Below are 115,343 nucleotides of genomic sequence, written 5' to 3'. Positions count from 1 at the left end.
TTTGGAATCTTCAAAGCTCTTCTTATTTCCTCTTCATCATGAGTTTCCACCAGAACATCCATTTTCAAATCCTGTGCCAACTTATGAAGTTCCAAAAGCGTCTTATCATCCAACATTCTCACAATCAGCAAAATCGCCGAAGCCCCCAAAAACTTAGCATGAGCCACCTGAAACGGAGTATAAATAAAATCCTTCCTCAAAATCGGCATTTCTGGAAATTTTTCCCTTACAATTTTTATAAAATCATTTTCCCCTTTAAAATATTCCTTTTCCGTCAATATCGAAAAAGATGAAACTCCTTTATCCACATAACTTTGTGCCTGTTTTAACAAATCAAAATCATCTTTCGCAATTTTTCCCTTCGATGGAGAAGCCCTCTTAATTTCCCCAATAATTTGAATTCCTTTTTGATTAAGTGCCTTTTTTAAAGATGGCTGTTTAAAAGACTTTAATTCGTCTTCAAGCTGTATATCTCTTTTAATTTTTATTTTTTCTAAAATATCCATATTTTTCCTTTCAATAAAGTATAATTTTATCAATAAACTTAATAAAAATTCCCAACATGATTACATGTGTAAAAAAAATTATTATTTTTAATTTAATTTTATATTTTTTCCTTTTTTCTTTATCTTTAATTCTATTTATTTTTTCAAGCTTTTTAAAACTGAAGTATATAATTATTATTTTAAATAAAATCCAACTTATAGGAAGATTCCAAAATCTATTTTTAATCGTATTATTAAGGAGATCAGGCAAAATCCATAAAGGATCTACTGGAGCATAAAATAAAAAGATAATTATAGATATTATGTCAGGCGCTATAAAATACCTCAAACATTTTTCTTTATATAAAGTTTTTATCATCATCTAAATCCCACTTCCAAAAAATTATCTCACATAGTTTTCATAAAACTCATAAACCTTCCCACTCTCAATCGCTTCCAAAATCATTTCTTTCGCCTTCGCAGGATGGTCCACTACATTCGCAGTATAAAGCCCAAACATCGCATTTAACACAACTATATCAAATTTTGCCGATTTTTCTTCACCTTTTAATATTCTCTTTAAAATTTCAGAATTTTCTTCTGCAGTTCCACCTTCAATTTCAGAATGAAAAGCTCTTTTAAATCCAAAACTTTCAGGAGAAATTGTATATTCAAGAATTTGATCTCCTTTTACTTCGATAATTTTTGTATCGTCGCAAATTGTAATTTCATCAAGTCCATCATTTCCACGAACAACCAACGCATGCTCTCTTCCCAATAATTGCAATGTTTCAGCATACAATCTGTGAACAGGTTCATGGTAAAGTCCAACTAACTGATATTTCAACTTTGTATTTGGATGAAGAAGCGGTCCTAAAATGTTAAAGACAGTTCTTATTCCAAGACGGCTTCTAACTTCTCGTACTTCTCCAACTAATTTATGAAAAAATGGAGCATGGAAAAAGGCAAGATTTTTTTTGTGCAGCTTTTCAATTTGGGTTGCAAGTGATTTTTCAAGTGGTACTCCTAATTTATCAAGTACATCGCTACTTCCACTTTTGCTGGAAATTGCACGGTTTCCATGTTTTGCGACAGTTACTCCCATTGCTCCCAGAATAAATGCGACAGCTGTTGAAATATTTATTGTTTTGAATCCATCACCACCAGTTCCGCAGACATCAATCATTGGAGTTTCATCTTCAAAAGTTGTGCTGTATTCTAAAATATTATTTACAAAAGCAGTTAATGATTCTGGATAAAGGCTTTTTTCTGAAATTAGCACAAGCAATGCTCCAAGCTGTACAATATCATAACTTTTATCATCAATAATTTTACAGATTTCTCTAAAATCAGTATCTGTCAATGCAATATTTTCCTGTAATTTTTTCAAATATTTATCCATGTTTTCAAAGTTTCCTTTCTTTTTACTATTTTCAAAATTTTTATTGTTTTGCAAATTTTCTGAAACTTCAATATTTAAAAAGTTTCGTATCATATTTTTTCCATATTCTGTAAAAAATGATTCTGGATGAAACTGTATTCCAAAAATATTTTTACTTTTGTGTTCCACAGCCATTGCAACCCCATCTTCAGACCTTGCCGTAACTTCAAGCTCTTCTGGAATATTGTCAACATAAAGCGAATGATACCTCATGACTTTAAATTTTTTTGGCAAGTTTTTAAATAACACAGAATTTTCCGATAAAACTGTAATTTCTGAAGTCTTACCATGCAACGGATTTTCAAGCCTTCTTATTTCTCCACCAAAATTCATCCCAATTGCCTGATGCCCAAGGCAAATCCCCAAAATTGGAATATTCCCCAGTTCATCAATATTATTTAAAATTTCAAGGCAAATTCCGCTATCTTTCGGATGTTTTGGACCTGGAGAAAAGATTATTTTATCAGGATTCATTTTTTTTATATCATCAATCGTAATTGCATCATTTCTCACAGTAATTACTTCATCATCAGTCATTTCCTTCAAATACTGCTCAACATTAAAAACAAACGAGTCGTAATTGTCAATCATTAAAATCATTTATTTCACATCCTTCCCTTTTTCATTTTTCTTTTCCTTATTTTTAACCTTTTCAATTTCTTTTTCTTCTTTACAAAATTTCTTAAAAATATTCAGTACAGATGCTCTTTTATGGCAAATTTCATCATATTCCTTTTCCTTTACCGAATCAAACACAATTCCAGCCCCAGCCTGAATAAATACATTCCTAACCTTGTCAACCTCATTCAAGTCATAATTCTTATTTTCAAAAAATGCAGTTCTAATAATAATCGCAAGCTGAACATCCTCATTAAATCTTAAAAATCCGATTCCTCCCGCATAAACATTTCTCTTAAATACTTCTAATTCTGAAATAATCTGCATAGCACGAATCTTGGGCGATCCAGAAAGTGTTCCCGCTGGAAGAGCTTGAGCAATAACTTCAAATATCGACACATCTTTTCGCTTTTTCCCATAAACATCAGTCACAATGTGCATTACATGCTCATAATTCTTAATATGCATAAGATTTTTCACAACAACTGAGCCACTTTCAGCAAATTTTCCAATATCATTTCGAGCCAAATCAACAAGCATCCTATGTTCAGCACATTCCTTTTCATCATTTAACAAATCATTTGCTAAAAATACATCTTCATTGGCATCTTTCCCCCTTGGGCGAGTTCCAGCAATAGGAGCAATATAAATATTATCTGATGAAATATCAACTAATATTTCAGGGCTTGAACCAACAATATCTCCATATTTTGTAGGAAAATGATACATATACGGACTAGGATTAGCCTTTGACAATTTTTCATAAAAATCAAGAGAATCCATATTTGTCGCAAGTTTCAACTGTTCACTTAGCACAACCTGAAAAATATCCCCAGCCTTGATATATTCCTTCGCTTTTTCAAGAATGCCGTAAAAATGTGATCTTTCCTCATCAAAATCTGTTTTTATATCATAAAGCAATTCACTATTTTCAGTTCTTTTCTCAATTTCATCATTCAAAAAATCAAAATATTTTTTTTCATCCCCATAAAATGAATATTCCTTGCTAGTCTTTGAATAATGCAAATAAGCCTTCGCATTGGCAAAAATAAACTGCGGAAACTTAAACTGCTCCTTTTCTATTTTTTCAATCTTCTCAAAAAAATGTATCGACTCATAGGCAAATGTCCCAAATAGCCCTGCAAACGGAGCAACCTTTTTTTGCTTCACAAAAGAATTATAAATTTTCTTCAAGGAATTATAGCTATATTCATTAGAATCAAAATATTCACAGTCAATCCCAATAATAACTTGCCGTTCATCTTCAGCAAAGTAAGAATTATTAAACTTTTGTCTGATAATTGAATAGTAATAAGTAGGTTTGTTTATCAACATAAAATATCTCACTTTCTTTAATTTTTTCTTTTTTTCGCTTTTCCCAAAATCTGTTGAAATTTATAAAAAAATTCTCTCAAATCGTTTTACCGACTAAGAGAACTGAATAAAATAAAAGCATTGATCTATACTTCACCAATGCTTTTCTCATAATATTTATAATCATAATTACAATAAATCTCAACACAGCTGGCAAAAAAATATTAAATTGTATTTAATCTTTTCCACCATATCCAACTTTGTCTAATCATTGTAATCACTCCTTAAAATTTGTCTAGTATCTTAATTTATAGTTATTATACTATAAAAAATTTATTTTGTAAAATATATTTTATTAATTTAATCATAAATTTGATTAATCATTAATCAGCATTTATTAAATCAATAAAAACATAAATATGACATGATTTGTTGCAAACTTTAAATTAATCTAAAAGAAAAAAATTATACTAAAGTAATTTTAATGCTTGATCTAATACTTTTGCCCCATTCATCATTCCATAGTCAACCATATTAATTACATCAATATTAATATTATTTTCTTCAGCAATTTTTTTAGCTTCTGTCAAAGCATATTTAACTTGTGGCCCTAATAAGACTACATCAGCTTTTGCAAATTCTTCTTTTGCTCTATCAAGCGGCTCTGCCCAAATTTTAACTTCAATTCCTCTTTTTTCAGCTTCCGACTTCATTTTGTTTATTAATAGACTCGTAGACATCCCTGCTGCACAACATAATAAGATTTTTTTCATTTTAATCATCCCTTCTTTTCTCCCGAATTTTTTATTATTTATAATTTATTACTTTGCTAATCAGTAAACTTAACTTTTACATTTATAGTATACCATTAAAACTTAAGAAGTCAACTTTTATCAAGAAAATTATTACTATTATTTTTATTTTTTTTGCAAAGATAATATCTTTACATTTTTTTCATTATTAAAAATTGACATAGTGAAAAACGTGTGTTATAACAATATTAAAAAGAGATTTCTAATATAGAATTTTGATAAATACAAAAAATAAAAAATGGGAGGAATTACTATGGCTGAAGAAGTTTTGGATATTGAAATGATTGCTATGACACTGATTGGACATGCTGGGGAAACTAAAAGTCTAGCTTATCATGCTATGAATGCCGCAAAAGAAGGAAAATTTGATGAAGCACAGGAACTTATGAGACAGTCAACTGAGGAAATGCTAAAGGCTCACGAATTACAGACAGATCTTATTGTTAGGGAAGCCGGGGGAGAAAAACTTAATGTTGGCTTAATTATGGTTCATTCTCAAGATCATTTGATGACAGCGATTTTATTTAAGGAATTGGCAAAGGAATTTATTGAGGTTTATAAAAGACTGGAACAAAAGGCAGACAAAAAATAGTTTATAGAAATTAATAAATTGATCGACCTATTTTGAGTTTTTTAAATTTAAAATAGGTTTTTTATTTATTTTAATTCTAAAATCAATTTTTAAATTTTTTAAAAATATGTTATAATATTCATAAGTTTAAAAAAATTAGGAGGAAAAATAAATGTCTGAGGGCAGTTTATTATTACAAATTGTAATAATAATAATTTTAACGGGAATTAACGCTTTCTTTTCCAGTGCGGAAATGGCGATTGTTTCGTTAAATAAAAATAAATTAAAAATATTAATTGAAGATGGAAATAAAAAGGCAATTTTGCTTGATAATCTACTAAAAGAGCCAAGTAAATTTTTATCTACTATTCAAGTTGGAATTACTCTGGCTAGTTTCTTTGCATCAGCATCAGCGGCAACTGGACTTTCACAATTTCTTTCAGAGGCTCTAAAACCTTTGAAAATTCCATATAGCAGCCAGATTTCAATGATTTTGATAACTTTTATATTATCTTATGTTACACTTGTCTTTGGAGAACTGATTCCAAAAAGAATCGCACTTAGAAATTCAGAAAACATAGCTTTATCATCAGTTGGAGTTATTGTCTTTATTTCAACAATATTCTCTCCTTTTGTAAAATTTTTGACATTTTCTACAAATTTGGTACTTACAATTTTGAGAATGAGAGAAGATAATATTGAAGAGAAAGTTTCAAAGGAGGAACTGCGTTCACTTGTGGAAGTTGGGAAGGAACATGGAGTTATTAATGAAACTGAACAGGAAATGATTGAAAATATCATTGAATTTGATGAAAAGATTGCACGGGAAATAATGATTCCAAGAACAAAAGTATTTTTAATTGACAAAAATATTTCAATTCATGAACTTTTTGAAAATAAGGAAATTGAAAAATATTCACGTATTCCAGTTTATGAAAATGAAGCAGATAATATTATTGGAATTCTGATGGTTAAAGATTTGATGATAGAAGCCTATAAAAAAGGATTCGACAATATAAAAATATCTGACTTGGTTCAAGAGGCATACTTTGTTCCTGAAACAAAAAATGTAAATGAACTTTTTAATGAAATGCAGCTTGAAAAAAAACATATTACAATATTAATTGATGAATATGGCGGATTCTCAGGAATTGTAACACTTGAAGACTTAATTGAGGAAGTTATGGGAAATATTGATGATGAATTTGATGACGAAGACTTGTCAATTCATCAAATTTCAAAAAATAAATATCTAGTCAATGGTGATGTTTCATTATATAACTTAAATGACAACTTTCACTTTGAACTTGAATCTAAATATTATGATACCTTAAGCGGTATTTTGATTGAAAATCTGGGATATATTCCAGAAGATAATGAAAATATCGAACCAATTACAATTAATGGCGTTATATTCAAACCTCAAAGAGTAAGAAATAAAAAAATCGAGAAAGTTGTTATGACATTTGACAAGGAAAAATTGGAAGAAGAAAAAATGAAAAACAAAGAAAACGAAGAAGATTAAACGATTAAACTAAAACAAAATAAACATTGTAAAAAGGGGGCAAAACCCCTTATTAAAATAAAAAATAAATAAAAATAGAAATGGAGTTGATTAATCAAGATGAGTACATCTAATATTCATGAAACAAGCGGACTTAAACGACTTTTCCCGCTTTTAACAAATGAAAATGTCAATATGAAAAAGGAAATTATGGCAGGAATTACAACATTTCTTACAATGGCATACATAATCGCCGTAAATCCAAATATTTTATCAAAAACTGGAATGAATGCAGGCGCATTAGTTACAGCAACTTGCTTTTCAGCCGCACTAGGATGTTTTCTTATGGGACTTATTGCAAACTTGCCTTTTGCTCTTGCTTCTGGTATGGGATTAAATGCATTCTTTGCATTTACAGTTGTATTAAAGGGCGGAATTAGCTGGCAAACTGCCTTAACTGCCGTATTTTGTGAAGGTATTATATTTATTGTTTTGACACTTTTTAAAATACGTGAAGCTGTGGTAAATTCTATTCCAGAAAATATGAAGCATGCTGTTACTGGTGGAATTGGAGTATTTATCGCATTTGTAGGATTTTCAGGAAGCGGACTTGTTGTTTTGAATGAATCTACAAAAGTAAGCATGGGACATTTTTCTCCAGCCGTTATAATTTCATTCATCGGACTAATTTTAATATCTATTTTAGATAAAAAAAATGTACGTGGTTCAATTCTTTATGGAATTGTTTTAAGTTCTTTGCTAGCTTGGGGATATGCTCTTTTAAATCCTGCACATGCAAAGGAATTGGGAATTTATTTACCATCCGGTATTTTTAAATATGAGTCAATGATGCCTGTTATGGGAAAATTGGACTTTTCATTATTTACAGATTTTAAAATGTTTGGAAATTTATTTGTCATAATTTGTACATTCCTATTTGTAGACTTTTTTGATACTGTTGGAACATTAGTAGGAGTATGCTCAAAAGCAGATATGCTAGATGAAAACGGAAATGTACCAAATGTAGGACGTGCCCTAATGGCAGATGCAATAGCAACTACAGCTGGCGCAGCACTTGGAGTTTCAACAGTTACAACTTATGTGGAAAGCTCAACAGGAGTTATCGCAGGTGGAAGAACTGGATGGACAGCCATCACAACAGGAGTTTTATTCCTAATATCAATGTTTTTCTCACCAATATTTATTTCAATACCAGGATGTGCCACAGCTCCAGCCTTAATTTACGTTGGTTATTTAATGCTAAGTTCAGTTAAAAACATAGATTTGCATGATGTCTTGGAAGGTGTTCCATCATTTATCACAATCACTACAATGGCTTTAACTTATAGCATCGGAGACGGATTAACATTAGGAATTTTATCCTACGTATTAATAAATTTATTTTACAATTTATTTTCAAAAAAAGAAGACAGAAGACCTGTTTCTTGGGTAATGATCATTTTAGGAGCACTATTTATAGTTAAATTACTATTTATGTCGTAAGCTAAATTTATTTAAAAAAATATGATTTCTCGTACATTAATTTGTATTTGAAATCATATTTTTTATTATATTTAAATTCCTTAATAACTTTAAAGAAAATTTATTTTTTTAAAAAGTAACTCCTCTTCTAAATTTTCCTTCATATTCAATTGGCTCTGTTCCCGCCTTAAACAATGCTGTTCGTTTATTTACACCATCTCTGTCAAGAAGTCCAATTTGCAAGTCAATATCTCTTGTTGTCAAATCTTTTCTCATAATATAATCATCTATAAACTCAAAAACTCCAACATTGTAATTTGGTAAATCAACTACCGCCTGCATATAATTCTTCCAGATTGGCGCAGCTGCAGCTCCTCCTGTCATTCCAGGCCCCATTGACTTATTGTCATCATTTCCAACATAAACTACTGTCGCAAGAGTTGGCGTATATCCTGTAAACCAAGCTGAAACATAATCTGAAGTTGTTCCTGTTTTTCCAGCCATTGGAATCAATTTACCATCTTTAAATACTTTAGCTGGCTGACCAGTTCCATAATTTACGGCATTTTCAAGCATATAAGTTAATATTGCCACATCTTTTGAATCATATACTTTCTTCATTTTAGGTTTAGCTTCATAAATAACTTCACCATATTTATTTTCAATTTTATAAATATATTGAGGCTGTACCTGATATCCTCCATTTGCAAGCGCCGCATAAAACATTGCCATATCCACTGGTCTTGTGGAAATCGAACCAAGTGCCAATGTGTAGTTTTTAGGAAAATCTCCACCGACAATTCCAGCATTGCGCCAAACCTTTTCAGCAGCATCAATTCCCACATATTGCAATAATTTTACTGGTATTACATTATTTGAAATTTCCAGAGCTTTAGCAAGTGTCATGCTGTCCCTGTAGACTCCATCATAGTTTTTCGGACTCCAGTTTCCAATTTTTACTGGAGAATCTTCCATAACACTATTCATCGCCATTTTCTTTTGCAATGCAGCAAGATAAACTACTGGCTTAAATGACGATCCAGGCTGTCTTAATGAACTTATTGCACGGTTAAAGTTCCCTTTTTTATAATTTTTCCCCCCAACCATCGCTTTTACAAATCCATTGCTTGGATCAATTGAAAATAAAGCGCCATTTAAATCTGCACGGCTTTTTAAGTTATAGTTATTATTAAATGCCGTATAAGCTGCTCTTTGTAAATCCAAATCAACTGTTGCATAAATTTTGTAACCATCAAATAAGAATTTTTGATCTTCTTCAGGTATTTTCAATATTTTTCTTACTTCACTTAAAACAACTGTCGTAAATTCAGGCGCAACATTTGAAGTTGAAATTTGTTCTTCTTCATTACGGCTTTTTATATTTCCGTTTACAAATTTAATTTTTTCATTAATCGCTTCATTATACTCTTCATCTGTTATAAATCCATAATTTTTCATTTGACTAAGAACAAGTCTTTCTCTTCCCAATGCATTTTCTATCTTTGAATATTTTGTCGGCGACTTTGGAAGACTGGCTAAAATAGCCGCTTGTGCAATAGTCAACTGTTTTGGCTGCTTATTAAAATATTTTATTGCAGCATTTTTTATCCCATAAGCTCCCTGCCCAAAATAAATCGTATTCAAATAATTTTCCAGAATTTCATCTTTCGTATATTTTCTTTCAATTTCCACCGCCAAAATTGCTTCCTTAATTTTTCTTGTTATCGTTTGTTCAGGCGATAAAAAGGCATTTTTCGCAAGCTGCTGCGTAATTGTACTTCCACCTTCAATCCGTCTTCCTGTAAGTGTTAAAAAAGCCGCTTTTGCTGTTCTGATAAAATCAAATCCATGATGTGTTCTAAACTTTCTATCTTCTATCGCCAAAAATGCATTTTGAACATAGGGAGGAATCTCTCCTATCCCTATCGGCGCACGATTTTGAACCATTATTGTATCAATTTGATTTCCATTTATATCATAAATTACCGAAGGCGACACAGGAGCATAACCATCTATCAAATCAACAGGCGTTTCCTTGCTCACTGTATACACCAAATATGCTCCAGCTCCAATTCCAATCACAAACAGAAATAAAAAAACTTTGAAAAAAAACGAGAGTAAACTGAATTTTTTCCTAGGTTTTTCCACTTTTACTTTTTTATTATTCTTTTTCATTACTACCTCTTTTCGTAACTGCTACAATATTTATTTAAATTTTTTTATTTTTTCAAAAATCTTCAACTAAATTGCTCTAACATCCTTTTCTCAATTTACCTAAACATTTTGAGAAGAATCCATCTGTTTTTTTGCCTTCAGCTGTCCACAAGCCGCCGCAATATCTTGCCCTTTAGTTTCACGCAATGTTACATTAACATTTTTATCTTTTAATAATTTATAAAATTCCCTTTGTTTTTGTTTTGAAGGAGTTTTATACGGCTTTCCTCCAACAGGATTATACGGAATCAAATTAACAAGGCACGAGAACGAATTTAAAAATCCATCCAATTCTCTCGCATCCTCAGGCTCACAGTTCAAGTCATCAATCAAGATATACTCAAACGTAATCCGATTCTTAGTTTTCTTTTGATAATCTAAAAGCGCCTCCTTTAACTGCTTCACTCCCCATCTTTTATTAATCGGCATAATTTCACTTCTCACATCATCCCTTACCGAATGTAACGAAATCGCCAGATTTATCTGATTTTCATTTTCCGTAAATCTTTTTATCCCATTTACAATTCCACTTGTAGAAATTGTAAAATTCCTCTTTGAAAAATTTTGCCCTTTTGGAGAATTTAACATATTAATAGATCCAAGAACCGCATCATAATTTAAAAATGGCTCTCCCATTCCCATATAAACCACATTTCCCAATTTTTCTCCACGTTTCATAAGATGCTTCTGAACATAATAATACTGCAGCAAAATCTCTGAAATTGACAAATTTCTTTCATAAGTCATTGTCGCTGTCGCACAAAAGTCGCACCCAATAAGACACCCAATCTGCGATGAAACACAAAGCGTATGCCGATTTTTATGGGAAATAAGCACACTTTCAATCAGCCTTTTATCCTTCAGTTCAAACAAAAATTTCTCAGTATCCCCATCTTCTGAAACCTGATGTGTCTTAAACTCAAGTTTTGCCACATAAAATTTCTCTTTAAGAATCTCCCTGTCTTTCTTTGAAATATTAGAAAATTCATCAAAATCAAACACCAATTTATTATGCAGCCAATCAAATACCTGACTGGCATTAAACTTCTTCAGCCCAATCCCAATAAATTTTTCCTGCAAACTTTCCAAATCCATCCCTAAAATATCAATTTTTTCAATTGTATCTATATTTTTCACATTTTCATCTATCATTTCACTATTACTTCTCTCCATATTTTATATTCTTTTCAATTTCCTCCTTTTATTTTTTCAGTTTTAATTGTTTATATCATACCACATTTTGAGAAAATATAACAGTATAAAAAAGATAATTTTAAAATAAAAAAAATGCCCAAAAATTCAATATAATTCTGAATAATTTATTTTTGAACATTTTTATCTTTTGGATTTTATAACCCTAATGTTTCTTTTAATGCTGTTTGCAATATATTAGAAAAATTCAATGAATGTTTTTCAGCTTCATCATTTAACCATTTAGGAATTGTCAATGTTTTTTTAATAGATTGATTTTTTGCCTTTTCTAAAATTGGAGAAATCCAAACATCAATATATATTAAAAATTCACCATCCTTTAAATTAATTTTTTTATTTTCAGAACTTGGAAACGGAATATTATGTTTTGCCATCGTAAATAATGTTCCCGATAAAACATCTTTTGCATTTATTACAACTTCTTCAAGAGTTTCACCATCAGTAAAACATCCCTCAAAATCTAAAAAATTGGCATAAAAAATCCCATCTTCCTTTTTTACAATACACGGATATAATAATCTACTTTTCATAAAGATACCCTCCTAAAAATATTACAAGGCTAAAATTTAAGCCCTGTAATACGCTCTATATTTGTTAAAGTTCCAGAAGGAATATCCTTTTTTGTACATTTTAAAGGACATATCTTTCCATTTTTTATATAAATTTCATGCGAACCAGTCGTATGATCCAACTCCCATCCATTCTTTTTTAGAACTTTAACAACACTTCTGTAAGGTTTAGTTCTTGACATTATTCCTCCTTACATTATTATTATACGTATTTTTTATACGTATGTCAATAACTTTTAAAAATTTTTTTAGTTATCAATAATTTTCTTTCTCACTTCAGCAACTTCTTCTATAATATTTAAAATTTTTATATCTATTCATTTTAAAATTTATCAATATTTTTAAATTCATACTCCAATTTATTTACTCCCAAAAACTTTTATTATCATAAAAAAAATGATATAATTTACAAAACAATTTTAAACAAAAGGAGCAGTCGTGAATTTATTTAATCAAGAAGAAAACAATGAAAATCAAAATATAGAAAATAAAAAAAATAATAATTTTTCTGAAATTCAAGAAAAATATACAAAATTAAGAAATGAAATCGAATACCACAACAATCTTTATTACAATGAAGACAATCCCATTATTTCCGATATGGAATATGATTTTTTAATACGTGAATTAAAGGAACTTGAGCAAAAATATCCAGAATTGCTGGAATATAATAAAAATGGGGAAAATTCGCCTACTGAAAAGATTGGAGGAACTGCGAGCGAGAAATTTTCAAAAGTGCGGCATAGAGTGCCTATGCTTAGTTTATCGAACACTTATAATATTTCTGAAATTGAGGATTTTGATAAAAGGGTTAAAAAGATTATTTTGGCTGAAAATATTGAAAATAATTCTAAAGAATTAGAATATATCTTAGAACTAAAATTAGATGGGCTTAGCATAAGCTTGATTTATGAAAATGGGATGCTTGTTCAAGCTGTGACTCGGGGAGATGGACAAGTCGGGGAAGATGTTACTGAAAATATCAGGGAAATTCCAACTATTCCGAAAAAATTGAAAGAAAATATCTCACTTGAAGTACGTGGAGAAATTATTTTGCCAATTTCCAGTTTTAATCGAATAAATCAGGAACGTGAAGATGAAGGGGAAGATGTTTTTGCAAATCCAAGAAATGCAGCTTCAGGAACGATAAGACAGCTGGATAAGACTATAGTTGCAGAACGTGGGCTTGACTGCTACCTTTATTATTTGGTAAATGCTGAAAATTATGGGATTAAAACACATCTGGAAAGTATTGAATACATTGAAAAACTTGGATTTAAGACAACAAAAATATTTGAAAAATACACTGATTTTAAAAAATTGGAAAAGGCTATTGACAAATGGCATGATGATCGGAAAAAACTTGATTATGAAACAGATGGACTTGTTATAAAAGTAAATAATTTTTCACTATATGAAATACTTGGCTATACAACTAAAAGTCCACGATGGGCAATCGCCTACAAATTTCCTGCTGAACAAGTAAAAACAAAATTAATAGATGTAACTTTTCAAGTTGGGCGGACAGGTGTAATTACCCCTGTTGCTGAACTGGAGGCTGTAAACTTGTCAGGTTCTGTTGTAAAAAGGGCTAGTTTACATAATTTTGATGAAATTCGCAGAAAAGATATAAAAATTGGTGATAATGTTATTGTAGAAAAAGCGGCTGAAATTATTCCGCAAGTGGTAAATGTTGTATTCGATGACAGAACTGGAGAAGAAATTGAAATCCAGGAACCAGCAAACTGTCCTGTCTGCAACAGCGAACTTGCACATGAGGAGGGACTTGTCGCCTTAAAATGTCACAATCCACTTTGTCCAGAAAAAGTCAAACGCCAAATTGCCTACTTTGTTTCTCGTGATGCAATGAATATTTCTGGACTTGGCGATAAAATTGTTGAGAAATTTATTGAATTAGGAAAAATAAAAACAATAGTTGATATTTATTCGTTAAAGGAATACCGTGAAGAATTAGAAAATCTTGAAAAAATGGGTCAAAAAAGTGTAGATAACTTAATAAATAATATTGAAGCTAGCAAAAATCGTGATTTTTCAAAAGTCCTTTATGCACTCGGAATTCCTTTTGTTGGAAAATTTAATGCAAACCTTTTGACAAAAAATTTCAAAAATATTGAAAATCTAAAAAACCAGTCAATTGAAAATTTACTAGCTGTAAAAGGAATCGGCGATAAAGTAGCAATCGCTGTAAATACCTTTTTAAACAATGAAAACAACTGGAAAATCATCACAGATTTACAAAACATCGGCTTACAATTCGCCATTAACGAATCCGATTTAAAAGAAATAGCCGACAACCCAATAAAAGGCAAAAATTTCCTTGCAACTGGAAAACTCCAAAAATACAAACGAAACGACATAAAAGACATCATCCTTTCTAAAGGCGGAAATTATCTGTCAGCAGTTTCAAAAAATCTAGATTTTCTAATTGCTGGAGAAAAGGCTGGAAGTAAGCTGGAAAAGGCTGAAAAACTGGGAATTCGGGTGCTTACGGAGGAGGAGTTTGAGAGGGAATTTTTGGAGATTTAGTCTTTGATGCTTCTAAAATTATAAAAGAACTATATTGTTATATTTATAGTTCTTTTTTTATTTGATTAATTTTATAGTCTTAAAATAATTTTATCCTGAATATAACCCATCTCTTTTCTTTACAATTAATCAAAAAAACATTTTATATTCCATTCCCTTTCAAAATTTTCTTTTTAATAAATTTATGACAACATAAAATAAGCCAATTTAAAAAAATTTTAGTCTCCTTTCAGAGTATCATTTCTTCTTACCAGATATTAAAACTTTACATTTGCAAAAACTATTTGAGTTTCCGTCTCCTTTCAGAGTATCGTTTCTTCTTATTTTTAAGTTTAATAAGATACGAATTAAAAGAAATAAGTTTCCGTCTCCTCTCAGAGTATCATTTCCTTTTATTTGAAGCAGTAACATTAGTAAACAGCAACAACGAGAAAGGTTTCCGTCTCCTCTCAGAGTATCATTTCCTTTTATGAAGAACAATTACTTTTAATAACTTCTTTGAAAACAATTGTTTCCGTCTCCTCTCAGAGTATCATTTCCTTTTATCCTCCCTCAACAAACCCCTTATTTTATCATATATTATTTTATTATTTTCGTGAGAATTCTAAAAATCTTTATATTTCTCTTTCTTAACAATAAAAAATATACTCTAACCCCCATTTTTAAAGTATCGTGGCGATTACTAAAAAAATAATAATCTTCGTTTTCAATTTCATTTAATTCGCCATAAATTACTTTTTTTACATTCTGATTGAGCCTGTAAATTCTTATTAAATCTCCTTCTTCTGCAAATTTTTCTATTTCTTTTAAAAGTGTTTCACATTTTTCTCTAGTTAATAGACACTCAAAAGTAGACCTTTGTATTCTATTTCCGTAAGAATTTAGAAAATTTTTAAGAAAAGCTCTTCTCTTGTTGTCTATAATATCATAAATTACGACAACTGTAAAGGTATCTTCAAAAAATTCATGACAAAAATCTTCATCTAAAAAATCCCATTCATCCATTTTACCATCACCTTATTAATATCGAACTATATAAATTTGGATTATCTTCTTCTATTGCTTTTATTAATTGCATTATTTGGTATTCTATTATTCGCCTAAAACTCATTTTATATGGTACTTCTTTGACATATCCGACTTCCTGTCTTAATCTTTTTTCAAATTCAGCAATAAATTTTTTACATCCTTCTTTATCTAAATACACTCCACCATTTTCTTCATTGTATTCAAAATTTTCTTTTTTTATTTTATTATTATTTAAAAGAGCAATTGCCAAAGAATCTACCAGCATTGGTCTCCATTCTTCCATCAAATCAGAACATAATGCAGGATGTTTATGTCTATCAGAATGTAAAAATCCTGCATAGGGATTTAATCCTTTAGATTCAGCAATTGTAAATATTTCATAATGAAGAAGTGTATATCCAAAACTCAAAACAGAGTTAAATGGATCTTTTGGCGGTCTTTTAGTTCTTTGGGAAAATGAATATTCCTTGTCAATTACATTGCTAACACCTTTATAATACATTTTTGCCAAATGTCCTTCTATTCCCATTAATTCTTCAATAGACTTAGCATTATCTATATTTTTTGAATAAACAGACATTTTTAGAACTATATTCGTTAATTCTGGATTTTTTAATAATTTATTCGCTCTCATAAGTATTGTTCTTTGATTTGCTGCTTTTCCTTTTATAAATCGCTTACTTATATTCAAAGAAAAATTTTTATCATCACTTTTTCTAAATTGTAATCTCTGTCTATTTATATTTACATGTCCTGTAGATTCCAATCTTCCAAAATAAGCCCCGTTTTTAGATAAAATTGTTAAATTTATTCCCCTTGTTAGCATTTGTTGAACACATTTTGTACTGACTTGAATCGCACCAAAAATCACAATATTATCTATATTCTCAATTGGTATCGACTTAAAATCATTTTCTGAATAATTAATAATCAACCGATTTTCTTTATATTTTAACATTGCTCCTTGTTCGTAAACATACACATTACTCATTTTAATTTACCTCATATTCTTTGAAAAATACTTTAGCCAAATAGAAAATTTGTAATCTAAATTTTTACAAATCTTCTATTTTTCATTTCAATATAATTTATTTTTCTGTTTCTAAAATTTCATTTGCTATTTTGTTTATTTTATCGTAAACATATACCATACTCTCTTTATATCCAAAATCTGTATAATATTTTTTGAAAAAATTAATTATTTTGCTATTCACAGTATCTATTCCAACTTTTGCTTCACTGTTAAAATCATCTCTATTAATAGTTTTTAATGAATGAGCAATCATATTTCTAACTTCTTTTATTTTATGCAAAGTTTTACTAAAATTCGAGAAATATTCTAAGTCCATCTTTTCCAGTGTTTCAGACTCATTTTTTTCAATAAAGTATTTAATCATAGCAATTAACACACTATCTGATACAAATGTTGAATTTTTCAATTCTAAAATTGCTAATTCATGTTCAATTTTTTCTTTTAATCCAGAATAATTTTTAATTTTTAAAATATCTGTTTTATAACTAAATTCTCCATCCTTTCTTTTTTCTGAAAATAAATCCGATAATTTTTTTCCAAAAACATCTCTTAAAATTGACAAATAAATATTTACAATCAAAGGTTCCATCATTATTGTATATCCTGCTATATCACCAGATTTTTGCTTAATGTTAGCAAGTGAAAAATAATCCACAATTTTGTACCATTCTTTTACTTTATTTTCAACTGTTTCATTTTTATTATAATAATAAAATTTATCAAATTTTTTATCATTCAAACTTTTTAATTTCCCATTTGATTTCAATCCTTTTAAATGTCGTCTATCATTTGCAAAATTAAGAAGTCCGTTTAATTTACTATTTTCTTGAAAAATATCCCTTTTTAACAGTTCTAAACATGTTGAATATTCATATTTTTTTAACAATTCTTTTATTTGATTTTTCACCAAAAGTCTTGAATATTGTCTCAAATCAGGAAATAATATTCGATTAGTTCTAAATTCTTCTATATTATCAAAATTATTTTCTTTCTCATCGTTTACTTCATAACTATTGTTTACAACTTTTGAAGTATTTCCTCTTCCTTCAGGAGTTGCTACTTGTATAGGAACAATGTTTATATTTACAGCATCAACAATATACATTACCAAATTACTTATCATTTGAGCAGTTCCTGATGTTATATTTACCAAAACTTCCGCATTTGGATGTTCTACTTTTATTTTATTAAATGTTTCATTTATTTTATTAAAATATATATCAAACAAATGTGCATCATCAATATCAGTATTAATATATTCAAATATTGGATTATAATCTTCCAAACTTTCTTTTATAGCTTTTTCATAAATTCTATTCTCATTTCTTTTTTGCATTTCAGAAGTTAAAACTAAATATATTTTTTCAGGTCTGAAATAACGGCAAATATGTAACATAGGCCCATCATAATTACCTCTTGTCGGATCAGTATTTCCTGCAAATGTTAAAAGCACTCTTTCTTTATTTTCATCAATGTTATTATTATCCAATTTTTATTCCTCCCATTCCCAATGCTGTTTTTACTCCAAGTCCTGTATATTCAGAAACTTGTAGCAAAAAATTCAAAAGTTGATAAAGCATCTCATCTTTACCTTTTATTTTTATCTTTAAATTTCCAATAAATCCTCTAACTCTTATATTTTCCAAAAAGAAATACCTCGTTCTTAAATAATATTCATCAATATACACTTTTTCCAAAAGTTCATTTATCACATTTTCATCTTCCAACTTAATTGTATCCGAATGTTGATTTATTTTATTTATTACTCCTAGAAGTAATGTCGAGATATTCGGAAATATTTGTAATACTCCATTTGATTTATGAGTTGTCGGAGTTAAAAAATATATTTTACTTTTTTTCTCATTACTAAAAAACAGTTCATCAAAAGATGTTTTTGTCATAGAAATTGATTTTACAACTATCTCGATTCCTTTTTTTTCCAAATAAATATTTTTTACATCATTCTCTAAAAAGTATTTTATTAACATCTCATAAGCATTTTTATTAAAGGTCGTTATCTTCCAAAATATTTTTCCACTTTCCATATCTTTATAAATACACGAAGTATAAGGATGTGTTTCATTATAGTGCAAATAATCTGCATAAGCAGAATCAATACTATTCATCAAATATCCATGAAAAAGCGAACTCATATTCACATCTAACCCATTCCCCTCAATTTCCATTTCTATTTTTGCAAGCATCTTATTTTCCCACTTCCTTTTCAGATATTTTCCTAATTTCAACTAATCCTGCTAATTCAAGTTTCCCATTTTTTCTAATTCTATTTATCACTCTTGGAGAATCTTTATCATTCAAATGCAATCTTACCCCATTTGTCCCACCTTTGTGCAATAATATTTTAACAACTTGAGTTCTGTCACTTTTATCTTTAAACAATGCATGAACGATCGTTTTTTGATGAAATCCTGTATTTGCTCCCAATATTAAGTTTTGACAGCACAATTCATCTGGTAATTCTAGAGTATTTTCTATCAGATAATCCGTAGATTCTTCAAGAGCATTTATTAAATCATCAAAATCATTTATTTTAAGTCTTGTTCTTGAAAGTAGTTCAAAATCTAAAGTAATATCAAATTCAAATATATTTTTAGGTTCTATATATTCTCTGACTACTGGTAAATAACTTTCTTTTTTATCTTTTATTTTTTCATCAATATCTTGATAAAAATTAACATCTATATCCTTTTTATTTTCATAACTATCTGATACTGATATTCCAAATTTTTTAATTTTTTTATTTGAGCAATTTTCATATAATATTTTCTCTTGTATTTTATTTATTACATTTTTTACTTTTCCTTGGAAAAATTTAGAATTTTTTTTATCGAAAATTTCGATTTCTTTTTCTGTAATATTTTCTTTACTAACAAATTCATTTCTCTTTTTATCAAAATTCTCAACTTCATTTTCTATCTGTGTTATTTCATTAACAAATTCATCTCGATTATTTATAATATAACTAACCAACAAAAGATTTACCAAAGCTCCTTTTATTGAACTTCCAGGAATATAAACTTCATCTTTTACATTTTTATTTAATAAAGTTATATTATTCAAATTTTCTTTTTTCTCATTTTCTTTAATTTTTAATTCTATATCCAAATTTTTGTAACTTTTTTTAGTAAAATTTTTTAAATCTTTTTTCAGAGCTTCGTTTTTATTTTTATTATCATAATTATTATTGTCATAAAGACCACTTTTATTTGTTAAAAAAGAATATAAATTTAATCTATTATTTTTTCTAATTTCATCCAAATACTTGTCTATAATTTTTTTCTCTACCAAAAAATTAACAAATTTGTTATTATCTATTATTGTCAAATCATTCGTATTAGGATTAAAAATATATTCAGTCTTATTCAATTTTGACTTATAATTCGCTCCCGCAATATACACAGGCGTCAAAACTTCCATCTCCATTTTGTATTTAACTATCTTTCCCATAAGTCACTCCTATAACTATCGGTTTTCCCATTCTATAAATACTATGATTTCCATGCAACTTCAAATCTACTAATCTTCCTGCTGGTTTAAAATTCAATACTGCTCCTGAAGAAATCATATAAACTTGCTTTCTTTTTTGTGGATTTTCACTGTACTTAGGACTATTTACAAATCCACTTTTTTTTATTAATTGATAGCCATTTTCTTTATTTTTTATTTTTTCAATTTCATCTTTTTGTGGCAAATATGACGACAACAGTAAATATTTCTCACTTTCCTTGTATAAAGATTCATTTATAAATCTATCGTCCTCCGACGCAATTATATCAAAATCTTCACCATCAAATATCATAGCATCGTCTGTGATACTAAATTGTCCATATCCAGCACTCTTTTTCCCACCTATTCCTGTCAACGACAAACTTTCCAATACATTTTCAAATTTTTCTTGCCATTTCTCTGGTAATTGCACAATAAAATAAAGTCCTGAATCTTTATTAAATCTAAAAACTTCAACATTATAAAGTTCTGTATCTTCCACAATTCTCGAAACCTTATTTTTAGTATGTAATTCCTTTTCTCCAAAATCATCATCTATTTCAGGAAAATTTTTTCCTGTTTTCAGAAATTCAAAATATTCATTTAATCTATTTGCAGGAATATAACTTAATTTTTTTACCTTTTTTCTATCTACAACTTGCTCATTTTCATCATTATTTTGTTTTCTTTCAATATCATTCACAAATGGCTTTGGAACATAAAAAAATGTTTCTGTCTTCATTTCTTTAAAAGGCAACAAATCTGATACTTTAAATTCATCATTTTCTGTTAATTGAAATAATTCTCTATCTTTTTCGCCAAATATTCTAATATATTCAGCATAAAAAGCAGAATAAAAAACATCTGAACTTACAGTTGTGCTTGTCAATTCCAAAGAACTGTTCGCACCAACATGAATTCCATTTGGAAATTTTAATTTATACAGTAAATAAGTCATTATTCTCTCCTACTTTCCAAATATTTCACTATAATTTTCAATATTTTCAATTTCTGATTTCAAATATTCTATATCATCTTCATTTTCCTTTATGTAAACTTTTTCTATCAATTTTAAATCCTCAAATTTAACACGACCATACCCCCTAGTTCCATGTCCTCCCAAATAGTCATCTTCAAGTAATTCAAACATCAAAAGTATGTTTTCAAAATCGCATTTTACTTCTTCTTCCATATTCTCTGTGTTTTCAATATTATAAATCAATCTAAAATCAAATTCTGAACCTGCTGGAACTCTTTCCTGCTGTCTTGGATTTGCAACACAAGTTCCCCTGTCTATTGTATTTTCATATTTTATTTCTGTATATGGCAAATCAAACTCAACATCTCTACCATAATCTTTTTCTCTAAGCAGCATATCACAAAATTGCAATCTTGACAAAACTATCATTTCGTTTTTTTCTTTATTTCCTGAACTTCCAAATAATCTTCTAATTTCATTATGCTCTTCTTTTATATTTGGCATTGTTAATGTAGAATTATCATTATATTTAGTTCTAGAAAGCAAATATCTCATTTTTCCTTTTAATGAAGATCCTGGTATAATTGGCTTATTTGTAACTGTATCTCTAATTACAATGTTATCTACCGCTCCTATCGCTGAAAAATCTCCAGATGTTCCTATATGAAGTCCTGTTAAAACTTTTATTTTCCCTGTTATAATAAATTTTCCTTTTAATGTATTCATAACTATTTTTCACTCCTATTTTTTATTTTTAATTCTATTATCCAATATAATATTTCACGTATGCTACTATTTCTTCTAAATAACGATAAAATCTATCAAAATCTTCTTTGGTTTTTATTTTTTTCAATCTTTCCGAAATTTCAAATTTTTGGTCAAATTCCTTTACTTTAAATTCTCTACCACATTGATATGTATGCTTTATTAAAAGATATTTTACATCGTTTAATAATTTATCTGATAATTTGTCTTCTTTCTTTAGTACATTTGAAGATATTTTATTTTTTACTATTACTGAATTTGACAAAAGTTGTCTTAACTGCGTTGTTGTAACCATATTATTTTTATTTTCTTCTACTAATTTTTCCACTGTTTTGTTTTCCATAACAAATTCCTTTCTAAATTTGTAATAAATTTCCATTTTATAATATTTAATTTTAATTCTTATTTCTAAAATTATTTACTTTCTCTATATTCATAAATCAATATATTTATTGCCGTCAATAATTGTTTTGCATCTTCTTCATTTTTTATCCATTCAAACAGCTGTTTTTTCAAATCTAAATAATTTTTTTGCTGTCTTTCATTTTGTTTATCATATTTTATTCTTGCAATTATGTAAGCAAATCGAGCAATATCAATTCTATGTTTTTCATTTTCTTTTTCTTCAAACTGGCTTCTTATAAGATTCATAAGACTATACCATTTTGACTTTCCTACAAACACTTTTTCTGTTTCTTCATTTTCCTTCAAGCTAATCCTAGATTTTAAATAACTATATTTTTCATTTAAAACTTTTCCTATAAAATCATCCCATTTATAAACATGTCCAAATAATGCAATAGCATCTTTTGCAGTTTTGCCAATTTCATTTTCATTATATAATTTCGCAAGTTTCTCTAATTCTCCTGTTTTTTGTGCCATTTGAAATATTGGATAATTTTCATCAAAAAATCCTATTCCTACCGACAATGTAACTCTATCACTTGAAAATTCCTTAAATGCCGTTCTTAAATCAACAGAAAATTCAATAATATCATTCCAAGTCCCAATTGCAAAAACATCATCTCCACCAGAATATACTAACACAATATTTCTTCCATCTGTTTTTTCTTTTGTTCTTTCCGTTATTATATTACAGTATTCTTTAAACAATTCATTCTTTTCATCAGTTAAATTTTTTCTTTCTAATATCAAATTTATCACTCTTTTAAAGAAATCAGACAAATATCTTGACAAAACTACTGTTTTTGAGAATCTTACAAATTTATATGGTTCTTTTTCTCCATCTATATTAACAAATCCTCTATCTTCAAAACCTGTTTGAAATAAAGTTCCCAAATTATCAATATCCGCTCTTAGCACAGCAAGTCTTTCAATTCCTTTACTCTTTTTAACTAATTCCGTAAATTCAACAAGACTATTTTCTTTTTCTTCATTTGTTGATTTTATATTATAATTTCCAATTTTAATATTTCTTGAATTTCCTTTTCCAAAGTAATCATCATTTATCGAATAAAATCTATAAAATTTGTCACTTTCTTTTTCTACTTCCTCAACTGTTTCAAAATTTCTAAAAACTATTTCTACAGATCCTTTCGGATATTTTGGAAATTTTAATTTACTACTCTTTTCTTCACAATTTTTTTCCATAAAAAATGTTCTTTTTTGATGAAATGACTTTGAAATATCTCTTCCTAATTTAATATAATTTTTACAAGAATCACATATTTCAATATTTCCATTACTTTCATTTTGAGAGTTTTTTATCAAAATTTCTTCCTTTTCAGATTTTTTACAAATCACACATTCCTTTGTATCATTATAAATTTTATTCAAATCACTATCTTCATCAAATATTTCTTCCAATTGTTTTTCAGAATATCTATTCAGTTTTTTTCTGGAAGTCTCAATAGAATTTCTTTTAAAAATTTCTTTAATTTGGTTTTCTTTTTTTATATTCTCACTTAACTTATTTCCCAATTCTTCTGCTGAAGTTTCAGTATGCGATATTTCATAATAAACCGATGTTCCCAATTCCTTCAAAAGAAAATCATTTACTATTTTTTTGTAATTCTCTAAGATTTCTATCGTTTTTGGAACATTTGGCAATAACATGTAAAATTGGCTTCCTGCCGAATAAATTAAATTTACTCTTGATAAATTTAATGCTTCCAAGATTTCATCTATTATATGTTCAATAAAAAGTTCCAGGTAAAATGATCGTCCTCTTAGTGATTTCATAGCCATTTTAGATGTTATTGTATAAATAAAATTTTGTATTCCAGTAAACTCCCCTGATACAAATAAAAATTTTGTTTTTTCTCTTTCCTTCTTTTGGCTCTTTTTAAAATATTTATTTTTATAATCTCTATTATTTTCCTTTTCCATATCATAAAGATACATGCAAACAGCTACTGCAGCTGTCAATTTAACATGATCATAATAAGGGACATCTGGATAATCTACATACGAACTTGAAGGAAAATATATACAACTTTCTTCCAATACTGAATTTAATTTTTCAGGTGTCAAAATATTCTTTTTCTTCATTTCTTCCAAATCATCTCTTAACTGCTCTAACACATTCAAATATTCAGTATTTTCTATTTTATTTTTCTCTTTTGTTTCTTTTGGAATATTAAAATTACGCCTGTCATTTCTTAAGGAACCAAAATTTTTTTCTATCTTATTCTTTTGAAAATTAAGTTTATTAAATATTGAATTTAACGGTAACCCTTCTATTTCAGTAATTTTTACTTTTTCTCCCTTTTCATTTATTTCATCTTCATATTTAACTCTATCTACTCCAGAAGCAATATTATCAGCCTCATAAACAAGATATGCCAAAGAACTGTCATCCAATTTATCATTTTGTTTTAATTTTTCATTTATTTCTTCATTATGATGATATTTTATCATATCATAAACTTCTCTATATTTTTCTTTATCTAATAATTCTCTATTTTCTAAATAGTCCGATCCTGCTTTAGAATGTCTGTTTTTTCCACCTTTACCAGCTCTTCTAACAATTTTTCCAATATCGTGCAATAAAGCACCTATTTGTAGATTAATTAATTTTTCATCCATATTTCCTCCCACACCCATTAATCTATTTTTATATTTCAAATTTTACCATCTTACATTTATTGTACCATACAAAATTTGAAAAACCATTTTAATTCTAAAATTTTCAAAAAAAAAAAAAAAAACTGTAAATGAAAATTAATTCAAATACAGTTTTTTTCTTTTATAAAACTCAAAAACAAAACTTATTCATAATCACTCAAAATTTCATCCAATTTTTCAGAATCATAAAGAGCAGATGTTATAAAAGTATGATCCATCATTCTATATATTTCTATCAATTTTTTTGAATTATACAACAACAATGCTCCTTTTCGCTCTTTCACATTCAATTTTTCCTTCAAAACTTTACTCGCATTTTTCTTGTAATCCTCAATTATTTTTGCATGTTCTTCATCCGTCGTAGCCGAATCAAAAACTGCCGAGAACAACTGATTATCAGAAAAAGCAAAACTATTTAACTCTCTTTTTACACCCAACGGATCTTCCACATTTACAAAATAATAAACAGCATAATTTCCATTATCATGCGAATTTGATAGTGGCTCACTTTTTATAATATTTTGCAATTCTTTTGGAGAAATCCCAAAATTGATTTTATTTGTAACTTTTGCATTGACAGTTCCTGCAAAAACAGTCACTGAAAATAACATCATTATAAATAATAAGAATTTTTTCATTTTATCACTCCTCATAAATAATTTTTAAAATTGATTCAACATAAGTATACCGCATAAAAAGTAAAATTCCAAATAAAACATGATTTTTTCAATTGTTCTGAAATAAAAAAAAGAAATCCAAGACCAATATCTCAAATTCCTTTTTTAATATTCTAAATTTTTCTAATTTTAATAATTTTCCAAAAAACTATCTAATTTTTTCTAAAGTATTTTGAACTCTCTTCAAAGTTCTCTCTTTCCCAATAATCGCAATTACAGTATACAAGTCAGCTCCTCTAGCTTTTCCAGTAACAACTGCTCTAAGTGGCATTAATACTGCTGCTGGTCCTTCACCTAGTTCATCTTGCAATCCGTGTAAAATTTCTTTTGCTTCTTCTTCAGAGATTTCTTCATTTAAAGCATTAATTTTTTCTACAAATAATTCGATAGATTTTTTACCAACTTCTGTTTCCAATGAATTTCTCAATCTTTCAACAGATTTTCTCGCTTTTTTGTTCATTCCTTCTTCAACAACTGGCAATTCAAACTCATCTTCAAAGTAAATTGATGAAATTTCAGGCAATTCTTTCAAAGTATGAGCTCCTTCTCTTGAAATTTCTACAATTCTTCTTAATTTAGAAAATTCTTCATCAGATAAGTTTTCGTCTGCGTAATATCCAGCTTTCACAAAATATGGAATCGCTAATTTAGTCAATTCATCTAAATCTTTCAATCTCATATGATGATTATTTACCCAACCTAATTTAACCAAATCAAATACAGGTCCTCCAAGCGAGATTTTATCAAACGAAAAATTTTCAATCATTTCTTCAATTGTAAAAATTTCTTTATTTTCTCCAAAGCTCCATCCCATTAAAGCCAAGAAATTTAAAAGTCCTTCCTTCAAATATCCTTCTTCTTGATAATAGTTCAATGAAACTGGATTTTTTCTCTTAGAAATTTTAGTTTTATCCGCATTTCTCAAAAGTGGCATGTGATACCATTTTGGCTCATCCCAACCAAACGCTTTGTACAATTGAATATGTTTAGGCGTAGACGAAATCCATTCTTCAGCTCTAATAACATGTGTAATTCCCATCAAATGATCATCCACGATATTTGCCAAATGATAAGTAGGGAATCCATCAGATTTTAACAATACTTGATCATCAATTTTACTATTCTCAAATCTAATTTCTCCTCTTAAACCATCATTTACAATAGTTTCTCCTTCATAAGGCATTTTAAGTCTAATAACATAAGGCTCTCCAGCTGCTAATTTTGCTTCCACTTCTTCTTTTGACAAGTTTCTGCAATGACCGTCATATCCAGGTGCTTGTTTCATCGCCACTTGTCTTTCTCTCAATTTTTGCAATCTATCTGGTGTACAGAAACAGTAATACGCTTCGCCTTTTTCCACCAATTTTTCAGCATATTCTTTATATATTTCAAATCTTTCAGACTGTCTATAAGGGCCTCTATCCCCACCAACATCTGGACCTTCATCATAATTAAGTCCAAGCCATTTCATCGCATCAAAAATTTGTTGTTCCGAATCTTCAGAAAATCTAGTTCTATCCGTATCTTCAATTCTCAATAAAAAGTCTCCACCATTATGTTTTGCAAACACATAATTAAAAAGTCCAATGTAGGCAGTTCCCACATGTGGATCTCCAGTCGGAGACGGTGCTATTCTAACTCTTACTCTTTTGTTATCACTATTTGACATTTTTTCTCTTTTTCTCCTATCTATTTGTTATTCTTTTTATATTATATAATAAAATGAATTATTGTGCAACAACTATTGTGTAAATTCCAATTTTACAACAACGGTTATCTAAAAATTCTAATTTTCTTCTTTTAGGTTATATTTTTTTACATAATCTTCCATTATTTTCACTGCTATTGGTCTATTAAACCTTCTCGCAAATTCAATTACTGTTAGTCCCCATTTATCTTTTACTAAAAGAGGAAGTCCTGGTTGAGAAAATATTAGCTGATATAGTGGTAACATTTCCATTTCAGGAGCACCAATATTAAATAATTCCTTGAGAGCAACCGTTTTCTCTTTCTTGTATATTGTTGTTATATCTGCACCTTTTTCCAATAATGTTTTACACAATATTGTCATTTTTATTATATCTCGTCGTCCATGATAAAATAATGGAAAGAACAAACTCATCCCGTCTTCTCTTACTATTTTAACATCTGCCCCTTTATTTATTAAAAAATTAGCAATTTCATAACGTGCAGTACTATCATTATTTGCTAATGCATGAAATAATATACTATCTCCTGATGCATCTCCAATTTTTTCATCTCCTTTTTTGAATATTTCTATAACATCCTTTAATGTTCCAAATCTTACTGCTTCCCAAATTGTTGTATATTCTGACATTTTGATATCCCCTTCCTATTATTTTATAGGTATTTTCATTTGTTGTTTTTGAATTATATTTTGTATATTATTTATATAATCTGGCTTATATTCTAATAATGGTACTGTTTTGTATTCTAATAAAGGTATTGCTGACGAATTAAATTGAGGTAATCACGGAGTTATTGTATTTTCAAAGTGCGTAAATAATTTTTGTGTAAATAGAATAGCGAAGTGCTGAATTTACTAGATTTTCTATTAGTTTACACAAAATTCTGAACAATCTCTTATTTTACTTATATTTTTTCAAACTTATTTTCATCCTCGTAATATCTGCTTGTACTTTTTCTCTTATCATTTTTGACATTAAGAAGATAATAAATTCTTTTATCTTTATTATGCCAACAAATTTTACTTACTTTTGCCTCAAGCACTGGATATTTAAACAATCTAACTTTATCTCCGATATTGAATTTTGGCTTATTTTTTATTTCATAAATTTCTCTCTTTAGTCGAAACTTTGCCTTTCCTCCTAATGATTGTACTACTATATATTCTTCTTTTTCTTCTATACATTTCAATATTGTTATTCCGAGATTTTCATTTGATTTTTCCAAATCTTCGAGATAGATATATTTTAATTTATTTGGTACATCTTTTAATACTCCATAACTTCCTACATATTTTTTTTTCATTTATTTCACTTCTCCTTTTTGTATGGGGTAAATTTCTCAAATATTATATAGTTGCTTTGCCATATATTATTTAGAGGTTTACACAAAAATTTTTACACACCCGATAAACTATTATATTTTGAACTTACACAAAATTATGGACACTTTTTACAAATCATTTATTTTTATTTCTAAATAACTTTCTAATTCTTTTGGCAACATTAAAAATGCTTTTTTCCCCAACAGAACTCTTTTATATTCTTCTAAAGTACAGCTCCAGTCTGGCCAATCATAAAAGTCCGATTCAAACTCTACCCTGTCTTTATATACGGAAGTGAAAAATATCTCTGTTCCTGTTTCAAAGCACTCTATTTCCCCACTCTCCACTCTTTCTATTTCATCCAGTTCATAATCTACATCTGAAACATATTCCATTTCCCATACAGCTCCAGCTAAATAACGTGAGTAATTAACATCATATTTTTCATCATCTATAACCTCACAGTCTGGATCCCATAATTTTCCAGTTTTAGTTAATTTATAAAAAAATTTCACTTTCATTAGTTTCCTCCTTTATACATTGGAAAGGCTCTTGTTCCCTTCTTATTTAAAAATCCTTTTATTTTTACTCCACTTGGTGAAGTCCCTTTCCATTCAATACTTTTTCTTGTTTGTTCTATTTTAAAATTATTTCTACACCTTATTTTAAACCTCTATTTATAAACAGATTCCACTTTTTCTATTCATATTATTAAATATTTCTATAACTATATTTTAACAAACAGATTTCTTTTTAGCCATAACAAAAACCTCCAAATATTATATAGTTATTTTATCATATATTATTTAGAGGTTTAAACAAAATTCTGGACACTCTCATTTATTTTATTTTTCCATTTTTGTATGTTTTTCTCTTTTTATCTTTATAAGTTTCTTTTCTATCTGAAATTTCTATAATTAATATTAATAAAATATCATTTTTTATTTCAGCTACGATTCTATAAGAGCCTACTCGATATCTCCATAATCCTTTTAAATTTCCTGTAAGTGCTTTTCCTCTTTGCTTTGGATTTTGTGTACCGATTAAATTTTCTGAAATCCATTTTTTAAGAAGTTTAGCAATTGCTTTATTTAATTTAATTAATTTTTTTAGATCTTTTTCTGCAGATTCAGTAAATTTTACTTCATAAAATTTTTTTTCCATTATAATCCTAGCCTTTTAAAAACTTCTTCAGCAGAAGCATTTTTTTCAGATTTTGAATTTTCCCATCTTCTTAATATTCTTTTTTCATCTTCTTCAGTTATTTCATCATATATTTTGTCTAAAATTAAATTACGGACAAAAGATGACATATTAAGATTATTTATATTTGAATATTCTTTTAAAAGTTCTAAATCTTCTTTTTCCATTCTCAATGATAATGTAGGCATTTTTTATCTCTCCAATTGTAATATTTATATTACAATTGTACCAAGTATTATTCTATTTGTCAAGATATGAAAAATTTTAAGATAGTAAATCGATATGGATTTTACTCAAGATGTATTTCCGATAAACTCAAAAAAAACAATTGAACCTTTTAAGAGAAATGTTGCAGAAATATTCCTTTTATACAAAACTTTTTGAATGCCCCCTTTTTACTATCCTAACTGTAAAGTTAAAATGATTGTACGGGAATTTTATCATTATATTTCTACACCTTGCTTTAAACTTCTATTTATAAACAGATTCCACTTCTTCTGTTCAGACTATTAAATATTTTTATAACTCTATTTTAAATTAATCTCAGTAACGGCTTAAATATATTATTCATTTCCACAAATTCTTCATAAGTAATATCTGCCTTGTCATTAAAGATAATGTATATACCCTTTTCAAGTAACTGAACTTCATTCGCTTTCCCTTTGAGTCTTTCTAGAAGCTCTTCCTTTGGTACTTTTATCAGCTTATTATAACTTTCTTCATTGAAATACATCACTGGGGATAGTGTAAATAATACATCTCCCAGCATTCCTATGTTACAATTTTTCTCCTTCAGTTTTAAAAATTCTGGATTTATACTTTCTCCATAAGTTCTTGTTTCCGGAGTTCTTCCTTCCTCATAAGCACCATTATAAGCTACATATAAATCAGCAACATAAGAATCAAAAACATTTATCACCTTTGGAAGATCCTCGTATATTATTTTCTTATAATTTATCAACTTATATGTTATTTTAAAATCATACTCCAGAGAATCCCATCTTCCTTTCTCTGAACTTTCATCTCTCCATATATAATCTCCTGATATCGAAACTCCTTTTGTTTTAGAATTTTTTGTACGATAATAGGCTCTTATTTCTACACCAAAATCTGGCACTTCTGGAATCTCACTATCTTTCAATCCTAAAGGTGCTTCCAGTTTTGACAGTCCTTCCATAACTTTTTTATGCCTTTCTTCCATCGTTTCATTTACATTTACTTTTCTGTATAAACGAATTGCTCTTTCTACTTTTTTCATTTCTTTATTTCCTTTCGTAGAATTTATAAAATCAAGATAATGGGGTGCCATCTTAATTTATATTTTAGATTTTGAACTTGCACAAAATTCTGGACACTCTCTCTTCTAAAAATTTTTTTTAAAGTTTTCAAACATTTTTTGAACTTCGTTATCATTATAAATATCTTCATAAGCATTCACAATAATTTCAAGTTCTTTCAAAAAGTCTTTTTTAGAAATTATCTCAACATTCATTTCGTCTCTAGAGTTTCTAAATCTTTCTTCTTTTAAATCATTAATATTTTTATATTTCAATAATGCAACGTCACTTTTTTCAAGTTTTTCTTTGTATTGAAAACCTACTACACCTCTACTATCATAATATTCTAATTCAATATTTTTATATTCTATTTCAATTTTATTTTTCAAAATGTTTATAATAAATTTTTCTAAGTTCGTTTTAAGCAATATGTACTTTTTTTCTTTTTTATTCAAAATTTCTTTTAATTTTCCTTCTTTTAATAAAAATGAATAAAATTTTTTTAATATATTAATATCCCAATAATTGATATATTTCCTATTAAAGTTTATGAAATTATAATTATAAATATTTTCTTTTTTGTTATATTCAATCAGAAAATTTCTTAATTTATCTCTATTAAAAAAATCATTTAAATCAAATTTTATCTTATATTTTTTCAAATTATCTGTATATTGTGTATAATTATACAATTCTTGTTCAATAAAAAGCATAAAATCACTATAATCTGCCATATTTTTTAGATAATATAAATAAAAACTATAAAATAACTCCTCATACGAATAATATACTCTGATTTCCTTAGCTTCATTTAGTTCTGCTATGTACAAAGAACTTTCATTACTAATATAATAACCATAATTTTCAATAATACTTGTTTTAACTTCTCCACTTTTATAAATTTCAGAAATTAAAAAAGCAAAATTTCCTATTTCATTTACTAAATTATTAAAAAAATCATATTTATTCATTTTTAAATTTTCAAAAAAATTTTCTTTTATTTTTTTTATCTCCATTTATTTCCCACCTTTACTTAAAGCTTCATTTATAAGAAGATTCCATTTTTTCTGTTCAGATTATTAAATATCTCTATAACTATATTTTAACAGACAGATTTCTTTTTAGCCATAACAAAAACCTCCAAATATTATATAATTATTTTACCGTATATTATTTAAAGGTTTCACAAAATTTTGGACACTCTTGCTACTTTTTTTTATTTAGCGTTTCTTTTTAGTGTAATCTGTTATATTGTCTATTTCTCCATCTTTGTTATAATGTGTATCTCTTAGCATTCTTCCGTTAATATCATAATCGTATTCCGTTCTTGCACCACTACTGCCATGTTGAATATATTTTTTTACTTTTCCATTTTTATGATAATAATATTCAGAATCAGATTTTCCATCTGGACTACGAGCAACTTCCTTTCCTCCTATAATTTTACGATTTTTAATTTCATAATCTTTATACTGTTTCCCACTAGATGTATATGAAATAATTCTTCCATTTCCGTTTTTTAAACTTTCTGAGAAAATTTTTTCTCCTGTATTATAATCGTAAATTTCATAACTATTTACATATTTTTCAAACTCATCAGAAAAATGTGATAAATCTATCTGTACATTTCTTAACATTGACTTTCTATATATTTTACCATTATTGTAATACTCTACAAGTTCTCCCGTTGGTTTAGCATTTTTATAATTTAATCTCATTGAATAACCAGATTCCTGAACTGAACCATCCATATAAACTTCTCCATTTAACCCTAAATAATTATATTTCCCAGAAAAAAGAAGTTCATTATTGAATGCAGATTTTACTTCAAGCTCTACCATTCTTCCATTCTTAATTTCTAATGATATTACAGCATTGTCAAAATAATGATGATCATTCTGTTTCCAAAAAAAGGATCTATTAATTATTCTAAATGGACCTCCTGTTACAACTTTGCATTCTGTTATTCCTTCTTTTATTTTCATATTTGTTTTTCCAGTATACAGATCAATGTATTTATTGTTTTCTTCATTAAATGTAAAATCAGTCAAAAAATTACAATCATAATTTTTCTTTACTTCCCCAAAAGTTAAAAAATTTAATAACATAGATAATAAAATTAAAAATTTTTTATTCATTATTTTATCCTCACTTTTTCTTCATTTATTGGCAATTTATATTAGTTTACACAAAATTTTGGACTATCCCTTATTTTACTTATATTTTTTCAAACTTATTTTCATCCTCGTAATATCTGCTTGTACTTTTTCTCTTATCATTTTTGACATTAAGAAGATAATAAATTCTTTTATCCTTATCATGCCAACAAATTTTTTTAATAGTTGCTTTTTTATCAGGATATTTAATTAATTTAACTTTGTCACCTATATTAAATCGTGGACATTTTATTATTTCATAAAATTCCTTTCTTATTCTAATTACTTCTTGATTTTTACTTCCAAGCATTTTTATACCTACATAATCTATTTCTTCAGTTTTACATTCTAATATCGTTCCCCATAAAATTGACATTGGATAACCAAAATTTTTATTAAAATTTTCATATTTAAAAATATCATCAGAATGTATAATCTTGTCTGGAGAAGGAGAGTTATTTTTTAATACTCCACATGTTCCTGTATAATTTTTATTCATTATTGACCTTCCTCATTGTATAATTTAAATCCTTCGCTTACTTTCTACAACTAATTTTTCGATGTTCCCTGTTACTCTTCCGCCTTCCTGATTAAATCCAGTAAGCATCATCGAATCTGTATTATTATGTACTTCATTAACATTTACAAAATTTCCATTTTGATAGTTAGTGCTTTCTGTATTAAGATTTCCGTTGCTCTGAGAGATATTTCCACTTATTCCATTTGATTTTATGCTACCTTTTGAACCTATTCCAGCACTTAATTTCATTCCAAGACTAGAATTTTTAGAATTATAACTGTTTTTTAGTTCTACGGCTTCTTTTTGAATATTGGCAATATGTGTTCCACCTTGAGCCTGTATTCCTTGATAAGTAACATTGTTCACATTGTTGTAAGTAATGTTGCATTATCATTTGACGGTTTCATCGTTGTCCTTGCTTTAAACCTCTATTTAAAAACAACCTTCACTTCTTTCCCATAAAACGCAACCCCAATCTTCAAAATATTCTTTATCCCTCTTGCCTTAAGCTTCGTATCATATTTCTTCTCATCAATCTGTTTCAACGCCTTCTGTGCTCTCTCTTCCATCCCCTTTTTCGTCTTCGATATTTTAAATTCCATAAGATAAGCTTTTTCATTGCTTTTTATTGGAATCATCGCAAGGTCATATCTTCCATATCCGCTTTCATCATTTGAAATAATCTCATATTTCCCCATCAAAAATCCAACAAGCCCTATCATAAACACTTGATATATTTTTTCCATTTCCTTATCCAAGTCAAAATGACTCAGCATATTTATCATTATTTCTCCCAATGTCTTCTCAAATTTCTTAATATCTCCATTTTCAAGTGCTTTTATCAAAATATTTGTTTTCACTTCTGTTCCAAAAAATCTATTCAAGAACATATTACCAAAATATTTCCGTATTTCCTTATTTGGAATTCTCAAGTTATAAACATCTGTATATTCTGAAGTTACATCTATTTCTTTTTGTTTTTCATCTTTTGTTAAGTACCCACTATATAAAAGCACTTGCCATATTTCATCATCGTTATTTAAAAGACTTTTTATTGTTGTTCCATCTGAAATATATTTTTCAATACTTTCTCCATCAGTAAATCGTTTTAAATCATCATAAACACTTTCCCCAGCATGATCAAGCATATTTTCTAGAAGTGTATTTCCTGAAACATTTGCCCAATATGCCTTGATTTCTCCATTGTCAATATAATTTACAATAGACCATGGATTATACACTTCACTTTCTCCAAATAAATATCCATTATACCATTCTTTAACTTCTTCGATTTTGTATTTCATACCAAAGTAATCAAGCATTTCAATCACTTCACTTTCAAGAAGTCCAAAATATTCTGAATATTTTTTATTCAATATCGTATCTACTTTTAAATTATTTAAACCTGAAAATATTCCTTCCTTTATAATCCTTGTTATACCTGTCAAAATACCATATTTCAAGGAATTATTAGTCTTTAATGCTGAACTGTAAAATGTTTGAAAAAAATTTATCGCTTCATTATAATATCCTTTATCAAAAGCATTTATTATTGGAGCATCGTATTCATCAATTAAAATTATGACTTTTTCTCCATAATACTTATAAAGACTATCTGCCAAAAATTTTAAAGACATTATGTAGTCTGCATCTTCTTGCTCATAAAGCACTTTTTCAAATTTTCTTTTATCCCATTCATTCATTTTTTCTCTAATATATTCGAATTCAACATATAGATCAAAAATAAATAACTTCAATCTCTTTAAACATTCTTTCCAAGTATCTGCTTTCAAATCCTTCAGTGAAATAAAAATCACAGGATATTTCCCCTGTTCACTCATATATTCACTATTAAATATTTTCAAATTTTCAAAGAGCTTTTTATTTTCTTCTTTATTTTTTACATCAAAAAAGTATTTAATCATTGACATATTCAATGTTTTTCCAAATCGTCGAGGTCTTGTAAAAAGAGTTACAGGAGCCCTGTTTACCAATAATTCTTCTATTAACATCGTTTTATCTACATAATAATAATCTTCGTTTATTATTCTTTCAAAATCTTCAATCCCCACAGGAACAGCTTTTTTTCTCATAAAATCACGCCCTCTTTTATTTTTTTATAACTTCCAATATATTAATTATATCACAACCTGATATTTAAAATAAAGTCGTTTGAACGCTCTGTGACGCTTTCTTTTTAAATTTGAGGATTTGAAATAATTTTATAAATCATTTATTTCAACTTCAAGATAACTATTTATATCTCTCGGCATTTCTAAAAACTTCTTTTTTCCTAATAAAGCTTTTGTAAATTCTTCTATTGCACAACTCCAATCATCATACTCTCCAAACCAATCTATAAAATCTACTTTATTTTTATACATATAGTAATCCATTGTCTCTGTTCCTGCTTCATAACAAGTTAAAATACCTTTTTCTAATTTGTCTATAATTTTGAGTGATTCATTTATACCTTTATCTGAAATTATAAACAATAATCTTCCTAAATATATCGAATATCCTATATTATATTTTTTCGCATCTACTATAGCACCTGAATTCATATACATTTTCCCAACAGGGTCTAATTCATAACAAAATTTCATTTTCATTTTATACCTCCTTCATAAATAAGCTATCCTAATGTATGATTATGATTGGTATATCCTTGCATTTGTATTCTTAATTCTAATTTTTAAATATATATCATAATTTTTTCTTTATATTCCTTTAATTCTTCTTCCGTCATTTTATTAGGTATTTTTAACTTAGAAAATTCATTAACAAAATATTTAAATAAAAATCTATCTTTCATATTTAATATTTCTATCAAACGATTTTTGTCTTGTTCTTCGCAATATTTTTCTATAAATTTTCTTAATATTGCATATTCTTCTATCCAACCTTTCATAATGTTTCCTCTTTTCTCTTAATATTAAATCTGTTCTTGGATTTAGTAAAATATCCAATTTATCATATTTTATATCTATTTTATCAACGGGAAACAATTGAAACGCACCAGCTTTACCATGTTCAGAATACGATATAGTAAATGGTTCCAACTCCTTTTCAGTATCTCCATAAGCATAAAGAATTCTTACTTTTAGATTTCCTTTACTATTAAAATCAAAAGTTTCTCTTACAGAAACATTGCTCTAAGTACAATTTTGATTATTAAGATTGTAATAATCATATGCTATCTGGTATCTGTCTCTTACCTGATATGCAGTATCAATTTTTTTAAATCCAAAATAAGATAATGGAGCAGACATTTCTTTTTTAGTAGCTTCATACCATTACATATATGCCGTTGCTGGCAATGTTCTACTTGCTCCATTTGGACCTACATACTTATTTATTCTTTTTAGAATTTAAAATTTCATTTAACACAGAAATTGCTGTTTCATTATTTGAATCTAACTCTAAAATTTCTTTTGCTACTTTCTCTGCCTCTTCATCGTCCATTAAATGTTCTAGAAGTCCATAAAAACTTAATAAAGTCACTAAATTTTCAAGATTTTTTTCAATTTTTACTGCTTCTCTAGCATGAAAAATACCAACAGCATAAGCTCCTTCTACACAGCAAAATGTAAATGATAGCAAACTTGCTGACAAATTTAACCAAATTACATTTTCTGTTTTTTTATACATATACTGTGAAAATCCATAAAAAGTGAAACTTTCTGTAATATCAGCCATATTCCATATTATTTCATATATTTCTTGTTTATTAATATTCACTATTTTTTTATTTGCTTCTTCATAATTTACATTTAATATATCTACCCCAACTTCTTTCAATACATTTAACATATTTTCATCATATTTTTTTAACATATCTTTAGTAAATATTTTTTTCATATTTTTTGTAAACATTTTTCTCATTTTTTTGTTATAAATTTCTTTTATATTTTTCATTTTTTTATCCCTTTATTTTATAATGCATAGGTAAAAATACTAAATTACTTGGCAATAAAATTCTATCAACATTTTTAATTTTTAATTTTAAGTCATCTTTATCAAAAAAATAGTTATTTCTTTTTATATAAATTTCTTTATTCGCATTAAAAATTTTTATTTGGTCATTATTTAAATAATTGATTTTATAATTATACCTTTTTATTTTAACGAATAATACAATAATTAAACATATTGATATTTTTATTTTATAGAAAAAATAAAATAATAATATCAAAAATATTATTACTATTTTATTTTCAATAAAACTTTTATATTCTAAAATTTTTTCATTTTTACTTTCAAAGAAAAATAATCTTTGTTTTAATTCTTTAAATATTTCTTCATAATTAATAACATTACTTATCACTATACTATTTTTATCGTCTTTAAATAGTTCTTCTTGTCTATTAAATAAACTTGTATTATTGGTTGGAAAATTTATTATTATATCTGCTGAATTCAATAAATTTTTTCTCAGAAAAATCATTTCTATTTTATCATATTCTATTTTTTTATTTTCTGTTCCAAAAAAAATTTCTAAATAATTTTCTGAAAATATTATTTTCTTTTTTTTAATTTTATTAATAATTTAAAAAAAATTTGTAATATAACTATAAACATGTAAAATATCATGACAAAAACAGCATTAATTAATAAAATATAATAATATTTTTTATCACTTTTTATAAAAAAAATAAATATAGGACTCATAAAGTATACACAAATATATGCAATTAGCAACATTCTAAATTCACTATAATGATAGTCTATTTTTTTACTTTTGATTTCAAGTTCCACATTGACCTCTCTGTTATCTTACTTTAAACCTCTATTTAAAAACAACCTTCACTTCTTTCCCATAAAACGCAACCCCAATCTTCAAAATATTCTTTATCCCTCTCGCCTTCAATTTCGTATCATATTTCTTCTCATCAATCTGTTTCAAAGCTTTCTGTGCTCTCTTTTCCATTTCATTTTTTGTCTTTGATATTTTAAATTCCATGAGATACGCCTTCTCATTACTTTTTATTGGAATCATCGCAAGATCGTATCTTCCATATCCACTTTCATCATTTGAAATAATCTCATATTTCCCCATTAAAAATCCTACAAGCCCTATCATAAACACCTGATAAATTTTCTCCATTTCCTTATCCAAGTCAAAATGACTCAGCATATTTATCATTATTTCTCCCAATGTCTTTTCAAATTTTTTAATATCTCCATTTTCAAGCGCTTTTATCAAAATATTTGTTTTTACTTCTGTTCCAAAAAATCTGTTTAAAAACATATTACCAAAATATTTCCGTATTTCTTTATTTGGAATTCTCAAGTTATAAACATCTGTATATTCTGAAGTTACATCTATTTCTTTTTGTTTTTCATCCTTTGTCAAATACCCGCTGTATAAAAGTAATTGCCATATTTCATCATCATTATTTAAAAAACTTTTTATTGTCGTTCCATCCGAAATATATTTTTCAATGCTTTCCCCATCGGTAAATCGTTTCAAATCATCATAAACACTTTCTCCAGCATGATCAAGCATATTCTCCAAAAGTGTATTTCCTGAAACATTTGCCCAATATGCCTTGATTTCTCCATTGTCAATATAATTTACAATAGACCATGGATTATACACTTCACTTTCTCCAAATAAATATCCATTATACCATTCTTTAACTTCTTCGATTTTGTATTTCATACCAAAGTAATCTAGCATTTCAATCACTTCACTTTCAAGAAGTCCAAAATATTCTGAATATTTTTTATTCAATATCGTATCTACTTTTAAATTATTTAAACCAGAGAATATTCCTTCTTTTATGATTCTAGTTATTCCCGTTAAAACACCATATTTCAAGGAATTATTAGTTTTTAATGCTGAACTGTAAAATGTTTGAAAAAAATTTATCGCTTCATTGTAATATCCTTTATCAAAAGCATTTATTATTGGAGCATCGTATTCGTCAATTAAAATTATTACACTTTTTCTATAATATTCGTACAAATAATTTGATAAGTTTTTAAGAGAATAAATCCAGTCAGCATCTTCTTTTTCCATAACTATCTTTTCAAAATCATTTTTAAAAATAGGATTCAATTTATCTTTTAAACCATAAAATTCCATGTATAAGTTTTTTATATGTTTTTTTATCAACATAAAATTTTCTTCCCAAGTATTTCCTTTTAAATCCTTCAGTGAAATGAAAATTACAGGATATTTCCCTTGTTCACTCATATATTCACTATCAGATACTTTCAAATTTTCAAAAAGCTTTTTATTTTCTTCTTTATCTTTTACATCAAAAAAATATTTCAACATTGACATATTCAATGTTTTTCCAAATCTTCGTGGTCTTGTAAATAATGTAACTTTCGATCTGTTCATTAACATTTCATCTATTAGTAAAGTTTTATCTATATAATAATATCCTTCTTGTATCAACTCTTTAAAATCCTCAATCCCCACAGGAACAGCTTTTTTTCTCATAAAATCACTTCCTCTTTTATTTTTTTTATAACTTTCAATATATTCTTTCAATATATTAATTATACCACAACTTGATATTTAAAATAAAGTCGTTTGAACACTCTGTGACACTTTCTTTTTAAATTCGAGGATTTGAAATATTTTGAGAATTGGTTTGGGAGTATGGACTGGAGAGTATTGATGAAAATCTAAAAGAGACTGTCTCAACTTTGATTCTGAATTTGTACAAAATTTTTATGCACTCTGGAATATATTATGTTTTGAGTTTACACAAAATTTTGGACGCTCTTATCAATATTATTTTATCTTTTTTTACTTTTATAGAATCTGTTGGGTAAAAAGTTGTTTTAAATATTCAAATTACATACAATATACAAAAAAATAACCGCTGTCTTTTACAACAACGATTATTAAAAAATTAAATTTTTATTCTATTCTGAAAAAACCAAAATAGTTTCAAAAGTTCCACCATCATCAACTTTTCTCTTGTCTGATGATGTCATATTTTGATTTATGGTTTTTTTTACTGCACTGTCTAAATTATCTTCAGTTCCATTTACAAATACTTTTAAATTTTTATCGTTATCAAAATTTAATAATTTTTCTAAAGTGTATTTGTATTCGCCATTCTTTTCCTTTTTGTAAATAATTTTATAAGTTGAAGAAGCGTTTACTTGCTTTAACGTTTCTGAACTAATAACATTTGCTTGATTAAAGTTTAATAATTTTTCAGCAGATAAATTTATACTGAATACAGCAATCAATGTTCCTAATATAAAGTTTATTTTTTTCATATTTTTGCCCTTTCCTAAAGTTACCATAACTCCATCTTGAAAAATTATGAAAACTACCTGAGTTATATTTAGGTAGTTTCCCACATATTTCCTACAAATTTTCCATAAAATCTTTATAAAACTCCATAAATTCAGGTATATTCTTATCATTTCTATTTACATATAAATAAATATATATATATTTATCATTCAAAATTTTTTTTATTAAAAATGAATCAATATTTTGTGATTCCACTTTATCTTCAACCTTATAAATTCTTGCTCCTTTTTTTTCTGAAATTAATTTAGTTTTATAAGTAAGATCTTCATTTTCATAGACTTTTTTTATTTTACTATTATCATCATATATAATAGAAAATCCTATTTCATTTATTTTATCATAAAAATATTTACTTTTACCATCTTTTTTTAAAATAAATCCTTGAGGAACATTTACAGATACTCCTTTGTCAACTTCTAATTTTTCTTTGGGTCTTAATAATAGAGATTTTAGATATTCTTTTGTTTTTAAATCATTTTCTTTAAATAAAACATATATACCTCCATAATCTTTTTTTCCACCTTTTTTCCCAAAATCATTACATCCATTTTCTCCACAAAGAGCAACTGCTGTCCCTATTAGTGCAGAAGTTATACAAGAATTTAGACAAAATATTGAAACTATTCCTAATAATGCTAATCTTAATTTTCTCATTTTATTTTCCAACCCTTTCTCTCAGATTTTTTAAAACATCTTCTAAATTGTTGTTATTATTTTGTTGCAAATTATTTTTTATTTCAAGATTTTGAGTTTTTATTTCATTTGTTTTCAATGAAGGATTTCTAGGATCTGTATTTTTCAATTCTTCTTTTAAAATATTGTTTCTTTGTTTTACTAAATCTTCATCATAATCTGCTCTAGGTATTCGCTATGTTTTTAATATATTTATTACATTTTTTTGTCTTTCATTGTTAACTTTTTTTTGTTGTTCTATTCCCATTAATTATTATTTTACTTTTTCAAGGTTGTTTATGAAATTAATAATAAAATCATAGTATTCTTTAGTATCAGAGGACTCTTCATAAAAAAATGTTCTCAAATAAATATTATCTGAAATTTTATAAAATAGAGATTTATTATTTCCTAATTTACTTTTCATTATTTCAACTTTTCCAACTGTTTTTATTATATCATTTTCTTTCAAATAACTATTTGATTCTTTATAGTATATTGAGATTCCTAATCCCACTTTTTCTTTATTATCATAAAAATATTTAGTATTACCGTCTTTTTTTAAAATTATATCTTTAGGAACATTAACAGAAATATTTTCTGATAATTTTAAGCGAACATTTTCTCTTAAATTTAAGTTATTTATATAATTTCTAAATTTTTCTTTATCTTTATTATAAATTGTTTCTATTCCTATAGGCGACTTAACTGAAGGAATGGAACTTGAAATCCCAGTTTCATTCAAAAGTGAACCAATAAAATATGTTGATGATAAACAAGAATTTAAACAAAATATAGATAATACAACAAACACCATTAATTTCGATTTCTTCATCTTAATTACCCACTCTTTCTCTCAATTTCTTTAACTGTTCATTTATATTTTGAGATTTTTCTCTATTTATTTCGGGTTTCGACATATTTAAACCTTCATTAGGATTGATATTCTTATATGGATTATTTCTTGGAAAGTCTTTGTTTAATGGATTTTCAAAAAAAACTGTCAATTTCCCTGAAATTTTTTTCATAATTTCAGCCTCCTTAAAATTTTTTTATAAAGAATGGACAACCTAAGGAGGCAGGTTACTTACATTACTGTGTCTGGACTACCAACCAGAACTGTGTTTTTATCTTTATTTATATTTATTCATTTTTTAATATATTTTTTATTCAATTATTTCCAAAACATCTTTTAACTCTCGTCTTATCTTTTTAGGTTGCTCTTCATTCCTATATCCAAAACTTACCATCACAGAAACTCCATACACATTCAAGTCAAGAAGTCCCATATCTGACAAATATTTTTCCAATTGCTCTTTATTAAATCCTTCAATCGCACAACTGTCAATTCCTAAATAAGCCGCAACTGTCATCATATTTCCAAGTGCAATGTAAGTTTGTTTTGAAGCCCAGTCAAAAAGTGTTCTTTCATTTTCCAATAATTTTAAATGTTCTTTCTGAAATTTCGTAAATTTATCTTTTACTGCTTCAAATGCTTCATCAGAAACTTTCTTCAAGTTTTTCCAATTATCTCTAAAATATTCACTATCTCCAGTAACATCTTTTCTCGCCAAAATTATCACAATTTCAGTTGCTCCATTCAAGCTATTCAAAGCTCCCCAAGCAAATTGTCTAAAATCATTTCTCATTTCTTCATTTCTTAAAAGTAAAAATTTCCAAGGTTCCATACCAAATGAACTTGGTGACAATCTCGCACTTTCCAAAATTGTCTTCAAATCTTCATCAGACACTCTTTTTTCCGTACTAAATTTTTTACAAGCATATCTTTTATTAAACACTTCTAATATTTCTTCATTTTTTGTCATTTTAACCACTTCTTTCTATTATTTTTTTTATTTTTAATTCTATATTCATCTCAAAAAAATTTATTGATTTTTTATCTTCTCCATCACATCTTCATCAAATTTCCCCGCCCTAAGCATTTCAATCTCAAATTTATACGGCGGAACTTTTTTAGCCTTCTTATCATCGCTCAAAGCCACATAAGGTGTTTCCAAAATCTTAGGCAAATGAGAAAATTTCTCAAAATGTGCAATTTTATTCAACACTTCAAATCCAATATATCCAAAACCAATATTTTCATGTCTGTCTTTATGTGCCCCAACAGGATTTTTACTATCATTCAAGTGAATTACTGAAATTCTGTCAATTCCAACAATCTTGTCAAACTGCTCAATAACTCCTTCAAAATCATTCACAATATCATACCCAGCATCATGAACATGGCAAGTATCAAAACAAACACTAAGTTTATCTTTCAATTTCACACCATCAATAATTTTCGCAATTTCCTCAAAGCTTCTCCCACATTCTGTACCTTTTCCAGCCATCGTCTCAAGTGCCACAGTTGTTTTCTGATCTTTTGTCAAAACTTCATTCAATCCTTCAATAATTTTATTAATTCCAACTTCTGCACCTTCTCCAACGTGAGCACCTGGATGAAGAACAATCCTTTTTGCCCCAATAGCATCTGTTCTTTCAATCTCTGTTCTCAAAAACTGCACCGCAATCTTAAAAGTTTCAGGCTTTACAGCATTCCCAAGATTAATTATATAAGGAGCATGCACAACAATATCATCAATATCAATATTATTCTCCTTCATAAGTTTAAACCCAGCTTCAATATTCAGTTCTTCAATCGGCTTTCTCCGTGTATTCTGAGGTGCTCCAGTATAAATCATAAAAGTATTCGATCCATAAGAAACTGCTTCCTTAACCGATCCCAAAAGCATATCTTTCCCACTCATTCCCACATGCGATCCAATTTTAAAAATTTCTTTTTTTGACATTTCTTTTTTACCTTTCTTTATTTCTATTGTTTCTTTTTTTTCTTCAAAACAGGAAGTTCATCATACATCGCTTCAAATAAATTCTTCAAAAACTCTTTATTTTCAACATCATCAACAAGCAACATTTCCTTTGCCCCTTCATAAGGAATTTCATGTAAAGCATTCGGCATAAGTTCTTTCGCCGATTTTACAGCCTTCACAAGAAACCTGTCATCATAAATCCCACCAATAACTTTTTCCCTATAATAAAGAATATATTCCCCCATCATCGCTCTATATCTAACATTTTCCACTTCCGACAACTGTTCCAATACAAAATTTAAATATTCTTTACTTGAAGCCATATTTAATTCACTCCTTGCTTTTTTCTTCATCTTTAGAATTTTTAACTATGTTTTGAATATCCTTTTTTCAAATATGTTTCCAATGCCCTGTCAATAGTTAGTTCTGAATTTGTATCTATTTAATTCTTATAGATTATCTTCCTAATTCCTTTATTAAGTCTTTTGCAATTTCATCATCTGGAACATATTTTGTTGTAAACTTAGGCTCTCTTTCCGCCGTTTTAAAAAATCTTTGTAAAACATCTTTTGCAATATTGTCGTATATTTTTATATCCAGTTTCTCCGACAGTTCTTTTTGCAATTCAAGATAAGACGGCATATCGTCCCCATAAGCATCTTCAAAATCTTCTCGCCCTTCTGGTTCTGCTTTTTCCACTTCCTTTTCCAGCATTTCAAAATTTTCCAAATATTCCCTATTCGCATAATTCCACCAAAAATTAGCACAATTTAAAAGCAGTTCAAACCATTCCACCAAATTTTCAGCGATTCTCCCACATTCAAGCGGAAAATCAAAACAGACAAATCCAATACTGCCATCTTCCAGCAAAACATAAACCCCAGCTCCACCATCTTCGGCAAAAACCTTTCCATCAATATTAAATTCATAATCTGGATATTCATCTTTCACCGATGACAATTCTTTAAAATCCAATGCAAACAATGCTTCTGTTTTTTCTCTCAAATCTTCATTTTCTAAAACCATTTTAAATAATTCAGCTTGAGTATATTTTTTATTTTTTGTTAATTTTTTTGTATTGTTAAACATAAAATTCTCCATTCTACAGATTTTCCAATTTCTCTCTCATCTTATACAAAAATATCCCTGTTGCCACACTCACATTTAACGACTCAATATTTCCATAAATTGGAATAATCGCCTTTATATCTGAATTTTCTATCAAATATTCAGACACTCCTCCACCTTCATGTCCAAAAATAAATGCATTATTTTCCCGCAATTCAATTTTTTCATAAGAAATCGAATCTTCGTGTAAAGCAGTTGCTATTTTTAAATAATTTCTATCATTCAAAAATTTTACGATATTTTCAGGTGTTTCGTAAATTATATTTAATTTGAAAATTCCACTCATTGTGGCACGTACTGTTTTAGGATTGTAAACATCTACAGATCCTTTTGTCAAAATTAAATTTTGAAAATTCGCAGCAATCATCGTTCTAATAATTGTTCCAGCATTTCCTGGATCTTGAACATCATCTAAAATTACCACATCGCCTTTTACATCCTCAATCGTATTCAAATTTTTAGAATACAAAAACATTATCCCTTGACTATTTTCCTGTGTTGAAACCTCATCAAACAGATTATCCTTTAAAATTGTCAAATTATCGTGCTCAGAAATCCCATATCTTTCATCAAAATATTCAAACTTCGATTCCTTTACAATAATTTTATTAAAATTAATATTCTCATTTAAAAACTTTTCCCCTTCAGCCTTAAAAATGCTGTTTTCATCACGATACTTCTTTTTATCCAGCTTTTTTAGCAATTTATAAAATTTGTTATCTGAACTCGCTATTACATCTCTCATTTTCTATTTTTTCACTTTCTATTTTCTAAACTTAAAAATAATATTTTTTATTAATATACTCAAACATATTCAAAATTGAACTATTAAAAATCATATAAATTTAGGATTTAAGTAAAATAGCCCTAACTTTTGAGTTTGATTTTAAATCTATTTTACTATAACAAGGGGTCAAGACCCCTTGCTAAAATAACTATTTAGTTTACTTATATCCTAGTTTGATTTTAAATAATTCAAGTATAATCAAAAATTATTTTTTAAATTCTTTATAAATTTTATTTTTATCTCTTATTGTAACTCCATCACTTGTCTCAATTATCTTAAAACTTTCTGGGTCTGCACCTTTAATTTCCCGATCTTCAATATACACTTTATTCTTATCTTTTGCATAACCAAACATTAACTGTACAAATGATGAAGTATCAGCCCCTTCTACTTTGGCGAAAACTTTATTTGGATTTAATTCATCTGATCTAAATACGTCAAAATAATAAACTCCATTTTTATCTTGAAAATAACCCATAGACTCAGATTCATACGAATTATCAGCATTAGAATATTTAAAAGAATTTGTATCAAAATTTAAAGGAACTATTTCATATACTTCTTTACCAGCTTTATTTTTTAACACATAAACTTTATCTTTAGTTTTTAAGAAATAAATAATATCTTCATTATTTTTAAAGTCACGGCCCACAAATTCAAATCCATCTGGATTTATACCTTTCATTTTATTTCCATAATAATAAACATTGTTTTTATCTCTTGAAAATTCATCATTCAAAACCTCAAAACTATTTCTATCTGCACCTGCTATTTTTTTCAAGTCCATTTTATACAATTCATTTTCATAATACACGTTATTTTTATCACGAAAATAATTTCCCGAATAACTAAACGTTTCAAAAGTTTTAGAATCTACTTTAGGATTTTTTACAACAGCTGTTTTTACACTTTTTAGCTCACCAGTTTCTTCATCAAATACTGCAATAAGTTTATATATATTTTTATTATCATTTAAAAAATTGACTGGTAAATTTGGTCTGTTAACAAGTCTTGTAACTTTAAATCCAGCTGAACTTATATCATTTAATTTTCTTCCTGCGTAATAAACATTTTTCTTGTCATACGAAAAGCCATTTTCTTCTCCAATAGCAAAACTGTTTTTATCCACATCCTGCAACTGCACAACATTGTATCCTGCGTAATAAATATTATTTCTGTCTTTAGAATAATCACTATTTTCCATTACTTCAAAAGTATCTTTATCAGCATTTTTTATTATTTTAAGATAACCAGCTTCCTTATACGGTGTCATCACATATACATTTTTATCATCTTTTCCATAAACAACCATACTTGGACTGCTTAAATAATTTTCTATTATTTCAAATTTATCAGGATTTTTTATATTCACTTTTTCTCCCAAATAGTAGACTTCATTTCCATTTTTAATCAAATTACTATCCAAAACTTTAAAATCTTTTTCATTTATTTTCCCAAGATTTTTAACATCTCCAAAGTAATAATACAGGTTATTCTTATCTCTGGCATAATTTGTTTCAGGAATTCTTCTAAAAGTTTGAGGATCTGCATCTTTTATAATGTCTACTGCAGCATACACATTCCTATCATCCTTTGAATACATTCCATCTGAAATTATTTTAAATGTTTTTGGATTCGCACCTTTAATTTTTTCTCCTGAATAATAGACCGTATTTTTGTCTTTTGCATAACTATGGTCTCCTTCTAGAACTACAAATGAATTTACATCTGCATTTGAAATTTTGTCTGAATCATAATATACATTTTTATCATCCTTTGAATAAAATTCATTCAAAACTTTTATTGTTTTTGGATTTGCTCCATTTATTTTGTGAATCCATTCATTAATTGGTCTGTAAACATTATTCTTATCTCTTGAATAATACTGTGGCAGCACTTCAAAAGTTTTACTGTCCACATCTTCAAACGATTTATTTCCTGAAAAATAAACATTTTTCCTATCCTTTGCATATTTATCATTCAGTATTTTAAACGTTCCTAAATCCACATTTTCAACTTTAAATTCTGAATCATCTTCTTCACTGTATTTGTAATAAACTGCATTATCCTTTTTCACATATTCTGCCATTCCCAAATTAGCTAAAATAAATACTCCAACAATAATTTTAAAAAATTTACTTTTCATAAAAAATCCCTCCAAATCCTTTTTTAAATAATTTATTCAACAGACCTATTTGATAACTTAATTTTTTTATTTCACGAAAGGGCAAAAACCCTTGCTTCAGAATATTTGTTTTATTAAATTCTAAGTTTACAAACAAGTCTAATAAACGCTTAAAAACATTTAAAACCCTTCAAAATTGAATTAGATAATTAAAAAGAATTTTAGCAGGATAATTATGATTTTCTAAATTCTTTTTTAAAGCAGTTTTACTAAAATATAAATAAAATAATTTTTACTTGTCACTCACAATCATTTTTATAAACTCTATTTTTATCCTTAACTACAACTCCCTCATCTTCCAGTACGACAGTAAAACTTGGCACATCCACCCCTTTAAATTCCTTATATTTACAATAAGCTCTATTCTTATCTTTGGAATATCCATATCCAAATGCTTTAAATGTTGGGATATCAGCCCCTTCTAGTTTAATAAAGGCATTCTGCACATCCTTTGCTTCCGAATTTAATAATTTTCCATAATCAAGATAATAAATCCCATTTTTATCTTTAAAATAATTACTTGTATTTTTATTCGCTATATCAAATGAAGCACTGTCAAAATTTAAAGGTATTATCTCATAATCTCCTGTCTCAGTTTCATCTTTCCAAAAATATACACCATTTTTATTTTTTACAATATCTGAACCGACAAATTTAAATCCTTCTGAACTAATATTCTCAATTTGTTTTCCAAGATAATAGACTTTTTTATTATCCTTTGCAAAAAAATTATCCATTTCGACAAAGCTGTTCCTATCACTACCTTCGACCTTTCTCAGTTCCTTCTTATTCATATCATAATAAAAAACGTTGTTCTTATCTCTGTAATAACTCCCCGTGTATTCCTTAACAAGTTCAAAGCTCGGAGCATCGACTTTCACATTTGTTACATTAGACAATTTTATATTTTTCAAATTATATCTTTCATCATCAAATCCATAAGTAAATTTATACAAATTCCTGCTGTCTGTCAAAAAAGCAATTTTTTCAGAATCTCCAGAATTAACAGTTAAATCAATAATTTTAAATCCTTGTGGACTTATTCTGTCTAACTTTTTTCCATAAAAATAAACACTGTTCTTATCATGCGAAAAGCCATTTTCTCCAATAGTAAAACTGTCTTTATCTACATTTTTCATTTGTACAACATCAGAATGCGTAAAATAAATATTGTTTTTATCTTTTGTATACATACTGTTTTCCATTACTTCAAAAGAATTTACATCTGCATTTTTTATTATTTTGCTTGAATAAGTCTCATCAAATTTTGAGATTGCATATACATTTTTATCATCTTTTCCATAAATAAAATTTGGAAAGTTATAATATTTACTCAAAATTATTTCAAAAGTTTCTGGACTTTTTATATTCAATTTTTTCCCTTCTGCAAAAATTCTATTTCCATTTTTTACCACGTCAATTCCATCAGAATATAAAATTTTAAGAGTTTTATTGTCAATTTTATCAATTTTTACTTCCTGATAATAAAGATTATTTTTATCCTTTGAATAATACGTTGTTTTAGGAAGCCTTTCAAAAGTTTTTGAATCTGCCTCTTTTATTTTGCGTCCTCCAATAAAGACACTATTTTTATCTTTTGAATACATCTGAACAATATCACTAGGCTCTAAAATAACTTCAAAAGATTTTGCATCAGCTCCTTTTATTTTTTCACCAAGAAAGTAAACATTATTTTTATCTTTTCCATAAGCTACGTTTCCCTCTATGGCTTCAAAAGTAGCTACATCGACATTTTCCATCTTTTGTCCAAAATTCAAAAATACATTTTTATCATCCTTCAAATAAACCTGATTTAATATTTTTATCGTATCAGGATTCGCATCCTTTATTTTATGAGAGCCACTGTACACATTATTCTTGTCTTTTGCGTAATAATCAGGCATTATTATCTGAAATGTGCTTTTATCAACATCGTATATCGGTGTTCCAGCATAATAAATATTATACCTGTCCTTTGAATAACTTTCATCAATTGCTTCAAAACTGTCTAAATCCTGAACATATTCAACTTCAAAAAAACTTCCTCCAATATACAGTTTACCATTATTTCTAAAATACAAAAGTTTATCCTTATTTTTGTAAAGTTTGAAATCCTTTGGATTTATCTCCATTTTTTCATCATAATTATAAATATATTTTTTATCTTTCCCATTGACTTCCCCAATTACCTGAAAAGTCTTAACATCAGCATCTTCTAGCTTCTTGTCAATACAAAAAACATTTTTACTATCTTTCCCATAAATATCATTTAATTTCACAAATGTCTTAAAATCTGCGTCTTCCACTTTTATTTCATCAGTCTGCGATATTTTATCCATATAGTAAACAGCATCATCTTTTTTTATATACTCAGCCATTCCCAAATTTGCCAAAAGAAAGACAAGCACAACAATTTTAGAAAACTTATTTACCATAAATTTCCTCCAGAATAAAAATTTTACTTCTTCTATTTTAATTTAACTGGCAATTTTTCCCCACCTAAAATATGATAATGAATATGTAAAACTTCCTGTCCGCCATTTTCTCCAATATTAGTTATAACTCTATAACCATCTTTATCTATCCCTAAAATTCTTGCCACTTTTGCCACAGTCAACTGCAGTTTTCCAAGTAACAAAGCATCTTCTTCAGTTGCCGCATCCAAACTTTTGATTTCCTTTTTTGGAATTACAAGTACGTGAACTTTCGCCGCAGGATTTATATCATGAAAAGCCAAAAACTCATCATCTTCATATACAATATTTGCAGGTATTTCCTTATCTATTATTTTTTTAAAAACTGTTGACATAAAAATCACTTCCCTTTTTTTATTTTTTCTTATTATTTTTTAATTTTAGCAAGGAATCTTAACCCCTTGCCATTTTTTAAAAAGTTACTGCTATTTTTAACATTTACTAATTACTGTTCAATTTTCCCAACTCTTCTAGCATGTCTGCCACCTTCAAATTCGGTATTTATAAAAGTTTCAACACAGGCCAATCCCAAGTCTTCTCCCAAAACTCTAGCTCCCAAAGCGATTATATTCGCATCATTATGAAGTCTTGAAAGTCTTGCCGTATATTCATTGTGACAAAGAGCAGCACGAATTCCATTTATTTTATTTGCAGCAATAGAAATTCCAATTCCAGTTCCACAAATTAAAATCCCAAAATTCGCCTCTTTATTTATAATTTTTTTACTAACTTCCTTCGCAATATCAGGATAATCAACTGAATCTAATGTATCAGTTCCCACATTTATAATTTCATGCCCTTTACTTCTAAGCGCCTGCATAATTTTATTTTTAAATTCTACACCTGCATGATCATTTCCAATTACTATTTTCATTTGTAAAGCCTCTCTTCTTTATTTTTTATAATAATTTTAAATTTTATTTTCTTAATCTTTTAAAATATTTGTCCTACCAAATTTTAAATATATATTTAAATTTTCCTTTTAAACAATGAATTTTGTAATTATACAAATATTTTATTCAATTATTTAGTAATTTTCTCCAGCAATTCATTTGAAATTCTCTTTAATTTCCCATTTTCATCCACAAAAACATTCACAGTTTCAGCCTTTGCCTTTAAAACTCCATCTAAATTATACATTTCATAAGAAAATCTAATCTTAATATTATTTATTTCCTCAATCTTTACAAAAATCTCAATTTCCTCATCATACTTTGCCGAATTAACATATTCAATATTCAGTGTCTTTACTGGCAAAATAAATCCCATATCCTCCATATTTTTATATGGAAAAACATCCCTAAAATACTCAGTTCGTGCCATTTCCATCCATTTCAGATAATTTGAATGGTACACAACTCCCATTTTATCAGTATCATAATAGTAAACTCTAAGTTTAAAGCTCTTTTTCCTTAAGTTGCAAGTTTTCATAAATTCACTCCTTGATTATTATAAAATCTAGTGTTATTTTATTTGAATATTTTTTCAAACTTACATTTCCTTAACTTCAATTTTTATACTTTTTTTATCTTTTTTCCCAATTGATGACATAAGAACTCTAAGTGCTGTAATGATTCTTCCATTTTTACCAATAACTTTTCCCATATCCTCCTTTGTCACATTAATTGTAATATCTACAAACTTCCCTTTTTCATTACTTTCAATCGTATAACTTTCAGTCGAATCCAATAAATTCTCAATCCAGAAATCTACAGTTTCAAAATACTTGCTCATTTATTTTTTCCCTCCATTTTTTATCCAAAATTTATATTTTCTTACGGTTATTATACCATATTTTCAATATTCTTATCAAATTTTGTTTTTAAATTTAATATTTATTAATTTAATATTTTCAAAATAATAAAGCAAAAAAATATAATTTTATTACAGTTGATTGGAGTATTTTTTTATGTTATAATATTTTTTGATTACTTAAATAAATCAAGGCTAATATGAACTTTAAAAGGAGTTACAGATAATGAATTTAGAAAATGATCTCGATAACAAAAATACGATAAATAATGAAGCAAATGCTGATAAAATCGCCTCTACTTCCCTTGGAAGCGCAGTTTGTGAAACAGTTTTACCATCGGTTCCACTTCAGCCATTAGAAACCATTGAAAAAAGCATACAAAAAAAATATCGTTCAGCACTTTGGACACCATTTGTGCGAGCCTTAAAGGAATTTGAGATGGTAAAGGATGGAGATAGAATTGCAGTGGCTATTTCTGGCGGAAAAGACAGCCTCTTGCTTTCAAAGCTGTTTCAAGAATTGAAAAGAGCCAGCAGAACTAACTTTGAAGTGGTTTTTATTTCAATGAATCCAGGATTTAATCCTGCTAATTTAAATAATTTGAAAAAAAATCTAAAACATCTAAATATCCCGTGTGAAATTTATGATGACAATATCTTTGAAATTGCCGAAAAAATCGCAAAAGACTATCCTTGCTATATGTGTGCCAAAATGCGTCGTGGCAGCCTTTATACAAAAGCAACTTCACTTGGCTGCAATAAACTTGCACTTGGACACCATTTTGATGACGTTATTGAAACAACTCTTATGAGTATGTTTTATATGGGAAAATTTGAAACTATGCTGCCAAAATTAAAGTCCGATAATTTTAACATAGAATTGATCCGTCCTCTATTTTATGTTGAAGAAAAGGCAATTATAAAATGGGTACGAAATAACGGAATCCTTCCGATGAACTGCGGCTGTACAGTCGCTGCCGAAAGGACTTCAAGCAAGCGCCGTGAAACAAAGGAATTAATTGCACAGCTTGTAAAAAATAATCCAGACATAAAAAAACGTATCATTCAGTCAACTCAAAATGTGAATTTGGAAAAAATATTAGGCTGGAAGGATTCAAATGGAAGATACTCGTATTTAGATAATTTTTAAAAAGAAAGGTAAAAGTAAATTATGGAAAATAAAGAAAAAAATATAACAAGCTGGGAATACATCATTCAAACAAAAAAAGAATACATTGACTTTATTAATAAAGTCATCGAAGCTTATGATGGTTTAGGAAATGTGAGGACTCTTGATAACCAGAGCGGTCTGATAAAAATTCTTACAAATTCATATCTTTTAGATGATATGGATAAAGCTATTGAAACGTTAAAACAAAAAAATATCGAAATGGAAGTACTAGAAAAAAGAGAATGGCTTGGAGTGTTATAATTCCAAGCCTTTTATAATTCAAATATAATAATCGAAAAATAGCTTATAAACTAAGATTAATTTATTTACACTCTTTTTCTTTTTTATCTTCTACATTTTTATTATCAGCCTCTGATTCAATTCCAGAAACTGACTTTTTAAATTCCCGAATCATTTTTCCTATGGCTTCTCCCAGTTCAGGCAGTCTTTTAGGTCCAAAAATAAGTAATGCACCAAGTATCAGAACTATTAGTCCTGGTGCTCCTATATCTCTAAAAATTCCCATTTTTAATCATCCCTCCTTTTTTTGTAGACATATTTACAAACAGAAATACTCACTTCATAAAGTAAGATTAATGGTGCTGCCATTGTTAAATCGCTTATAAAATCAGCTGGTGTCAGAACGACTGCAACTACCAGCAAAATAAAGTAGCCATATCGCCTGTTTTTTATTAAATATTGCGGTGTCAAGATATGCAGCGAGGTTAGAAATGCCACAATAACGGGCAATTCAAATATTACACCAAGCGGTAATGATGTATGTAATACAAATGTTAAATAATTATTTGCTGTAAGCTGAATATTAAACAAATCTTTGCCAAAAGATAGTAAAACATTTAGTAAAGCAGGTGTTACTATAAAAAATCCAAAAGAAAGTCCTGTAACAAATAATATAAAAGTTGCTGGCACATAAGATAAAATTGCCTTGGCTTCCTTTTCCTTAAGAGCAGGACGAATAAAAGCCCATAACTGATAACTTGTAAAAGGCAATGTCAAACTAAAAGCACATATTCCAGCCAGCATTAAATAAATGCTCAAAATATCATTAGGCCCAAGAACTGTGAGCTTCTGCTTGAATGAAGCCGTCAGTAATTTGTAAATATCGGAGCAAAATATCAAACTTACTAAAAAAGTCGCAATAAAAAATATAATTGTGATAATGAGTCTTTTCCTAAATTCGCTCAAATGTTCTACAAGCGTCTGTTCATCAATTTTAGACATTCTATTCCTTTCCGATATTTTATCTTTTAAAATTTTTATTTATCTTTTCTCTTTTTTATCAATGTAGCAATCACGATAATCACAATTAAAATTAATTGACTAATAAATACTTCCATATTTGCATAAATTCCCAAAATTTCCATTGTAGGTATAAAATGAACTACGTGTAACGGTAAAATCCCCACAACTTGCAGCATGTGAATACTTGTTCCAAGCATTTTAAATGCAAGGAAATAAATTGTCCACGTAAGTACAAAAAACACTTGATGTATTTTTATTTTTGAAGAAGCGTATATTAAAACAAGTGCAATTACAATTAATATCAATACCGCACTTACAATACCGATAATCAAATTCTGCAATGAAATTAATGGTAAAATTCCTACATAAAACAATATTGTTTCTGCTCCTTCTCTAAATACCGCAAGAAAACTAAGTACAAACATTGAAACAAAACTTCCTGTACTTAATACAATATCCATTTTTCTGTCAATATAATCTTGCCAAGATTTCAAGGATGATTTACTATGCAGCCAAAATCCAATCCCAATCATCATTATAACTGCAAAAATTCCTACAAATCCTTCCAGAATTTCACGATTTGTTCCTGAAGATACCGCAGGAAATAAAGCCTGAAGAGCAAATGCTATTACCACACTTGCCAAAATTCCAGCAGCAGCTCCTGCGTACACCCAACGTAATCCTTTTTTCTGATTTGCAGCTTTCAGGCTGCTTACCAATGCCAGAACGATAAGAAGTGCCTCCACACCTTCACGAAGAAGTATAAACATTGCATCAATAAACGTATATTGTGCTTTTGTATCAATTTGTGATAATTCTGTAATTAATCCTTGTAATTGTTCCTGATACTCTTTTTCGATACCTTTTACCATGATTATTGGAGTCTGTGTTTCCACTTTTGTATATAAAGCTGAATTTCTCGTACTTACATCGCCTTCAACCGTAGGCCATACCTGAATAAACTCTTTCACTTTTGACTGACCTTTAGATTTATTTCCATTTTTAAAGGCTTTCAACGCATCTTTCAGCATATCTACAGCTTCTTTTAGTGTAATTGTGCTTGAAACATTATTTTCTATCTTCTTGCCATCTAAATAGTCTTGTATTGTTGATTTTAAGTCATTAAAAGAATTGACTGTATTGTCATAATCAAATGGCTCCACTTCCATAGAGCTTCTCAAAAACGACATCCCAGTTTCCACTTTTCCATAATAAGAAATACTTCTGCTTCTTATAAAACTTTCATTTCTTGTCCATACGCCATTAAATTTCAGATATTCTTTTTTCATAAGTTCCACATCTTTAGATTGAATTGCTTTTTCCAGCATATCTAAAGCAGGATTCATTCTTGACTGGAATTTTTTCTTTTCCGCATTATCGTCAACAGGATTCTGCTCTTTTTCAAAAGCTAGTAGTGCTGTTGTAACTTCTCTCAGGTCATCTTCTGACAATACAGCTTTTTCTTTATTTAAAAGTTCCTGTACCTTTTTCCCTTTCGTAGAATCAGCATTTTTAACCTTTTTAAATTCGTCTCTTACTTCGGAAAAAAGTTTTTTTGCTTCATTTTGGTTATTATTTTTTATTGCCGTTGTTGTGTCTGTAATTTTTATGTAAAGTCCGCTATAACTTTCTTCTGCAATAATATTAACGAAGAATAGCATAAAGCACAAAAACAGCATTGTACTTATTTTTTTATTCAAATAATTTCTGCCCAATGTACTCTCCCTTCTTTATCCCTCCAAAACATGCAAAAATTCCTGTTCCGACATGAGTAATGTATTCATTCAACTTATCATCGTTTCCTAGGCTATTCTGAATCTTTATAAATTGATCAGGATGTTTTTGGAAACATATAAATAGCAGTCCCGCATCAAACTGTCCGCTCACTTCATCTATTCCGTTAGAATACGAAAAGGCACGACGTGCTATTTTAACGTCAGCTTTTTTGGCGAGATAAACATGTGAATCAATTGGTAGAACTGGTTTTCCATCTGGTCCTTTTTTATTTATGTCAATTGTTGCAAATTCATCTGTTTCTCCGAATGGAGCCCCGCTTTCCTTATACCTTCCAAACGTATTTTCCTGCTCCTGCAAATTAGTTCTATCCCATGTTTCAAGATGCATTTGAATACGCCTTACAATAAGAAAAGTCCCATTTTTCAGCCAATTATTCTTATCATACCAGACAACATTTTTAAAATCATTATTATTTTTTGGATTTTCCGTTCCATCTTTAAATCCAAAAAGATTTCTTGGAGTTTCTTTTCCATTTCCAATAGGCAAAAAGCCAGCTTGAGTCCATTTTAAAGTAATTAAGGCACGTCCTTTACGAACAAGATTTCTCACAGCATGAAATGCCACTTGAGCATCATCCGCACAAGCCTGAATACAAATATCTCCGCCTTTATACTTGTCCTTTATCTGATCTCTCGGAAAATGTGGCAAATCCTTAAATTCTTCCATTTTCTTATTATCCAGCTTCAATTTATCTAGAAAAGACGGACTTATTCCAAAAGTTATTGTCAAACGGTACGGATTTAATCCCACTGTTTCTCCTGTATCTATCGGAGGAACTAGATGATTTGCAAGTTCTGGTGCTACAAGTTCACCTTTCATAAGTTTTTCAGAATAATCTGTCCAGTCCTTAAACATCTGCTTTATTTCTTCCCTGTCCGTAGAATGTAAATCTAATACCGCAAAATAAACATTTTTCTGAACAGGAGTAGCAATTCCCGACTGATGTTCTCCATAAAATGAGATTTCTTCATTTCCAACAACTTGATTTGCCTTGCCACTAAACATATTTGCAAAAATTGCACCCGCTCCGCTCGCTCCAATTGCAGCACCTGCTCCAACCATTCCTGCTTTTTTCAAAAAATCACGACGTGATATTTTTTTATCAAACCATTTTTTATCATTTTCATCACTCATTATTTTACCTCTTTTTATACTGTAAGTTTTATTTAGATGTGTTCAATAATCTAAATGTTAATTTTAACAAAGGGAATTAATTCCCTATTTAATAATACTTAAATATATTAGTTACCGAATAAGTGTATTATTTCTTAGGAGTTGCATCTATTACAATTCCCATTTGTGACAAAGGTTCTCCAAGTTTAGTAACTGCTTCAGCTAGAGCTTTTGTATCTTCTGGCTTCAACTCTGTGTACAATTTATAATTTTTATCATCTGTCATATATTTGTCAAGAAGTGCATTTACAGCTTTAAATTCAGTATCTAAAGTTGTTACGAGCTTAGCATCTTTTTGTTCTAATTTAGGTCTGAACAGTTCAAAAATTTTCTGAGCCCCTTCGATGTTTGCTCTAAAGTCATATAAATCAGTATGCGAGAACACTTCTTCTTCTCCAGTAATTTTTTGAGTTGAAACTTCATTCAACAAGTCAATCGCTCCTGTAACCATTAAATCAGGCGTTACTTCGATTGTGGCGATTTTTGCCTTTAGTTCCTTAATGTCGTTTACAAGATCTTCTGCGTATTTTTCAGTTCCTTTTGTAGTGTTTTGTTCCCACAATATTTTTTCAATTCTATGAAAACCTTTCCATCCTTCCTCATTTTTAAATTCTTCCTTGAAGTCTACAAGACGGTAATCTATCTTAATATCCGATTCTCCAAAACTTTCAGCGATAGGCTCAGATCTTTCATAAGCCATACGGATTAGGGGATAAACTTTTTTAGCTTTGTCTAATTTCCCAGTCTTTAATAATTGTGCAAAATTTTCTGTATCCTTTAAAAGCATATCAATCTGACCTTCAACATACTTTTTATATTCAGAAGTTTCCTTGCTTAAATCAGTTTTCCCTTGTTCAGCTGTCTTTCCAGCTGTTGTACCAGCCTTTCCACCTTCCTTTGCTCCAGTATCTTTGCCACAACTTATCGCCATTAATGCTCCAATAAGCAATAAAATTCCCATTTTTTTCATAAAAAATTCCTCCCAATTTATATTTGCTATATTATACTCATTATTTTATTATTTGTAAAGTAAAAATATTTGATTTACAAAGTTTTTTACTGAAAAAATTATTATGTAACTAAAAAAGTCCTCCACAATCTAGAGAACTTTTTATTTTTTATTCAATAAAATATAGGCATTTTAACCTTCCAAAATCCCAATAAAATCAATAAATCCTTGCACAGAAAATTCTTCTGCTCTAGCCAATTCTGTTTTGCCAACTTTTTTCAAGCATTCTTTTACAAAATCTTTTGAAAATCCTAAATTCGATAAATTATTAGAAATACTTTTTCTCTTATTTGAAAATGCTTCTCTCAAATATTTAAAATATTTTTCTTCTGGAATTTGACTTTCATATTTTTTATTTTTCAAAATTTTTATTCCTAAAAATGCTGAATCAACTTTTGGAACAGGATCAAATTTTTCTTTTGGAACAGTAAATAAGTATTCTGTTTCAGCGTAAAATTGAACAGCATGAGTAAGCAGGCTCATATTTTTGCTATGAGGCTGTGAAGCAATCCGTTCTGCCACTTCCTTTTGTACCATCAAATAAATTTCATCAATATTTTCACGATATTCAAGCAATTTATTAATAATTGGCGAAGTTATGTAATATGGAATATTTGCTACAACTTTCACATCTTTTTTATTTTTAAAAAAATCTTTCAAATCTGCTTCCATAAAATCCTGATGAATCAACTTAAAATTTTCCTTTTTTTCAAATTTTTTACTCAAAAACGGAATTAAATCATCATCTATTTCAAAAGCAGTCAAAAATTTAGAATTTTCAATTAATTTTTCTGTTAAAAATCCTAATCCTGGCCCAATTTCCAGAACTTCCGTTTCTTTGTCAAGATTTGCCACATTTAAAATTTCATCCGACAAATTACTGTCATTCAAAAAATTCTGCCCATACTTCTTTTTAGCCTTATGACTTTCATTTTCAAAATTTTTATCTCTTTTCTTATATTTTTTATTTTTCCCCTTCAATTTTACTCCTTACTCAAATACTGATGGTTCAGCAACTCCTATATATTCCAAATTTCTATAATTTTCATTAAAATCAAGCCCATATCCAACAACAAATTCATTTGGAATTTCAAATCCAACATATTGCACATCAACTTCAACTTCTCTTCTTTCAGGCTTATCTAAAAGTGTGCAAAGCGATATTTTCTTAGGGTTTCTGCTTCCCAAAATTTGCAATACTTTTTTTAACGTAAATCCTGAATCAATAATATCTTCAACTACCAGAACATTTTTCCCGCTAATCGTACTTCTCAAATCCTTTAAAATCTTAACTTCTCTAGAACTTTGAGTCCCTTCCCCATAACTGGAAGCCTCAATAAAGTCAATTTCAAGCGGCAATTTTATTTCCCTAATCAAATCAGCCATAAACACAATAGATCCCTTCAATAGCCCTATCACTATTAACGGCTCATTTTCATTTTTAAAATCTTCAGTAATCTTTACTCCCAGTTCCTTTACCTTTTTCTGAAGTTCTTCCTTCGTAATCAACTGTCTTTTTATTCCAAATTCAAAATCTCTGTTCATATTTTCCTCCCTGTTATTTTTATTTCATTCATTTGTAAAAATCTAAAAATCTAACAAACACAGTTTTATGCTTGATTTTCTTATCTCTCTTCGCTCCTTGACAAAGAATCTTGGTTCTTTGTGATTAATAAATATTATTGCTGTTTGATATTACCACTTTTATTTTTACAATTGCCTAATTTACATTTTATAATTACTTATAAAATTCCATAACCTTTAGTCAATACAGTGGACTACTCCCGCTTTTAGAAGCGTAAGACTTCTTGCTATCTTTATGGTTAAATAAATATTATTACTGCTCAAATTTAATAATACCCTAAAAATTTAAAATTTTTTAATTCGTACTATTGACTTTTTTAATTTTTGTGCTATAATACTAATGTCAAGGGAAAGTTAAACGATGTTTAACAATCTCATGGCTGTATAGGGAAATTTGTTTTTTTGAATAAAAGACCATTTTATGAGATAGCCCAAAAAAACATTATTTATTTAATTTCCCTATATAAAAAGGGCTATCTCATAACTCAGAGTTAATCTATTTAGTAAGATTTACAAGTATAGTCCTTTTAATTAAATCTAATTCATTTAGATTTTTTTTTATTCTAAATTTTTTATTAGATGTTACTCGATCTCCTATTTAGATAAAAAATTAAAATTCTTTTTTTATTATATACTCAAATCTATTTAAAATCAAATTACTAAAATTGTATAAGTTTTGATTTTGAGTAAGCAGCGATAACTTTTGAGTTTAGTTTTAAAGTAGTTTTACTACCATTCTGATTCTACACTTTTAATTTAAAAAAAGTAATACTCAAACAGCTGCTTTTAATTTAAAAATCACCATTTGAGTATTGATTTATTTCTATTTGAATCACTATTTAACTTTTTCTACTAATTTTGCAAATTCAGCAGGATTGTTTAATGCTAAGTCTGCTAAAACTTTTCTATCAAGTTCAATTCCAGCTTTTTTAAGTCCGTTCATTAATCTTGAATAAGAAATTCCGTTTAATCTTGCAGCAGCGTTAATTCTGATAATCCACAATTCACGCATTTTTCTTTTTTTCAATTTTCTATGTTCAGTTGCATAAGCCATAGCTTTTTTAACTGCTTCATTAGCTTTTTTATAATTTGTTTTTATAGCTCCTCTATAACCTTTTGCTTCTTTTAAAACTTTTTTATGTCTTTTTCTTCTAACTATTCCTGTTTTTACTCTTGGCATATTTTTTCCTCCTTAATATTTTAGCCGTTTTCTGTTCTTTATTTATTTTTAGAACTAACTTCTGTCAATCTTTAATTTTAATTTTTCAAATAAAAAGCCGTTAATTACTATTTTAAACTGCTTTTTTTAATTTTATCTTTGAATAAAAAGTTGCAAATTTTGCTAAATCACTTTTTTCAAAAATATTTTTTTTAAAACAATTATTGGAATTATCTTCCTTCTTGTCCAGCCAATACTTTTTTGATTTTTCTTTCAGCACCTTTTGGAGCGATTACGTCTTGTCCTAGACGTTTCTTTCTTTTATGAGTCTTTTTAGTTAAGATATGACTCTTTCCAGAGTGTCTTAAAGAAATTTTTCCACTTCCTGTAACTTTAACTCTTTTTTTTGTTCCTTTATGTGTTTTCATTTTTGGCATTTTCTTTCCTCCTAAATCACTTTTCACTTTTTTAAATTTTGCCTTTATTTTTTAGGCGATAATAAAATAAATTTTTGAATTTGCTCTTTTCCGTATTTTTTCTCAACTGTCGCAATTTCTTCAAAATGACTTGCAAACTCATCCAATACTTTAATAGCAGATTCTGCATGTAATCTTTCTCTACCTGTAAGTCTTAGGCTTACTTTTACCTTATGCTCTTTGGCTATAAATTTTTCAATTTGAGAAATCTTTGTATCCTTGTCATGTTCATCAATATGAGGTTTAATTCTAATCTCTTTAACGACAATATTTTTTTGTTTTTTCTTATTTTCCTTGTCTTTCTTCGTTTTCTCATACTTGAATTTTCCATAGTCCATAATCTTACACACAGGCGGTGTTGCATTTGGTGAAATTTCAACTAAATCCAGTTCTTTTTCTGCCGCAAGTGCCAATGCATCTCGTGTAGACATTACTCCAAACTGCTCCCCATCATCACCAACAACTCTAATTTCTCTCACTCTAATTCGCTCATTCATTCGTGGCTCATCAGATCGGTTATTCCCTCTTATAAAAAACACCTCCTAATTTTTTTACAATAAAAAAACAAGATATAAGAAACCTTGCTCAATAGTTATCATATAAAAATTTTACAATAAACAAAAAAATAATTACATTATTGTAAAAATAAATAACTAATTACCTAACTCATCTTCAACAAATAGAATTAAAATATTCTATTTTACTTAAAAATTAATTCAAAATATAAATATAACTGATGGAAAGGTGAGAAACAATGTTTCTACTTCTAATTTAATTACTAAAATAGTTTATCATATTTTATTATATTTTGCAAGGAAATTTTGAATTTTTTACTCCATATTAATTTTATTATGCCATTTTCTAGGTAAATCTATTAATATTTCTGGTTTTTTACCAATCCATTCCTTATAAAAATCTTCTATATTAATACCATTTTGTTCCAAATAATTTTCAAATTTCTCTTTGGTTTCTTCATTAAAATGTTTATAGTACAGCCAAAATGTATTTTCGATACTACTTTTAATAAATTTTATAATCAATTCATAATCAAACTCTACTTGTGCTTTTTCTAAAGCATTGTAATAGTCATTTCTATTTTCATTTTTTATTATTGTTATCGGATAACCATTTTTCATCAGCTCCAAATTCATCAAAAGCCTTCCTGTCCGACCATTCCCATCATTAAACGGATGTATTTTTTCAAATTCTGCATGAAATTTAGCCACTTTTTCAATTATATTCTCTTTACTTTTTAAAAAATTATCTATAAGTTCTTGCAGTTTTTCTTCCACCTGATAAAATGGAGTTGTCTGAAATTTAGCTCCCAATATTATATTATTTTCCTGCTTAAATTTTCCCCTATTTTTAAAGTCATCATTCAGCACTAAAGCATGAAATTCACGTATAAGCCTAACCGACAATGACTCTTTTGTCTTTAAAACATCATTTAAAAAATCCAGTGCATATTCCTGCCCTTTTACTTCATTATGTTCTTTTAACGATTTTCCCTTTATTGTTACCCCATATTGAAGAATTATATCCGTTTCACGCAAAGTTAAAGTATTACCTTCTATAGCATTTGAATTATATATAAATTCTGTCTTCAAATAATTTTGAAGTTTTTTCAAAATACTTTCATTTAATGGACGTTCCTTATCTAAAAATTCTTTAAAAATTTCAATCATTTTATTACCCCTTTCCTGCAAAATATTCTACAATATTAAGTATATCAAAGATTTTTTTAGAATACAATTAAAAGATTTTTATGGACAGAGCAAAAAAATTTGACTCCAAAACCTCCTCGATTCCCCTACCTATAAATTATACCCAATCTTAAAGTGCTATTCAAGAAAATATTCAAATCTTATTTCTAAAAAAATTCTTATATTTTAATTCAAATGAAAAAATATACACATATAACTTTAAAAAATAAATTTTTTGGAGTATAATAATATAAAAAATAAATTTTTAGAAAAGGAATAAATTATGAAATATATTTATAATATTGACGGGTTAAAAAATCACGATGAAAATAGTGCATTTGAAGAAAAAATTGGGAAAAAGGCTCAGAATTTATTTGAACTGGCGATTCATGGGTTTAATGTGCCTGATTTTTCAGTGATTACTAATAGATACTTTAAGGAAGTTATACTGGATGAAATAAGGGAATATTGTAAAAGTGAAATAACAGATTGGGATAGTGTTTTTGAGGGAGATAGTGAAAAAAAAATTGGAAATATAGTTGAAGTTATAAAAAATCATAAGATTAGGGAAGAATTTAAAAGGGAGATTGAAAAAATTGTAAAAGATGGGAGCTATTATGCTGTCAGGTCATCTTCGATTGAGGAAGACAGCAGCAATTTTTCATTTGCTGGACAGTTTGAAACATATCTTTATGTGAGAAAAGAAAATATGCTGGAAAAAGTAAAGGAAGTTTGGATTTCTTCGTTTTCTTCTCATGTGATGAGATATAGGAAAGAGGGAAAAATAAATAATGAGGTAAATGTTCCGGCTGTGATAATTCAGGAAATGATTAATTCTGAAAAGGCTGGAGTTGGATTTAGTGTAAATCCTGTTAATGGGGATCATGATGAAATTGTTATTTCTGGAACTTTTGGATTAGGGACAAGTATCGTGGATGGAGATGAGAATGGAGATCTGTTTATATATAATAAAAAAACGAAGGAAATTAAAAAGGAGATAAGAACAAAAAAAATAAGACAGGTTTTAGATTTTGAAAATAAGAAAATAAAAACAGAAGAAATAAATATTGAAGAGGAAATATTAAATGACAGTGAAGTATGTGAACTAGGTGAAAATATTATAAATATTGAAAAATATTATGGAAAGCCTCAGGATATGGAATGGGCATTTGAAAAGGGAAAACTATATATATTGCAGTCAAGACCTATAACTACATTGGAAAAAACAAGCAAAAAAACATATAACACAATAATATGGGATAACAGCAATATTGTAGAAAGTTATCCTGAGATTACGTTGCCACTTACATTCAGTTTTATAAGAAAGGCATATTCTGATGTTTATAAAAGATTTTCAGAAATAACGGGAGTTCCTGCTAAAGTTGTAGAAAGTTATCAGGATGTTTATGATAATATGCTTGGATTGCTGAAAGGGCGAGTTTATTATAACTTGATAAACTGGTATAAACTTTTGATGCTGTTTCCAAATTCTAAAGGCAATAGTAAATTTATGGAACAAATGATGGGGGTAAAAAAAGAATTGTCCGAAGAAAATCTGAATGAGAATTTGCTGGAAGCTGAAGGAAAAATGACAGGATGGGAAAAATTTAGAAATAAACTGGAAAAATCTAAGGCTGGATTTACCTTGTTTATGAATATGTTCCTTATTGAAAAAAAGGCTGAAAAATTTTATAAAATTATAGCTGAAAATATTAATGGGGAAAAAAGTGATTTAAATAAAAAAAATATAAAAGAGCTGAAAAAATATTACAAGTTTCTTGAAAATAAATTTTTAAAAAACTGGGAAATACCAATTATAAATGACTTTCTTGTAATGGTCTGGTTTGGACTTTCAAAGAAAATGGCTGAAAAATATATAAAGGAAGATTTTGAAAAGGCACATAATACGCTTATTGCTCAAGAAGGAAACAGCATGATCAGTGTTGAACCATCGAGATACATAAAAAAAATGAGCCAGATGATAAAAGATGATAAATCTTTGCAAAATGAAGTAAAAAATATTATAAATGAAAATAGGAAATCGCCTGCTGACATAGTTAAATTAACCCAAAATGCAGAATTTAATTCTACTTTGAATGAATATATGGAAAAATTTGGGGACAGGACAGTTCATGAATTGAAGCTGGAGGCGTTTACGTTGAGGGAAGAGCCGATGTTTCTGATTAAGATGATATATTCTCTTGCGATGGCAGAGGATGTTCAGGAGCATAGTAAAAGAAATATATTGGAAGAGCAGAAAAAAATTTATAGCAGCTTAAAAATAAATCCTTTAAAAAAATATATATTGAAAAAGTCTGTATTTTATGCAAAAAAATTTATACGATTAAGGGAAAATTTGAGATATGAGCGGACAAAAGTTTTTGGAATGGTAAGAAAAATTATGAAAAAAATGGGAGAACATCTGAAAGAAAGTTGCCTTATTGATAATGAAAGAGATGTATTTTATTTGACTGTTGATGAGATTTTTGGACTTGTAGATGGATCTATAATTGACATTGACTTAAAAAATCTTATAAAATTGAGAAAAGAAGAATATAGAAAATATGAAACTTCAGCAATTCTTCCCGACAGATTTTTAACAAGAGGATTTTTGGGAGAAAATTTTGAATATGAGGATTTGACAGGGAATGCACAGCTGGATGAAAATACTTTGAAGGGAACTGGCTGTAGCAAGGGAATAGTGAAAGGAAAAGTAAAAATTGTTTTAAATCCTATGAGTACAGAAGTTGAAGAGGGAGATATTGTTGTTACAAAGTCAACTGATCCAAGCTGGGTTATGGTATTTCCTTTATTAAAGGGACTTATCGTGGAAAAAGGAAGCCTTTTATCCCATAGTGCAATTATTTCACGTGAAATGAATATTCCTGCCATAGTTGGAGTTCTGGGAGCGACTTCTGTGTTGAAAACTGGGGATCTAGTTCAATTTGATGGAAGTACGGGAATAATTAAGAAATTGAATGACTGAGTTTTTTAACTGTTTAAAGAATTGATAATGATTTTTATAAAAAAATAGGTAATCAACAAATATCAAACAAATTAGGAGGCACATAATTGAAAAGTGAAGTAAAGGAAAATAAAGTTGATTTTTCATTGATAAGATATTCCCAATGCTGGGAAGATACGGAAGTATTATTGGAAAGTCTTGATATAAAAGAAAAGGATGTATGCTTTGGGATTTTGTCGGCAGGGGATAATGTGTTTTCGATGCTTGCTGAAAATCCTGAAAAAGTGGTGGCTCTCGATATAAGTTTTCCCCAAATTGCTCTTGCTAAACTTAAAAGGGAAATTTTTAAAAATTTTGATTATGAGGAAATGCTGGAATTTATGGGAGTTAAAAATTCTTCTGAAAGAATTGGGATGTATGAGAAAATACGGGAAAAACTTGATAAAGATGTGAGGGATTACTGGGATCTCAATAGAGAAGCAATTGAAACTGGGGTGATTCATATTGGAAAATTTGAAAAATTCTTTAAAATTTTTAGGGAAAAGATACTTCCTTTGATACATAATAAAAAAAGAGTGGAAGGGCTTTTTGAGAAAAAGTCAAGGCAGGAAAGAGAGGAATATTATAATAAACATTGGAATAATTTTAGATGGAAACTGATGTTTAAACTGTTTCTTTCTAAATCTGTAGTTGGAAAATTTGGAAGGGATAAGGAATTTTTCAGGTATGCGGAAAAAGATATTTCTGAAGAGATGAATAAAAGAAGCAGGTATGCCCTTTGCGAGCTGGACAGCTATGAAAATCCTTATATTCATTATATTATGATGGGAAATTACCGTTTGGACTGCCTGCCTTACTTTTTAAGAAGGGAAAATTTTGAAAATATTAAGAAAAATCTTCATAAATTGGAAATTGTTCAAAATTCTGTGGAAGAATATCTTGATGAAATAGATTTTAAAATAAATAAATTTAATTTAAGTGATATATTTGAATATATGTCTTTGGAAAATTATAGAAATTTGATGAAAAAAATTTATGATAATGCTGATAATAGTGCAATATTGGCATACTGGAACTTGATAGTGGAAAGAAATTCAGAAAAATTAGATTGTACAGAAAATAAAAAAAATAATATTGGAAAAAATTTTCAAAGAATGAAAGAATTTGATAAAAAACTTCATGAGAAGGATAAAACGTTTTTTTATAATGATTTTGTAGTTGAAAAGGTGATAAAGTATGGAAATAACTAAGATGATACTTGTTTTTATTGGTTTTATAATGTTTTTTCTTTTGCTAAATAAACTTGAAAAAAGTGAAACGTTAAATTCAGAACTTATACGAAAAATTTTACATATAGGTTCGGGATTCGGGGGACTGGCTCTTCCATTTATATTCGAGAAAAAAAGTTCGGTTATGATACTTGGAGTGATTTTTCTTGCAGCGCTTATTTCCATTAGGCTGATAAAAAATAGAATATCTGGATTTAGAAAAGTTCTGGAAACAAAAAACAGGAAAACATTTGGAGATATATATTTTATTATAAGTATTTTAGGATTATGGATTGTGTCAAGCGAAGATAAAATAATGTATTCACTTCCGCTTATAATACTTATGTTTTCCGATGCCTTTGCGGCTCTTATCGGAGAATTTTATAGTAAATATAAGTTTGATACGGGATTTGGAACAAAGTCGGTAGAAGGATCTGTGACATTTTTTCTTACAACATATTTTATTTGCATAAATTTCTTTTTATTTTTTAGTAACATTAAAAGTATAAATATCGTGCTTGTTTCACTGCTTTTAAGCATTCTTGCAATGATTCTTGAAATGATTTCGTGGAATGGGCTGGATAATATTTTTGTCCCGCTTTTCGTATATTTGTTCCTAAAATTAAACTTATATTTAACAGCGAGAGAACTTATGTATAAACTTTGGGTAATAGTTATGCTTCTTATAATTATAATATTAAATAGAAAAAAAACTACTCTTACAAAAGTTGCCCAAACTGCAAGTTTATTTTTCCTTTACATCGTTATGATTATAGGCGGAATAAAATGGGTCGTTCCACCATTAATAATGTATCTTGGATATTATCATTTTACGCCAAAAGTTAAAGGGCAGGTTAAGGACTCGCTAAAAGGGCTATTAGCAATAGCATTTACCACATCAATGTGGCTTGCATTAAGCATAGTAATGGATAAAAATAAAATGTTTCTTATTTATATTTTTTCATTTTCACTATTTTTTGGAATTATAAATTTAATAAGGGATAATGCTGGAAATATCTACAGGGAAACATTTAGAATGAACTTTTTGATGGAAAGCATATGTAAAGCGGCCGTTTTCTTTCTGGTAAATTATTTTATCTTGTCAAGGATTCTGGATTTTAAAATGCTAACTGGAATAGCGGTTCTTTTATTTGGCGGAATATTTATTTATGAAACAAGTATGAAGATTTTTTATATTTTTGAAAAGGAAAATGAACTTAGCGGAGAAAGCAAAGTATTTTTAACTTCAGGAATTGTTTTTGCTTGCTCAATGTTATTACTGGGAATAGGAATGTTATAAGATTAAAACAGGAGAAAATATAGATATGAAAATAAAAAGATATACAATAACAGAAAATAAAAAAATAAATAACGATTATCTAAAAAAATACGTTACAGAAAATGATATTTCTCAAAATGAAATAGCAAAAATTCAAATAGAACGACCATCAGAAATTATAGTTTTTCAAGATGAAGCAGGAAAAATGGCAGGAAACCTAAATTTGTGGCACAATCGAGCAGATTATAATGGGAAAAAAACATCTTATATTGGAAACGTAATGATTTTTGAAAAATATAGAAAGGAAGAATTTGAAAAGAAAATATTTGATGAACTTTTTGAAGAATTAAGAAAAGATGGGATTGAAATAATAATCGGGCCTTTGAATGGAACTACTTGGAATACGTATCGGTATGTGACAAAAACTGGAAATAGAAAGCCATTCTTGATGGAACCTTGGAATGAAGACTATTATGTGGAATTATTTCAAAAAAATGGATTTAAGCCTCTTGCCGATTATATTTCTACAATAATGGAAAATATGAATCCTGTTAAAAGGGAAAATTTATCTAGGAAAATTGAAAAAATAAAAAAATTGAATTACTATAAGGATGTAAAAGTAAAATCTTCAGAAAATGAAGATATAATAACAATGTTAAATAAAGTCTATGACTTGACAATTCAGGCATTTAAAAATAATTTTTTATATTCTGAACTGGAAAGGGAAATTTTTATAAAAATGTATATGAGATATGAGGATAAAATTGTAAAAAAATTCTTTAAAACGCTTTATCTCAAGGATGAATTAATTGGCTATGTGTTTGGAATACCTGATTATGCAGAGCTTCAGTATAAAGGAAAAATTGAAACAATGATACTTAAAACGATTGCAGTTTCTCCTAAATATAACGGAAAAGGAATGGGATATATCTTAATTGATGAACTTGTGAAGGAAGCGGAAAAATCAGGTTATAAAAATGTGATTTATGCTTTGATGTATGAAAAGAATATATCTAAAAATATAGGATTGCTATTGGGAGATGAATTGAGAAGATACACTTTGTTTATAAAGGAACTTTAAATAAAAGGCGGTATAAAAATGACAATAGTTGACAAAATAAAAGAATTAAGAAGTCTGTATCCAGATAAGACAGCTTTATTTGACTTGAATACAGGCAAAAAAGTTACTTTTACCCAAATAGATGAAAAATCAGATTATGTATGTGACTATTTAAGGAAAAAAAAATTTAAAAAAGGAGATAAAATTGTAGTTTTTATTCCAATTGGAGTGGAATTTTACCTGATTTTGACAGCAATATTTAAAATGGGAATACAGGCTGTATTTATTGACCCTTATGCTGGGATTGAGCATATTAACAAATGCTGTGAGATGATTTCGCCTGATGGGATAATTGGGAGCAGGAAGACACTTTTGAAGGGATTTTTTCTAAAGGGAATCAGGAAAATTGGGAAAAAAATTAATTATATTAAAGTGATGGAATATTCTGAAAAATTTTCAACTAATGAAAATTGGCAAGCAAAAGAAAATGAAAAAATTAAAAATCATGAAAAAATTGAAGAAGATACACCAGCTCTTATCAGCTTTACAAGCGGAAGTACTGGATTTCCTAAAATTATTATGAGAACTCATAAATTTTTGCTGGGTCAGCATAATGTGCTTGAAAAAAATATAAAATTTGAAAAGGAAACATCGGTTTATTCTTCATTCCCAATATTTCTTTTTTCCCACATTGCCACAGGAACAACTACTTTTATTCCTGATTTAAACTGGCAAAAACCTGCAGAATCAAATTTTAAAAATATTGTTAAACAGATAATAGAAAATAATATTCAAAACGTCATCCTCCCTCCTGTAATATTTGAAAATATCGTAAAATTTTGCAAAAATGAAAAAATAACGCTTGAAAATGTTCAAAAGGTATATACAGGCGGTGCTCCTGTTTTTTACAGCCTTATGGAAAAAATTAAAAAGGTCTTTACAAATGCAAAAATTACAGCCTTATATGGAGCTTCGGAAGCTGAGCCAATATCATCATTAAATTTTGAAGATATAACAAAAGAAGATATTGAAAATATGAAAAATGGAGAAGGGCTGCTGGCTGGAAAAATAGTTAATGAAATAGAGCTTAAAATAGAAAAACTAGAAAAATCAGACAATGTTAAAGATTCTTCAGAATTAAAAGGTGAAATACTTGTAAGGGGAGAAAATGTGGTTGATGGTTACCTAAATGTTGAAAAAAATCCTGATGAAAACTGGCATAGGACAGGAGATATGGGATATATTAACAGAAAAGGGCAACTTATACTGCTTGGAAGGGTTAAAGGAAGAAAACAGATTGAAGAAAACATTTATTATCCCTTTACTGTAGAAACTGCCTTTTCATTTTGCAAAAACTTGAAAAAATCAGTCCTTACTTCAAAAGATGATAAATTATACCTCTTTGCTGAAAGAAACCCTGAATTTAAAGGAGATTTGTCTGAGGATAGTGAAATTAAAGAATTAAAAGAAAAATTTGGAATATTTAAAATAATTGAAACTGAGATTCCAATGGATAAGAGGCATAATAGTAAGACAGATTATAAAAGGCTAGAAGAGATAGTTGAAAAACTTTAAAAATTTAGATTCAGAAAGGAAATTTTATGAAAACAGAAGCAAAAGAGTTAATTCAGGAGGGGTTAAAGTTGTTTTCATTATATGACAGAAGAGCTTTGAAAAGATTCTATCTTTCAGCAGAAAAGAGTGAGGCAGACTTATCATATCTCGATGAAAAGTATCAGACTCATATGCGTTCTAAAGCAAGAGGACTGTTTTTTGATTTTTTAGGGGGAATTATAGAAGGCATTGCAAGTTCAGGAAGTCCTTTTAGTCATTCTTTAGATAGAGCGATGACCATTGAAAAGCGTGAACAATATAATGAAAAGAAATTAATACTAAGGTATAAAATTAAAAATTTTATTGAAAGTACACCAGTAGACAGTAATACAGGATATTTACTTTCCATGATTGACTTTTATTGTCAGTAAAATCTATTTATATATAATATTGTAAGAGGAGAAATAAATGAGTCAAAGTAATATAAATTCAAAAAAATCAATAATCCAAAATATAAAAAACTTCAAAATATATCTGAATGAACGGTTTCCATTAGGAAAAAACTCAATTTTTGTACTAATTTTTACTTTGTCAGGATATATCTATACAGGATTACTATATAATTCAAAAATCATTAATCAGATTTTTTCAAAAGAAATTAAAGTGCCAATGCCTTGGCATAAAATAGTTGCTTTATTTATCATAATTTTTATGTTTTTCCTGCAATTAAGAATTACAGATGAATTTAAGGATTATGAAGAAGACTTAAAATATAGGGCTTACCGTCCTGTTCAAAGAGGTGTAATTTCGTTAAAAACATTGAGAAAAATAGGAATTGCAACTGTTATAATACAAATAATGCTTGCACACGTTATAGATCCTGAAATTATCTATTTTATGATATTTGTATGGATTTATATGTTCTTAATGGCAAAGGAATTTTTTATAAAAAAATGGCTTACAAAAAGAATTTTGATTTATGCTCTCTCCCACGTTGTAATAATGGTATTCATTACTCTTGTTATTGTAGAAGCTACACAATACATTGTACCAAAAAATATTTTTGACGTTTTTATATTACAATGGTATAAACATAATATTGATTTTGCATTAATTCCTCTTTTCGCATTAAATTATTTAAATGGAATCGTACTGGAAATAGGAAGAAAAACGAGAAGAGCTGATGAAGAGGAACATGGAGTGCAGACTTATAGTAAACTTTGGGGAAAGAAAAAGGCTGCAGTAATTTTAAGTTTACTTTTTGCTGTTGAATATTTTCTTGTCATTCTTGGACTTTCTTATACTTATGAAAAATATTTTTTATTCAGCGGATTGGTATTGCTTATAATCCTGATAATTTCAATATATTTTATGATAAAATTTTTGAAAAAGGATTTATCGGGGAAAATTGTAGAAAGCGTATCGGGACTTTGGATTGTGTTTTCTAGTATGGGGATGGGGCTTCTTCCGTATTTTGTATTTAGCTTGATAAAATAAATTAAAGAAACAAGAGTTTAGAAAATAATTATTCTCTTGTTTTTTTTGCACTTAGATTTTTAAAAAATAAAATACTATTTTTTATTTAAATATCTGATTTATTATGAATTTCTTTTGCTTTTTTACTTTTAAAGAAATTTTTTAGATAAATTTAAAAATAGACTTCCATTTGAGAAAAATCGAGATATAATTATAACATAGACTGACCTAAAGGAAGTGGTAAATGATGATCGAGCTTGAAAAATTGTCTACTGAAGAAAATAATCCAAACAGCAAGGATATTGAATTGCAGGATAGCCTTGAAATTGTAAGAAGAATAAATGAGGAAGACAAGAAAGTGGCATTTTGCGTGGAAAAGGAACTGGGCAGTATTTCACGGCTGATAGATGCTATTTTGTCAAGATATGAAAAAGAAACGAGAATTATATATATTGGGGCAGGAACATCTGGAAGACTTGGAATACTTGATGCTTCGGAATGTCCTCCTACTTACGGAGTTTCCTTTGAGAAGGTTCAAGGAATAATTGCCGGTGGAAATGAAGCGATATTTAAGGCTAAGGAAAATGCTGAAGATAAGCCAGAACTGGGAAAACAGGATTTGTTAAACATTAATCTTACAAAAAATGATGTGGTTATAGGACTTGCTGCTTCTGGCAGAACTCCCTATGTTTTAGGGGCAATTGAATATGCAAACAGCATTGGCGCAATTACAGGAAGCATTACTTGCTCTAAAAGCTCTGATTTGTCGAAAGTTAGCCAATATCCAATAGAAGTTCCTGTTGGAGCAGAAATTGTTACAGGTTCTACTAGAATGAAGGCGGGAACGGCACAAAAAATGATACTTAATATGATTTCCACAACGATTATGATAAAGCTGGGAAAAGTATTTTCTGGATATATGGTGGATGTTAAAACTTCCAATCAGAAATTAATTGAGCGGGCAAAAAGAATAATAATGAAAACTGCAAACTGTGATTATGAAAAGGCAAGCGATGCTTTGAAAAAATCTGGGAATGATGTGAAAACTGCTATTGTTATGATACTTTTGGATATTGATAAAAATATGGCAATGGAAAAATTGAATCAATGTGATGAAAATGTAGCAAAAATAATACATGAAAACTTGAAATAAAAAAGATTAAGTTGTTAAGCAGATCTATTGGAAACTTATATAAAGTTACATAGAAAGGATGGAAAAATGAAAAAAAAGGATGGAATCAAAATTGTTACAATTGGGGGCGGATCCAGCTATACTCCTGAATTGATAGAAGGTTTTATTAAGAGAATAAAAGAACTTCCTGTTAAAGAAATTTGGCTGGTTGATATTGAGGAAGGGAAGGAAAAACTGGAAATTGTTGGAAATTTGGCTAAAAGAATGGTGGAAAAGGCTGGTATTGACTGCAAGGTTTATTTGACGCTGGATAGAAGGGAAGCTATAAAAGATGCGGATTTTGTAACGACTCAGTTTCGTGTGGGGCTGCTTGATGCGAGAATCAAGGATGAAAGAATACCATTTGAAAATGGACTTCTAGGACAGGAAACAAATGGAGCTGGAGGAATGTTTAAGGCATTTAGGACAATTCCTGTGATACTTGATATTGTGAAGGACATAAAGGAACTTGCTCCAGAGGCTTGGCTTATAAACTTTACAAATCCTGCTGGAATCGTGACAGAAGCTGTCCTAAATTATGAAAACTTTGAAAAAGTTGTTGGACTTTGCAATATTCCAGTACATACTCAGATGGATTGTGCAAGCCTTTATGAAAAAGACATTAGCGAGTTTAAGTTTCAATTTGCAGGGTTAAATCACTTTGTCTGGTATAGAGTTTGGGATAAGAAAGGAAATGAACTTACGGCAGATTTATGGGATAAAAGACAGGATAAGGAAAATCTTGGTGTAAAAAATATTGTAAGCATAAATTATGATTATGATCAGATAAAAAATCTAGGAATGTTGCCTTGCGATTACCATCGTTATTATTATTTGCAAGACGAAATGTTAAAGGAAGGATTGAAATCCTATAGGGAAAATGGAACTAGAGGAGAAATTGTAAAAAAAGTTGAAGCTGAATTGTTTGAACTTTATAAAGATGTTAATTTGAAGGAAAAACCTAAACAGCTGGAAAAAAGAGGGGGAGCTTATTACTCTGATGCAGCCTGTGAATTGATTAGTGCGATTTATAACGATAAAGGCATAATAATGGCTGTAAATACTAGAAATAAAGGAGCTATTGCAGATTTACCATATAATTCGGCAGTTGAAATTTCATCATACATTACAGCAAGCGGGCCTAAGCCAATAACCTTTGGTAAATTTCCAAATGCTGGACAAAGAGGGTATATTCAATTGATGAAGGCAATGGAGGAATTGACTGTGGAAGCGGCTGTTACTGGAAATTATTATACTGCATTACAGGCATTTACTACAAATCCGTTAATTCCTGGAACTACAATTGGAAGAAAGGTTTTGAATGAACTTCTGAATGCACACGAAAAATATTTACCACAGTTTAAGGATTATTATGAAAATAGAGAAAAATATCAAAAGGGAGGAAAATAAAAAATTATGGATAAGGAACAAATGGAATTAGTTGTATTTGAAATTGTAAACAGTGCTGGAATGGCAAAAGGACTGGCTTATGAGGCATTGGGTGAAGCGGAAAAGGGAAACTTTAAAAAGGCGGAAAATTTATTAAAAGAAGCGGATGAGGCGCTGCTGTCGGCTCATAATATTCAAACCGACATAATTCAGGCAGAAGTAAATGGAGAAGGAATTACACCTTCAGTTTTGTTTGTTCACTCGCAGGATCATTTAATGACAGCGATTGAAGCTAAAACATTAATTGAAGGAATGATAAAAATGTATAAAAGAATTAATAAACTTGAAAAAAAATAAAAATTAGGAGGATTTAAAATGAAAGTATTATTTGTATGTTCGCTAGGAATGTCAAGCGCAGTGGCGGTAAAAGCACTGGAAAAGGAAGCAAAATCAAAAGGTGTAGAAATTGAAGTGAAGGCTGTAAGTACACAGCAATTTGAAGATGAAGTGAAAAATGGATATGACGTGGCAATGGTTGCACCTCAAATAAGACACAGATTTGATACATTAAGTGCACAGGCAAAGGAAGCCCAAGTACCTTGCGCAATGATTACGCCACAAGGATATAGCCCACTTGGAGGCCCTAAATTATTAAAGCAGATTCAGGAATTATTATCTAACTAATAAATTTTAAGATATTAAATTTTACTAAAAATCTTAATTTCTTGAAACTAGTTATTATTTAAATCAAAAAAATATTGTAATAGGAAAGGAAGTAAATTATGGCAGTTTTAGAACAACTTTCAATAAAAATGGCAAAAATATCTGAACAAAGACATTTAAGGGCAATACGTGACGGTATAGTTTCCACATTGCCGCTAATTATTATTGGATCAATATTTTTAATTTTAGCGTTCCCGCCTTTTCCAAAAGAATGGGCAATCTCAGTTTTAGCAAAAAAACATGCAGTACAAATGCTACTGCCCTACCGTATGACAATGTTCATAATGGGACTTTACGCAGTTATGGGAATCGGTTACAGCCTTGCAAAATCGTATAAGTTAGACGGAATCACAGGGGCAATCCTCTCAGTCTGCGCATTTTTGCTTACAATTATGCCAAAAATGATTAATCCGATTGAAGTGGTAAATCAAACTATTGGTGGAAAAGCAGTGCAAGTTATTGTTGAGGAAGGAACAAAAGGCTCTCAACTTATTCAGGAAGATATTGGATATGCTCTGCAAATGTCAAGATTAGGCTCTGCAGGTTTATTTGTGGGAATAATAGCAGCGATATTTGCAGTTGAAGTATATAGAATGACTACAACAACTGGATTTAGAATAAAAATGCCTGAAGCTGTGCCAGAATCAGTTGCACGTTCATTTGAAGCACTTACTCCAGCGGCAATAATTATTTTTACATTGACAATTTTAACTTATTGGCTAAAAATCGATCTGCACGAAATAATTGGTTCAATCATAAAACCAATTTTAAAATTCAGTGATTCGTGGTTTTCTGTAATAATCATAGTATTTATGATTACATTTTTCTGGAGCTTTGGAATTCACGGTGATTCAATAGTTGGCTCAATTGTACGTCCACTCTGGCTTATGCTTCTTGAACAAAATGCAACAGCTTTGGCAAACGGACAGCATATTCCTCACATTGCAGCAGAACCTTTATACCAATGGTTTATCTGGATTGGCGGTTCAGGAACAACGATAGGATTTGCAATATTGTTATTGCTAAAATCAAAATCAGCTTACGGAAAAACTTTAGGAAAAGCGGCAATTCTTCCTTCAATATTTAATATAAACGAGCCAATTATTTTTGGAGCTCCAATCGTATTAAATCCTACATTATTGCCACCTTTCATAATTGTCCCAATAGTCAATGCCTCAATTACTTATTTCGCAATGGCAACAGGCTTAGTAAACCGTGTAACTTCAACGCCGCCTTGGACTTTACCTGGACCAATAGGAGCATTTTTAGCAACAAATGGAGATTACAGAGCAGTAATTTTAAGCATACTTTTAATTATAATTTCTATTGTAATCTACTATCCATTCTTTACAGCCTATGAAAAAAAATTATTAGCGGAAGAACAGGCTGAAACACAAGAATAAACTTGTTCAAAAACTATATTTGCTTAAAATTTAATAAATATTATGAAGCAAGGGATCTTGATCTCCTGTTAAATAAAAAATTATTAAAATAGAGATAAAAAGAAGGGAAACAGCATAAAATGAGAAAACTGGGAATTTCAATTTATCCTGAAAAGACAACTGAAGAAAAATTAATAAATTATATTGACAAGGCTTATAATGCCGGTTTTAGCCGCATATTCAGCTGTCTGCTCTCTTCTGCCCAAAATAAAGGAATTGAAGATAAGGAAATAATTTTGAAAAAATTTAAAAAAATAAATCATTATGCTAAGGAAAAGGGATTTGAAATTATTCTAGATGTAAATCCGAAAGTTTTTAAAGATTTGGGAATTAGTTATGATGACTTGGCATTTTTTAAGGAAATGGGAGCTGATGGAATTAGGCTTGATGTTGGATTTACTGGACTGCAGGAAAGTATTATGACATTTAACAGGGAAAATTTGAAAATTGAGATAAATATGAGTAACGATACTCATTATATTGACACAATTATGGATTACTGCCCTAATAAAAATAATTTAATCGGATGTCATAATTTTTATCCTCATATTTATACAGGATTAGGTTTAGAATTTTTTAGAAAATGTACAGAAAATTTTACAAAATACGGATTACGAACCGCAGCATTTATAACTTCTCAAGCTAAAAACAGTTTTGGGCCTTGGCCAGTGACTCAAGGCTTACCAACTTTAGAAATGCATCGTAATTTGCCGCTAATAGTTCAGTTTAAACATTTTGTCGCATTGGAAACAATTGATGATATTATTATTTCAAACTGCTATCCGACAGATGAAGAATTAAATGAATTTAAAAAAGTTCGTAAAGATATGGTAAGTTTTTCAATTGAATTGGAAAAAGATATTCCAGAAACAGAAAAGCAAATAATTTTTGATGAATTTCACTTTAATAGAGGCGATATTTCTGAAAATTTGATTCGTTCTACAAATAGCCGTGTAAAATATAAAGAACATAATTTTAAAGTTTTTAATACTCCTGAAATAATAAAAAAGGGAGATGTAATTATTGAAAGCAGTGAATACGGACATTATGCAGGCGAACTTTTAATTGCTAAAACAGATATGAAAAATACTGGAAAATCAAATGTTGTTGGAAAAATAAGTGAAAATGAAATATTTCTAATTGATTATATCAAGCCTTGGCAAAAATTTTCTTTTGTAAAAAAATAAAATTTATTCAAAAGGAGATAGACATTATGAACGAGAAAAAAATAGCAAAAGAAATTTATAATATTTTAAAAGGTAAAGAAAATATTGTTTCAAATGCAGTTTGTATGACAAGATTGAGAGTTAAAATTCGTGAAGATGTGGATTTGGAAAAACTAAAAAAAATTGACGGAGTTTTAAATGTGGTAAATTCTGACACTTTACAGATTATTTTAGGGCCAGGGAAAGTAAATGCAATAGGAAATGAATTTTCAAAACTTACAGGAATTTCATTAGGATTTTCAAATAGAAATGTCAAAGATATAGCAAGTGAGAATAAAAAGTCTAATAATCAAAAACATAATGGACCTGTCCAGAGATTTCTCCAAAAAGTTGCAAACATATTTGTCCCCCTACTGCCTGGAATAATTTCAGCAGGCCTAATAATAGGACTTACAAATGTTATAAATACTACAGCAAAAAATGCCTATGATGCAGCATGGTGGTTTGCAGCCATAAGAAGTGTCGGATTTGTAATGTTCAGCTATCTTGCAATTTATGTAGGAATGAATTCTGCAAAGGAATTTGGCGGAACAGCAGTTCTTGGTGGAATTATAGGATCAATATTTATCGTAAATCCAGCATTGCCATTAATTTTAAAAACTGAAGGAAAAAGCGCAGTTATACTCCCTTTTACCAGAGAACCTTTTTCACCAGGAATGGGAGGACTGCTTACAGCACTATTTATGGGAATGATTGTTGCATATCTGGAAAAGCAGATAAGAAAGATAATTCCAGCAATGCTTGATACTTTTCTTACTCCGCTTTTAACATTAACAATTGGAGTTTTTATCGCTCTATTAATAATTCAGCCTTTGGGAACTTGCCTAACAAACTTTATATACGCTATTCTTGATTTTTCCTACAATAAATTGGGAATATTCGGCGGCTATCTCCTGGCAGCAGGATTTTTACCTCTCGTTTCTGTCGGACTACATCAAGCTCTAACTCCAATCCACGTAATGTTAAACAATCCAGAAGGCCCTACAAAAGGAATTAATTATTTATTACCAATTCTTATGATGGCAGGCGGAGGTCAAGTTGGAGCTGGAATTGCAATTTATGTAAAAACTAAAAGCCAAAGACTTAAAAATATGGTCAGGGATTCTATTCCTGTTGGGATACTTGGAATTGGTGAGCCGTTGATGTATGCCGTAACTTTGCCACTGGGAAAACCTTTTGTCACAGCTTGCCTAGGTTCTGGATTTGGTGGAATTTTAGCCGTTTTATTTCATTTAGGGACAATTTCACAAGGTGTTTCAGGGCTATTTGGACTTTTCATAGTAGTTCCAGGAACTTGGATTTACTTTATAATTTCAATGCTTGGAGCATACTTAGGAGGTTTTATTTTAACTTATTTTTTCGGAATTGATGAAAATAAAATAAAAGAAATGTACAGTGAATAGAATTATAAAAAAATATACTCAAGCAATAGCTTATTTGACTAAATCCATTATTCTAATGGTAAATAGCATTAATATTATCGCTTGAGTATTTACATCATCTTTTAAAATTTCCTAAAACGAGTTTAATTTTCATCATCCACATTAATTCTACCTTCCAAAGATCTTCCGAGAGTTGCCATATCAGTATATTCAATATTTCCACCCATTGGAATACCACTAGCAATTTTAGAAATTTTAACATCTTTCGCCTTTAAAAATTTTGTTAAGTAAAGACTTGTAGTTTCTCCCTCCAAATCAGGATTTAAAGCTAATATAACTTCCTTAACACTTCCATCTATTCTATCCAACAGATTTCTCAAATTCAAATCTTCAATAGTAACTCCATTTAACGGATCAATTTTCCCGCCTAAAACGTGATAAAGCCCATTATATGTTTCAGACTTTTCAAATGCAATCACATCTCTTACACCTTCCACAACGCAAATTACTTCCCTGTCTCTTTTTTCATTCTCACAAATTTCACAAATTTCATTTTCTGATAAATTTCCACAAATTTTACAATGCTTAATATTTATATGCGAATCTTTTATTATTTCCAACATTCTATCAACTTCCGCTTCACTTCTATCAAGCACGTCAAATGCAATTCTCGCCGCACTTTTTCTCCCAATTCCAGGCAGTTTTGCAAAAACATCAATTAAATCATCTAATTTCTTCATATTTGTTATCTCATCTCCTTTTTAATTTTAAATAATTTTAAAAAAGGGAAAGGTATAAAACCATTCCCTTATAAAAATATTTATGATTAAAATGTCAAACAATTAAATTTAACTATTCTCCAATTCTTTCTACTCTGAATGTATTAGTTGTTCCTTCTTTAGAAATTCCAGTTACTAATACTACTAAATCACCTTTTTTAGCTTCTTCGTGATTAGCTGCAATTTCTCTTGCTTTTGCAAAAAAGTCATCAGTTTTATCTAATCCTTTTTCTACGTAAGCTCTAACTCCTCTTACTAATGCCAATTGTCTAGCAGTTTGTTCGTTGTCAGTTAATGCGATTATAGGTACAGTTGGTCCATATTTTCTAATCATCTTAGGAGATCTTCCTGTTTTTGTCCAACATACGATTAATTTAGCATCCAATGATTGTGTAGTACTTACTGCGCCACTTGAAATTGCTTCTGTAACAGAAATACCTGTTCCTGGAGTTTCAACTGGTTTGAATTTTTTAAATTCATCTGTTCTTTTTGAAATAGTAGCCATCATTTTAACAGCTTCTACTGGATATTTACCTTTTGCTGATTCTCCTGATAACATAACAGCATCAGTACCGTCTAAGATAGCGTTAGCAACGTCTCCTGCTTCTGCCCTTGTAGGTCTTGGGTTTCTAATCATTGAATCTAACATTTGAGTTGCTGTAATAACTGGTTTTCCAGCTTTGTTACATTTTCTGATCATCATTTTTTGCATGAAAGGAACTTCTTCTGCAGGAACTTCTACTCCTAAGTCTCCTCTTGCTACCATGATTCCATCACTTAATTCCAAGATTTCGTCGAAGTTGTCAACACCTTCTTGGCTTTCAATTTTAGGAATAATTTGAATATTTTTTCCACCGTTGTCATCTAACACTTTTCTTACTTCAGCAACGTCAGAAGCTTTTCTTATAAATGAAGCTGCTACAAAGTCAACACCTTGTTCACAACCAAATTTCAAGTCAGCAATATCTTTTGCAGCTAATGCTGGCAAACCAACTGAAACATCTGGCAAGTTTACACCTTTAGTTTCTCCTAATTCTCCAGTATTTGTAACAACACATTCAACTTCTCCAGCTTCTTTGTTGATAGCTTCAACTTTTAATCCAACTAAACCGTCATCTAATAAAACAGTACTTCCAATTTTTAAGTCATCTACGATTCCAGGATATGAAACTGCGAATTTACTAGCATTTCCGACAAAATCATAATCAGTTGTCATAATTACTTTTTTACCAGTTTCTAGTAATACATCGTTTCCACCTTCTAATTTTCCTGTTCTGATTTCAGGACCTTTAGTATCTAATAAAATCCCTATTTCTTTACCTGTTTTTTTCATTACTTCTCTAATATTTTTAATTCTTTGTCCGTGTTCAGCAAAATCACCATGAGAGAAGTTTAATCTCATTACGTTCATTCCGCTTTCTACTAATTTTGTCAACATTTCAACACTTTCAGTTTTTGGACCAATGGTACAAACAACTTTAGTCATTTTAATTTTCATTTTTCCTCCTAAAATTTAATTTAAAATTTTCATTGTCTTGAATTATCAATGAATTCTTGCTAAATGCAAGAGAGTTCATTTACATCTCGTTAAATCAAAAAAATTATTAAACTAACATAACTTTTTCATTAAATTATAATGATAACATATTTGCAATTACATAATCAGCTGCTGATGCTTTTGAATAATTTTCCCAAGCATAAGATAATTTGTGAGTTGTTACCTCTTCACTTTGGATTCCAACCATTAATCCACCTTTTCCTTCTTCAATTAATTCAACAGCTTTAACAGCTAATCTTGTAGCTAAAATTCTATCAGCTGCTGTTGGAGCTCCACCTCTTTGAATATGACCCAAAATTGTAACTCTTATACTTGTGTCAACTCTTTTTGATAATTCCTCTTTAAGATGAACAACATTTCCAACACCTTCAGCAACAACAATTATGTCATACAACTTACCTTCAGCACGTCTTTTTTTGATTACTTCAGCTAAATCATCAATTGAACTTTCATTTTCTGGAATCATAACTCCACTTGCACCTCCTGCGATTGCAGAATAAAGCGCTAAATCTCCACAGTTTCTTCCCATTACTTCAACTAAATATGTTCTTTCATGAGAAGTTGCCGTATCTTTCAATTTTGAAATTGCATCCAATATAATGTTTAATGCTGTATCATAACCAATTGTGTAATCAGTTCCGGCTACATCATTATCAATAGTTCCTGGAATTCCGATTGTTTTGATTCCATGTTCTTCATATAAGTAATGTGCACCATGGAACGATCCATCTCCACCAATTACAACTAATCCGTCAATTCCATATTTTTTCAAATTAGCCGCCGCTTTTGCCCTAACTTCAGGATCTTTAAATTCAGGCAATCTTGCTGATAATAAAATTGTTCCTCCTTTATCAGCAATTCCACTTACATCCAATAATGTTAATGGAGTAATTTGATCTTCAAGCATACCTTTGTATCCTCTTTTTATGCCATAAACTTCCATTCCTTTGTTAATGGCAGCCTTTGTCACAGCTCTTATCGCTGTATTCATACCTTGTGAGTCTCCCCCACTTGTTAAAATTGCGATTTTTTTCATCGTATTTTTTCTCCTTCTATGACATTTATAATTACTTAAAAAATTAATTTCAATCTTTACATTTTTATATTATCATTTTTAAAATCCATTGTCAATTAATTTTTAAAATTATTTTGACTAAAGCCGTATTTTTCATTATTTTTTAGATTTTTTAAAAACAAAGTCATTTTTAAAATTAATTTAATTTATTTGTTTTTTTAAATATATACTTTATGTATGAATAATAATTTCCTCTATGCTTTTTCCATCTTGAACAACCCATTCCAATGCAAGCCTGCTAAAATACAAAATACTTTCATTTACAATTCCAGCATAGCCTTCTAATTTTATTTCAACATTTGCCCAATTTAGTCTATATATATAATCCAGCATGTCTAAAATCTTGTTTTGCGAACGAATTTCACATTTTCTGGCAAAGGACTTTAAATTATCATATTTCAATCCATCGGTAAGAATGGAAATATCACAAAATATGTTAAAGTCATCAAATTCAATATCAATAACTGACAATACCCAAAGCAGCATTTTAGCAGCTTCCAGCATAAAATAAAATTCAACATTCAATTCTTTATCATCTGACGGATTTTCCAGATAATTTTTTTCACGCTCAGTCAATACCTGCTTAAACTGGTATCTTTTTTCAAAAATATCAATAATCGTTTCCAGTTCCTTTTGTCCATTTTCTTTTTTTTCAAGATAGGTTTCCGCAGCAAGCCGTGTCATTGTTATTGCTGCGATTCTTCTTATAATATCCCATTTTTTACGTATTTTTACATTTTTTTCAGATATGTTTACTTCCATTTTTTCGTTATATGGAAGTTTATCCTTCTTCATTCTTTCAATATTTTTTTTCATTCTTTCAAGATCGTTATCAGTCATTTCAAGGTCATATTCCAAAAACATTTTTTCTGAAAGTGGCGGAATAAAGTCTGAAATTTCCCATTTTTCATCATTTTGAATCATTCTTCTATCTCCAAAATGATAATGGTTTAATTTTTTCTGTATAGTAAATTTATGAAATTCCCTTAAAAATTTTGCGGTTTCCATCATAAATTTTTCTTCATTTTTTTCCTCTTCCTTATCTAAGGCTTCAAAATTTATAAGCAAGCTATTGTATTTAACCAGCTCCTCTTCATTTATATTTTTAAAGCTCTCTGGATTTAACTTTTCTAAAAAAATCTCTATTGCAATTTGCTTTTTTAAAAGAAAATTACGTTCTGGATTTATTAATACTTCTATTTTTCTCCCATTTTTCAATTCAAGATAAAACTTTTTAGTTTTTTCAGTCAACTTTTCCCCATTTTCCAAAGTAACTGTATTAATTTTATCCGCATAAGTTTCCAAAAAATTCTTTAAAAGTTCTTCAACTGATTTTTCATTTGAAAAGCAGATACCTGTTTTTATTTTTTTCTTTCTTTTAAATAAATTCCATAGATCCATTTTATTGTTCCCTTCTGTATTTTTTAACGCTCAAAATTATCCAGCTCCTTTTCTAAAATCAAAATAACTGTCATATCTGCAGGTATCATACTCAAAATCTTTTGATACAGTTCTTCCCTTTTTTCCTGACATACTTTTAAAAATAACAGACAATCTCTTTTTTTCTTTAATCTCAAACTATATCCATCATTTAAGAGAATATTAAAATTTATTGTCTTAAAAGTTCCCTGCCGAATGAAAATTCTTGTCAAAATACAAAGTTTTACTTCATTAATATTAAAATATATTTGCTGTTTTTTTATTTTTGGTATAAAAGTATATATAAACTCCCCATCCAATTCTTCTAAATTTTCTGCATTAAATCTTATTTTTTTCATAATCATAGAAAAAATCACGTAAACTATGTATAAAATCAATATTATTGTAGGTAATGGCAAATTAATCCGCATAATTTCCTCCTTCCAAATTCTGTTTAAATGCAATGTACTGGGTTGTCATAATCCCTCCAGCAGTATCTTCCTCATAACCTAGCAATTCCCGAAATTTATTTGCCTGCGAACGTTTCATCTTGTCAAGGATCGACTTGCTTTTTTGAATGTCAATATATCCTAAAATATCAACCACGTCATCTGGCGACATATATCCCAAAATATCAATATCTTCCTCATCTGAAAGCAAATCTATAATTCTCGTCTGCAATTCTTCATCCGCCTGCTCCAAAACACTAGCCTTATTTTCATCACTCAAAAGTTCAAACACTCTTAAAAGCTCATCATCATCCAATTCTTCAAAACTTTCCGCAATATCAATCGAATGATTATCTTCAAAATATTCTTCCAGCTCTTTCTCTGTCTCAATTTTCTGAATTTCCTCAGCCATTTCTTCAGGCGATACTTCTTCTTCCTCTTCAAAATTCTGGGCATCCTCTTCAGACATACGGTTTCTGATTTCATCTTTTAATTTTTCCACATTCTGTTGTGTTTTCTCCTCTTGAGTTATTTCTTTAGTATCAATGTCAGCATTAATGTCAATATTTTCTTCATCTAAATTTATTTTATTATTTTGAGCCATTAATTCCCCCTTTCTATCATCTTACATTTTTATTTTTTATTTTTAAATATCCTACTTTTTTCTTGAAAAATAAGTTACTGCAAGTATCGTTTTCATATCATTTGAAAGTCTTAAAATATCCTTCACATCAACCCAGACAACCTTCACATCTTCTCCATTATCCAGCGACTGCTCAAGCGGCTCAATATCATCCGATTTCAATCTTCCGCTAAAAAAATACAGATTTTCCGTAGTATACCCAGGTGACACATAAAGCCCTTGCGGCAATTCTTCTACATCCACAATATCCTTTTCCAAATATCCAGTTTCTTCTCGCAATTCCCTAAAAGCCGCTGTCCTAGGATCTTCATCCCCATCAATCAGCCCAGCGCAAACCTCTAAAGTATAATCCTTCGGACCTGGACGAAACTGTTTTACCAAAATCGCCTTTTCTTTAGTTTCATTAAACAATACAAAACAAACTGCATTAGACTTATCCAGATATTCCAAAGTTATCCCAGTTGTCGGATGTATCATTTTTGCCCCTTTTAAAAATTTAAAACTATTATCCATTTTTATTTATTGTATGATAACAAATATCACACACTCCTTTCTTTAAAATTTTTTAACATTCGGTAAAATTATTTTCTCTAGCTATTTTTCTGGCTAAATTTATATTACTATTCCAATGAATAATTAAATTATTATATGTAGAGCCTTCTAAAACATAATAATTATTATTATATTTTTTATACCATTCTTTTTTAAATGATTTTTTGGCTGTACAAATATTCTCTCTTGTAACACGATAGAAATATATATTTAATTCATAATCACCGTAAACTAGTTTTCCTCTTTCGTTTATTTTTGTATTTTGAGGAACTATTAATTCCATACCATTCCACATTATTTTTTGGGTATCTTCATCAAAGAGTTCGTTTCCTATTCTCTCTTGCTTTTTTTCATATCTAGTTGCATCTCCATATGCTCGTGCATCTTGAACAGCTTCATCAATGACTTCACACGAACTTATTCCTAATAAAATACAAATAAGTAAAATTATTTTTTTCATATTAATTTTCTCGTAATAATAATATTATACATTCTCCTTCCCTAAATTTTTTAACATTCGATAAAATCATTTAGCGCAGCTATGTCTTCTGCTAAATCTAAATTAAAATTTGGATGACCTTTGTAATACTTAAACTCATAAAACTCTAAAATACGATAACTTCCATCATATTTCTTATACCATTGTTTACTATCATTCACATTATTTCTACAAAGCTCTTCTCTATTAGCAGTTTGAGTAAATCCCACTCTTAATTGATAATCTTTATAAACTAATTTACCTTCCTTATCTATCGTTGTATTTTTAGGAATTATTAACTTCATACCATTCCACACTGTTTCATATTCCTCGTTATTTCTACTATCCTTTGTTTTTGGAAATTTATATGTCAGTTTATGATGTTCTAATGCTAACTGTTCTTGTTTATATTCAGTTTTATATCCTCTGGCATTTTGATTTGATATATCAGCAAATCCACGAATAACAGAACATGAACTCACTCCTATCAAAATACAAATAAGTAAAATTATTTTTTTCATATTATAGTTCCTCCTATTAAATTTTATAATTTCAAAAAATACTCTCAATCACATTCAGCCCAATTTCCCTTGCAAACTCCCTTGCAATTTCCATCTCTCTATCTTCCATCCTACTAAAATCATGTGCATCTGAACCAATTATTGTCCTAACATTATATTGCTTCACAATTTCCCAAAATTCCTTATATGGATACATATATCTATCCCAATCTGGATGTCTTTCAAAAGATTTTCTTATTCCATTTGCATTTACTTCAAGCGGTACATTCATTTTTTCTGCTGCTTCAGAAATAATATGTGCTGCTTTTTCACAGCTTTCATCCCAGTTCCGATAATTTATTACATATAAATCTGGATGTGCGATGTAGTCAAATTTTCCGCTTTCTATCGCTTCAGCCATATATTTTGCATAATCTAACACATCTTCGCCTGTTTTTATTTTCCAGGCATTATAATTTGTGCTATCACCAGGTTTTCTAAATGCGTGTAAGCCTAAAACGAGATAATCTAACTTTTTTCGATATTTATCATATTTTTCAAGAAATTCCGGAAAATATTCGATTTCTAGTGATTTGTAAATTTTGATTTTATTTCCATATTTTTCCTGTGCCTCTTCAATTTCCTTTAAATATCCATCAAAATCCTCTTCCTTCATTCGGTTATTTTCATAATATTCAGGCATTGGAGCATGATCTGAGATTCCAAGTTCAGTATAGCCTTCCTTGATTGCTACTTTTACGTAATCTTCTACATTTCCAGCAGCATGTTCACATCGATAATTGTGAGTATGAAAATTTGTCTTATTCATAGTTTACCCCATTCTATCCTTTTCAAATTTTTTTCTTTTGTATATTTTACCAATTATTTTGGAAAAAATAAAGGTTTTAAATAAATTTATTTTGTTTTTAGTGAAAATTTTTGATATAATGTAAATAAAATATAAATATTTAAGGAGGAAATTTTTTGATTTCAACAAGTAATTTATCTGTCCAGTTTGGTGGACGAAAACTTTTTGATGAAGTAAATATAAAATTTACAGAAGGGAACTGTTACGGTATTATTGGACCGAACGGGGCTGGAAAATCGACATTTTTAAAGGTTTTAACTGGAGAGCTTGATTCTACTTCTGGAGAAGTTATTGTAGAAAAAAATAAAAGACTGTCATTTTTAAAACAGGATCACTTTGCATATGAAGATGAAGAAGTGCTAAATGTAGTAATGATGGGACACGCAAAATTATATGATATTATGCTGCAAAAAAATGCACTATATGCAAAAACTGAATTTACAGAAGAAGATGGAAATTTAGCGGCTGAACTTGAAGGAGAATTTGCAGAATTAGATGGATGGGAAGCTGAAACAAATGCTGAAAAATTTCTAGTCGGGCTTGGAATCCCCGCTGAAATGCATCACAAATTAATGAAGGAATTAACAGAGCCTGAAAAGGTAAAAGTGCTGCTTGCACAGGCTATTTTTGGAAATCCTGACATTCTATTGCTAGATGAGCCTACAAATGGACTTGACTTGCATGCTGTAAAGTGGCTTGAAGATTTTCTGATGGATTTGGAAAATACAACTGTACTTGTTGTTTCCCACGATAGACACTTTTTAAATAAAGTTTGTACTCACATTGCCGATATTGATTACGGGAAAATTAAAATGTTCGTTGGAAACTATGATTTCTGGTATGAATCAAATCAACTAATGCAGGAATTAATTAGAAACCAAAATAAAAAAATGGAGCAGAAAAAAAAGGAACTGCAAGACTTTATTGCCCGTTTCTCTGCCAATGCTTCAAAATCAAAGCAGGCTACTAGCCGTAAAAAGCAATTGGAAAAATTACAATTTGAAGATATGCAAGTTTCCAACAGAAAATATCCATATATTGAATTTAAGCCTGAAAGAGAAGCTGGAAATAATATGTTAAGAGTTGAAAATCTGACAAAAACTGTTGATGGGGAAAAAATTCTTGATAATATTTCATTTACAGTAAATACTGGAGATAAAGTTGTCATTTTGTCAAAAAATGATATAGCTAAAACTACTCTTTTCCGAATTTTAGCTGGAGAATTAGAACCTGATTCTGGAAAAGTTGAATGGGGAGTTACAACTTCACAAAGCTATTTCCCAAAAGATAATTCAGAATATTTTGAAAACGTTGATTTATCACTAATTGACTGGTTAAGACAATTTTCAGAAGATCAGCATGAAGAATACGTACGTGGTTTCCTAGGAAGAATGTTATTTTCAGGAGAAGAGGCCAGAAAAAAAGCCAAAGTTCTTTCTGGAGGAGAAAAAGTACGTTGCATGCTTTCGAAAATGATGTTATCTAATGCAAATGTCCTGCTGCTAGACAACCCAACAGATCACTTGGATCTTGAATCAATTACATCGTTAAATAAGGCACTGGAAAGATTTGACGGAACAATTTTATTTACAACGCATGACCACGAATTTATTCAAACAATCGCAAATAAAATAATCGAAATTACTCCAAAAGGAATTTTGGAAAAGGAAATGGAATACGATGATTATTTAAACGATGAAAATGTCGAAGCAAGACTTAAAGAACTGTATAGTTAATAAACTTTTATTGTGCTTATACTATTTCCCATTTAAGCATCGAACTAATTATAAACTTTTTTAAAGAGTCAATATCTCTTATTAGAATATAGCTTCTATTTTTAAATTAATTAAAAAAATAGCAGGATTTTTAATATTTCCTGCCATTTTTATTTTCCTATTTCTTTCTTAATTTTTTACTTGCCATGATAAATTACGCTTTAAAAATTAAAACTTTTTTCAATTTATCAATTTAAACAGTTAATCAAAAACATTTTATTTTTTATCCACTTGATTGCTATAAATATAGCCATATTCATTTCCATTATATCTTATGTAATACCAGTCATCTGCTGTTTTGCTTATTGCATAAACTGTTTGCCCAGTTTTTAATCTAGATTTTATTGTAGATTTTGTTGTCGGTTTTTCTCTTATGTTGCTGTAACCTTCACTTGAAGTTATAACAAGTTTTCCTATGATTTTTTTTAATTGGCTGTCATGAATATATCCTGTAAACGTTCTGTCTATGCCTCCATCATAGTAGATCACCTTATGCCAATCTCCAGATTTTTCATCACTTTCCAATATTTCTCCATTTTTAATGGTATCTACTACCTTAGAATCTTTAGTGGCAGATTGTCTTATATTAATTGCATTATCCTTTGATGAAGTTATGAAAGCAGTTCCCATTGAAATGGTACTAAAAATTACAGACAAAGCTAAAATCAAAAATCCATTTTTAAACTTTTTCATAAGAATCACTCCTTTTAAGTTACAAAATTCTTAAAAATTAAATCTGAAATATCGTTTCACTAGTATTATAACTCATTTTTACAGATTTGCAAGTAAAGTTCAAAAAAATATGAAAAATTATTAAAAAATTTTTTAAATCAGATTATTTATTTTTATTTACAAATCCTCAGCTCCAAAAGAATAAGGCAGAAGTTCTTCAATTGAAGCAATTTTATATTTTCCGTCTCTATTTGCCAAAATTATAACCGTATCTTTATCAGAAAACTCTCTTATTACTTGCCTGCATGCCCCACATGGACTAATCGGCTCTAATGTATTACCAGTTACAATAAGCAGCCTTATTTTCTTCATGCCTTGTGTCACCGCTGTTGTAATTGCGTTTCTTTCAGCACAAAGAGTAAGTCCGAAAGAAGCATTTTCTACATTAACTCCCTTATGCTTTTTTCCATTATTGTCGATTAATAATGCAGCGACAGGGAATTTTGAATATGGAACATAAGCTCTTTTCAATAGAAGATTTACTTCATCAATATAACTTAATATTTCTTTTTTATCCATTTATTCTACCTCCTTTTTTTATCTCAAATCATCAAAAAGAGAAAGCTGAACCACATCGCTTTTTAAAATTGTACTTAACTGAACTCCGATAAGCCGCACCTCATCCTTTTTCTCAAAAAATTCCAGATTTTCAAGAGCAGCTTCATAAATTGTATCCCCATTATTTGTTGCACTTTTTAAAGTTTTAGATCGGGTATGAGTCACAAAATTAGAATATCTTATTTTTACCGTAACTGTCTTTGCAAACTCATTTTTCTCAATAAGCCTGTCACTCAATCTTTTAGATTGCCTTTTCAATTCAGAATGCAATGCCAAAATATCATTTTCTGCCTGATGAAAAGTAATCTCATGCCCATAAGACTGCCTCTTTCTATCTGTATTTATCTCAGAAATATGCAATCCCCGAATTGAATTATACAAATATTCCCCCTTACTTTCCCCAAATCTTCTAACAAGTTCATTTTTCCCAATTTCATACAGCTGAAAAACCTTTGCTATATTAAACAATTTCAGCACTTCCCTAGTCTTTTTCCCAATTCCTGGAATTATACCCAGTTCCTTGTCATAAATATAATCCAAAAAATGATCACGATCTTTAAAAATAAAATATCCATTCGGCTTATCAATATCACTTGCAATTTTCGCGCTAATCTTGCTAAAGCCAATCCCAACTGAACAAGTTAAACGGGAATTATCAAAAATATACTTTTTAAATCTTTTTATAAATTTCTCAATTTTTAAAATTTCTTCCCTTTTACTAAGCTTTACATTTTTATTTCTTATGAACTCTGTAATATCAATGTATCCCTCATCAACAGAAGTAAATTCACATTTCTTCAGAACTTTTTTTATTAACTCCTGTATTCTTCTCCCTTCCTCAAAATAAACACCCTTTCTAAGATTTACAACAATAAGATTCGGACATAGACGTTTAGCCTGAACCGTAGGCATAGCCGATTTTACACCATATTTCCTGGCTTCATAGCTGGCAGTCGTAACAACTCCATATCCTATCGCAATGGGCTTTCCACAAAGCTCACTGTTATCCCGCTGTTCTATTGAAGCAAAAAAGGCATCCATATCATAATGCAAGTAAATTTTTCCTTTTTCCATAATTAAAATTCCTCTTTTTACAAATTTATTTATATTATTTGCTAGATTCCTTGCAAAGAAATTCGTAACCATTTCGATGTTTAAACGATAAATGGTGTCAGAAGCAAATTTCATTCAAAAAATATAAATAATAAAAAACTACCCTGAAAATGAAAAATCTTCAGGATAGCCTTTGTAAAAGTTCTATTATTTAGCTTCTGCAACTTTGTCAGCTAATTTTTTTCCAACTTTAAATTTAACTACTTTTTTAGCTTCAATTTTAATTGGAGCACCAGTTGATGGGTTTCTTCCTTCTCTAGCTGCTCTTTCTTTTACTTCAAAAGTTCCCCAACCTACAAATTGGATACTTTCACCTTTTACTAAAGATTCTTCTGTTGTTTCTAAAAAAGCATTTACCAATTCTTCAGCTCTTTTTTTAGTTTCTCCTGTTGCTTTTGCATAAGCATCTACAAATTCTTTTTTTGACATTTTATCTCCTCCAAACTTTTTTCATTGTTTATTATATGTTACCACATTTTCAGTATTTGTCAAGGATTTCTTAAAATAAAAAAAATATCTTTTTATCTTTTTTTAATCATTTCTTCTTCTTGAAATCACTTTTATAATTTCATTCACAACAAACGGAACAAGTGACAATCCAATCACCATTCCCCAATGACTCGGATCTATCGCAGTCACTTTAAACATTTGTGCAATACTTGAAATTGAAGTCAAGCCAATTTGCAAAACTATTCCAATAATAATCGAACCAATTAAGAATTTATTTCCAAAAAATCCAATTTCAAAAATAGTCTTTTTACTATTTCTCATTGACAATGAATAAAACAATTGCGAGAATGTAAGAACGATAAACGCCATTGTTCTTCCATAAGTTAAAATTTCACGTGTTGCAGGATTACTGTCTTTTACGGCTGAAATAGGCACAGTCCCGCTATGAATAATTCCTAGGTAAAATGCCACAAGTGTAAGCACTCCAATCAGCACTCCACCAACAATTGATCTCATTCCCGCACCTTCAGAAAAGAAACTCTCCTTCGGATTTCTAGGTTTTCTAGTCATAACTTCCTTATCTCCAGGATCCATTCCAAGCGAAATTGCTGGTAATGTATCAGTTATTAGGTTTACCCATAAAAGCTGAGTTGCGACTAACGGTATTGACCATCCGAATAATGTTGCAATAAACACACACAAAACTTCTCCCAAATTACAAGAAAGCAAGAATATAATTGTCTTTTTGATGTTGTTAAAAATATTTCTTCCTTCTTCAATCGCATGAATTATCGTAGTAAAATTGTCATCAGTCAAAATCATGTCACTAGCACCTTTAGAAACATCTGTACCAGTAATTCCCATAGCAACTCCTATATCAGCAAATTTAAGCGACGGCGCATCGTTTACTCCATCTCCAGTCATTGACACAATATTTCCCTGCTCTTTAAACGCTTTTACAATCTTAACTTTATGCTCTGGCGAAACTCTTGCAAACACTCTATATTTATTCACTTCCTTAGCAAATTTATCATCTGGAATCTCATCAATTTCAGCTCCAGTCAAACTTTGACTAATATCTGTCGCAATTCCAAGCTCTTTTGCAATCGCAACTGCCGTATTCTTATGATCTCCAGTTATCATAATCGGAGTAATTCCAGCATTTTTAGCTTCCACAATCGAATCTTTCACTTCAGTTCTAGGCGGATCAATCATTCCAACAATTCCAACTACAACCAGATCTTTTTCCATCTCTTCAGGTGAAATTTGGCTGTCAACATCTTTAAATGCCACTCCAAGCACTCTTAATGCATCATCTGACATTTCTTCAGCAACTTTCAATATTTTATTTTTTTCTTCTTCAGTCAATGGTAAAATTTCTCCATTTACAAGAATTTTATTTGCTCTTGTAAGAATGTTGTCAATCGCACCTTTTGTATGAACTCTATATTTTCCACCTTCTTCATTAAGTGTCGACATAAGTTTTCTGTCTGAATCAAATGGATTTTCAGAAACTCTTTTATATTTAGTATTCAATGCATTTTTTTCTAAATTAAATTTATTTCCCAAGACAATCAGAGCCACTTCTGTCGGATCTCCAATATCTTGTCCATTTTCAACAGATGCATCCGAGCAAAGCACAAACGAACGAATTAACTCAGTTTCATCAACATTTGCCTTTTGTCCATCTTGACTGGAAATATCCCTTAAATTATCCAAAGTATAAGTTTTTACAACAGTCATCTTATTTTGAGTAAGCGTTCCAGTTTTATCAGAACAAACAATATTTACCGCTCCCAATGTTTCAACTGCTGGTAATTTTCTTACAATCGCATTTTTCCTTGACATAGTCTTTACCCCAAGTGAAAGTACAATCGCAACAATCGCAACAAGTCCTTCAGGAATTGCCGCCACAGCCAAACTTATCGCAGTCATAAACATATCAACCGCTTCTCTTCCTTGAATCAACCCTATGACAAAAATAATTCCACAAATTGCTAAAGCTCCATATCCCAAAATTTTTCCAAGTTCTTCCAGTTTCACTTGAAGCGGAGTAAGTGTATTGTTATCTTCATCCAAAATCTGTGCAATTTTTCCAATTTCAGTATTCATTCCAGTTTCAACTACAACTCCTTCTCCTCTTCCGTAAGTTGCCATAGTTGACATAAATGCCATATTTTCCTTATCTCCAATTGGTATTTTTGCATCAGTTGTAATAAAATTGGCATCCTTTTCACTTGGAACAGATTCTCCAGTAAGTGCCGACTCTTCAATCTGCAAATTAGCACTTTCAATAAGTCTGACATCCGCTGGAATATATCTTCCCGCATCAATTACTAAAATATCTCCTGGCACCAGTTCTTCCGAATTAACTTCAATAACTTCGCCATTTCTTCTAACCAAGCTCTTAGGTGTTGTCATCTGCTGCAACGCTTCTAACGCCTTTTCCGCCTTAGATTCCTGCACAACCCCAACTACTGCATTTATAAGAACAACCGCTAAAATTATCAAGGCATCTGCTATTCCATCTTTTCCGTGCGCAATAATATTAACGACAGCTGCGCCAATTAGCACATAAATAAGCATATCCTGAAGCTGTGCCAAAAATAACTGCAGCAAACTTTTTTTCGGCTTTCCTTTCAATTTATTAGGTCCATATTTTTCCAGCCGCTTTTTTACTTCTTCAGTTGAAAGTCCCGTCTTTTCCGAAACATTCAGCTCTTTTAAAACATCCTTTGATGATTTAGTAAACCACATATTCACCTTACCTCTTCTTTCTTAAAATCTTTGTAGATATTATACACTAAAATTCAATTTATTTCATTATAATTTTAAATTTTTTTAAAAAAAATTGTCTAATTTTTTCAATTGATGAAATAACTAGACAATTTACAAAAATATTTTTATTTAATTTGTGATTATTGCTATTTTGTAGCTTTGAACTCAATTCTTCTGTTTTCAAATCTTCCTTCTTCAGTATCATTTGTAGCAATTGGTTCAGATTCCCCTCTTGATTCTACACCTAAAATTCTTGAAGGATCTAATCCGAATTCTAACAATTTATCTCTAACTGCTATTGCCCTTCTCATACCTAAAGCCATATTATAAGCATCAGTACCTTTAGAATCTGTATGTCCTATAATTGTCAATCTGAAGTCATTTTGTTCAGCATAGTCTTTAACGTTTCTCAATAATTCAAAGTATTGAGGTTTAACTACTGATTTATCGAAATCGAAGTTCAATCTTCCAGAATCGAATACCCAAACATCATCTTTCTTAGGTTCTGGAGCTGGTTCTGGAATTGGTTCTGGAGCTGGCTCTTCTATCTCAAGAGCGTTAATTCTTATTGTATTTTCTCTCATTTGAGTAGTTGTCAGCCTTCTTGCCATTAGTGGTGAAGCAACTAACAACCCTAGTGCAATTATTGTTGTTGTTGTGGTTGTTGTTCGTCTACCCATTTTTCAGCCTCTCTTTCTAATGATCTGTATTTTTGGCTACCTGGATTTGGTTTATTTTCATCTAAATAATCTTCAATATGATTTAATCTAGTTGTGTTATAATCTACTAATTTTGCATTTGTACAAGACAAAGCTCCTAATCCTACTAATATTAATGCTAACTTTTTCATATTTCTAATTTCCTTTCTACTTCATCCAAATTTATTTTTGAAATTTTTTAATCAGTTACTGTAATTATAGTATAACTCTCTAGTTTATTCTATCTTGGATAGCATCCAATCTTTGTTCCATTTGATCTAACATTTCATTTGTTTTATGGAATTTTTCAATGTTACTGTTAATTTGATCTACTCTTTTTCTAATTCTTTGAATTTCCACGTCCATCATTTTACTTTCAGACATATTTCTTCTTTGAGCTCTTATTTCAGGTGTTTTTGTTTTTCTGTGTTGAGCTGCTTCTCTTGCTTTTGCCGCTCTTTCTTGTGCTTGCGCTCTAGCCGCTTCAGCTCTATCACGTGCTTCTTGAACTGTATCTGATGTTGTTGTTACAGTTTCTTCAACTGGAACTACTATAACTTCTTCTGTTACTACACCTTTGGCTGCATCTTTAGCTTGTTGAGCTTGTCTTTGTTTAGCCACTTTAACTAATCTTTGCACTGCGGCATCAGTATCACTTTTAGCTGAGAATGATAATTGACTCATTGCCAAAACCATTACCGCTGCTAATCCTAATATTTTTTTCATTGATTTTCCTTTCTAAATATCATTTAAATATTATTTTTATTGAAATAACTGAATTGGCTTATTTAACTCTTCTTGTTTTTTTAGGAGCGTTTTTAACACCATCTCTTCCAAGAACGCTATCAAATTCTCCTAACTCTTTTTCTTCTCTTTGTACACTTCTTACTACTCTTTCGTAAAAATCTACTCTAGCCGCTGCTTTAGCCGCATTGTATTCAAGTTTTTCAATTGATGATTTTGGTTTAACTCTTTCTTTTTCTTCTACTACGCCATCTTCATCTATCGTTACTAATTTTTCTGTTGTCATTTCACGCTCTTTTGGCGCTTTTAAACTTTTATAGTAATCTTCTCTAGCTTGTTTTAAGACACTTTGAGCAGAATCTGCCATCATTGGAACCGATAATGCAGCTACTATTCCGCACAATAATAATTTTTTTGCTTTCATCTCTTAATTACCATTCCTTTCATTAATTCATTACTGATAATAATGCATCCAATTCAGCAATTTTTTTCTCTTTTTCTGCTATGCTCTTATTTATGTTTTTGTAGACAGTTTCAGAGTTGTTCAATATTTTTTTATATTTATCTCTATGCCATCTTACTTCTGAATCTACTCTTAATTTTTCTACCAATTTTTCTCTGCTTGTTTGTTTTGCTTTCAAGTCTTCCACTTCAGCTTCCAATTGAGCCTTTTGTTGAATATAGCTTTGTTTTTGCGCATCTTCTTTTCTCATTAATTCATTGAATTGGCTTTCAATTGTACTTAAGTTGCTTTCTAAGCTCTTTTTTTCAGCAGAGAAACCTATTGATGAAACCATCATTATTCCAACTAAAAAGAATATTGTCTTTTTCATTCGATTTTCCTCCTAATTTTTTATTTGCCTAAAACTCCCGTAACATCAAAGTCACAGAATCACTGGATAACAACTGTCTTTGTTCAGTTAATCGAACTTGCCAGCCTATCCCCGTAGTTCCTTAGGTTTGCATATTTTAAAAAATATTATATAAATCCTATAATTTATGACAATAATTTTCAATTCACAAACCAAATATGGAACTACTATCAAATCACTTGCTTAATCATCACTTGTTTTTATTATACCAAATTATATAAAAAAATACAATTAATTTTTCAAATAAAACACAAAAATTATGATTTTTCTCTAAAGAAGCCTTTAAAATCAGTATAAAAAATATTTTTTACCCTACTAAATTTAAATATTTTTTAATTTTTCAAAAATTCCTTCTACTGTCTTAACTTCTTCAAGCTGTTCCACTAATTCTTCTTCAAATGACAATTTTGAAATTTCTGCCAATAAATCTAAATGCTCCTTTTTAGTTCCTTCTGGAGCGGCAATCATAAAAATTAACTTTGAAGGTTCTCCATCCATGCTTTCAAAATCGACACCTTCATGAGAAATTCCCATTGCAAGAGAAAGAGATTTTACTAATGGCGTTCTTGCATGAGGAATTGCGATTCCATCTTGCATTCCTGTCGGTGTTAATTTTTCCCTTTCATTTATTTCTCTCACAAATTCTTCAAGATCTTCTGAATCAATAATTCCGCTTTTTACAAACAGCTGTGCCATTTCATTAATAGTTTCCGCTTTCGTTGTTCCCTTCAAATCTAAATTTACTCTTTCAGGCACTAAATATTCTAGTATTTTCATATTTTTATGCAGGATAATCCCACATTCTCCTTTCAAAATTTTTTTCTTTAATTTATTTTTTTTTCTGAAACTTTTCCCACCTTTTCAAAATCTCATCCAAAGCTTCGTTTTCAGACATTTCTGATAAATTGCAAATAATATAGTCTTTTTCCTTTCTGAACCAGGTCATCTGCCTTTTTGCATATCTTCTACTTTCTTTTTTTATTTCCTCAACTGCTTCATCCAATGTAATTTTACCATCAAAGTGCATAAACAGTTCCTTGTACCCAATCGAAGATATTTTATGAAGCTCTTCTGTATATTTATTATATACTTTTTTTGCCTCTCCGACAAGTCCTTTTGCAATCATAATTTCAACTCGCCTATTAATCCTATCGTAAAGCTCATCTCGATTCCGTGTCAAAAATATCTTCAAAAAGTCGTAATCATTATTTTTTATATTTTGAGTCCTTAACTCGCTAAATTTCCCACCAGTTAAAAGACATACTTCAATGGCACGAACCAGCCGCAACTTATTAGATAAGTCAATTTCTTCATAGGATTTTTCATCTAATTTTTTCAAAGTTTCCTGTAATTCATCAAGACTTTTACTTTCCAGCTCTTTTCTAATTTTTTCATCCTTTGAAGGCAATTTTGCAAATCCATCTGTAATTGACCTTATATAAAGCCCTGTTCCACCTGCAATAATAATATTTTTCCCATTTTTGCAAGAATTTTCATTCAAAATATTATTTACATCTCTTTCAAAATCTCCCACAGAATAATCTTCGCCAGGACTTGCAACATCAATCATATAGTGCTTCACGCCTTGCATTTCTTCATCGGTTATTTTTGCAGTTCCAATATCCAGTTCTTTATAAATTTGAGATGCATCCGCCGATATTATTTCTGCATCAATCTTTTTTGCAAGCCTTATTGACAAATCAGTTTTCCCAACTCCAGTAGCGCCTGCAATCACAATTCCTTTTGCTATTTTATTTACCTCCTGCTATAAGTAGACCACATTTTTTTAACTTTTTCAATATCAAATTTATAAATTATATAAAAATTTAAGCTAAATTACATATTCAAATTCATAACCTGCAATAATTATCACATCCCCTTGCTCAACACCAGCATTTTCAAGTTCTGTTTCCATACCAAGGCTTCTCATTTTTTGCAAGAAATTTATAATTCCCTCTTCTCCAATAAATACATATTTTCTCAATACATCATCCACAATTCTTCCATCAACTTCAAATACATTGTCTGAAACTTTTTTTATAATCCAGTCTTCCTTTTTATTATTTTCTCGAATCAATTCCTCAACCGAATGAACTTCTTCCAATTCTTCCCTAGGTATTTCCTGAATTAATTCCCAAGCCTTTGATAAAACTGGCTTTAATCCGTCATTTGCAATTACAGAAACTGGATAAACAAATTCTGCTCCATTTTCCTTCACAAATTTTTCAAATTCATCGTATTTTTCATCTTCATAGAGCATATCAATTTTATTTGCCACTACAATTTGCCGTTTTTTAGATAATTTTTCACTATAATTCTTTAATTCGTGATTTATTTTCAAAAAGTCTTCCTTAGGATCACGTCCATCAAGCCCTGAAATATCTACAATATGAACAATTAATTTACATCTTTCAATATGTTTTAAAAATCTATCTCCAAGTCCCACTCCTTCGTGAGCCCCTTCAATAAGCCCGGGCACATCTGCTACCACAAAACTTTCCTCATCTCCCATTCTGACAACTCCCAATTTAGGCTTTAATGTTGTAAAATGGTAACTTGCAACTTTTGATCTGGCGGCTGACACTTTGTTAATAAAGCTGGATTTTCCAACGCTTGGATAGCCAACAAGTGCCACATCAGCAAGCAGCTTTAATTCTAATTTTATTTTTAATTCTGCACCTTCACGTCCACTTTCTGCTATTCTTGGAGCTTTTTTCACAGATGACTTAAAATGGATGTTTCCACGTCCGCCATCTCCTCCCTTTAAAAATATAACTTTTTCATTTGGAATATCCAAATCAAGCAAAAGTTTATTCGTTTCAAAATCCCTAACCATTGTTCCAACTGGAACCTTTATAATCAAATCTTCTCCAGATTTTCCAGTAGAACGTGCCGCAGCGCCTTTTGTCCCATCCTGTGCCTTAAACTTTTTACTGCTCTTAAAGTCAACAAGCGTATTAATATTGGGATCAGCAATAAAGACAATATCTCCACCTTTTCCGCCATCTCCACCGTCAGGCCCTCCAAACTGAACAAATTTCTCACGCCTAAACGTAGCAGCTCCATCCCCTCCTTTTCCAGAAATTACTGTAATTACACTTTCATCTATAAACATTTCATCATCCTTTTCTTTTTTATACTTCTTTTCCGTTTGCTTGATAAAATTAAATTTTATAACAAATCGTTAACTTAAAGCAAGCTATTTACTTTTAGTTCTGCTTGATGCAGCCGCCTTTTTTTCTTTTCTATAATTCCAAGGCTCTGTATATCCTTTTCTAGAAAACAGCCCCAATTTTTTCTGCTTCGCATTTTCTTGATATTTTTCAAATTGCGTGTCTTTTTTAGCATATTCCTGATACCACCAGGCATTTCCCGTTTTTACCATTTCTTCATTAACGTTTTTACCATTCGCATAAATAATCGCAACTGTTCTGCCGTATCTATCCTTATTTTTCACTTCCACGCTCAAATTTTTCCCAGTCACCAATTTTTCAAGCGCCTGTCTGCTTTCAGACCCATAATCCTGTGTTTTTTCAGGTGCATCCATCCCGTACATCCTAATTCTCAACATCTCTCCAACAAATTTTCCATTTTCAACCTTTTGAATATTAATCGTATCTCCATCGCTAACCTTCAGCACTTGATAGCCATCTAAAATTTCAGGTTCAACTTCTTTTTTTTCTTTAGATTTCTTAGTTTTAGAACTTTTTTTGCCATTATTTTGGGAAATTTTGACATTTTTGGCTTTTCCAACACTTTTTTCAGAACTCTTTCCGCCTTTACTAAACATCCCAAAAATCATAACTGCCGCAATTATAATTATTGCAGCAATTAATACTATCTGAGATTTTCCGTCATCAATTTTTTTTGCCATTTTTCTCCTACTTTTTTACTATTTTTCAAGCGCCTGTTTAAAATCTTCAATTAAGTCGTCAATATTTTCAAATCCAGCTGCAACTCTAATCAATGAATGTGTAAATCCTCTAGCTTCCTTTTCTTCTTCAGGCATTTCTGCATGAGTTATTGTGCTTGGATGAGTTACCAATGTTTCAGCTCCACCAAGACTTGCCGCAAATAATGCCACATTTAAACTTTCAAAAAATGTTTTTACTTTTGAGTCATCTTTTAAAGTGAACGAGAATACTGAACCTCCACCTGTTGCCTGACTTTCATGAATTTTTTTACCTTTATTTGTATCTAAAGTCGGATAGTAAATTTTATCAACTGCATCGTGACTTTGGAAAAATTCTATAAGTTTTTTTGCATTTTCCTGTGCCGCTTCCACTCTTAATTTTAATGTTTTCAAACTTCTCATCAAAAGCCAGCTGTCAAATGGCGATATTAAAGCACCAGCCGCAACTTGTGAAAATTTAATCTTTTCTGCAAGTTCCTCATCATTTGTAATTGCAACTCCACCTAGCAAATCATGATGTCCTGATAAAAATTTAGTTGCACTGTGAACTACAATATCAATTCCAAAATCAAGCGGCTTTTGCAAATATGGCGTCATAAACGTATTATCTGCAATAGTTATAAGATTATGCTCTTTTGCAAGTTTTACAACTCCTCTTATATCAGTTACATCAAGTAGCGGATTTGACGGTGTTTCAATAAAAATTGCTTTAGTATTAGGTTTTAACGCTTTTCTTATATTTTCCAAATCAGTTGTATCAACAAATGTAGATTCTATTCCAAATCTTGAGTAAATATCGTGTAAAACTCTATAAGTCCCTCCATAAATATCTTGTCCCAAAATGATATGATCTCCAGCCGAAAACATTGTAAATACAGATGTCGTAGTTGCCATTCCAGATGAAAAGGCATAGGCATATTTTCCATTTTCAAGAGCCGCAATAATTTCCTCCAGTTCATTTCTCGTAGGCGCTGAAACTCTAGAATATTCAAATTCCTGTGTCACTCCAAATTCTGCAACAGGAAATGTAGAAGCAAAATTAACATTTGTTCCCCATAATTCCTTCTTTTTCCCTTCTCTTACTCCGTGTATTGTTTTTGTTTCAAATTTCATAATTTATCAGCTCACTTTCTATATTTTTATCAATTTTTTTATTTAAAATTTTACAATAATTTATGCGGAATTTTTATTATTTTCTCATAAGCAGTACGCTTTGCCCCTAAATCAGGCTCCCTATCCAAATAAATTAAGCCGCAAAAACTAAACCCATTTTTCGCAAGAAGCCTTTTCATCGGCTCATTATTTTCATGCGTATCCGCCTTTAAACTAAGTATCTTATTCTCGATGCAAACTCCTTCAGAAAATTCCAGTATTTTTGTAGCAAGACCTTTATTTTTCACATCAGAATCGACTGCCAGCCTATGAACTACCATATAATCATCATCATCTGTTATCCATTTTCCCTCAATCTTAGAATATGGCTCTTCTCTTTCAGGCGATAATACAATCGTTCCAACAATTTTTCCAGAAACTTTTTCTCCAGGCTTCTCATTATTTTCAGCAGTTTCTTCCAAAACATAACTAATCCCTTTTTTTACATCACTTTCAATAACTCCCCTATTTGGATACCCCTTTTGCCATTGATCCAATCCCATTTTCTTCAATTCAGCTTTCGCCTTCTCAATAATTTCCAAAATTATGTCAATATCATCAAAAGTTGATTTTCTAAAATTCATCAATTTTTTTACCTCCTTCAATTATAAATAATTTATATTTGCCAATTTATTTCATCTTTCCCTAATTCCTTCAAAATTTCATTAGCCTTTTTAAAATGTCCGCAACCAAAAAAACCACGGCTTGCCGACAACGGACTAGGATGCACACTTTCCAGAATATAATGTCTATCTGTATCAATAAAGGCTTTCTTGCTTTTTGCATTATTTCCCCAAAGTATGAAAATTAACGGATCTTCACGTCTATTTAAATATTTTATCACATTATCTGTAAAAATTTCCCAGCCTATCTTTGAATGTGAGTTAGCATTTCCAGCAACTACAGTAAGCGCCGTATTTAAAAGCAGCACTCCTTGCTTTGCCCAGCTTTCAAGAAATCCATTTCTGCTCATTTTATAACCAAATTCATTTTCTATTTCCTTGTAAATATTTTTTAAGGAAGGCGGCAATGCAACTCCCTGCTTTACTGAAAATGCCAGTCCGTGTGCCTGATTTTCCCCATGATACGGATCTTGTCCTAAAATTACAACTTTGCAGTCCTTGTAGCTTGTCAGCTTAAATGCAGAAAAAATTTCATATTTATCAGGATAAATTGTCTTTGTCTTATATTCACTTATCAAAAATTTTCTCAAGTTCAAATAATAATCCTTTTCAAATTCCTTTTCATTTTTAAAAATTTCATCCCAGTCATTTCCAATATTAACCATTTTTCCTCTTCCTTTCCCTAAAATATTTTTTTTAAAATAGAAATTATATTTCTAATTATTTAACAATAAATATCTCAATCCTTTGCTAAAATAAATTTACTAGATATGTTCGATAACCTAAGTTTCTTATCTCTATATTTATTTTATTAAATTCTGAGTTTATATAAAAACGAACTTATACAAACGGATTATAAAATCTCCCTCCATTTACCTTCACCAGCACTATCGAAGTAACCACAAATATTGCAGTCACAATAATCGCCACGATATCAGCCACTTTCATTTTCCTAGCCTGATACCAGGTCCTTTTTTTTCTTTTCCCAAACCCTCTCAAAATCATAGCATTACTTATAATATCTATTTTTTCAATGCTTGAAAATATTAACGGCATTAACGTATAAGATACATTTTTTATTCTTGTCATCAATTTTACATTTTTAGAAATATCAATTCCCTTTGCCTGTTGTGCTTTACTAATCGTAACAAAATCCTCCTGAACAGTTGGGATATATCTTAGTGCAATTGAAACTGCATAGGAAAATTTATATGGCACTCCTATTCTATTCAACGAAGAAGCAAACTCGCTTGGATTTGTTGTAATTATGAAAAGCAGGGCAACAGGAATAACTGAAAAATATTTTACAAATATATTAAATTCATAAAATAACTGTTCCCAAGTTACCACATAATTTCCAAAAATTTTAAGAATATCATGTCTTGTTCCATATATCTTTGTTCCTTCAAGTGGGGAAAATAAAAAAATCATAATTAAATTTAATACAAGAAAAATAGAAATTAGATAAAATACGATTTTTATTTCATTAAATTTTATTTTTGAAATTTTAAAAAGCACAAATCCCAAAAGTGTCAAAGCTGCAAGAAATCTTGTATCATAGGTAAGCATAATAGCCACAGTCCACAATATAAAGCAAATCAGTTTTGCAGCTCCATTTAATCTATGAATTACTGAATCTTTCTCAATATACTCCAATAAAAATGTATTTTCCATCTAATCACCTGCCTTTTTCTGTTCTTTTTCACAATTTTTTTCATAATAAACAAATGTACTTATGAGTTCTTCAGGGTTTATTTCTATTTTTTCTGCCACGTAATGAAGTGAAGTTTCCCTTAAATTTGCCTGTTCCAGCACTTTTTTATCTGCCAAAATCTGTGCTGGATTTCCAGATTTTATAATTTGTCCATCATTAAAAACATAAGCCTTGTCGGTATATTCCATCATTAGATGCATATCATGGGTTATAAATAAAATTGTAATTCCGTATTCATTCAGCCGCTTCAAAAATTCCATTATTTCCCTATAATGAAAAAGATCCTGCCCAGCAGTCGGCTCATCAACTATTATTATTTCAGGCTCTAAAACAAGCACAGATGCTATCGTAACTCTTTTCTTCTGCCCGTAGCTAAGTGCCTTTATTGGCCATTTCCTAAATGACTTTAATTTACATATTTCCAAAATTTCAAGAACTCTTTTTTCTATTTCATCTTCAGAAACACCTCTAGTTTTCAGCCCCAATGCAACTTCTTCAAAAACTGTAACTTTTGAAATCATCGCATTTGGATTTTGCAGTACAAATCCTATTTTTTCAGCTCTTTTTGCTATACTTTCACTACTTATATCCAAATTTTTATAATAAATTTTACCTTCATCTTGCCTTTCAAATCCCGCAATAACCTTTGACAACGTTGACTTTCCAGCTCCATTTGAGCCAACAATGCTTATCATTTCACCTTTTTCCACACTTAAATTTATATTTTTTAAGATTTTTCTTTTTTCATTATATGAAAATGAAATATTTTCCAGCTTTAATAATATATTTTCAGATTTTTTACTTTCTTTTGGAGAATTATATTTTATCCAATTTAAAATATTATCTTTTGCTGCAGAAAAATCAATTTTTTCAAGATTAGAAATATCATCATATTTTTCAAGATTATCGTTGCTATATTTAAGCAAAGAAATATACAAAGGTTCTCTTATATTCATTTTGCCTAGCAAATTTCCCTTCAAAATATTATCAGGCGTATCATCAGCAATAATTCTTCCCTTATCAACGACAATAATCCTGTCAATTCCCCTATGCAGCACATCTTCAAGCCTATGCTCTATAATTACCGTTGTAAGTTTTTTATCTTTATGAAGTTCACCTATCAATTCAATAGCGTATTTTCCGCTAAGCGGATCAAGATTTGCAAGCGGCTCATCATAAAGCACTATTTTAGCATTATCAACCATAATTCCAGCAAGCGATACTTTCTGCTTCTGCCCTCCCGATAAATCATGCGGCTTCAAGTCAAGCAATGTTTCAATCCTTACAAACTGTGCTATTTCCTTTACCTTTTCTTTCATTACAGTCGTTTCAATCTCATCATTTTCCAATGCAAAAGCTATATCTTCAGCAACTGTAAGCCCTACAAACTGTGCATCTGAATCTTGAAGAACAGTTCCCACATATTTAGAATGTTCAAAAATCTCTTTACACCTTTTACCATAAATTTCCAGTTTCCCTTCAATTTCTCCCTTATAAAAATATGGAGCAAGCCCATTTATACAATGTCCCAAAGTGCTTTTTCCCGAGCCTGATGCCCCTATTATCACAACTTTCTCACCTTCATAAATTTTCAAATTTATATTATGCAATGTAGGTTCCGACTGACTTTCATATTTAAATGTAAAATCTTCAAAATTTATTGCAATTTTTCTTCCTTCTTTTTTTTCTTCCAATAATTCTCCTCCATTATTTTCCATTCAAAAATACCCGCCTAATCTTCCCACAGTTGCTAATACTTAAAAACTGTCTGAAAAGTGCGGGTTATTTAAATTATTCCTCTTTTAAGCTTCCTTTGCTTATTATTGTTTTTGAAAACGCAAATATTAAAATTGTTCCTAAAATAGCCACAACCAGCATATTTCCAAGCGCCGCTACAACTCCTTGTGCAAATGCCTTTGCTTGCGGTTCTTTATATATTGCAATATCAATAATTGGAGCCAGAACTACCCAGCTTATTAAACTTATGATTACTTCTCCCACTATAAATTTTACAATTTTTGCTCCATTAAAATTTTCAATTTTTATGATTTTTCCTAAAAATCCAATTCCCATTCCAAAAAATGCCGCCGCAATTACCCAGCTGAACCAAACATTTCCATATCCTGAAATATCATTAAGCGTATGCCCAATAAATCCAATCCCTAACCCAACTGCAGGCCCATATATAAATGCCATCAATGCCACAAAGGCAAAAGTTACCTGTAATGTTGTATTTGGAATAGGCGTAGGAATAGCCACAAATCTTGACAATACAATGTAAACTGCCGCTCCAATTCCCATTGCCACTACTTTTTTTATCGCTGATGCTTCCATTATTCTCACCTCTTATACATTTTTACTTATTATTTTAATATTATATACTAATATTACTTTTTTCTCAACTAAAAATAGCAACTTTTATACAGATTTCATCTGATCCTTCCTAATCTTTAAATCGTATACTTATCTCTTCCTTTTCAACTTCCAGATGAACTGTCTCCACCTTTGCATTTTCCAAAATTTTTCTTGAAGCCTTTGTAGAATCAAGCGATTTATGCTTATCAGAAAAGTACACTACTTTTTTTATTCCGGCCTGAACAATTGCTTTAGCACATTCATTACAAGGAAAATGAGTCACGTAAATGGTACAGTTTTTAAGAGACTTTATACTATTCAAAATCGCATTCAATTCAGCATGAACAACATAGGGATACTTCGTTTCCAAAAAATCCCCTTCCCGATCCCAAGGCATCTCATCATCCGAACTCCCTTGCGGAAACCCATTATAACCAATTCCAATAATCTTTTTATCCTCATCAATAATACAAGCTCCAACTTGTGTAGACGGATCTTTGCTTCTCATCCCAGACAAAAATGCAATTCCCATAAAATATTCATCCCACGATAAATAATCCTGTCTTTTAGACATTTTTCACACCTCACCTTCTAAAATACTCAATTATTTCACAACTGCTTTTTTCCTAACATCAGAAAACTGTATTTCCAATTTATCCTCTTTACTAAGCTCAATTCCTCTCTTAACAATTTCTCCATTTTTTCGAGTTATCGTATACCCTTGCTTCAAAATATCGTTTACCGAATATTTAGAAAGCTGTGCCTTTTTATACTTCAGCTCATTTTTCCGATTCTCAAAAAATTCCAGCATTATTTCATTAAGTTTAGCCGATTTCTCCCTCAAATTTTCCTTTTCACTCAAAATCACTTTTTCCAAATTAATTCTATCAAATCTATGTTTACGATAATCCAGCTGCTCCTTTGACTTTTGCAAAATTCTTTTTAATTCCCTTGATAATTTTTGCTCCTTTTCCATCAAGTCAAATTTTTTATTGTCCAGAATATTTACAAAATTTTTTATATAATAGTTATTTTTTCTATATTCCAGCTCTTTTTTCATCATTGCAACCCTATTTAAAAGTGATTTGCTCAAAAGATTTTTTTTATTTTCCAACTCATCTGCCAGTTTATCTTTTTCAGGAATCAAGATTTCCGCCGCCTGAGTCGGTGTCGCTGCCCGTTTGTCGGCAACCAGGTCAGAAAGCAAATTATCAATTTCATGCCCCACTGCTGAAATCACAGAAATTTCTGATTTATAAATAGCCTCTATCACTTCTTCCTCATTAAATGCCCACAAATCCTCAATGCTTCCACCACCACGCCCAACAATAAGTGTATCTATTTCAAGCTGCTTTTCTTCATTCATCCTGTTAAAAAACTCAATTCCTTCCGAAACCTCACGTGCAGCCCCTTCTCCTTGAACTTTTGCAGGATAAAGGTAAATATTCACATTTGGAAATCTTTTATGTGTCGTATTTATAATATCTCTAATCGCAGCCCCTGTATCAGCTGTCACAACTCCAACATTTACTGGTAATTGCGGCAATTTCTTCTTTATTTCATCAGAAAAATATCCCTTTTCAAAATACAACTTTTTAAGCATTTCCATCTTTTCATAAAGTAATCCCAAAGAATTGCTTTTTTCAAGAAAATCCGCCACAATCTGATAACTCCCGTTAGCTTCATAAAGTGTCACATTCCCACGAATTTTTACCGAATCCCCTTCCTTCAGATCCTCAGGCACATTTCTATATTTATACCGAAAAATAGCGCATTTCACACTCGCATTCGAATCCTTCAATGTAAAATACAAATGCCCAGACCGATAATAAGTAATATTGGAAAGCTCCCCTTCAATAAAAATATTCTTAAATGTCCTTGTCCCCTCCAAAAACATCTTCACTTCCCTATTTATCTCACTTACAGAAAACACTGTCTGTTCCATAATTTTCCCCATTTCTATCAGTTTTTGCTATTTAATAATAACATATTTCAATCCTTTTCTCAACTAGTGAAAATTTTCCAAATCTCCCTAATCTTGTAAAAAATATTCTCAAAGCCTTATTTTTCAATATTTCTTCGGTTAAATCAGTCTTATCAAAAATAATATTAATCTTTTTTTTATTATCGTTTCAAAATTATCAATTCCAACTGGTAAATTTTTATTTTTTCCCTTCTTTTTTCATTTTTCCTCAATTTTTCTCTTTCTTTATTGCCACTACTTATAGTGAACCTTATTTAAAATTAAATTGCTAAAGATTATATAAATTTAGGGTTTGAGTAAAATAGTCATAACTTTGAGTTCAGTTTTAAAGTAATTTTACTATATATTAATAATGTAGTTCAAACGGAAAAAATTAAATCTATAATTTTTCATAACAATAAAAAAAAACATAATCTAGAACTTTTTAATTAACTAGTTCGCTAGATTATGCTTTTCAAATATTATTTGATTCTAAAATATATCCTTATCAGATAATTTTGCATCTTTTGTTCTAAACATTTCAAGCAATTTTTCCACCGTCAATTTTTTCTTTTCTTCACCTTTTATATCAAAAATTACTTCTCCTGCATGAAGCATAATTAGTCTATTTCCATAAGTTATGGCATCTTGCATATTATGTGTTATCATTAGGCTTGTTATGTTATTCTTTTCAATAATTTCCTTTGTTTTTTCAAGAATTATTTTAGAAGTTTGAGGATCAAGTGCCGCTGTATGTTCATCTAATAATAATATATCTGGACGGTTCAAAGTTGCCATTATTAATGACAGACATTGCCGTTGACCACCTGATAGAAGTCCTACTTGTGTAAATAGCTGATTTTCCAGCCCTAATCCTAAACTTGCCAACTGCTTTTTGTAAAATTCTATATTCTTTACATCCAGTCCAAATGTAAAGTTGAACCGTTTACCTTTATTTTTAGCCATTGACAAATTTTCCAGCACTGTCATAGAAGGAGCTGTTCCCATTGTTGGGTTTTGGTAAACTTGTGAAATCCATTTTGCTCTTTTGTGCTGAACGACATTTGTTATATCATTTCCATTTAAAATCACGTTTCCGCCATCTGGGATAATTTGCCCGTTTAATACATTTAAAAGAGTAGATTTTCCTGCACCGTTACTCCCAATAATTGTTATAAAGTCCCCATCATTTATTGTAAAGTTTAATCCTTTAAATACCTGCTTTTCTGTTCCTAATTCAGAGAAGAAAGTTTTATATAAATTTTTTAATTCTATCATTATGCTTCTCCCTTCTCAATTAATTTTACCTTTTTCTTACCTTTTTTAGATTTATTAATAAGTTCATTCCATAAAATTGCAGCCAAAATCACCGCTGTTATCAATTTAACATCTGTCGGCTTAACTTCAAGTATTTTTATAACATCATCACTAAAGTGAAGACTTTCATAAATACTTCTTGTCCAGCTATTTGACATTAATGCCAAGTTTATTATAAAGTAATACATAAGCGATCCAATCGTAACAATTGAAACTTCATTTATTACACGGGATTTTTTCAATACACCGAGTCCAAGAATTATAGCCGCAAGACCAATAACAATCGTTCCAACTCCCGACTGCAAATCCGCAACTTTAATATTTTGTGCAAACAATGCCCCAGACAATGCCACAACTCCATTCGCAAGCATCAGTCCAAATATTTTCAATCTTTTTTCATTTACCCCAAGACTTACCACAAGCTGCTCATTATTTCCCAATGCCCGTAATGCAAAACCAAATTTAGAAGTTAAAATATAATCAATTATCATTTTTATAATAAATGCAATCAATACTGTAAGCATAAGTTTTACATCCTGTGTTTTTACCACATAAATTATTAATGCAATTGTAAATATTATATAAACAGAAAGCGTTCTAATCATATATTTATTTTCTTTAATTTTATAGTCGTAAAATCCCTTTAATACAAGTAGAATTACAAATGCAATTACAAAAGGCACAAAATCCTTTTTATATGAAATTATTTCATAAATACTTCTATCTGGCGTAATAAATACGTTTGGCATCCCAACAATTCTGGAGTTTATACTATAAAGCCCCGTCATTACCAAGATCCCCGAAAGCAATCCATTAATTTTCAAATAAACATGCAATGCCCCAGTCACATATCCTGCAATCATTCCACAAACAACTGCAAGAATCAATCCCATAATAGGATTTGTTATCCCAAAAAATCCATTTTTAGAAAGTGCAAATGCCGCAAATACAAATCCTCCCAGCGGAAATGTCCCATCCACCGACATATCAGGAAAATCCAGTATTTTATAAGTCAGATACACTCCCATTACCATTATTGAATATATAAATCCTGTTTTAAAAGCCTCAGGAAGACTCTGTAAAAATACTAATAATTCATTCATCTACCTTTTTCTCTCTTTCTCTAAAAATTTATTAAATCTATTCAGCATCTTTTTTTATTATTCCTATAAATAGCGATTTGTTATAAATTCTTCAAGAACTTTTGCCAAATAGCATTTATTTTATTTTCCTACAAACTCAGCTCCATTAAATGCAGGATTTTTCAAATCTAATCCCAGTGCTTGCGCTGTTTTACTATTTACATAAAGTTTCATTTGTTTTGAAGTTTCAAAAGGAATTTGAGAAACAGGTTTTCCTTTAAGAATTTCAATTGCCATTTCTCCAGTACGTTTTCCAAGTGCATAATAATCTAATCCCATTGTAAACAATGCTCCTTCTTTTACTGAAGAATTTTCACTTACAACTACAGGCTTTTTAGCATTAACAGCTTCTGAAGCAATCAGGTTCATTCCAGACACTACAAGGTTATCTGTCGGCAAATACAATGCATCAGTTGATCCCAATAGATTTTTAGTAGCTTGTGCCAGTTCACCAAAGTTATTTATACCTTGCAATACAACTTCTATATTTTTTTGCTTAGCAATTTTTTGAATTTCTTGAACTTGAACTGCTGAATTTTGTTCTGATGGATTATATAAAACTCCGATTTTCTTAGTTCCAGGCTTTAATTTTAACAGTAAATCAAGCTGAGCCGCAACATTTTCCAATTTATCACTTGTTCCTGTAACATTTGGATTTAAAAGTTTTGCACTTGCAGGATCAGTTACAGCTGAAAACAGTACAGGAATATCTGAAATATTATTCACCAATGCTTGTGCCGATGGTGTAGCAATACCAAATACAAGATCTTTCTTATCCGCCTTATAATTTGTAGCAATCAAATTTGCATTTGTAACTTCCCCATTTGCATTTTTTTCATCAAAATCTGCCTTTATTCCAGCTTCCTTAAATGCAGCCTTAAATCCTTCTTTTGCCAAGTTAAGCGAAGGATGTTCCATAAATTGAGTTATCCCAATTTTATAAGCCTGTTTATTTCCAGAATCCTTTGAATCTTTTTTCCCATTGACAGCATCGTTACTATTTCCACATGCCAACATCAACATACCTATCATTATTAACAGTATCTTTTTCATTCTCTTTCCTTTCTCTCCAAATTACGTTTCTTTATTTATATTAAACTTAAATTATGATTTTTTATTTTATTGAACCATTTTAGCTTTGGACTTCACGTCTTCTGGCAATGAAATTCCAAGTGCTGCAAGTGTTTTTTCATTAACTACAATTTCACTAAGAGGCATTGTCTTAAATTTAATTTCGCTTGGCTTTTTACCATTCTTCAAGATGTCAATTGCCATTTTACCAGCTTCTTTTCCAATTTCATAATAACTTACACCCTGTGTAATCAATGCTCCACCTTTAACGTGAGCCGCTTCCGCACCAAATACTATCTTTTTAGCTGCAGTCGCCTTATCTGTAATCAAGCTCACAACCGAAGCCACAAGATTATCTGTCGGCAAATAGATCGCATCTGCTTCTCTTACTAAATTATCTACTGTTTGCGGTATTTCATTTGCCTGTACAACACTTTTTTCAACAATATTCAATCCTAATTCTTTTGCCGCTTTTTTCAAATCTTCCACTTGGATTTTTGAATTTTGTTCTGAAGAATTATAAATTACCCCAATATTTTTTACATTTGGGCCTATTTTTTTCAATAATTCAAGCTGCTGTTTTACATCCATTCTATCACTTACACCAGTTACATTATTCTTCATAATTCCTG

Annotated in this window: 119 protein-coding genes and 1 CRISPR repeat array (2 of these 120 running past the window's edge); of the genes, 21 read left to right on the top strand and 98 right to left on the bottom strand. The window is 29.4% G+C overall.

Annotated features, from left to right (window positions below):
* The 5 genes from HW276_RS04720 to HW276_RS04700 all read right to left on the bottom strand — a co-directional run.
* Positions 1-506, bottom strand: partial view of an indole-3-glycerol-phosphate synthase gene (locus HW276_RS04720; RefSeq protein WP_178937604.1) — the 5' portion only. The gene continues 220 nt to the left of window position 1, outside the view; 506 of the gene's 726 nt are visible here — the first part of the coding sequence; the start codon lies at positions 504-506; its stop codon lies off the left edge, out of view.
* A gap of 10 nt (positions 507-516) precedes the next feature.
* Positions 517-867: a hypothetical protein gene (locus HW276_RS04715; protein WP_255460325.1), complete on the bottom strand. Its 351-nt coding sequence runs from the start codon at positions 865-867 to the stop codon at positions 517-519.
* A gap of 21 nt (positions 868-888) precedes the next feature.
* The gene (gene trpD / locus HW276_RS04710) at positions 889-2,526 is read right to left on the bottom strand and encodes an anthranilate phosphoribosyltransferase (RefSeq protein ID WP_178937603.1); all 1,638 of its coding nucleotides are present in this window, start codon (positions 2,524-2,526) and stop codon (positions 889-891) included.
* Positions 2,527-3,879 (bottom strand): anthranilate synthase component I family protein, encoded by a 1,353-nt coding sequence (locus HW276_RS04705; protein WP_178937602.1) that lies wholly within the window; start codon positions 3,877-3,879, stop codon positions 2,527-2,529.
* A gap of 449 nt (positions 3,880-4,328) precedes the next feature.
* Entirely contained in the window at positions 4,329-4,631 is a 303-nt protein-coding gene (locus tag HW276_RS04700; RefSeq protein WP_147004560.1) for a PTS sugar transporter subunit IIB, read from the bottom strand.
* Positions 4,632-4,923: 292 nt separating this feature from the next.
* Between HW276_RS04700 and HW276_RS04695 the strand changes: the two genes are divergently transcribed.
* The 3 genes from HW276_RS04695 (at position 4,924) to HW276_RS04685 (ending at position 8,248) form a co-directional block, all read left to right on the top strand.
* Positions 4,924-5,262, top strand: a complete 339-nt coding sequence (locus HW276_RS04695; protein WP_178937601.1) for a PTS lactose/cellobiose transporter subunit IIA — start codon at positions 4,924-4,926, stop codon at positions 5,260-5,262.
* Between the two features lie 151 nt (positions 5,263-5,413).
* Positions 5,414-6,766: a hemolysin family protein gene (locus HW276_RS04690; protein WP_178937600.1), complete on the top strand. Its 1,353-nt coding sequence runs from the start codon at positions 5,414-5,416 to the stop codon at positions 6,764-6,766.
* 99 nt (positions 6,767-6,865) lie between these two features.
* Complete coding sequence (locus tag HW276_RS04685; protein WP_147003395.1) at positions 6,866-8,248, top strand: NCS2 family permease; 1,383 nt, start codon at positions 6,866-6,868, stop codon at positions 8,246-8,248.
* A gap of 108 nt (positions 8,249-8,356) precedes the next feature.
* Here HW276_RS04685 and HW276_RS04680 read toward each other — a convergent pair whose 3' ends face one another.
* The 4 genes from HW276_RS04680 to HW276_RS04665 all read right to left on the bottom strand — a co-directional run bounded on the left by HW276_RS04680 (position 8,357) and on the right by HW276_RS04665 (position 12,404).
* Positions 8,357-10,402: a transglycosylase domain-containing protein gene (locus HW276_RS04680; RefSeq protein WP_178937599.1), complete on the bottom strand. Its 2,046-nt coding sequence runs from the start codon at positions 10,400-10,402 to the stop codon at positions 8,357-8,359.
* Between the two features lie 99 nt (positions 10,403-10,501).
* Positions 10,502-11,614 carry a 23S rRNA (adenine(2503)-C(2))-methyltransferase RlmN gene (gene rlmN, locus HW276_RS04675; RefSeq protein ID WP_178937598.1) on the bottom strand — a complete coding sequence of 371 codons (1,113 nt, stop codon included), beginning with the start codon at positions 11,612-11,614 and terminating at the stop codon, positions 10,502-10,504.
* Between the two features lie 176 nt (positions 11,615-11,790).
* Positions 11,791-12,183 carry a type II toxin-antitoxin system HicB family antitoxin gene (locus HW276_RS04670; RefSeq protein ID WP_178937597.1) on the bottom strand — a complete coding sequence of 131 codons (393 nt, stop codon included), beginning with the start codon at positions 12,181-12,183 and terminating at the stop codon, positions 11,791-11,793.
* A gap of 29 nt (positions 12,184-12,212) precedes the next feature.
* Positions 12,213-12,404: a type II toxin-antitoxin system HicA family toxin gene (locus tag HW276_RS04665; protein WP_147003391.1), complete on the bottom strand. Its 192-nt coding sequence runs from the start codon at positions 12,402-12,404 to the stop codon at positions 12,213-12,215.
* Between the two features lie 256 nt (positions 12,405-12,660).
* Here HW276_RS04665 and ligA point away from each other — a divergent pair, with 256 nt between their 5' ends.
* Complete coding sequence (gene ligA, locus HW276_RS04660) at positions 12,661-14,769, top strand: NAD-dependent DNA ligase LigA (protein ID WP_178937596.1); 2,109 nt, start codon at positions 12,661-12,663, stop codon at positions 14,767-14,769.
* Positions 14,770-14,984: 215 nt separating this feature from the next.
* Positions 14,985-15,315: direct repeats of the CRISPR family, unit length 36 nt; unit sequence GTTTCCGTCTCCTCTCAGAGTATCATTTCCTTTTAT.
* A gap of 33 nt (positions 15,316-15,348) precedes the next feature.
* On the opposite strand, the gene cas2 is transcribed toward ligA, so the two are convergent.
* The 42 genes from cas2 to HW276_RS04450 form a co-directional block, all read right to left on the bottom strand.
* Positions 15,349-15,774: a CRISPR-associated endonuclease Cas2 gene (gene cas2 / locus HW276_RS04655; protein ID WP_178937595.1), complete on the bottom strand. Its 426-nt coding sequence runs from the start codon at positions 15,772-15,774 to the stop codon at positions 15,349-15,351.
* A gap of 7 nt (positions 15,775-15,781) precedes the next feature.
* A complete protein-coding gene (gene cas1, locus HW276_RS04650) occupies positions 15,782-16,789 on the bottom strand; it encodes a CRISPR-associated endonuclease Cas1 (RefSeq protein ID WP_178937594.1) in 1,008 nt (335 codons plus the stop codon).
* Positions 16,790-16,886: 97 nt separating this feature from the next.
* Positions 16,887-18,320 carry a CRISPR-associated protein gene (locus HW276_RS04645; protein ID WP_255460324.1) on the bottom strand — a complete coding sequence of 478 codons (1,434 nt, stop codon included), beginning with the start codon at positions 18,318-18,320 and terminating at the stop codon, positions 16,887-16,889.
* Positions 18,313-19,077, bottom strand: a complete 765-nt coding sequence (gene cas6, locus HW276_RS04640; RefSeq protein WP_255460323.1) for a CRISPR system precrRNA processing endoribonuclease RAMP protein Cas6 — start codon at positions 19,075-19,077, stop codon at positions 18,313-18,315. Before cas6 ends, HW276_RS04645 begins: the two co-directional genes overlap by 8 nt.
* Positions 19,037-20,299, bottom strand: coding sequence for an RAMP superfamily CRISPR-associated protein (locus HW276_RS04635; RefSeq protein ID WP_178937593.1), 1,263 nt, complete (start codon positions 20,297-20,299; stop codon positions 19,037-19,039). The genes cas6 and HW276_RS04635 overlap by 41 nt, the downstream gene beginning before the upstream one ends.
* Entirely contained in the window at positions 20,283-21,296 is a 1,014-nt protein-coding gene (gene csm4 / locus HW276_RS04630; RefSeq protein WP_178937592.1) for a type III-A CRISPR-associated RAMP protein Csm4, read from the bottom strand. The genes HW276_RS04635 and csm4 overlap by 17 nt, the downstream gene beginning before the upstream one ends.
* A 9-nt stretch (positions 21,297-21,305) precedes the next feature.
* Positions 21,306-22,043, bottom strand: a complete 738-nt coding sequence (gene csm3 / locus HW276_RS04625; protein WP_178937591.1) for a type III-A CRISPR-associated RAMP protein Csm3 — start codon at positions 22,041-22,043, stop codon at positions 21,306-21,308.
* Between the two features lie 37 nt (positions 22,044-22,080).
* Positions 22,081-22,425 carry a type III-A CRISPR-associated protein Csm2 gene (gene csm2, locus HW276_RS04620; protein ID WP_178937590.1) on the bottom strand — a complete coding sequence of 115 codons (345 nt, stop codon included), beginning with the start codon at positions 22,423-22,425 and terminating at the stop codon, positions 22,081-22,083.
* Positions 22,426-22,496: 71 nt separating this feature from the next.
* Positions 22,497-25,130 carry a type III-A CRISPR-associated protein Cas10/Csm1 gene (gene cas10 / locus HW276_RS04615; protein WP_178937589.1) on the bottom strand — a complete coding sequence of 878 codons (2,634 nt, stop codon included), beginning with the start codon at positions 25,128-25,130 and terminating at the stop codon, positions 22,497-22,499.
* Positions 25,131-25,312: 182 nt separating this feature from the next.
* Positions 25,313-25,807 (bottom strand): hypothetical protein, encoded by a 495-nt coding sequence (locus HW276_RS04610; protein WP_178937588.1) that lies wholly within the window; start codon positions 25,805-25,807, stop codon positions 25,313-25,315.
* A 187-nt stretch (positions 25,808-25,994) separates the two neighbouring features.
* Positions 25,995-27,515, bottom strand: a complete 1,521-nt coding sequence (gene gltX / locus HW276_RS04605; RefSeq protein WP_178937587.1) for a glutamate--tRNA ligase — start codon at positions 27,513-27,515, stop codon at positions 25,995-25,997.
* Positions 27,516-27,632: 117 nt separating this feature from the next.
* Positions 27,633-28,184 carry an ankyrin repeat domain-containing protein gene (locus tag HW276_RS04600; RefSeq protein WP_178937586.1) on the bottom strand — a complete coding sequence of 184 codons (552 nt, stop codon included), beginning with the start codon at positions 28,182-28,184 and terminating at the stop codon, positions 27,633-27,635.
* A gap of 275 nt (positions 28,185-28,459) precedes the next feature.
* Positions 28,460-28,858 (bottom strand): hypothetical protein, encoded by a 399-nt coding sequence (locus HW276_RS04595; protein WP_178937585.1) that lies wholly within the window; start codon positions 28,856-28,858, stop codon positions 28,460-28,462.
* Between the two features lie 147 nt (positions 28,859-29,005).
* Complete coding sequence (locus tag HW276_RS04590) at positions 29,006-29,398, bottom strand: hypothetical protein (protein WP_178937584.1); 393 nt, start codon at positions 29,396-29,398, stop codon at positions 29,006-29,008.
* A gap of 319 nt (positions 29,399-29,717) precedes the next feature.
* Positions 29,718-30,041, bottom strand: coding sequence for a type II toxin-antitoxin system RelE/ParE family toxin (locus HW276_RS04585; protein WP_178937583.1), 324 nt, complete (start codon positions 30,039-30,041; stop codon positions 29,718-29,720).
* Positions 30,041-30,268 (bottom strand): DUF6290 family protein, encoded by a 228-nt coding sequence (locus HW276_RS04580; protein WP_147003377.1) that lies wholly within the window; start codon positions 30,266-30,268, stop codon positions 30,041-30,043. Before HW276_RS04580 ends, HW276_RS04585 begins: the two co-directional genes overlap by 1 nt.
* Before the next feature lie 344 nt (positions 30,269-30,612).
* Positions 30,613-31,338: a helicase gene (locus HW276_RS04575; protein WP_178937582.1), complete on the bottom strand. Its 726-nt coding sequence runs from the start codon at positions 31,336-31,338 to the stop codon at positions 30,613-30,615.
* A 105-nt stretch (positions 31,339-31,443) separates the two neighbouring features.
* Positions 31,444-32,373: a hypothetical protein gene (locus HW276_RS04570; protein WP_178937581.1), complete on the bottom strand. Its 930-nt coding sequence runs from the start codon at positions 32,371-32,373 to the stop codon at positions 31,444-31,446.
* A 204-nt stretch (positions 32,374-32,577) separates the two neighbouring features.
* Positions 32,578-33,495, bottom strand: a complete 918-nt coding sequence (locus tag HW276_RS04565; protein WP_178937580.1) for a hypothetical protein — start codon at positions 33,493-33,495, stop codon at positions 32,578-32,580.
* Positions 33,496-33,574: 79 nt separating this feature from the next.
* Positions 33,575-34,012, bottom strand: coding sequence for a hypothetical protein (locus HW276_RS04560; protein ID WP_255460322.1), 438 nt, complete (start codon positions 34,010-34,012; stop codon positions 33,575-33,577).
* 24 nt (positions 34,013-34,036) lie between these two features.
* A complete protein-coding gene (locus HW276_RS04555; protein WP_178937579.1) occupies positions 34,037-34,399 on the bottom strand; it encodes a hemagglutinin repeat-containing protein in 363 nt (120 codons plus the stop codon).
* 62 nt (positions 34,400-34,461) lie between these two features.
* Positions 34,462-36,126: an AAA family ATPase gene (locus tag HW276_RS04550; RefSeq protein WP_178937578.1), complete on the bottom strand. Its 1,665-nt coding sequence runs from the start codon at positions 36,124-36,126 to the stop codon at positions 34,462-34,464.
* A 129-nt stretch (positions 36,127-36,255) separates the two neighbouring features.
* The gene (locus tag HW276_RS04545) at positions 36,256-36,645 is read right to left on the bottom strand and encodes a hypothetical protein (protein ID WP_178937577.1); all 390 of its coding nucleotides are present in this window, start codon (positions 36,643-36,645) and stop codon (positions 36,256-36,258) included.
* 83 nt (positions 36,646-36,728) lie between these two features.
* The gene (locus HW276_RS04540) at positions 36,729-36,944 is read right to left on the bottom strand and encodes a hypothetical protein (RefSeq protein WP_178937576.1); all 216 of its coding nucleotides are present in this window, start codon (positions 36,942-36,944) and stop codon (positions 36,729-36,731) included.
* 440 nt (positions 36,945-37,384) lie between these two features.
* The gene (locus HW276_RS04535) at positions 37,385-37,951 is read right to left on the bottom strand and encodes a hypothetical protein (protein WP_178937575.1); all 567 of its coding nucleotides are present in this window, start codon (positions 37,949-37,951) and stop codon (positions 37,385-37,387) included.
* 4 nt (positions 37,952-37,955) lie between these two features.
* Positions 37,956-38,480: a hypothetical protein gene (locus tag HW276_RS04530; RefSeq protein ID WP_178937574.1), complete on the bottom strand. Its 525-nt coding sequence runs from the start codon at positions 38,478-38,480 to the stop codon at positions 37,956-37,958.
* 342 nt (positions 38,481-38,822) lie between these two features.
* The gene (locus HW276_RS04525; protein ID WP_178937573.1) at positions 38,823-40,487 is read right to left on the bottom strand and encodes an AAA family ATPase; all 1,665 of its coding nucleotides are present in this window, start codon (positions 40,485-40,487) and stop codon (positions 38,823-38,825) included.
* Positions 40,488-40,918: 431 nt separating this feature from the next.
* Positions 40,919-41,281, bottom strand: coding sequence for a hypothetical protein (locus tag HW276_RS04520; RefSeq protein ID WP_178937572.1), 363 nt, complete (start codon positions 41,279-41,281; stop codon positions 40,919-40,921).
* 91 nt (positions 41,282-41,372) lie between these two features.
* Positions 41,373-41,975, bottom strand: coding sequence for a hypothetical protein (locus tag HW276_RS04515; protein ID WP_178937571.1), 603 nt, complete (start codon positions 41,973-41,975; stop codon positions 41,373-41,375).
* Between the two features lie 292 nt (positions 41,976-42,267).
* Complete coding sequence (locus tag HW276_RS04510; RefSeq protein WP_178937570.1) at positions 42,268-42,828, bottom strand: hypothetical protein; 561 nt, start codon at positions 42,826-42,828, stop codon at positions 42,268-42,270.
* Position 42,829: 1 nt separating this feature from the next.
* Positions 42,830-43,021, bottom strand: coding sequence for a hypothetical protein (locus HW276_RS04505; protein ID WP_178937569.1), 192 nt, complete (start codon positions 43,019-43,021; stop codon positions 42,830-42,832).
* A gap of 138 nt (positions 43,022-43,159) precedes the next feature.
* Positions 43,160-43,819, bottom strand: coding sequence for an NAD(P)H-dependent oxidoreductase (locus HW276_RS04500; RefSeq protein ID WP_178937568.1), 660 nt, complete (start codon positions 43,817-43,819; stop codon positions 43,160-43,162).
* 60 nt (positions 43,820-43,879) lie between these two features.
* Positions 43,880-44,803, bottom strand: a complete 924-nt coding sequence (locus HW276_RS04495) for a deoxyribonuclease IV (RefSeq protein WP_218974995.1) — start codon at positions 44,801-44,803, stop codon at positions 43,880-43,882.
* A gap of 23 nt (positions 44,804-44,826) precedes the next feature.
* Entirely contained in the window at positions 44,827-45,147 is a 321-nt protein-coding gene (locus HW276_RS04490) for a TfoX/Sxy family protein (RefSeq protein ID WP_178937567.1), read from the bottom strand.
* A 133-nt stretch (positions 45,148-45,280) separates the two neighbouring features.
* Positions 45,281-45,913: a hypothetical protein gene (locus HW276_RS04485; protein WP_255460321.1), complete on the bottom strand. Its 633-nt coding sequence runs from the start codon at positions 45,911-45,913 to the stop codon at positions 45,281-45,283.
* Between the two features lie 13 nt (positions 45,914-45,926).
* Positions 45,927-46,697 carry an RNA methyltransferase gene (locus HW276_RS04480; protein WP_178937565.1) on the bottom strand — a complete coding sequence of 257 codons (771 nt, stop codon included), beginning with the start codon at positions 46,695-46,697 and terminating at the stop codon, positions 45,927-45,929.
* 247 nt (positions 46,698-46,944) lie between these two features.
* Positions 46,945-48,885 (bottom strand): DKNYY domain-containing protein, encoded by a 1,941-nt coding sequence (locus tag HW276_RS04475; protein WP_178937564.1) that lies wholly within the window; start codon positions 48,883-48,885, stop codon positions 46,945-46,947.
* A gap of 278 nt (positions 48,886-49,163) precedes the next feature.
* Positions 49,164-51,359 carry a DKNYY domain-containing protein gene (locus tag HW276_RS04470; protein WP_178937563.1) on the bottom strand — a complete coding sequence of 732 codons (2,196 nt, stop codon included), beginning with the start codon at positions 51,357-51,359 and terminating at the stop codon, positions 49,164-49,166.
* A 32-nt stretch (positions 51,360-51,391) separates the two neighbouring features.
* Positions 51,392-51,733, bottom strand: coding sequence for a histidine triad nucleotide-binding protein (locus tag HW276_RS04465; protein ID WP_010124403.1), 342 nt, complete (start codon positions 51,731-51,733; stop codon positions 51,392-51,394).
* A gap of 110 nt (positions 51,734-51,843) precedes the next feature.
* Entirely contained in the window at positions 51,844-52,272 is a 429-nt protein-coding gene (gene rpiB, locus HW276_RS04460) for a ribose 5-phosphate isomerase B (RefSeq protein ID WP_146960322.1), read from the bottom strand.
* A gap of 149 nt (positions 52,273-52,421) precedes the next feature.
* Positions 52,422-52,829 carry a thioesterase family protein gene (locus HW276_RS04455; protein WP_147003355.1) on the bottom strand — a complete coding sequence of 136 codons (408 nt, stop codon included), beginning with the start codon at positions 52,827-52,829 and terminating at the stop codon, positions 52,422-52,424.
* Between the two features lie 60 nt (positions 52,830-52,889).
* Positions 52,890-53,132 carry a KH domain-containing protein gene (locus HW276_RS04450; RefSeq protein ID WP_010124409.1) on the bottom strand — a complete coding sequence of 81 codons (243 nt, stop codon included), beginning with the start codon at positions 53,130-53,132 and terminating at the stop codon, positions 52,890-52,892.
* Positions 53,133-53,376: 244 nt separating this feature from the next.
* On the opposite strand from HW276_RS04450, the gene HW276_RS04445 reads away from it, so the two are divergent.
* Both HW276_RS04445 and HW276_RS04440 read left to right on the top strand, forming a co-directional pair.
* Positions 53,377-54,300, top strand: coding sequence for an ATP-binding protein (locus tag HW276_RS04445; protein ID WP_178937562.1), 924 nt, complete (start codon positions 53,377-53,379; stop codon positions 54,298-54,300).
* A gap of 21 nt (positions 54,301-54,321) precedes the next feature.
* Positions 54,322-54,582, top strand: a complete 261-nt coding sequence (locus HW276_RS04440) for a DUF4911 domain-containing protein (RefSeq protein WP_010124411.1) — start codon at positions 54,322-54,324, stop codon at positions 54,580-54,582.
* 61 nt (positions 54,583-54,643) lie between these two features.
* On the opposite strand, the gene HW276_RS04435 is transcribed toward HW276_RS04440, so the two are convergent.
* The 11 genes from HW276_RS04435 to HW276_RS04385 form a co-directional block, all read right to left on the bottom strand.
* Entirely contained in the window at positions 54,644-54,847 is a 204-nt protein-coding gene (locus HW276_RS04435) for a twin-arginine translocase TatA/TatE family subunit (RefSeq protein ID WP_010124412.1), read from the bottom strand.
* A gap of 2 nt (positions 54,848-54,849) precedes the next feature.
* The gene (tatC, locus tag HW276_RS04430; RefSeq protein WP_178937561.1) at positions 54,850-55,563 is read right to left on the bottom strand and encodes a twin-arginine translocase subunit TatC; all 714 of its coding nucleotides are present in this window, start codon (positions 55,561-55,563) and stop codon (positions 54,850-54,852) included.
* Positions 55,564-55,598: 35 nt separating this feature from the next.
* A complete protein-coding gene (locus tag HW276_RS04425) occupies positions 55,599-57,299 on the bottom strand; it encodes an FTR1 family protein (protein WP_178937560.1) in 1,701 nt (566 codons plus the stop codon).
* Entirely contained in the window at positions 57,277-58,515 is a 1,239-nt protein-coding gene (efeB, locus tag HW276_RS04420; RefSeq protein ID WP_178937559.1) for an iron uptake transporter deferrochelatase/peroxidase subunit, read from the bottom strand. Before efeB ends, HW276_RS04425 begins: the two co-directional genes overlap by 23 nt.
* Before the next feature lie 127 nt (positions 58,516-58,642).
* The gene (gene efeO / locus HW276_RS04415) at positions 58,643-59,524 is read right to left on the bottom strand and encodes an iron uptake system protein EfeO (protein ID WP_178937558.1); all 882 of its coding nucleotides are present in this window, start codon (positions 59,522-59,524) and stop codon (positions 58,643-58,645) included.
* 171 nt (positions 59,525-59,695) lie between these two features.
* Entirely contained in the window at positions 59,696-60,544 is an 849-nt protein-coding gene (gene rsmA, locus HW276_RS04410) for a 16S rRNA (adenine(1518)-N(6)/adenine(1519)-N(6))-dimethyltransferase RsmA (protein ID WP_178937557.1), read from the bottom strand.
* 9 nt (positions 60,545-60,553) lie between these two features.
* A complete protein-coding gene (gene hpt / locus HW276_RS04405; RefSeq protein ID WP_060918672.1) occupies positions 60,554-61,108 on the bottom strand; it encodes a hypoxanthine phosphoribosyltransferase in 555 nt (184 codons plus the stop codon).
* An 874-nt stretch (positions 61,109-61,982) separates the two neighbouring features.
* Entirely contained in the window at positions 61,983-62,327 is a 345-nt protein-coding gene (gene rplT, locus HW276_RS04400; protein ID WP_015769536.1) for a 50S ribosomal protein L20, read from the bottom strand.
* Between the two features lie 209 nt (positions 62,328-62,536).
* Positions 62,537-62,743, bottom strand: a complete 207-nt coding sequence (rpmI, locus tag HW276_RS04395) for a 50S ribosomal protein L35 (RefSeq protein ID WP_018498699.1) — start codon at positions 62,741-62,743, stop codon at positions 62,537-62,539.
* Between the two features lie 44 nt (positions 62,744-62,787).
* Positions 62,788-63,321 carry a translation initiation factor IF-3 gene (gene infC, locus HW276_RS04390; RefSeq protein ID WP_082719429.1) on the bottom strand — a complete coding sequence of 178 codons (534 nt, stop codon included), beginning with the start codon at positions 63,319-63,321 and terminating at the stop codon, positions 62,788-62,790.
* Positions 63,322-63,612: 291 nt separating this feature from the next.
* On the bottom strand, positions 63,613-64,467 hold the full coding sequence (locus HW276_RS04385; RefSeq protein ID WP_178937556.1) for a Fic family protein: 855 nt from the start codon (positions 64,465-64,467) through the stop codon (positions 63,613-63,615).
* A 301-nt stretch (positions 64,468-64,768) separates the two neighbouring features.
* Between HW276_RS04385 and HW276_RS04380 the strand changes: the two genes are divergently transcribed.
* The 14 genes from HW276_RS04380 (at position 64,769) to HW276_RS04315 (ending at position 81,441) form a co-directional block, all read left to right on the top strand.
* On the top strand, positions 64,769-67,471 hold the full coding sequence (locus tag HW276_RS04380) for a PEP/pyruvate-binding domain-containing protein (RefSeq protein WP_178937555.1): 2,703 nt from the start codon (positions 64,769-64,771) through the stop codon (positions 67,469-67,471).
* Positions 67,472-67,557: 86 nt separating this feature from the next.
* Entirely contained in the window at positions 67,558-68,700 is a 1,143-nt protein-coding gene (locus HW276_RS04375) for a DUF3419 family protein (protein WP_178937554.1), read from the top strand.
* Positions 68,687-70,018: a diacylglycerol/polyprenol kinase family protein gene (locus HW276_RS04370; protein WP_178937553.1), complete on the top strand. Its 1,332-nt coding sequence runs from the start codon at positions 68,687-68,689 to the stop codon at positions 70,016-70,018. The genes HW276_RS04375 and HW276_RS04370 overlap by 14 nt, the downstream gene beginning before the upstream one ends.
* A 25-nt stretch (positions 70,019-70,043) precedes the next feature.
* On the top strand, positions 70,044-71,078 hold the full coding sequence (locus HW276_RS04365; protein WP_178937552.1) for a GNAT family N-acetyltransferase: 1,035 nt from the start codon (positions 70,044-70,046) through the stop codon (positions 71,076-71,078).
* An 18-nt stretch (positions 71,079-71,096) separates the two neighbouring features.
* Entirely contained in the window at positions 71,097-72,632 is a 1,536-nt protein-coding gene (locus HW276_RS04360; RefSeq protein WP_178937551.1) for an AMP-binding protein, read from the top strand.
* Between the two features lie 26 nt (positions 72,633-72,658).
* Positions 72,659-73,042: a hypothetical protein gene (locus tag HW276_RS04355; RefSeq protein WP_178937550.1), complete on the top strand. Its 384-nt coding sequence runs from the start codon at positions 72,659-72,661 to the stop codon at positions 73,040-73,042.
* A 37-nt stretch (positions 73,043-73,079) separates the two neighbouring features.
* A complete protein-coding gene (locus tag HW276_RS04350) occupies positions 73,080-74,108 on the top strand; it encodes a UbiA family prenyltransferase (protein WP_178937549.1) in 1,029 nt (342 codons plus the stop codon).
* Between the two features lie 226 nt (positions 74,109-74,334).
* Positions 74,335-75,240 (top strand): N-acetylmuramic acid 6-phosphate etherase, encoded by a 906-nt coding sequence (gene murQ / locus HW276_RS04345; RefSeq protein WP_218974994.1) that lies wholly within the window; start codon positions 74,335-74,337, stop codon positions 75,238-75,240.
* Between the two features lie 66 nt (positions 75,241-75,306).
* The gene (locus HW276_RS04340) at positions 75,307-76,668 is read left to right on the top strand and encodes a 6-phospho-beta-glucosidase (protein ID WP_178937547.1); all 1,362 of its coding nucleotides are present in this window, start codon (positions 75,307-75,309) and stop codon (positions 76,666-76,668) included.
* Between the two features lie 6 nt (positions 76,669-76,674).
* Positions 76,675-77,004 carry a PTS lactose/cellobiose transporter subunit IIA gene (locus HW276_RS04335; RefSeq protein ID WP_178937546.1) on the top strand — a complete coding sequence of 110 codons (330 nt, stop codon included), beginning with the start codon at positions 76,675-76,677 and terminating at the stop codon, positions 77,002-77,004.
* Between the two features lie 18 nt (positions 77,005-77,022).
* A complete protein-coding gene (locus HW276_RS04330; RefSeq protein ID WP_147003341.1) occupies positions 77,023-77,331 on the top strand; it encodes a PTS sugar transporter subunit IIB in 309 nt (102 codons plus the stop codon).
* A gap of 98 nt (positions 77,332-77,429) precedes the next feature.
* Entirely contained in the window at positions 77,430-78,773 is a 1,344-nt protein-coding gene (locus HW276_RS04325; protein WP_178937545.1) for a PTS sugar transporter subunit IIC, read from the top strand.
* 119 nt (positions 78,774-78,892) lie between these two features.
* Positions 78,893-79,999 (top strand): DUF871 domain-containing protein, encoded by a 1,107-nt coding sequence (locus HW276_RS04320; RefSeq protein ID WP_178937544.1) that lies wholly within the window; start codon positions 78,893-78,895, stop codon positions 79,997-79,999.
* 26 nt (positions 80,000-80,025) lie between these two features.
* Positions 80,026-81,441, top strand: a complete 1,416-nt coding sequence (locus HW276_RS04315) for a PTS transporter subunit EIIC (RefSeq protein ID WP_178937543.1) — start codon at positions 80,026-80,028, stop codon at positions 81,439-81,441.
* 122 nt (positions 81,442-81,563) lie between these two features.
* Here the strand turns inward: HW276_RS04315 and recR are convergent, their stop codons facing one another.
* The 10 genes from recR to HW276_RS04265 form a co-directional block, all read right to left on the bottom strand.
* Positions 81,564-82,160 carry a recombination mediator RecR gene (gene recR, locus HW276_RS04310; protein WP_147003337.1) on the bottom strand — a complete coding sequence of 199 codons (597 nt, stop codon included), beginning with the start codon at positions 82,158-82,160 and terminating at the stop codon, positions 81,564-81,566.
* A gap of 112 nt (positions 82,161-82,272) precedes the next feature.
* Entirely contained in the window at positions 82,273-83,697 is a 1,425-nt protein-coding gene (pykF, locus tag HW276_RS04305; protein WP_218974993.1) for a pyruvate kinase PykF, read from the bottom strand.
* 133 nt (positions 83,698-83,830) lie between these two features.
* Entirely contained in the window at positions 83,831-84,793 is a 963-nt protein-coding gene (pfkA, locus tag HW276_RS04300; protein WP_147003335.1) for a 6-phosphofructokinase, read from the bottom strand.
* Between the two features lie 210 nt (positions 84,794-85,003).
* Positions 85,004-86,233 carry a DUF4272 domain-containing protein gene (locus HW276_RS04295; protein ID WP_178937542.1) on the bottom strand — a complete coding sequence of 410 codons (1,230 nt, stop codon included), beginning with the start codon at positions 86,231-86,233 and terminating at the stop codon, positions 85,004-85,006.
* A gap of 23 nt (positions 86,234-86,256) precedes the next feature.
* Positions 86,257-86,682, bottom strand: a complete 426-nt coding sequence (locus HW276_RS04290) for a hypothetical protein (RefSeq protein WP_178937541.1) — start codon at positions 86,680-86,682, stop codon at positions 86,257-86,259.
* Positions 86,672-87,304, bottom strand: a complete 633-nt coding sequence (locus HW276_RS04285) for a magnesium transporter MgtE N-terminal domain-containing protein (protein ID WP_255460320.1) — start codon at positions 87,302-87,304, stop codon at positions 86,672-86,674. Before HW276_RS04285 ends, HW276_RS04290 begins: the two co-directional genes overlap by 11 nt.
* A 51-nt stretch (positions 87,305-87,355) precedes the next feature.
* On the bottom strand, positions 87,356-87,856 hold the full coding sequence (locus HW276_RS04280) for an NUDIX hydrolase (protein WP_178937540.1): 501 nt from the start codon (positions 87,854-87,856) through the stop codon (positions 87,356-87,358).
* Between the two features lie 52 nt (positions 87,857-87,908).
* The gene (locus tag HW276_RS04275; protein ID WP_178937539.1) at positions 87,909-88,355 is read right to left on the bottom strand and encodes a hypothetical protein; all 447 of its coding nucleotides are present in this window, start codon (positions 88,353-88,355) and stop codon (positions 87,909-87,911) included.
* Positions 88,356-88,405: 50 nt separating this feature from the next.
* Complete coding sequence (locus HW276_RS04270) at positions 88,406-88,855, bottom strand: hypothetical protein (protein ID WP_178937538.1); 450 nt, start codon at positions 88,853-88,855, stop codon at positions 88,406-88,408.
* A 70-nt stretch (positions 88,856-88,925) separates the two neighbouring features.
* Positions 88,926-89,702, bottom strand: a complete 777-nt coding sequence (locus HW276_RS04265; RefSeq protein ID WP_178937537.1) for a histidinol-phosphatase — start codon at positions 89,700-89,702, stop codon at positions 88,926-88,928.
* Positions 89,703-89,857: 155 nt separating this feature from the next.
* Here HW276_RS04265 and HW276_RS04260 point away from each other — a divergent pair, with 155 nt between their 5' ends.
* Positions 89,858-91,477 carry an ABC-F family ATP-binding cassette domain-containing protein gene (locus tag HW276_RS04260; RefSeq protein ID WP_178937536.1) on the top strand — a complete coding sequence of 540 codons (1,620 nt, stop codon included), beginning with the start codon at positions 89,858-89,860 and terminating at the stop codon, positions 91,475-91,477.
* A 255-nt stretch (positions 91,478-91,732) separates the two neighbouring features.
* Here HW276_RS04260 and HW276_RS04255 read toward each other — a convergent pair whose 3' ends face one another.
* The 26 genes from HW276_RS04255 to HW276_RS04130 form a co-directional block, all read right to left on the bottom strand.
* Complete coding sequence (locus HW276_RS04255) at positions 91,733-92,209, bottom strand: SH3 domain-containing protein (protein ID WP_178937535.1); 477 nt, start codon at positions 92,207-92,209, stop codon at positions 91,733-91,735.
* Between the two features lie 156 nt (positions 92,210-92,365).
* Positions 92,366-92,767: a cytidine deaminase gene (gene cdd, locus HW276_RS04250; protein WP_178937534.1), complete on the bottom strand. Its 402-nt coding sequence runs from the start codon at positions 92,765-92,767 to the stop codon at positions 92,366-92,368.
* A gap of 18 nt (positions 92,768-92,785) precedes the next feature.
* Complete coding sequence (gene dinB, locus HW276_RS04245) at positions 92,786-93,880, bottom strand: DNA polymerase IV (RefSeq protein ID WP_178937533.1); 1,095 nt, start codon at positions 93,878-93,880, stop codon at positions 92,786-92,788.
* 186 nt (positions 93,881-94,066) lie between these two features.
* Entirely contained in the window at positions 94,067-94,348 is a 282-nt protein-coding gene (locus HW276_RS04240) for an HU family DNA-binding protein (RefSeq protein WP_147003324.1), read from the bottom strand.
* A 102-nt stretch (positions 94,349-94,450) separates the two neighbouring features.
* Positions 94,451-97,126 carry a cation-translocating P-type ATPase gene (locus HW276_RS04235; protein WP_178937532.1) on the bottom strand — a complete coding sequence of 892 codons (2,676 nt, stop codon included), beginning with the start codon at positions 97,124-97,126 and terminating at the stop codon, positions 94,451-94,453.
* 167 nt (positions 97,127-97,293) lie between these two features.
* Positions 97,294-97,827 carry an OmpA family protein gene (locus HW276_RS04230; protein ID WP_178937531.1) on the bottom strand — a complete coding sequence of 178 codons (534 nt, stop codon included), beginning with the start codon at positions 97,825-97,827 and terminating at the stop codon, positions 97,294-97,296.
* Entirely contained in the window at positions 97,791-97,997 is a 207-nt protein-coding gene (locus HW276_RS04225) for a hypothetical protein (protein ID WP_147003321.1), read from the bottom strand. Before HW276_RS04225 ends, HW276_RS04230 begins: the two co-directional genes overlap by 37 nt.
* Before the next feature lie 79 nt (positions 97,998-98,076).
* Positions 98,077-98,571, bottom strand: a complete 495-nt coding sequence (locus HW276_RS04220) for a hypothetical protein (protein ID WP_147003320.1) — start codon at positions 98,569-98,571, stop codon at positions 98,077-98,079.
* A gap of 58 nt (positions 98,572-98,629) precedes the next feature.
* Entirely contained in the window at positions 98,630-99,013 is a 384-nt protein-coding gene (locus HW276_RS04215; protein WP_147003319.1) for a hypothetical protein, read from the bottom strand.
* Positions 99,014-99,035: 22 nt separating this feature from the next.
* Positions 99,036-99,422 (bottom strand): adhesion protein FadA, encoded by a 387-nt coding sequence (locus tag HW276_RS04210; RefSeq protein WP_147003318.1) that lies wholly within the window; start codon positions 99,420-99,422, stop codon positions 99,036-99,038.
* 360 nt (positions 99,423-99,782) lie between these two features.
* Entirely contained in the window at positions 99,783-100,238 is a 456-nt protein-coding gene (locus HW276_RS04205) for a PTS sugar transporter subunit IIA (RefSeq protein WP_147004554.1), read from the bottom strand.
* 52 nt (positions 100,239-100,290) lie between these two features.
* Complete coding sequence (gene miaA / locus HW276_RS04200; RefSeq protein WP_295689897.1) at positions 100,291-101,196, bottom strand: tRNA (adenosine(37)-N6)-dimethylallyltransferase MiaA; 906 nt, start codon at positions 101,194-101,196, stop codon at positions 100,291-100,293.
* Between the two features lie 96 nt (positions 101,197-101,292).
* The gene (gene obgE, locus HW276_RS04195) at positions 101,293-102,576 is read right to left on the bottom strand and encodes a GTPase ObgE (protein WP_178937530.1); all 1,284 of its coding nucleotides are present in this window, start codon (positions 102,574-102,576) and stop codon (positions 101,293-101,295) included.
* Positions 102,577-102,660: 84 nt separating this feature from the next.
* Positions 102,661-103,335: a thermonuclease family protein gene (locus HW276_RS04190; RefSeq protein ID WP_178937529.1), complete on the bottom strand. Its 675-nt coding sequence runs from the start codon at positions 103,333-103,335 to the stop codon at positions 102,661-102,663.
* An 18-nt stretch (positions 103,336-103,353) separates the two neighbouring features.
* Positions 103,354-104,487: a PLP-dependent aspartate aminotransferase family protein gene (locus HW276_RS04185; RefSeq protein WP_178937528.1), complete on the bottom strand. Its 1,134-nt coding sequence runs from the start codon at positions 104,485-104,487 to the stop codon at positions 103,354-103,356.
* Positions 104,488-104,537: 50 nt separating this feature from the next.
* On the bottom strand, positions 104,538-105,110 hold the full coding sequence (locus HW276_RS04180) for a GNAT family N-acetyltransferase (RefSeq protein WP_178937527.1): 573 nt from the start codon (positions 105,108-105,110) through the stop codon (positions 104,538-104,540).
* A 32-nt stretch (positions 105,111-105,142) separates the two neighbouring features.
* On the bottom strand, positions 105,143-105,814 hold the full coding sequence (locus HW276_RS04175) for a uracil-DNA glycosylase (protein ID WP_178937526.1): 672 nt from the start codon (positions 105,812-105,814) through the stop codon (positions 105,143-105,145).
* 175 nt (positions 105,815-105,989) lie between these two features.
* A complete protein-coding gene (locus HW276_RS04170; protein ID WP_178937525.1) occupies positions 105,990-106,823 on the bottom strand; it encodes an energy-coupling factor transporter transmembrane protein EcfT in 834 nt (277 codons plus the stop codon).
* On the bottom strand, positions 106,824-108,581 hold the full coding sequence (locus HW276_RS04165) for an ABC transporter ATP-binding protein (RefSeq protein ID WP_178937524.1): 1,758 nt from the start codon (positions 108,579-108,581) through the stop codon (positions 106,824-106,826).
* A 73-nt stretch (positions 108,582-108,654) separates the two neighbouring features.
* A complete protein-coding gene (locus tag HW276_RS04160; RefSeq protein ID WP_178937523.1) occupies positions 108,655-109,197 on the bottom strand; it encodes an ECF-type riboflavin transporter substrate-binding protein in 543 nt (180 codons plus the stop codon).
* A gap of 109 nt (positions 109,198-109,306) precedes the next feature.
* A complete protein-coding gene (locus HW276_RS04155; protein ID WP_147003308.1) occupies positions 109,307-109,792 on the bottom strand; it encodes a dCMP deaminase family protein in 486 nt (161 codons plus the stop codon).
* A 30-nt stretch (positions 109,793-109,822) separates the two neighbouring features.
* Positions 109,823-111,163, bottom strand: coding sequence for an exodeoxyribonuclease VII large subunit (xseA, locus tag HW276_RS04150; protein ID WP_178937522.1), 1,341 nt, complete (start codon positions 111,161-111,163; stop codon positions 109,823-109,825).
* A gap of 510 nt (positions 111,164-111,673) precedes the next feature.
* The gene (locus HW276_RS04145) at positions 111,674-112,459 is read right to left on the bottom strand and encodes an ABC transporter ATP-binding protein (RefSeq protein WP_018449678.1); all 786 of its coding nucleotides are present in this window, start codon (positions 112,457-112,459) and stop codon (positions 111,674-111,676) included.
* Entirely contained in the window at positions 112,459-113,601 is a 1,143-nt protein-coding gene (locus HW276_RS04140) for an ABC transporter permease (protein ID WP_178937521.1), read from the bottom strand. Before HW276_RS04140 ends, HW276_RS04145 begins: the two co-directional genes overlap by 1 nt.
* Positions 113,602-113,721: 120 nt before the next feature.
* Complete coding sequence (locus tag HW276_RS04135; RefSeq protein WP_178937520.1) at positions 113,722-114,693, bottom strand: ABC transporter substrate-binding protein; 972 nt, start codon at positions 114,691-114,693, stop codon at positions 113,722-113,724.
* Between the two features lie 66 nt (positions 114,694-114,759).
* On the bottom strand, positions 114,760-115,343 hold the 3' portion of the coding sequence (locus HW276_RS04130) for an ABC transporter substrate-binding protein (RefSeq protein WP_178937519.1). Its footprint extends 385 nt past the window's final position; the window shows 584 of its 969 coding nt (coding positions 386-969); its start codon lies beyond the right edge, outside the window; it ends in the stop codon at positions 114,760-114,762.

The sequence above is a fragment of the Leptotrichia sp. oral taxon 417 genome (assembly GCF_013394865.1).
Lineage (GTDB): Bacteria > Fusobacteriota > Fusobacteriia > Fusobacteriales > Leptotrichiaceae > Leptotrichia > Leptotrichia wadei_A.
This window is presented reverse-complemented; position numbering and strand designations above follow the sequence as displayed.

What these genes read in the sequence shown, in the direction of transcription:
- HW276_RS04595 (WP_178937585.1), bottom strand. Translation starts at nt 28,858, where the DNA reads ATGAAAAAAAAATATGTAGGAAGTTATGGAGTATTAAAAGATGTACCA.
- HW276_RS04155 (WP_147003308.1), bottom strand. Translation starts at nt 109,792, where the DNA reads ATGTCTAAAAGACAGGATTATTTATCGTGGGATGAATATTTTATGGGA.
- HW276_RS04575 (WP_178937582.1), bottom strand. Translation starts at nt 31,338, where the DNA reads ATGAAAAAAGTAGAAAGAGCAATTCGTTTATACAGAAAAGTAAATGTA.
- HW276_RS04540 (WP_178937576.1), bottom strand. Translation starts at nt 36,944, where the DNA reads ATGAAAGGTTGGATAGAAGAATATGCAATATTAAGAAAATTTATAGAA.
- HW276_RS04315 (WP_178937543.1), top strand. Translation starts at nt 80,026, where the DNA reads ATGAACGAGAAAAAAATAGCAAAAGAAATTTATAATATTTTAAAAGGT.
- HW276_RS04450 (WP_010124409.1), bottom strand. Translation starts at nt 53,132, where the DNA reads ATGAGCAAGTATTTTGAAACTGTAGATTTCTGGATTGAGAATTTATTG.
- HW276_RS04240 (WP_147003324.1), bottom strand. Translation starts at nt 94,348, where the DNA reads ATGTCAAAAAAAGAATTTGTAGATGCTTATGCAAAAGCAACAGGAGAA.
- HW276_RS04235 (WP_178937532.1), bottom strand. Translation starts at nt 97,126, where the DNA reads ATGTGGTTTACTAAATCATCAAAGGATGTTTTAAAAGAGCTGAATGTT.
- HW276_RS04490 (WP_178937567.1), bottom strand. Translation starts at nt 45,147, where the DNA reads ATGGCTTCAAGTAAAGAATATTTAAATTTTGTATTGGAACAGTTGTCG.
- HW276_RS04220 (WP_147003320.1), bottom strand. Translation starts at nt 98,571, where the DNA reads ATGAAAAAAATATTAGGATTAGCAGCGGTAATGGTTTTGGCAATGAGT.
- HW276_RS04180 (WP_178937527.1), bottom strand. Translation starts at nt 105,110, where the DNA reads ATGAATTTTAGAAAATCAACTTTTGATGATATTGACATAATTTTGGAA.
- HW276_RS04475 (WP_178937564.1), bottom strand. Translation starts at nt 48,885, where the DNA reads ATGAAAAGTAAATTTTTTAAAATTATTGTTGGAGTATTTATTTTAGCT.
- HW276_RS04585 (WP_178937583.1), bottom strand. Translation starts at nt 30,041, where the DNA reads ATGGAAAAAAAATTTTATGAAGTAAAATTTACTGAATCTGCAGAAAAA.
- HW276_RS04210 (WP_147003318.1), bottom strand. Translation starts at nt 99,422, where the DNA reads ATGAAAAAGACAATATTCTTTTTAGTTGGAATAATGATGGTTTCATCA.
- HW276_RS04665 (WP_147003391.1), bottom strand. Translation starts at nt 12,404, where the DNA reads ATGTCAAGAACTAAACCTTACAGAAGTGTTGTTAAAGTTCTAAAAAAG.
- HW276_RS04580 (WP_147003377.1), bottom strand. Translation starts at nt 30,268, where the DNA reads ATGCCTACATTATCATTGAGAATGGAAAAAGAAGATTTAGAACTTTTA.
- pfkA (WP_147003335.1), bottom strand. Translation starts at nt 84,793, where the DNA reads ATGAAAAAAATCGCAATTTTAACAAGTGGGGGAGACTCACAAGGTATG.
- HW276_RS04160 (WP_178937523.1), bottom strand. Translation starts at nt 109,197, where the DNA reads ATGGAAGCATCAGCGATAAAAAAAGTAGTGGCAATGGGAATTGGAGCG.
- rpiB (WP_146960322.1), bottom strand. Translation starts at nt 52,272, where the DNA reads ATGAAAATAGTAATTGGAAATGATCATGCAGGTGTAGAATTTAAAAAT.
- HW276_RS04680 (WP_178937599.1), bottom strand. Translation starts at nt 10,402, where the DNA reads ATGAAAAAGAATAATAAAAAAGTAAAAGTGGAAAAACCTAGGAAAAAA.
- HW276_RS04275 (WP_178937539.1), bottom strand. Translation starts at nt 88,355, where the DNA reads ATGAAAAAAATAATTTTACTTATTTGTATTTTATTAGGAATAAGTTCG.
- HW276_RS04590 (WP_178937584.1), bottom strand. Translation starts at nt 29,398, where the DNA reads ATGAAAGTGAAATTTTTTTATAAATTAACTAAAACTGGAAAATTATGG.
- HW276_RS04175 (WP_178937526.1), bottom strand. Translation starts at nt 105,814, where the DNA reads ATGGTTAATATTGGAAATGACTGGGATGAAATTTTTAAAAATGAAAAG.
- HW276_RS04280 (WP_178937540.1), bottom strand. Translation starts at nt 87,856, where the DNA reads ATGGATAATAGTTTTAAATTTTTAAAAGGGGCAAAAATGATACATCCG.
- HW276_RS04570 (WP_178937581.1), bottom strand. Translation starts at nt 32,373, where the DNA reads ATGGAGATAAAAAAAATAAAAGAAAATTTTTTTGAAAATTTAAAAATG.
- HW276_RS04445 (WP_178937562.1), top strand. Translation starts at nt 53,377, where the DNA reads ATGAATTTAGAAAATGATCTCGATAACAAAAATACGATAAATAATGAA.
- gltX (WP_178937587.1), bottom strand. Translation starts at nt 27,515, where the DNA reads ATGTCAAATAGTGATAACAAAAGAGTAAGAGTTAGAATAGCACCGTCT.
- HW276_RS04495 (WP_218974995.1), bottom strand. Translation starts at nt 44,803, where the DNA reads ATGTCAAAAAAAGAAATTTTTAAAATTGGATCGCATGTGGGAATGAGT.
- HW276_RS04515 (WP_178937571.1), bottom strand. Translation starts at nt 41,975, where the DNA reads ATGAGAAAATTAAGATTAGCATTATTAGGAATAGTTTCAATATTTTGT.
- cdd (WP_178937534.1), bottom strand. Translation starts at nt 92,767, where the DNA reads ATGGATAAAAAAGAAATATTAAGTTATATTGATGAAGTAAATCTTCTA.
- HW276_RS04355 (WP_178937550.1), top strand. Translation starts at nt 72,659, where the DNA reads ATGAAAACAGAAGCAAAAGAGTTAATTCAGGAGGGGTTAAAGTTGTTT.
- HW276_RS04560 (WP_255460322.1), bottom strand. Translation starts at nt 34,012, where the DNA reads ATGAATAAAAATTATACAGGAACATGTGGAGTATTAAAAAATAACTCT.
- HW276_RS04135 (WP_178937520.1), bottom strand. Translation starts at nt 114,693, where the DNA reads ATGAAAAAGATACTGTTAATAATGATAGGTATGTTGATGTTGGCATGT.
- HW276_RS04350 (WP_178937549.1), top strand. Translation starts at nt 73,080, where the DNA reads ATGAGTCAAAGTAATATAAATTCAAAAAAATCAATAATCCAAAATATA.
- HW276_RS04370 (WP_178937553.1), top strand. Translation starts at nt 68,687, where the DNA reads ATGGAAATAACTAAGATGATACTTGTTTTTATTGGTTTTATAATGTTT.
- HW276_RS04190 (WP_178937529.1), bottom strand. Translation starts at nt 103,335, where the DNA reads ATGGCAAAAAAAATTGATGACGGAAAATCTCAGATAGTATTAATTGCT.
- rplT (WP_015769536.1), bottom strand. Translation starts at nt 62,327, where the DNA reads ATGCCAAGAGTAAAAACAGGAATAGTTAGAAGAAAAAGACATAAAAAA.
- cas2 (WP_178937595.1), bottom strand. Translation starts at nt 15,774, where the DNA reads ATGGATGAATGGGATTTTTTAGATGAAGATTTTTGTCATGAATTTTTT.
- HW276_RS04530 (WP_178937574.1), bottom strand. Translation starts at nt 38,480, where the DNA reads ATGATTTTTCTGAGAAAAAATTTATTGAATTCAGCAGATATAATAATA.
- HW276_RS04290 (WP_178937541.1), bottom strand. Translation starts at nt 86,682, where the DNA reads ATGCGGATTAATTTGCCATTACCTACAATAATATTGATTTTATACATA.
- HW276_RS04140 (WP_178937521.1), bottom strand. Translation starts at nt 113,601, where the DNA reads ATGAATGAATTATTAGTATTTTTACAGAGTCTTCCTGAGGCTTTTAAA.
- HW276_RS04185 (WP_178937528.1), bottom strand. Translation starts at nt 104,487, where the DNA reads ATGAAATTTGAAACAAAAACAATACACGGAGTAAGAGAAGGGAAAAAG.
- HW276_RS04470 (WP_178937563.1), bottom strand. Translation starts at nt 51,359, where the DNA reads ATGGTAAATAAGTTTTCTAAAATTGTTGTGCTTGTCTTTCTTTTGGCA.
- xseA (WP_178937522.1), bottom strand. Translation starts at nt 111,163, where the DNA reads ATGGAACAGACAGTGTTTTCTGTAAGTGAGATAAATAGGGAAGTGAAG.
- HW276_RS04485 (WP_255460321.1), bottom strand. Translation starts at nt 45,913, where the DNA reads ATGTTTAACAATACAAAAAAATTAACAAAAAATAAAAAATATACTCAA.
- HW276_RS04205 (WP_147004554.1), bottom strand. Translation starts at nt 100,238, where the DNA reads ATGAAAATACTAGAATATTTAGTGCCTGAAAGAGTAAATTTAGATTTG.
- HW276_RS04165 (WP_178937524.1), bottom strand. Translation starts at nt 108,581, where the DNA reads ATGGAAAATAATGGAGGAGAATTATTGGAAGAAAAAAAAGAAGGAAGA.
- HW276_RS04285 (WP_255460320.1), bottom strand. Translation starts at nt 87,304, where the DNA reads ATGGCTCAAAATAATAAAATAAATTTAGATGAAGAAAATATTGACATT.
- cas10 (WP_178937589.1), bottom strand. Translation starts at nt 25,130, where the DNA reads ATGGATGAAAAATTAATTAATCTACAAATAGGTGCTTTATTGCACGAT.
- HW276_RS04670 (WP_178937597.1), bottom strand. Translation starts at nt 12,183, where the DNA reads ATGAAAAGTAGATTATTATATCCGTGTATTGTAAAAAAGGAAGATGGG.
- csm3 (WP_178937591.1), bottom strand. Translation starts at nt 22,043, where the DNA reads ATGAATACATTAAAAGGAAAATTTATTATAACAGGGAAAATAAAAGTT.
- rlmN (WP_178937598.1), bottom strand. Translation starts at nt 11,614, where the DNA reads ATGGAGAGAAGTAATAGTGAAATGATAGATGAAAATGTGAAAAATATA.
- HW276_RS04255 (WP_178937535.1), bottom strand. Translation starts at nt 92,209, where the DNA reads ATGAAAAAGTTTAAAAATGGATTTTTGATTTTAGCTTTGTCTGTAATT.
- csm2 (WP_178937590.1), bottom strand. Translation starts at nt 22,425, where the DNA reads ATGGAAAACAAAACAGTGGAAAAATTAGTAGAAGAAAATAAAAATAAT.
- HW276_RS04225 (WP_147003321.1), bottom strand. Translation starts at nt 97,997, where the DNA reads ATGAAAAAGTTAGCATTAATATTAGTAGGATTAGGAGCTTTGTCTTGT.
- HW276_RS04145 (WP_018449678.1), bottom strand. Translation starts at nt 112,459, where the DNA reads ATGATAGAATTAAAAAATTTATATAAAACTTTCTTCTCTGAATTAGGA.
- HW276_RS04600 (WP_178937586.1), bottom strand. Translation starts at nt 28,184, where the DNA reads ATGTCAGAATATACAACAATTTGGGAAGCAGTAAGATTTGGAACATTA.
- trpD (WP_178937603.1), bottom strand. Translation starts at nt 2,526, where the DNA reads ATGATTTTAATGATTGACAATTACGACTCGTTTGTTTTTAATGTTGAG.
- HW276_RS04550 (WP_178937578.1), bottom strand. Translation starts at nt 36,126, where the DNA reads ATGAGAAAAAAAGCTGTTCCTGTGGGGATTGAAGATTTTGAAAGAATA.
- pykF (WP_218974993.1), bottom strand. Translation starts at nt 83,697, where the DNA reads ATGAAAATTAAAATGACTAAAGTTGTTTGTACCATTGGTCCAAAAACT.
- HW276_RS04435 (WP_010124412.1), bottom strand. Translation starts at nt 54,847, where the DNA reads ATGGGAATTTTTAGAGATATAGGAGCACCAGGACTAATAGTTCTGATA.
- HW276_RS04455 (WP_147003355.1), bottom strand. Translation starts at nt 52,829, where the DNA reads ATGAAAACTTGCAACTTAAGGAAAAAGAGCTTTAAACTTAGAGTTTAC.
- HW276_RS04635 (WP_178937593.1), bottom strand. Translation starts at nt 20,299, where the DNA reads ATGGGAAAGATAGTTAAATACAAAATGGAGATGGAAGTTTTGACGCCT.
- HW276_RS04340 (WP_178937547.1), top strand. Translation starts at nt 75,307, where the DNA reads ATGAAAAAAAAGGATGGAATCAAAATTGTTACAATTGGGGGCGGATCC.
- HW276_RS04535 (WP_178937575.1), bottom strand. Translation starts at nt 37,951, where the DNA reads ATGAAAAATATAAAAGAAATTTATAACAAAAAAATGAGAAAAATGTTT.
- HW276_RS04690 (WP_178937600.1), top strand. Translation starts at nt 5,414, where the DNA reads ATGTCTGAGGGCAGTTTATTATTACAAATTGTAATAATAATAATTTTA.
- HW276_RS04685 (WP_147003395.1), top strand. Translation starts at nt 6,866, where the DNA reads ATGAGTACATCTAATATTCATGAAACAAGCGGACTTAAACGACTTTTC.
- HW276_RS04700 (WP_147004560.1), bottom strand. Translation starts at nt 4,631, where the DNA reads ATGAAAAAAATCTTATTATGTTGTGCAGCAGGGATGTCTACGAGTCTA.
- HW276_RS04170 (WP_178937525.1), bottom strand. Translation starts at nt 106,823, where the DNA reads ATGGAAAATACATTTTTATTGGAGTATATTGAGAAAGATTCAGTAATT.
- murQ (WP_218974994.1), top strand. Translation starts at nt 74,335, where the DNA reads ATGATCGAGCTTGAAAAATTGTCTACTGAAGAAAATAATCCAAACAGC.
- tatC (WP_178937561.1), bottom strand. Translation starts at nt 55,563, where the DNA reads ATGTCTAAAATTGATGAACAGACGCTTGTAGAACATTTGAGCGAATTT.
- HW276_RS04320 (WP_178937544.1), top strand. Translation starts at nt 78,893, where the DNA reads ATGAGAAAACTGGGAATTTCAATTTATCCTGAAAAGACAACTGAAGAA.
- HW276_RS04385 (WP_178937556.1), bottom strand. Translation starts at nt 64,467, where the DNA reads ATGATTGAAATTTTTAAAGAATTTTTAGATAAGGAACGTCCATTAAAT.
- HW276_RS04695 (WP_178937601.1), top strand. Translation starts at nt 4,924, where the DNA reads ATGGCTGAAGAAGTTTTGGATATTGAAATGATTGCTATGACACTGATT.
- HW276_RS04520 (WP_178937572.1), bottom strand. Translation starts at nt 41,281, where the DNA reads ATGAAAAAAATAAACTTTATATTAGGAACATTGATTGCTGTATTCAGT.
- efeB (WP_178937559.1), bottom strand. Translation starts at nt 58,515, where the DNA reads ATGAGTGATGAAAATGATAAAAAATGGTTTGATAAAAAAATATCACGT.
- HW276_RS04330 (WP_147003341.1), top strand. Translation starts at nt 77,023, where the DNA reads ATGAAAGTATTATTTGTATGTTCGCTAGGAATGTCAAGCGCAGTGGCG.
- HW276_RS04480 (WP_178937565.1), bottom strand. Translation starts at nt 46,697, where the DNA reads ATGAGAGATGTAATAGCGAGTTCAGATAACAAATTTTATAAATTGCTA.
- HW276_RS04525 (WP_178937573.1), bottom strand. Translation starts at nt 40,487, where the DNA reads ATGAGAAAAAAAGCTGTTCCTGTGGGGATTGAGGATTTTAAAGAGTTG.
- HW276_RS04335 (WP_178937546.1), top strand. Translation starts at nt 76,675, where the DNA reads ATGGATAAGGAACAAATGGAATTAGTTGTATTTGAAATTGTAAACAGT.
- HW276_RS04365 (WP_178937552.1), top strand. Translation starts at nt 70,044, where the DNA reads ATGAAAATAAAAAGATATACAATAACAGAAAATAAAAAAATAAATAAC.
- efeO (WP_178937558.1), bottom strand. Translation starts at nt 59,524, where the DNA reads ATGAAAAAAATGGGAATTTTATTGCTTATTGGAGCATTAATGGCGATA.
- HW276_RS04505 (WP_178937569.1), bottom strand. Translation starts at nt 43,021, where the DNA reads ATGAAAAAAATTTCAGGGAAATTGACAGTTTTTTTTGAAAATCCATTA.
- cas1 (WP_178937594.1), bottom strand. Translation starts at nt 16,789, where the DNA reads ATGAGTAATGTGTATGTTTACGAACAAGGAGCAATGTTAAAATATAAA.
- HW276_RS04705 (WP_178937602.1), bottom strand. Translation starts at nt 3,879, where the DNA reads ATGTTGATAAACAAACCTACTTATTACTATTCAATTATCAGACAAAAG.
- HW276_RS04545 (WP_178937577.1), bottom strand. Translation starts at nt 36,645, where the DNA reads ATGAAAATGAAATTTTGTTATGAATTAGACCCTGTTGGGAAAATGTAT.
- HW276_RS04360 (WP_178937551.1), top strand. Translation starts at nt 71,097, where the DNA reads ATGACAATAGTTGACAAAATAAAAGAATTAAGAAGTCTGTATCCAGAT.
- HW276_RS04215 (WP_147003319.1), bottom strand. Translation starts at nt 99,013, where the DNA reads ATGAAAGCAAAAAAATTATTATTGTGCGGAATAGTAGCTGCATTATCG.
- HW276_RS04510 (WP_178937570.1), bottom strand. Translation starts at nt 42,828, where the DNA reads ATGAAGAAATCGAAATTAATGGTGTTTGTTGTATTATCTATATTTTGT.
- csm4 (WP_178937592.1), bottom strand. Translation starts at nt 21,296, where the DNA reads ATGACTTATTTACTGTATAAATTAAAATTTCCAAATGGAATTCATGTT.
- HW276_RS04325 (WP_178937545.1), top strand. Translation starts at nt 77,430, where the DNA reads ATGGCAGTTTTAGAACAACTTTCAATAAAAATGGCAAAAATATCTGAA.
- HW276_RS04265 (WP_178937537.1), bottom strand. Translation starts at nt 89,702, where the DNA reads ATGAATAAGACAAATTTTCATACTCACAATTATCGATGTGAACATGCT.
- recR (WP_147003337.1), bottom strand. Translation starts at nt 82,160, where the DNA reads ATGAAGAAATTAGATGATTTAATTGATGTTTTTGCAAAACTGCCTGGA.
- dinB (WP_178937533.1), bottom strand. Translation starts at nt 93,880, where the DNA reads ATGGAAAAAGGAAAAATTTACTTGCATTATGATATGGATGCCTTTTTT.
- HW276_RS04610 (WP_178937588.1), bottom strand. Translation starts at nt 25,807, where the DNA reads ATGAAAAAATTCTTATTATTTATAATGATGTTATTTTCAGTGACTGTT.
- HW276_RS04500 (WP_178937568.1), bottom strand. Translation starts at nt 43,819, where the DNA reads ATGACAAAAAATGAAGAAATATTAGAAGTGTTTAATAAAAGATATGCT.
- HW276_RS04565 (WP_178937580.1), bottom strand. Translation starts at nt 33,495, where the DNA reads ATGAATAAAAAATTTTTAATTTTATTATCTATGTTATTAAATTTTTTA.
- HW276_RS04715 (WP_255460325.1), bottom strand. Translation starts at nt 867, where the DNA reads ATGATGATAAAAACTTTATATAAAGAAAAATGTTTGAGGTATTTTATA.
- HW276_RS04465 (WP_010124403.1), bottom strand. Translation starts at nt 51,733, where the DNA reads ATGTCAACAGTTTTTAAAAAAATAATAGATAAGGAAATACCTGCAAAT.
- rpmI (WP_018498699.1), bottom strand. Translation starts at nt 62,743, where the DNA reads ATGCCAAAAATGAAAACACATAAAGGAACAAAAAAAAGAGTTAAAGTT.
- HW276_RS04230 (WP_178937531.1), bottom strand. Translation starts at nt 97,827, where the DNA reads ATGGGTAGACGAACAACAACCACAACAACAACAATAATTGCACTAGGG.
- HW276_RS04295 (WP_178937542.1), bottom strand. Translation starts at nt 86,233, where the DNA reads ATGGATCTATGGAATTTATTTAAAAGAAAGAAAAAAATAAAAACAGGT.
- HW276_RS04380 (WP_178937555.1), top strand. Translation starts at nt 64,769, where the DNA reads ATGAAATATATTTATAATATTGACGGGTTAAAAAATCACGATGAAAAT.
- obgE (WP_178937530.1), bottom strand. Translation starts at nt 102,576, where the DNA reads ATGTTTATAGATGAAAGTGTAATTACAGTAATTTCTGGAAAAGGAGGG.
- hpt (WP_060918672.1), bottom strand. Translation starts at nt 61,108, where the DNA reads ATGAACAGAGATTTTGAATTTGGAATAAAAAGACAGTTGATTACGAAG.
- HW276_RS04440 (WP_010124411.1), top strand. Translation starts at nt 54,322, where the DNA reads ATGGAAAATAAAGAAAAAAATATAACAAGCTGGGAATACATCATTCAA.